Raw genomic sequence first — 102,389 nt, forward strand, 5'->3', positions numbered from 1 at the left:
ATTAATAAAAGTCCAGCCGAGCAGCGGAGATACGGAATAACTGACCAGTTTGTCGCCGCCCCCCATTTCTGTCTGGTAGGAGCCAGACGTACCGACGATTTCAGCGCTCCCCGGCACGATTTGACCGATCGGCCGATGAAGGCTGCTAGACGCGGAATGGAACAAGACGCTGCCCGTGGAAGAAACGACATAGATATCGTCATTCCGATTGAGCTTGTTCAGAATATCGTTATAGATCATTGAGGCGTTCAGATTGACGATGAATGCGTTCTTATCATTATTCGTGCGATAGACGATGGTCAGCAGATCTTTCTCGCCGGAATACTGTTTGGCTGCGCGGGTATCCATAAAATCCGCGGTAAGTTTCATGCGGTCAAGCGTCCCGTACCAGCCTTGGTCGTAGAAATCATCTTTCGCGAATTGCCGATTGCTCCCCTCGTTTTCCGAAGTCAGAATCAGGTTTTTGCCGCCGTCGTAGAAGTAAACGGAATCAACAAACGGATTGGTTAAGCGAAAAGAATTGATCGTCAGGAGCATCCGTTCTTTTGCTTCCAGATAACTGTACAGCGCCGGCAAATCTTTCTGCTTAAAGGGACCCTGGGCGTCCTCATAATAGCGGCTGTTCGGAAACTGTTCGAATTCCTGGATCGACGGATTCATCGCCAACAGATTGGAGTTTTCTTTGATCCGGTTCAAAATCATTTCCAGCGCGTTCACGGTCTGATCCAGATATTGCAGCTTGTTCGCCCCCGTCTCTTGCCTGAAGGTGGACGAGACTTTAACGAGCGCGAAAACATCGGACAGTAGACTCGGGACGATGGCGATCAACGCCGTCGTCATGACGAGCTTGATATAAAATGATTTCCGCCGCAGCCCGTGCATCCAGCCGCGTTTTCCGATTCCCATCTCCAATTTGATCAACCCCCCAACGATTCACGACATTGTAAACGCTTACAACATAGAGTGGAAAAGTAACCTTAAAGCCGCGGCCACTCTTTCCGCCTAAGAAACGGCCGCGGCGGAGCTACATCGAGCTATCCCTGATGATGAGCTCCGGCTGCAGAACCTGTATGCCTCCGCTATCCGAATCCAGTAGCGCTTCGGCGGCCAGTTTGCCCATTTTGTAGGTCTGGAAACTGACGGAGGTCAATTTTACCGGTAGCGATAAACAAATTTCCGTATTGTCGCAGCCTACGATCGCCAGGTCCCGGCCGACGGCGAGTCCCTTTTCCGCCGCGGCGATGTAAACGCCTCTGGCGATTCTGTCATTGAAGCAGAAAAACGCATCCGGTTTATCGCTGCCGTCCAGCATACGGAGCGCGCTTGCATAGCCTTCTTCCTCCGACTCGAAGGCGGTCTCGAAGGCGACCAGGTCCCTTCGGGCCGGCAGGCCCGCTTCGTTAAGCGCGCTTAGGTAACCCATGTACCGATCGGAAGAAATCGAATACAGCGGCCTTGAGATATAGCCGATCATTCGTCTTCCAGCATCGATCAAATGCTTCGCGGCCAAATATCCAGCGAAAAATTGATTTGCGATGACTCTCGGCGCGGCGATGTCTTCAATCGTCCTCTGGCAGAATACGAAGGGGATCCCAGCTTCCTGAAGCCGATAAAATGGCGTCAAATCCGCCTTGCCGAAAATGGCCGGCACGACAATCAGCCCTTTCACCTTGCTTGCAATCATCCGATCGATATGTCTGGACTGTTTCGCATATTCATCATCTGTATTGCAGATGATGAGATTCATTTCATGCTCGTTTGCGACGTCGCCGACGCCCCGCGCGATATCCGGATAATTGTAATGCTGGATGTCCGGAATCAGCAGTCCCCAGCTTTTAATTTCCACGCCGTCTTCCCCGTCCAAAGCCGTGGTCGCTTCGGCGACATAGGTGCCGCTTCCGTCCCGCGAATATAAATAACCTTCCCCGATCATTTCAGAGATCGCCCTCTCGACCGTCGTTCGGGCGGCTTGGAACGTATCGGCAAGCACGTTCCTTGAAGGAATGCGGTCATGCGGCTTCATTTCCGCGATGAGGCGGATCAGTCGTTTCTTAATTTCTAGATAGCGAAGCGGCGTCGTAGTCATCGGTTCCTCCGTAAATCTGTATGACAGATATTGATCATGCATACCGATTATAACCCGGACTTCCGGCTGTTTCCATCCTTTTCTTCCGGAGGGTTAAAATGAAAATAAAAAAAAGCCACGAACCTGCCGCAGCTCCTATTTTCGTTTATAATGTTCGTCCGTTCAGCTGAACCATTCACATGCCTAACGACGAAATTTGTCCTTTTTGAACGTCGTGGAATTAATAAATAGCTAATGAGTCACTAATCTATTTCATACAAAAAGACCCCTTTCATAAGGGGTCTTACGTTATTCCATAATCGGCTATACCTTTTTTACCGGCCGCAGCACAGCATAACCATATCCCTCTGGGTAATGCCGTTGGTAGTCCTGTTTGATCGCTTCATCCCATTCGTAACCCATGCCTTTGGGGTCGAAGTTCCATGCCACTTCTTCAACGATTGTCATCACAGCGTCATTATCCTTCAGGTAATCGAAAGGCGGGTGAAAAAAGACCAAATATTCCGATTCCGGAATTTCCCTGCATTCCATCCCTTCCGGAACGGGCCCGTCGTACTCCAGTGAGACGGGGATTCCATATAAGTACCCTTTTTGACCATTTTGGTAAAACCATCCCGCCGTCTGACCCAGTTGCCCTGGGAGGGTGTGATTGGACATACTCTCCAGCGTGCCGCTGATCTCGTCACAAGAATGTCCGTTTTCCCAGAAGTCCCCATAGTTTGCTGCGGAAAGGTCCCAAATCCCGATAAATTTGTGTGCCGGAATAAACTCGACTTTGATCTCCGCTGGTTGCAAATGCACCTTGCTCATCTTATCCCGCTCCTTGATCAAATAATGGTAAGGGGAGAATACTTCCTGACGAATAGCCAACTTAATAGGTCGGGGAGCTTTTTGGTAGGCTGCGGGGGTGAGCTGAAAAGCTTTGTTGAACGCACGTGTAAACGCCTCTTGTGAAGAGAACCCGTACTTTAAGGCAATATCCAGAATCCGTTGGTCCGTGTCGCGGAGCTCCAAGGCGGCACGACTGATTCTTCGAGTCCAGACGTAATCCCGTAATGTGATCCCGGTCAATTGGTTGAACTGCCTGGAACAATAATAAGGGGAATAGCCTAACTGCTCCGACATCTTCAATAAAGACGAACTCTCCGTTATATTGGCTTCGATCCAATCCACCATAAGCTGGACCATTTCGTTCCATTCGTACATGGAAGTTCTCCCTCCTTTCCCTTCGATCATAGCACCGGCGATCTTCGCATATTTGATTCGAGTTGCACAATAAATATCTGGCGTTACCAGTGATAAGCCTACCGCGCTAACTATAACGGTAAGTTTAAAGGGCACCTGGGAGGGTGCCCTTTCTGTATATCCAGACTCGTCTATTGACTTAAGTCAATGCAAGGTAGCATCCCCCTGGTTACAATTAGGGTGTTCGAACCAGTTAAGAGCTTACTGGATTCTCTTCTTAATTCGGCTTAGCGACTCGGGGGTGATGCCCAGATAGCTAGCCAGTTGATGTTGAGGTACCCGGTCGATAAGAGAGGGGCGCTTCATGAGAAGTGTCTTGACGCGTTCTTCAGGCGAAGAAGCGATAAAAGCAGCGAATTCCTCTTGGACCTGACTAAAGTTCTGCTCCATCATCCTGCGGGTCATTGATTCCAATTGAGGGTGTTTGTGGTACATGTCCTTTTCCAGATCCAGATCGCCAACGACCATGACCGAATCTTCTGCGCACACGAACGTGTAATCGGAAGACTTATCTGGTTTGTGATGATTGAAAATCGCGATGGCTTGCTCTTCGGTGTAAAAATTGGACGTGACCTCTCTTCCATCTTCATTGATCGAATACTGCCTTACGCAGCCTTCCAAGATGAAATAGCATGCTGTAGGGATAACTCCTTGTCTGAAAAGAACGGTTCCTTTTGTAAATTCCTCTATACGAATTTCGTTCACTATAATTTGCTGATCTTCCTCGTTAAGAGAAGTCCATCTCGACATGTATTTGTATAGAATGTCTTTCATTATTTGTCTCCTTGTCTTCCGTTCTTTCCCCATCTATTTTCTAACATGGGGGAGCCACTTGTAAATGCCCGTTACAAATGATATTGCCTTTAGGAGGGGAAAACCCATGAGAGCCATGGTTCAGATCTCGTATGGTTCACCGGAAGTAGTTGTTCTGCAAGAAATCGCGACACCGTCGCCCGGAAACAAGGAAATTCTTATACGGGTCCATGCTGCCAAAGTTGGGCCTTCTGACTGCGCTTTTCGCAAGGGCGACCCGTTTATGATTAAATTGCTATACGGACTGTCCAGACCGAAATTTGCAATTGGAGGAACCGAATTAGCCGGAGAGGTCGAAGCTGTCGGCAAAGAGGTGAAGCATTTTAAAGCGGGGGATCGTGTTTTGGGCATGAGCGCCAAAAACTTCGGAGCTTATGCTGAATATAAGTGTCTTTCCGAAGAAAGCCCCCTTGCGGTTATACCGGACAACATCACCTATGAAGAAGCCGTTGGTGTCTGTGATGGGGGTGCCACCGCATTGACGTTCCTAAGAGATCAGGCAAAACTGCGGAAGGGACAGAAAGTTCTGATTAATGGCGCCTCAGGGGCCGTCGGTATCTACGCTGTGCAGTTGGCTAAATACTATGGCGCTGAAGTAACCGGTGTTTGTTCTGGCGGCAACGAAAGTATAGTAAGAAAAGCAGGGGCAGACTTCGTCATAGATTATACCCGGGAAGATTTCACGAAGGCGGACAAAGCCTATGATATCGTTTTTGATGCTGTGGGCAAACGCACTTTCTCGGCATGCAAGCGCGTGCTTACGGCTAAGGGAATATATCTGACAACCACACCCAGGTTGTCGATCCTCTTTCAGATGATTCGGACATCTCTGTTTAAAGGCAAAAGGGCTGTTTTTGCAGCAGCGGGGCTTATGCAGAACAAAGCGAATTTGACATTTCTCATGGAACTCGCCAACAATGGAACACTAAGCGCCGTAATCGATCGTCGATATCCTTTAGAACGTCTGCCGGATGCCCACAATTATGTAGAGACCGAACGTAAAAAAGGTAACGTGATCATTCAGTTCTAAAGCCAACCTTTACCCTTTAACTTACCGTTACTTATGGTACGGTTCTCCGCGCTACCTGAAACGGCAAGTTTTAGTGCCATCCTTTGCGGGATGGCTCTTTCTTTAAACTATCGTACCCGTTAATTCAATACTTGAATTGAATCCGAATCATTATCAATATTGATGAATCAACGGAAATATACCGGATTGCACCTGTTTGACTGTTTCGGTTCACGAAGAAACGGCGGTACATCACCATATCGCGCCGCCGTATCTTTACGGTATATTATGCTCTTATTTTCTAAGGCAGTAGAGGTTCTGTCCGCATCATTCTACTATTCAAATTTTAACTGGAGTGAATCACAAATTGGCATATAGCCTATCTTTTGATAGATGCTATTTGATGTGGGATTTGCTAAGTCCGTATATAAGACGCACTTAGTAAACCCTTTATCCAATGCAAGTTGGCTTATTTGCGCCACAATTGAAGTAGCGTAACCCTTCCTGCGTTCATATGGAGGGGTATATACAAATGCCACACCGATGGCCGTCTGCATTTCCCTTGTATATCCTGCCATAGAAACGGGTATCCCGTTGTCCTCTAAAATATAGAGTTTTTTCGATGCTATTCGGTAGAGGTAAGGGTCTGCATCTTGCGGTATGGACATTTCTGTTTTGCCATAACTCCCCGCTGCATAAAATGCTTCAGCCCAGTATGGGAAAAAGTGAATATCCTTTTCATCTAGCAATCGAACGACACCAACCTTTTGAATGTCTGGGTTTACTGCCGTAAGTTCATATATACGTTGGCTCATGGATGTTTTAAAGGTTATTCCCTTGCGCAAGGTATATTCTGTGGCAAAATACTCTGCCAAGGTTTTTTCGGTTATCACACCTGGAATTTCACGGTCTTTCAGCCCATCTATCAGACAGTTTATAGCTTCTGGGTTAATGATGTTGTCTGTTGCATAAAGCGTAATATTGTGTGGAGGTGTCATTATGGCGGTAAGTTGTATGCCCTTAGCATCCGAAATAGTTGCCATAAGCCAATTTACAGGGTCACGCCAGTCTGTTTTGTCTTTTCCTTCATGCCCAATGATGATATTGCCAAGAGGAATCAAATTTTGTGCTTCATGACGCATCAACACATCATAGGTATCATTGTAGAACTCATGCACATCCGTATACAACTTGAATTGCATTGCAATATCACCCTTTCATCCGCTCAGCGTTTTTCCATATTTCTTATACTAATCGTTCTTTCTTACGGTTTGCTGATTTTTCGCCTGCCAATTTCCCCAAAGCCTCAGCATCCTCAAATTCAAGTTGTCGCAATGCCTAACGTTCTGTAACCATCAATTTACTCATTCGATAACCTCCAATTTAATAATTAATTTATGAAGACGCAAAAAAACCCCATCCCGTTAGGGACGGAGTTGCTCCGCGTTACCACCCTGATTGACGTTTATAATAAACGCCCTCTTAGCCATCGTCCAACAACGATGCTTCTTTGTAACGGTAGAATCCCGGGCCCATCTACTATCATTCGGGGGCCAGCTCTGAGGTGATTTTTGGATTCGGATATCCGCTGCCTCGCACCAACCGGCAGTTCTCTGAACGGCATTTCCGGATCTACTTGTCCTCTTCGTCGCTTCTGTAAGCAATGTAATTAGATACACTATAATATCAATGGAATATTCTGTCAATAGAGAAAATCTTAATTGACTTCCTTTTTCTGTCTGGTAATTCAATGCCGAAACAAGTACTAATTCAGACATATATGACAAGGTGGACGGGGCTTTTTCTTTGTCCAGGCGCTGATTCCCCTCGCCCTTCACGATCGTGATCGAGTGCATCCCCCTATGTCCCTTTCTAGCGTTTCCCTGGCCCGAAACCTAACACATATATACAATCCATCCCCCGCAAGGAATTCCACAAAAAAACCTGCCCTTATTTAGGGTACGGTTCTCCGCGGTTGATCTTAAAGTATCCTCCCTTTTACAAATACAGCAGCCTGCTAAATTGCCGGCTGCTGTTGTGTTGTTTTTAAGCTAATTGTTCTCCATAAGCTTTATTAACTCAGTCAGATCTAAAAATTAGGCTCGGATTTGAGCTTGCTGTGATGCTTCATGCGGAGCTTTTCTTACCAGTCCGAAATAAGCGAGCATGGCCGCCGTGCTCGTCGCTAAAATAATCAGGCCTAGCGGAACGGCGGTATTTTCACCGGCGATCCCAACCATAGGAGCAACCACCGCACCTAGCAGAAAAGGGATAACCCCCAGGAGCGCGGCAGCACTTCCCGCCATATTAGCCTGTCTTTCCATGGCAAGCGGAAATGCCGCAGTGGATGTAATGCCGATGGAGCAAACAAAGAAAAACAGCGGGATGACCAAGGCGAACAGCGGACCATGGAATACAGCGACCACTAAAACGACGATGCTTGCCGATAAGGCTACCCATAGGCCAAACAGCAGAAAAGTCTGTTCGGATATGCGGTGCGCCATTCGTCCCACTAATTGCGATCCTATAATCAAGCTGATACCATTCGATCCGAAAAGCAAGGCGAAAACGGCCGGTGTGACGCCATAAATATTTTGATAGATAAAAGGCGTCCCTGAAACATAAGCAAAGACACCGGCGATCATAATTCCCTGTGCCAGCATGTACCCGACGAATTGGCGGTCACGCAAGAGATGTCCGTAGCTGCGCAGCTGGTTTGCAAAGTTGGGTTTCTCGCGTCTTTCCGTGGGGAGTGTCTCCTGCAAACGCCATTTTGTCATTGCCCACAAGTAAATGCCCAGCAGGGAAAGCGCGATAAACACGCCGATCCAAGTCGTGAACGAAAGAATGCCGCTGCCTGCAATCGGTGCAGCAAGTGGACCCAAATTACCTACGAGCAGCAGTAAAGAGAAAAATTTAGTGAGTTCGTGACCGCTGTACAGGTCGCGGGCTATGGCTCGCGAGATGACGATTCCTGCGGAAGCGGCAAACCCTTGGGCAAACCGGAATAGGATGAGCAATCCAATATTGGGTGCGAATGCGCAAGCTAACGAGGAGATGATATACACGGCCATGGAAATCAGCAGCGGATTCCGCCTGCCATACACATCGCTTAGCGAGCCCATCACGAGCTGACCTATGCCTAGTCCAAGCAAACAAGCCGTCAGGCTAAACTGGACGAGTGACGCGCTCGTATTGAAATTTTGAGCGATTTCAGGAAATGCCGGTAAATACATATCAATCGTAAACGGGCCTAACGTCGAAAATAAACCCAGCAACAAAGCCAGGCCGAAAACATTCGGTGCATTATTTGTTCTCATTATGAGTTGAATCTCCAATTCTAGTATGGTTTCTATTTACTGAATAAACATTTTTCCAAACATGTCCGATTGTGCGGCTTATGTTTTCTCCAATCTCCTTTCCTAGTCTTTGTTAGATCGACTGCGATTCCTTGATGTTTAGTTGAAGTATAAGGCCTAGAGTTAACTGTAAGTCAAGGATTATTGTTAATAAGCATAAAAAAAACCTCCTATTAGAGCTTTATTGCTAGCTTTCTTCTAATAGAGGGTTTTAGAACTTAGTTCTTCATTGAATCACATCCGCCGTCGGCAATGGAATATACACGGCATCAATTTCACTTTTTTCATCCATTAATGCTTTTGCAATTCGATGTCCCCCATCAATTAATTGTCCGTCTGAACATAATAATATGGGGTACTCCATGTTGGCGTTGATAATCCGCTGACAATGAAGCGCAACATTGCGTATCGTTGGAATGGGTGTCCTCCTGCTATCTGCAAACCAACAATCCTGATCCAGTTCCTTTATTGAATCAATACTGATTTTATGAACGGGCAAGTTTTTGGATAACTCCCATAGTTTCTCTACATCCCAGAAATGTCGCCTTCCGTCAATCATCCTTCCGTGAATATGTTTCATTCGTGAAAGTAACTCTTCCACAATAAATCACCTCGGTTTTTCATCATATCAATAGACGATAGGGATGTTTAGTTCGTTCAGAACAGGCAAACATACCTCGGCTACGGCACGACGGCTGCCAGCGAGTTCTAAATTATTTCTTTCCTGTTAGGCACGGTTCATCATTACTTGGAAACCATCCTCTCACCTGACGCAGCCGGCGTTGAACTAACGCTTCCTGTTAATGGAAAGCCGCTCATGTCTTAGGTTGATTTTTTACTCCCCACTCGCATAACCCTTCCAAAACGGGTAATAGTGTTTCCGCTTGATCTGTAAGACTGTACTCGACTTTTGGAGGAACTTGAGGATACTCTTTCCGCTTCACCATCCCATCTGCTTCCAATTCTTTAAGTTGTGAACTCAATGTCTTAAAAGTAATAGCTCCGATCTGTCTCTTCAGGTCATTAAAACGAACCGGTTGATTTTCCGCCAGGAGGTAGATAATTACCATTTTCCACTTGCCGCCAATAACGGATAATGTGTATCCAAAAGGTGTGTCCTGAATATTTTTAACTTTGCCTTTATACTCAGCCATGCTCATGTTTGCACTATCCTTTCTGATAGTACCTATCAATAAAGTGCGTACTATATTTTTATTTTTTCTCATCTTATACTTGCCTTACTTTGAAGTAAAGGAGAGAAAAAAATGACTACAGTGAAAACCTACAATCACGATCTTTGGGATCACGGCATCACTCAGGGCTATAGCGTCAACGGCACCATTTACATTTCGGGGCAATTTTCCCACGATACGGAGGGAGCGTTTGTTGGCGAGGGAGATATCGAAGCACAGACCCGTAAGACGCTGGAAAATCTGGATCGCGTGCTGGCGGGATTGGGTGTCACGAAGTCGAACCTGGCTTATGTAGAGATCTATCTGACAAACGCGCAAGAGCACTTCGAGCCTTGCATTCGGCTGTTCAAGGAATACATCGGACAACACAGGCCGGCCGGTAGCTGCATCGGTGTAACATACCTGGCGTCTCCCGAGCAGCTGGTCGAAATCAGCGCCGTCGCACACACGAACTAATTCGGCCACCTGACAGTTTAGCCATACTTGGTTTTTCAAAAAGACTGGACCCTCTATGCCCGGCTTCCGTCTTTTATTGAGCAGAGGCTGCCGGAGCGTCAGTGGACAATGCGGGTAGATGAGTTAGCCTATTCCCAAATTGCCCGTCCGGAATGTGTGAACTGGAGAACGGTGAAAAAGCGCCTTCTGTGCTAACGGTTACTGCATTAGCAAAGGCGCTTCAAGCTAAGCCATTGGTTTTTATTAAAGGTATGGGACGGATCGTTCCCCGGCTGTCTAGAGCAGCCGCATCCCCTGCGCAATCACCCCGTAAATCGGCTCCATCTTCGCCTCGTCCACACTGGCCATAGGCGAGATGGCACGGATTCGTTCCGCCAAACGGCTTCGCACAAGCGGAATATTCTGCAGCACGCCTCCCTGCAAAATCAGGGCAAAGGGCTCTGCCGCTTCAGTCAATCCGATTCTTTCGATCACGGCCCGGGCCCCTAGAAACAACTCGTCGGCAGCAGCCTCGAGAATCATGCGCGCAGACGCGTCTCCCTCTTGCTCCGCTTCGCTCACGAGCTTGCTGAGCTCGGCTGTTCTCTCCACGCTGTATGCAGCGGAGTAGGCCCAGTTGAACAGTTCTTCTTCCGTTTGCAGCTTCAGATGATGCAGCAGCTTACCCGTTAGCGCCGTGGCACCGCCCCTTCCGTCATATCCGTGAAGTGCGGCAATAATGGCCTGCTTACCGATCCAATAGCCGCTGCCTTCATCGCCGACACGGTGGCCCCAGCCGCCTGCACGGGCACTTTTACCGCTCGCGTTGATTCCGTACACGATCGAGCCGGTGCCGGCGATGATCAGGATGCCGGGGTCGCCGCCCGTGGCACCGAGTAGAGCGGCCACGCCATCATTCTCCACGAGGATGCGGTCGGCCTGCACCTGCGTGTTTCGAAGCGCTTCATAGACAAGCTCCTCAATCACCTGACGGTCATAATCGGTATCCAGGCCGGCTAGGCCGAACACCGCGCAGGTCACATGCAGCGGTACGTCTACTGTGACGCCAGGGGAAGGTTCTGCGACCTGAGAAGGGATAGGAGCAGCAGCCACGTCAAACGGAGACAGCGTATTCCCTTTAACATCCAGCGCCGCCAGCTGCCTCTTGGCTTCCTTGATCGCACGCGTAAGCTCAAGCGCCGCGGCTTCGCGCCCTACTCCCTGGTAGTTGCATGATCCCGCACGCCCGCTCGCCAGCACCCGGCCCTCAGCGTCCGTAAGCACGGCCAGACACTTCGTTCCCCCGCCGTCAACGGCCAGAAGAGGAATGTTTGCCGTGTTCATCGGCTGCCGCTCCAGCCGGCCAGGATATCATCCAGGTTCTTCAGCGCTCCTTCCGCCTGCTTGCGGGCTGCATCCAGCCATTGCTCCTGAGTCTGCTGGCCCCCTTTCCGCTTCGCGATTACGCTTTGAATTTCTGAAGGAGCCGGCCCGCCGGGGAGCGTACGGATATCCACGAAATGAACCGGATCCAGCGCCATTCGCAGCTGCTCCTCCGTCAGCGCGAGCTTCCGGCCGATGACCTGCAGTGCGATCTCGTTGACCAGTTCCAGCGTAATTTGGTTAGCGGCAAGTCCATCGGCGACGGCACGCTTCACGAGACGGCTTACGATATGATGGGAGCTCCGGAACGACAAACGGTCGGAGCGCACCAGCGTATCCGCAAGCTCGGTCACCGTGGCAAAGCTGCCCTCGGTCCGCTTCCGCAACACCTCCTTATTGACGTCCACAGTCCCGATGACGCAGGAGAGCAGACGATACATCCGTTCCAGCACCTTCAGCGCCTTCCAGGCATAAGGCTGCATGTCGTCCTCGGTATCGACGATATCGCCGAATGGCGTGTTGTGCATCATGGTCAGCACCGTTTGGGTATTGCCGACGCAGCTGGAGAGAAGCGCACGCATATGCTCGAACGATACCGGGTTTCTTTTCTGCGGCATGATCGAGCTGATCTGCACGTAAGGATCGGCCACGCGCAGCATGCCGAATTCCTGCGTGCACCACAGCAGGAAATCCTGCGACGATCTGCCCAGATTAATCGCGGCCAGCTGCACGGCCGTCATCGTCTCGCCGACGTAATCGGCACCGCCGATCGCGTCGTAGGAGTTATAGATCAGCTCGTTGAAGCCAAGCAGCTCCTTCACCCGCTCCCTGCTGATAGCGAAGCCGGAAGTGGTCAGTGCCGCCGCTCCCATACTGCTTCGGTTGCAGTTGGCATAAGCCGCCTGCAGCCGGCGGATGTCGCGGTCCAAAGAGTCCGCCATCGCCAGAATATAGTGGGCCAACGTCGTCGGCTGCGCCTGCTGCGTATGCGTGTACCCGATCATGATCGTGTCTTTATGCTCCTCTGCAAACGAAAGCAGCTGACTCTTGAGCGCAAGGGCTCCGCGAAGCGTCACGAGCAGCTTCTCCCGCAGCACGATCCGGTAAATCGCGATGCCCATATCATTGCGGCTGCGGGCCAGATGCAGATTGTCGGCAATGTCTCCGGCCGCTGCATGCAGCTCATGCTCAACCTGGAAAAACAGGTCCTCGAATTGTCCCGTATATTCCGCTTGGCGCAGCCCCTCCAGATCAAGGCCGCGGATGGCCGACGCGATTTGGAGGGCTTCTTCCCCGCTTACGAGTCCTTGCTCCTTCAGCATGATTAGATGCGCTTTGTTGATCGCCATCATCGCCCCGAGCAGGCTGTTCTTCGCTTCATCGAAAGCAGGCTCGAGCACGGCTTCCGTATAGGTACGTCCCGGAAAATGTCCGCCTTCCCGCTCCAAAATCTGTTCCCGATTCCTCATGTTGCCCCAGTCCCCTCCATGGTTTGATTTATGTACGCAGCCATAGTCTTTATCCGTTTAAAAATCAGGGTACGGCGCGAAGCCTGTCGCTCCGCGCCATCCCTTTCAAGCTTAATTCCTTCAATCGTCCATCCTGCATTCCAGCTCTATATCCATTACTTTTGGGGATTCGTCCCGGCGGATGTCGTTCCGGCGGAAGCCGCCCCGTCCTGCTTCAGGCTGATCATGTTCACGAACATGCGAATCGAGCCTGGAACAAGGCTTGGCATTTCACGGTACCAGACAATGGAGCTGTACGTGTAATTCCCTTTACCGTAAGGGGCTGTGAGGAACGTACCTGTAAACTCTTTCTCACCGGGATCGCCGTTCGAGATCAGCTCCGTGTACTCCTTGCCCCATTCGGACGGATTGTAAGCCGAACGGTCCTGTATCCAGTTCTCCCAATCGGCCGATGTAATCTTATTCGGCGTGTTAAAGATCGGATGATCCGGCGCAAGCATCGTCACCTTGGAATCTTCGTCCGTGACGCGCCATTCGATCAGCGGCTCGCCGATCTTGATCGGATACGGAGCGAGGTCCGGCGACCATTTGTCTTCCGGTTTGTGATACTGGACCACCAGGTTGCCGCCATTTTTGGCGTAATCGAGCAGACGCTGATTGCTAGGAATCAGCTCCGGCCGGAAGGCATAAGCCCGAATGCCGAGCACGATCGTATCGTACTGCGACAGATCGCCGAACTGGATCGTTTTGGCATCCAGGTTCGTTACATTCATGCCTACTTGGCGCAGCACCTGATCAATGTTGTCAAACCCGCTGGACACATAGCCGACCTTCAGTCCCTCCGGCACCTTCAAATCGAACGCTTGAATGGCCAGGTTGGCCGGCTTGACGTAATAGGTTTTGCCGATATGCGGATACTGGATGACCTGTACCGTTCTGCTGCTGTCTAGCGTTCCGTCGCTCGATACAGCCGACAAGCTGTAGCTTCCCGCCTTCACGCCCTCCGGCGCCTTGACGGTAAATTCAGCCGTCTTGGTTTCGTATTTCGCCGCAAAGCTCAATTCCTGCACTGCAGGCTCCACCGTCCATCCCTCCGGCGTTTTGAGCGAAACTTTCGTCTTCTCCGCGCCTGGCGCATAATTCGTCGCGGTCACCTTGACCGGTACGGCGTCTCCCGGTTTCAGCGTATTCAGAACCGCCGCTTCCGGACTTAGGGACAGCGCAACCGGCGGCAGCACGGCTACCGCATTATCCGGAACCGCATGCAGCGCTGCCGCCGTTCCGAACGCCTCATACCCGATATCCGCGGAAATCAGCGGAAGCGCGTAGGGATTGAAATCCTCCACCTGTTTCGGCACGGTGACCTCAAATTCTGTTTTGACCGTCTTGTTTTTGTCCAGCTTGGCGAAGGTCGCCGCTCCTGACGCTTTTGCATTCCAGCCTTCGGGAACATTCAGCTTCAGGCTGACCTTGCCGACATTCACGTCTCCGCCGTTAAAGGCCGTTACCGTCACCTTCGTGGTTTGCCCTGGAGTAAGCTCCCCGGTCTCCGGTTTCACCTTGACGACGACGGAAGTCGCCTCTTGGCTGGCTTTATTGAGCTGTCTTTCCTTCACGTCCAAGCGATGCAGCAGATCATTTTTCGCCGATGTATCCAAAGATGAGGACTTGACAAGCTCCACGGCGGTTTGAACATCCGCTTTCATCTCGTGAACTTCGCGGGCCACTTTCGCAAATGCGGGATAAGCCGCAATCACTTCGTTGGCGTCCTTTTGCAGCGTGTTCAGCTGCTTGGCGACTTTATTGTCCTTTCCTTTGGCGTCGATTTCTTTGGCCAGATCGTCGAACGTAAAGGCGATTCCGCCGAACAGCGACGCTGCCGGCTTCTCGTCCGCCTTCTTGCCGTCCGCCGATGCCTGCAGTGTGTAATAGGCCGTTCCTTGGCCTTCGTCCACTTGCCGGCCCATGCCCTGGCTCTTGTGCATATAGCGGGATTCTTCTCCGAGCTGGGCATAGGAAGCGCCGTACAGCTCATTGTATTCGTTGACCGGCAAAGAGACATCGTATGCCTTCTCCGTTGCTGGTACATAAAGCTTCTTCGGCTGCCAAGGCTGCAGCCCTTCCTTCAGCTGCTCCGGGAACACCTGCGGGTTGCCAGCATCTTTGAAGGCACGTACGGTCAGCACGTTGATCGCGCGATGATGCCCGTGCGTCGAAGGCTCGTTCAGGAATGCCGGAATCAGCACATCCGGACGTTTCTCCCGGATTTGGCGGATCAGCCGTTCATAAGCGACGTCCTCGCCCCATTTTTCCAACGTTTCGTCAGGGCTTTTCGAGAATCCGAAATCATAGATCGGATCGTCCAGCTTCTGGCTCAGGTTCGCCAGCGTCACATTCGTAATCTTCGATGCTTCCTGCAGCTCCCGTGTGCGGATGATTCCGAGGGCGTTACCCAGCTCACTGCCGATTTCGTTCTGCCCGCCTTCCCCGCGGTTGGCGATGACACTGTATGTATCCACGCCGAGCCCGAGCGAAAGATACGCGAGTGTCGCACTGTGCTCATCATCCGGGTGAGCTCCCGTATTCATCGCGCTGGCAATGGTGGTGAGGGGCTTGATGGCTTTCCATAAATCGACCACCCCCCTGTCAGCGGATGCCTTTCCTGGACCGGCTTGGAAAGCCAGCGTTCCAGCCATCACCAGGCTCATCGAAGCCGCCATCCATTGTTTCGCCCTGCGCTTCTTACTCCGTTCACGTTGACTCAAATTACTTCTCCTCCTTCAAGCGTGAGTGTTGGCTTGCAGCGGCAAATGCCGCTGTCTGCCTGTATCATTATCGCAATCGGCTCATCCCGCATTGGACAGGTCGCCGCGTAATGAAAAAAGGTATTCTTGTACCGCTTCAGGTTCAGGACAATCTATCGGTCAAATCGCGGAGCCGGCATTACCGCCAGTCAGCCTCCGGGAAACGTAAAGCACGAGAATAATCATGACGATTTGCAGCACGCCGTACGCGCAGGCGGTTCCAAATTCAAAGGCGTACATCCGCTGGAAAATCTCCACCGAGATCGGCGTCGTCTTGTTGGTATACAGCAAAATCGAGGCGACGAACTCGCCGATGCCTTCCACAAGCGCCAGCAGCGTGCCCGCCAGGATACCGCTCAGCGCCATCGGAAACACGACACGGCGGAAGGTATACCACCAGGACGCTCCCAAATTTCGCGCCGCTTCCTCCACCGAGCGGTCGGTTTGCATCAGCGTGGACGAGGTCGAGCGGAAGATCAGCGGCAGATGCCGGACGAAATAAGCCAGCGGCAAAATCCAGAAGCTGCCGATCAGCACCTGTCCGAAGGAGAACGCATTAGGCTCGCTGAACGCCGTAATGAGATTCACAGCCACGACCGTGCCCGGAAGCGCCCATGGCAGCATGATCAGAATATCGAGCAGTGTCTTCCCTTTAAAGTTCATGCGAACGATGGCATAGGCGGCTGCGACGCCGAACAACAGGTTGCCAATCGTCGCTGCGATGCTGATTTTGAAGCTATTGGCGATGGGACGCCATGTTTTACTGTCGGTGAAGAGATCCTTGAAATGGTCCAGCGTATAAGACGGCGGCAGCACTTGGGTCGTCCACTTCCCGTCTTCGGAAAAAGCGAGCAGCACAATCACCAGGATAGGCAGCATAAGAACGAGCACCCCGAGAAAGGACAACACCATCGCGGTGTTTCTGCCCGCTTTGCTTTTCACCTCGGTCCGATGAACGCTGACGCCTTTGCTCATGTTCTGGTAGTTCCGCGCGCCTTGGTACCAACGCATCAGAATGAGGAACAGAATGGACACGACGGACAGCAGCGTCGATTGCGTCGCAGCCATATCCAAGTCACCGTTGGTGCGGGACAGATAGATCTGCATCGTCATCGTCCGTTCAATGCCGAAGATCAGCGGCGCGGTGTACGACGCCATCGAGATCATAAAGACGAGCAGCGAGGCCGCGACGATGGCCGGCGTCAGCATGGGCAGAATCACCCGCCGCCAGATGGTGAACCGGTTCGCCCCCAGATTCGACGCGGCTTCTTCAAGCGACGGATCAAGCCCCTTGATCGCCGAAGACGCCGTCATATAAAAATAGGTGTACATCGTAAATGTATGGACAACAAGCACGCCCCAAATCCCTTTCAGCGTAAAAGGCGGCTTGTCCAGATGAAGCAGATGCTGCAGTCCCCGCGGAATAATCCCGCTGGAACCGTACAGAAATTCAAAGGATAACACCCCGATCAGCGGCGGCAGCGCCATCGGCACGAGGACAAGCACCGCCAAGAGCTTGCGGCCGGGAAACTCGTACCTCTCGAGCAGGAATGCCATGGCCACCCCCACGATGCCGCAGGTAATCACGCTAAGTACCGAAATGTATACGCTCGTCCACAGGGCCTCCAGATTCGCCGTATGTTCCAGACTGAAGAAACGGGAGTAGTTTTGGAGCGAAAAACTGCCTTCCATTTGCAGGCTCTGCAGGAACGTCTGGAAGAACGGATAGACGACATACGCCAAAAGAATAAGGAATAACGGCGCAATCAGCACATATACAAAATGCGGCGATCTCGTCAGCGAATTCCAGCGGCTGCTTGGGCGAATAGGCGGCGGTGCCAATTGAGGCTGAGGTTTGTTCATCGCTTCGGATCACCCCCTATTCCAAAAAATAAATGCTGTCCGGCGCCACGGTAAACAACACTTCCTCGTCCCGCTCCCTCATCCGGTGCCCCTGTCCGACAAACATCGCCTTCACGGACAACGGACCGGCCTGAGCAATATAATTCACGCTAATCCCGGTGAATTCCGACAGCAGTACCTTCGCAGCCATCGTATTGTCCTCGCCGCGTTCGGACGCGGAGGCCTCCCGAACCGCTTCCGGGCGTACCGACAATGTGACCTTCCGCCCCACGGCCAGCTTGCATTCGGGCGAGGCATTGTTGGCGAGGCCGGTCAGCCGCAAATCCGGTGCAAGCCGAACGTCCACCCTATCGCCTTCCAGCCGCTCCACTGTGCCTTCCCACAGATTGGACTCCCCGATAAACGAAGCGACAAAACGGTTGACCGGACGGTTGTAAATTTCATGCGGCGTACCGATCTGCTGCACGACGCCATCCTTCATGACCATGATCCGGTCCGACATCGACATCGCTTCCGACTGATCATGTGTGACGTAAATCGTGGTAATCCCCAGCTCCAGCTGAAGCCGCTTGATTTCCTGCCTTGTCTCTTCACGCAGCTTAGCATCGAGATTGGACAAGGGCTCATCGAGCAGGAGAATATTCGGTTCGATCACCAGTGCACGAGCGAGCGCAACCCGCTGCTGCTGCCCGCCGGACAATTGATCGATGCGGCGCTGCCCGTAGCCGTCGAGATGCACCAGCTTTTGGGCGCGCGTGACCTTCTCGTTAATTTCAGCCTTGCCCTGTTTCCGGACTTGAAGACCGAAAGCGATATTCTCGAATACGGTCATGTGCGGAAATAAGGCGTAGTTTTGAAAGACCATACCCGTGTTGCGCTTATTAGGCGGCATGTGGGTGACATTATGCTCACCGAATAGGATTCGTCCGTCGCTGGGGTAATAGAATCCGGCGATCATGCGCAAAGTGGTCGTTTTGCCGCAGCCGCTCGGACCCAGAAAAGTAAAAAACTCGCCTGGATGGATATGTACGTCAACGTCCTCCACACCTTTGGCCCCGCCGAATGTTTTGCTGACGCGGTCCAGCGTGACTCCGATCATCATTCGTCCTCCTTCAAGTCATTCACGTATCGAATGGATGATGGGGGCAAGTACGTAAACTGTTCCTATGATCGCTCTTGTTTTCGGATTTCTTGATTATATTGCACCTTTAAGGTAGAAATCCGAAAGCCAAATGCGACCGCTCCGCTTCTTCGGAATCATTTTACTCCCTTGCCTGCATCGTATTCTTTGATTTAACTTATATCGCTGCAGAAGTCTGCTTATCAAGCCGAACGCCGTCAGCATGAAGCACGGTCTGACGACCTTAAGCGTTGATTTTTTAGATTCTCGTTCTCACCAACTCGAATACTGCAGGCAGGCCCTGGTGGGGTGGTTCCCATCCCGGCCCTTGTTGCCTTGAAAGCTGCAACTCGGTTACTTACCGCCCTTGCCTTTGATATTCTCATCCCAATACTGCATCCATTCCTTCTCTTTATCCGCCAGAACTGTCCAATCCAAGTCCAGCGGCTTGGTATCGAGGTTTTTGTACCAGTCCGGGAACTGGCTTTTATCGATATCGGTCCGGGTTGGAATCTGGAACAGCTTGTCCGCCTTTTCCTTCAGCTGGCCTTCATCAAAAATAAAATCAAAGAACTTCTTCGCAGCGTCCAAGTTTTTGGCACCTTTGATAATGCCTACGCCATCCACCAATATCGGTGCACCGCTGGTCGGATAGATGTAATCGAACGGCTGCTTCTGCAGTTCCTTCTGAATCAGAATGTCCTGCAGGTTCCACAGCGACAGCTTGCCTTCCTGACGGGCCAGCTTCAAGTACAATTGAGTCGGGTCCTGCGTATACTCTTTCGTGTTGGCATCAAGCTTTTTCAGCCATTCGTAGCCTTTTTCCGGATTCGCAGGATCTTGGCGGTAAATCATGGCATCGTAGATCGTTCTCATCGTGCCGGACGCCATGACGCCGCGGATCAGAATTTGATCCTTCCATTTCGGATCGAGCAAATCGTCCCAATCCTTCGGCGCATCCTCCTTCTTAACCGCCTCGGAGTTGTACATGATGACCTCGGGCAGCAGCATCTCCCCGTACCAGCGGTCCTGCTCGTCTTTGTATTCGGCCGGAATGCTGTCCGCATAGCTCGGTTTGTACGATTCCAGCAGCCCTTCATTCGCCGCCGTAATAAAAGAGGACTGCGTTCCGCCCCACCAGAAGTCAGCCTGCGGGTTGGCCTTCTCGCCGCGCACCCGCTCCATGATCTGCTGGGCGCCCATCGTCATCACTTCGACGTCGATATCCGGGTTCAGCTCCTCGAACTTCGGCAGGATCTGCTCGACGACGTTTTTGTCGCGGGCGGTGTAGATGACAAGCTTCTGTGATCCTTTATCCCCGCTCGCTTCACCGGAGGCTGCCTGTTCCTTGTCTCCCCCGCCGCAAGCGGTCAGACCGACCGTCATTGTCAGAGCGATGGACATCATGCCGAGCTTGAACCATTTCTTTGCCATTGTTAATCCCCCTAATTTTAGGCTCAACATTGAAATTAGTTCTTAGTATCGTGCAGGGTGGCCGCTGCGGTTCCGGATCGTTCTTCCGATCGCTGTTGTTCCCAAATTTCTTGATCCACCTTTTCAACAAGGTAGAAATTCGATCACAGCTATGCTTCCGGAGCCAGCTTTCCTTCGGAAAGCTTTTAGCCGACCGCTTCCGCTTCTCCAGATCGATTCCGGCCCCTCCGCTACTCTGCTTATGATTAAGTACTGATTAGGATGTTGAGCTAATTTATAATTCATAATGTCAACTACCTGGATGCGAACGAGTGCGCCTCAAGCACGCTGTGCACCGCACCCATGAGGCCCGCGCGCTCCCGCAGCGCCGCCAAGCGGATTTCCGGCATCACCGGCACCCAATCCAGCAGCAGCTCGCGGATCCGGTTCAGCCCGGCTTCGTTCAAATGAACCATCTCGCCGCTCAAGACAAGCATCTCGGGATCGAGCACGCTGACCGTATTGGCCATTCCCGAAGCCCAGCCGTGATACACGTCATTCAGCAGTCCTTCCGCCTGCGAGCTGCCTTCCTCGCTCAGCTGGATTAACTGCCGGAGAATGCTCGTCTCCGGGTCGACCTCAAGCCCGAGCGTTTTCGCTTTTCCGTGTATGCCGTTCACCGAGAAATTTTTCTCGAACACGCCGAATTCGCCTTTGCGCCGTCCCGGCGAGTCACCGATCCGCATATACCCGATTTCTCCGGAGGCCTCCTTGCTTCCGCGGTACAATTGTTTGTCAAGGATAATGCCGGCGCCGATTCCGGTTCCGACGTACATATACACCAGGCTGGATACGCCGGATCCGGCCCCGCCGAAAAATTCGCCCTGCGTCATCATGTTGACGTCATTATCCAGCACCACCGGCAGCTGGAGGCGCTCTTCAATTGCCTTGCCTACGGGGAGGTCCATCCAGCCCGTGCTCGGAGCATGGCTGACGGTGCCGCTTCGGCGCTGCGTAATGCCCGGAAGCCCGACGCCGATGCCGATTACCCGGCCCCGGTCCGTCCCGCTCGCATCCAGCAGATGCTCCAGCGTTTCTTCGAGCGCCTGAAGCGCGGATTCCCCATCCACCGGCTGTTTCAAACGCGTATGCATTTGGGCCAGCAGTTCGCCCTTCATATCGGCTACCGCCATTTCAAGCTCGCTGCCTTCAAACACAGCGCCAACGACCGCATACGCCTGCACATTGTATTCCAACAGGATCGGCCTGCGCCCCCCTCTGGATTCTCCTGTACCCACCTCACGAATAAGCCCTTCATGAATCATCTCTTCCACCAATGCCGAGACACAAGGACGGCTAAGCTTCGTTTTTACTGCCAGTTCGGCTCGTGACAAGCGGGGCTCCTGCCGGAGCTGATGCAATATGCCTTCCCGGTTCATCTGCTTCACGAACTTGGCGTTCCCGGTTTTCCCCCTACCGATCACGATGTCATCCACCACCTTACTTTGTTAAAATAACTAACAAATCCAAATTTAGGCTCAAGTATATGAATGCGTTTTCAATTCGTCAATGCGGTTTCCCAAAAATGAGAAATCATTCCTAACCGTCGAAAAAGATCGAAACCCATGCTTCTTTACTCCTCTTTCCAAACGTACAAATTCCCGCCCGCCCCGGAATGATACGTTTTTTCCAGCCTCCTCCATCTCTGGAATGCCCTTTTTCTGAGGGTCGAATCAGAGTCAAACCGTTTCAGTGGGATACGACTTTCTTCCCGTATCCTTTTTCCCTGTGTTAATAATTGAAGTCCCACTAAATAACGAGAAAAGCCGGGCGAAAATCAGGCATAAATACCTGGGTATCGGCCGGCTCCTCTTCGGGTAACCTTTACAAATTTTCATGATGAATCCCTTCTGATGGAATATCACCTTTCAAATAGCCACAAAAAAAGGCTCCAGCGTTTTGAGCCGGAAGCCTTCTTCATGTCATCAATCGTTCATAGGGTTAAAACCTCATTTACCGTTCAGACTACGTCCATTACACTCTGCACCGACGTTGTCTGCTCAGCTTTGAATCGTACTTCCCCACTATGTGGCCAGCATCCATCCCGTTGATTCGGGCATGATGATTAATCTCAACGGTATCTTCTGAAGAATGACTGGATGTCGGGAATCAGAAAATCCGGTGCATCCATAGCGGCAAAGTGGGTGCCGCGCTCAAACTCCGACCACTGCACAATATTGGTATTGTCGCGTTCGGCAAACCGTTTTATCGATTTGAAATCATTTCCGAACACGGCCACTCCGGTTTCCGTCGTATTTGGTCCCTGCGGCTCCTGCGGCTGATGGGCGTTTTCGTAATATAACCGGGCGGACGATTCCGCCGTATTGGTCAGCCAGTACAGAGTAACATTCGTCAGGAGTGCATCCCTGTCGATAAAATCCACATGATCGCCGAATCCGTTAAATAACTCGGCTATCCAAGAGAGCTGGCCTGCCGGCGAATCCGCAAGCCCGTAGGAGAGCGTCTGCGGCCGGGTGGATTGGATCGCATTGAAGCCCGCCTGTTCATGAAAATTCGCCAGAAATTGGAGCCGCTTCTGATCTTCCTCCGATAAATCCGCCATCTCGGCAGGATCTCCAGAAGGGAAAGAAAATAACTGCAGCACATGGATGCCCCGAAGGCCTTCCGGCTGTTGGATACCAAGCTCTCTGGACACAAGAGCCCCGCAATCGCTGCCGTGTGACCCGTATTCTGCATATCCCAAACGTTTCATTAACGTATCCCATGCCTTGGCAATGCGGGAAATATTCCATCCGGGGCCGAGCTCAGGACCAGAGAAGCCGAATCCGGGAACGGAAGGGATGACGAGATGGAATGCGTTCGCCGGATCGCCGCCGTGGCTGCGCGGATCGCTAAGCGGACCGATCAATTCCAGAAACTCGACAATCGAACTCGGCCAAGCATGAGTAAGCAGCAATGGGAATGCATCTGGCTCCGGCGAGCGAACATGCATGAAATGGATCTGTGCTCCATCGATCGTCGTTGTAAACTGCGGATACTCATTCAATTGCGCCTCGTATTTCCGCCAATCGTACTCATTCTGCCAGTAGGACGCCAACTCTTTGATGTAGTCGAGCGAAACGCCGTATTTCCAGCCGGCCCCGTTCATCGTTTCAGGCCACCGTGTCCGGGATAGGCGATACCGAAGATCATCCAGATCATCCTGTGGCACGGCGATATGGAAAGGTTGGATTGCTGCACTTACCTCGTAAGAATTCGGGTTAACGGTGGTCATTTGATTTTCCTCCTCGAATGGGTTGTCGTTTGTCTTGCTTACATGACTAATATTAGACCACCCACCTTGACAGCATTATGTCAGGGTGCAGCAGGAGGCAAAAATATTTTAAAATAAAAAAGCCGCCCTCGGGCGGCTCTTTGTACCTTTAGCAGTGATCCTCATTTTAGCAGCTGTTTCATTTCATGTAGCGATACTCCAGGAGATTTTTCAAATTGGATATTTTCTGCTGCAGCTTCTCTCCGACATTCGTTTCCCTCACCAGCTTCCGCTCCAGTTCCTTGTCCACCAGTCTTTTTACAGACAATACGTCCGTTCCGTTGCATAACACATCTTCTCTGGAATTAAATTTCTGATGGGCGACAAGCTGCATGCCAAAGGAATTATACAGCAAGGTATATCCGGCAATGCCCGTCGTAGACTGATAAGCTTTGGAAAAACCGCCGTCGATGACGACCATTTTCCCGCCCGCTTTCACCGGGTTCTCTCCACGAATTTCTCTAATAGGCGTGTGGCCGTTAATGATATGTCCATGATCCGGATTCAGGCCAAAATCCAGCAGGATCTTCCGGCAGATCTCCTCATGTTCACGTAAATGGTAATAAGGGTTCTTTCTCTCCTTATGCGTTTCTTTATCTTGGATAAAGTACCGCTCAAAGGTGGTCATTTCTCTTTTTCCAAAGAGCGAGGAACATTCCCCTGTCCAGATGTACCATACCATATCCGTAGCCAGATCATCCGTCTCTTCCGGATGCGCAAAGGCGTAACGTAGATAATATTCGAAAACATCAAGCAGTTGACGCCCCGAATACAGTTTATCTCCAATCTGCATTTCTTCCATGTTTCCTTCTTCGTCCAAAGGAATGCAGCCGTGGATTAACAAATTCCCGTTGTATTTTAAATAAAGACTGCCCTTTTTCATCAGAAAATTCATATGTCTCGCCAGCTTTTCGGAATGCTGAACGGAGAACAGCAGCTTTTCCAGCACCTGCTGCTCCTCCTCTAATAATTGATCAGGCTGCTCGGGGTTTACGGTTGCAAAACAGGTGTATTCCAGCGGGTACGCTTTCCCGCCAATGTTGATTTCATTCTTGTCGTAATCGATCTTCTCCAGCAATAGCCTTTCGGACATATTAAAGTAAGGGCGTCTCTTAATAATCGGGATTTCAAGCTTAAACTGGATCATGGCAATGGCTTGATGAATTTTGGTAATCTGCAGGATTTCCGGCTCCGATACGTTATGGTCCGCTTGCAGCTTCGGTCTGAAGGACGGATTGTCATCATAGTACTTCTCCGCCAAGTTCAGCAGTGGGCGAAGATTGATTCCGTATACGTCTTCGATGATGTCCAAATTGTCGTATCTGGCGCAGATCCGGATAATATTCGCAAGGCAGACCAGGGAACCCGAATAGGCACCGATCCACAGGGCATCATGGTTCCCCCACTGGATGTCTACAGAGTGGTAGTTAATCAGCGTGTCCATAATTTTATCCGGTTCCGGTCCGCGGTCATAAATATCTCCGACCACATGAAGATGGTCAACCACCAGGCGCTGGGTCGTATAAGCAAGGCCGATAATGAGCTTGTCCGCCTGCCCCAAGGAGATAATTTGCCGGTATATTTCCTCATAATAAGGATCCTTATTGTGGGTCAAATCCGTCTTGTATAGAAGCTCTTCGACGATATACACAAACCGCTCCGGCAGAGCTTTACGCAATTTCGAGCGCGTGTATTTGGAAGAAGCATAAGAAATGAGCTTAAGCATGTGTTCAATCGTTTGTCGATACCACCGGTTCAAGGCTTGTTTATTGCACAGGTCTCCTTTTACCAGCTGTATTTTTTCTTCCGGATAATAAACCAACGCCGCAAAATCACTGATTTCTTGATCCGTCCAAACCTCACGGAACAAATCTTTGATTTTCTCTTTTACGGTACCCGAACCGTTTCTGAGCACATGCTGAAAAGCCTGGAACTCTCCATGCAAATCACTGACAAAATGCTCCGTTCCTTTGGGGAGGTTAGAGATCGCTTCAAGGTTGATGATTTCGGTGATCACTTTTTCTTCCGTATCATATTGCTGGGCCAATAAATCTAGAAACTGCGCATCCAAAACAGATGTCCCCCTTCAAGGAAAGATGGTGATGTATAACCTCGTACCTTTAAACTTAGTAAACTTAGTGTTAACAGTAAAGGAAAAAACATTAGGGTGGGTGATCATTATTTTGTACAAAACCCGAGCATGTCCTGCACCGCAACCTTTAGACTCATACTAACAGCTATTATAACTGAAACTTCCCACGCTATCCTGCCCGCTAGCTAAATAGTGGGGATCATTTCGGGGGAAACCCGCGTATCTAGAGATTCCACAGTAAGTCACCTGAAAGTTACCAGATGAAGTAATAGTGCCTCCTTGTGGTAGGTTCGCACGGGTTTTATACTTGAGCCAGACCTAGGTTGAACGATCGCGATTAAAAATCATAGCTTGGAGGACACAAGAATGAATAAACGTAAACTTGGAAATAGCAATGTAGAACTTCCAGTCATCGGCTTGGGTTGCATGGGAATGTCGGGCGGCGTGTATGGCAATGCGGACCGGAAAGAGAGCATTGCAACGATTCATGCTGCGATGGAGGCCGGCATTTCGCTCTTGGATACCGGAGATTTTTACCTGTCCGGACATAATGAAATGCTGGTTGCCGAGGCGCTGCAAGGGAAGAAGCGCGAGGACGCTTTTATTGCCGTCAAATTCGGCGTTATGCGCGATCCGCAAGGCGGTTTTACCGGTATCGACGGACGGCCGGAGGCCGTGAAAAATTTTCTGGCGATGACGTTGCAGCGCCTGAACACCGATTATATCGATTTGTACCAGCCCGCCCGACTGGATCCGAATGTGCCGATTGAGGAGACAATTGGTGCGATCTCTGATATGGTACAGGCGGGATATGTACGAAATATAGGACTGTCCGAAGTCGGCGTAGATACGATTCGCCGCGCGCATGCCGTACATCCGATATCCTGGCTGCAGATCGAGTATTCGCTTTTCAGCCGCGGCATTGAGCAGAAGATTCTGCCTGTACTGCGCGAGCTGGGAATTTCGCTGAACCCGTACGGAGTACTGGACCGCGGACTCCTAAGCGGCAAATGGACAAAGGAGCGCGCTGTCAAACCGGGTGATTTCCGCGAATCCAGCCCCCGCCTTCGGAAAGGTAATTTGGAGCGCAATCTGGAGCTTGTAGAAAAGCTGCGTAAGGTGGCCGAAGAACGAGGAGTGAATGTGGCTCAACTCGCTATCGCCTGGGTGATCGGGCAAGGGCAGGATATCCTTCCTCTGATCGGCGCCCGGAAACAGACCCAATTAGAAGATGCGCTTTACGCAGCGGAAATCGATCTTTCCGGCGCAGAAGTAGAGGTAATAAGCACGTTGTTTCATCCCGATGAGGTGGCGGGAGACCGCTATGACGAACATCAAATGGCATTGCTGGACAGTGAAAAATAAAATATGAAAAGCTCTCAGGATGGATTTCCTGAGAGCTTTTGCGATTGAGATTTACGCTTGCGGTGGTTTGCACCCCATTCAAACATGACGTCGAACAGCGGCACCAGCGTTTCCCCGTAAGAAGAGGTGGAATACTCCACCTTGGGGGGATTATCTGGAATAACATTCCGGTTAACCAATCCGTCTTCTTCCAACTCGCGCAGCTGCTGTGTCAGCATTTTCTGTGATATTCCCGGAAGCGCCCGCCGCAGCTCATTAAAACGCCGGGTCTTGCCAACCAATTCATACAATATCGACATTTTCCATTTCCCGCCAAGCACCCGGATCGTTTCTCCAACGTTGATATCGCATTCTTCTTCGGCATTTAGGGTCGGATGCTGTTCCTCAGTCGTTATGACCTGTACAGGCGTTATGGAGTCAAAAATTCCACTTTCCTTCGCCATGGATCAAAGCCCCCTCTTTTGGCAAGTGTCTTACTGCAAAGATAGGTAAGGCCAGATTAGTTAAATAGGATTGGATGTTACATACTCCTCTTTTAATATAAAATAATGAACGCTGTCATGAAGTACACCTTAAAACATATTATTTCTCCGAAGGGTACCTTCATATGTCATCCCTAAACGACTCATGACTTTACTCGAAACCTCATTCCTAATAGCTATTACAGATCCATACTAACATAGATAAGGCACCTATAGTTAAGTAAGATCCGAAAGCACGTCGTTGTCTACGTGTATGATCGATTGGTTAAGCATTATCTGGTTTCAGATTTCAGCTTATCAATATATTCTTTGCCTTCTAACAGGGAAAGACCTAAAGTTTCTCTTGCTTTTTTAATGGCTTTTACGTCTTCACCCTCTTTTATGAACTGACGTAGTTCATCATTTATTGGATTTTCAGGCAGTCCCGATTGTTGGGTTAACTGGTTTATGGTATATTGCATTCCTTTTATGCGACCTTCTAATTTACTCACCTTAGCCCATAAATTTATGATGATCAGGAGAGATATGATGATTAGAATGTACTCCATTTCCTAATGAAACCTCCAAACTCTGTGGTTTATCTGTAGAACTGCCAACTCACTGCCCCTCTGCTAAAGTCTTTGACCCGCTACGTATATCTCTTACGCCTTCCGAGCAGGAGGTGTGTAGAATACGTCGCCATGCATATGCTCAATGTTGTCCCAGTTGCCAGGATTGGTCGTGTCTGGAGAGCGGTGCTCCAGAATGGCCTGATAGAGAGCCGTTTTCTGCTCCAAATGGGCAACGTGCTGCTTGGCTTCCTCGAGCTTAGCGCGCGCGGCTTCTTTATGCTCCATGATGAGGGTGTAGCGCTGCGGAATAGACGAGTCCCCTTCGAGACAGAGGTCGACGTACGTTTTGATAACTTCAATCGGCATCCCGGATTGCTTAAGGCATTTGACGCCAAGCAGCCAGTTGATCGATTCTTCGTCGAACATCCGGATATTGTTTTTATCGCGCTGTACGCTCGGCACCAGTCCTTTATCCGTGTAAAAGCGCACGGCGTGTTCGGTAAGTCCCGTGATCAGGGCGGCTTCTTTGACCGTATGCATGGTAATCCCCCTTGGAAAATATTTATTTGAAAACGGCTTGCCTTCGTGTTACACGAAGGTAGTAGGCTTATTGTAAAGCAAACCGGCCGTAAGCGGAAGCCCCGCTGAGGTGCCCGGTTCCCGGGATTCGCGGCCGTTTGCCGTTTTACATTTCAACCATGGGAGGAATGACAATGCAAACCGTGACTTTAAATAACGGAGTACACATGCCAATCATTGGCTTCGGTGTCTACCAAATTCCCGATGCTGAAGAATGCGAGAATGCGGTATATGAAGCGCTGATGGCCGGTTACCGCCTGATCGATACCGCCGCCGGTTACTTGAACGAGGAAGCGGTCGGACGCGCGATCAAGCGCAGCGGCGTACCTCGTGAGGAGCTTTTCATCACGACCAAGCTCTGGGTACAAGATGCCAACTACGAGAGCGCCAAGCTGGCGTTTGCCAAATCCTTGAAGAAGCTGCAGCTCGACTATCTCGATCTGTACCTGATTCACCAGCCGTTCGGCGATTACTACGGCGCTTGGCGTGCGATGGAAGACCTGTACCGCGAAGGCAAAATCAAGGCGATCGGGGTCAGCAACTTCCTGCCTGATCGTCTAATGGACCTTATCATGCATAACGAAGTCGTGCCCGCCGTCAACCAGGTCGAAACGCATCCGTTCTACCAGCAAGTCGAGAGCGCCGCTTTTATGAAAGAGCAGGGAGTGCGGCACCAGTCGTGGGGGCCGTTCGCTGAAGGACGCAACAACTTGTTCGGCAACGAAGTGCTGACCTCAATCGCGGAAAAATACAACAAGTCCGTCGCCCAAGTCGTGCTGCGCTGGCTTGTTCAGCGTGAAGTCGTTGCCATTCCCAAATCGGTGCGCAAGGAACGGATCGTCGAGAACTTCGACATTTTCGATTTTGAGCTGAGCGCGAACGATATCGAACAAATTTCCACCCTCGATACGCGGGAAAGTCTTTTCTTATCCTACCACGATCCGGAAGTCGCCAAGATGATGGGCAACTGGGTAGTCGATCTGTAAACCTTATTTTTTTATGGCCCCTCTACCGCCACTACACCACAAAAGCCAAGAAGGTGCTATCCACCCTCTTGGCTTTCTCCAACCCTCTTACGGATTCTGTCACCGTATCGATGACCCTTTATACCACGCTTGCACGCTGCTCGCCCACCGGCTTCGTTTGGGCTTTTCCCGATCGGATGAGGTTAGCGGACAGCAGCATACCCACGATCACGATAACGCCGCCAACCATCTGGGAGACCAGTAATGCCTGGCCTGTCATCACAGACAGGATCGCCGTGAAAATCGGCATCAGATTCATCGTAATGCCGGCCTTGCCCGGTCCAAGCACCTTGACTCCCTGGTTCCAGAACAGGAACGAACCGATGGAGGGGAACAAGCCCAAATAGATGACCCCGGTGATGCCGATTGCAGTGATATGCCCGGTTTGCAAAGGCTGCATAAACAGCAGCGGAACCATACAAATGACACCGATCAAGGCTGTAAAGGCTACAAAAGTAATCGGGGGCAGATGCTGCGCCCTTTTGTTGACAATGGAATAGATGGCCCACAGGAACACGGCTATGAGCAAAATGCCGTCTCCTTGGTTATAATGCGTGCTGAACACGCCAAGAAGATGCCCCTTCGTCAATACCGTTAAGACGCCCAGGAAAGATAAGACGAGTCCTACTCCCTGCCACACCGAAATCTTGTCCTTCAGGAACAGCAGCGACAACACGATCATAATTGCCGGAGTCAAGCTGTTGATCAGACTGCCGTTTGTCGATGAGGTATGCTGAAGTGCTGTATAGGTAAGCAGCGTGTAAAATACAACGCCCACTAGAGAAAAGAATAATAAAAGACCCCAGTTATTTCTCCACACCTTCAGCCAATTGGGTTTCTCCACCAGCTGGGCCATCGGAATTAATACGACAGCGGCAATCGCCCAGCGCAGGAAGGAAGCCCAGACCGGAGGGAAATCGGCCGTAACCGCTTTGCCGAAGATCAAATTCCCTGCCCAGAACAGATTAGCCAATACTAGAAAAAGCCATGCTTTAGCTTTCATAACCAAACACCTCTCCCCACCCTATATTCAAGTCTTTCTCTTGTTCTATAGTCATGTTACAATAAACCATATCATAAATGAAATGAATATAAATCATGAGGGAGATATCAAATTTGGTATGAATAAATCACTTCTTCAATTGATTGTGGCGATCTCGGAGACCCGAAGCTTTACGTCCGCCGGGGAAAAGATGAATATGACACAGCCTGCCGTCAGCCGTGCGGTTACCGCTCTGGAACGGGAGCTGGGAGTAACGCTGCTGATTAGAGACCGTCGTCAGGGCGTTGCCCTTACTCCAGTTGGAGAACGAATCGTACGGATCTTCCGCGAGATTCTTCAAGGGTATGATAAGGTCGAACAGGAAATCGCCAGCGAAAAAGGAATGGAAACCGGCAGCGTCCGAATCGGCGCATTCCCGGCTGCCGCTTCATATTTTGTTCCGAAGATTATCAGCCATATCAAACAACAATATCCAAAGCTCGAATTCAGCATTCTTGAAGGGACCATTGCGGACATACAGGAATGGCTGGATAACCGGGTCATCGATGTCGGGTTTCTTATCCCCCCGGATAAAACGGCTCACTCTCATCCACTTTACCGGGAAGGCATTTATGCCGTGATGAGGGATGATCACCCGTTAAGCGAAAAGTCTATCATCAGCCCGGAAGATTTGCGGGAGGAGCCTATGCTGATCTGCAAAGCCGGTTACGAGCCTCCTGTCCTGCAATGGTTCGACAGTGCCGGGGAAGAGCCGAATATTCAATACATTCTCTACAACTACAGAACGGCACTCCAAATGATTGCTGCAGGCGAAGGCTTGGCCGTCATGTCTGAGCTGTCCCTATTGGATCTGCCTCCTGGCCTCATCCTCAAACGCATCTCACCAGCGGCCTACCGGGATATTCATATCGTCTCCGGTCCCGTGGAGGACTGTACCATTGCGGTCAAAACCTTTATCGAAACCGCTCAGAAGCTGTTTCCCATCCAAGCTGAGCATGAGCACTTGATTACAATATAGGATCTTGCCGCCCAACGTTATCGTGAACTTGGAACATATAAAAAAACGGCAGGCAGCCGCTCCGGCTTTCTTTTCCGGACTTCGGCGGCCTGCCGTTTTGCAGTTTAGTTTCTGGCAATATTGCGGTATTGAATCGGCGTGATGCCTTCGGCTTTTTTGAATTTGCGAATGAAGTTCGTCGAATCTACGTAGCCGACCTCGTTCATAATGTCTTTGAGGGGCAAATCTGTTGTTTTCAGCAGCTTTTTCGCCTGATCCATCCGGATCGAATCGATATATTTCATCAGCGGACAGCCCGTATGGTCCTTGAAAAATCGCGTCGCGTAGGACGGCGAGACGCCGAACCGGTTCGCGATCGATTCGAGATCTATCGTCTGATCCGAATACTGCTGGGCGACGTAAACCTTGATATTCTCCAGCAGCTCGATATTCTTGCTCTCTTTCTTCGCTTCTACGTACCGGCATACGTTGCGGCATATCGAGACGATGAGACGTTCCAGTTCCTCGATCGTTTCGAAGCGCGGAACGAACAACTGCTGCATCGTTTCCCCCAGATCGTCGTCGATTTCGATTTCCAGCTCGATGAGTGTTTTCATCATATTGTTGACGATATCAAAGCAGATGCATTCCGCCGCCTCGGGCGACACGTCCGTTTCCACGATATGGCCAAACGCCTCGCGGACGGCCGGCTCAACCTGAGACATGTTCCCTTGCTTGATCGCCTTCACGAGCCGGTCTATCCGTTCGACGGGGTAGACGTACTCTCCGCTTGGGCGGGGCACGATCTCGGCAAACAGAAACACCTGGTCGCCTCCCTTCACGAACCGGTACCTTGCGGCATGACTTGCTTCTACGAACGATTGCGGAACGGAGGACAAATCATCGTAAATTCCCCCGATGCCGACAGTTACCGTAAGCCGGAAATATTGCCGAAAAAATGCCTTTGCCTTCACGGCCAGTTCCCGCAAAACGTCGGTATCGTCAAAGCCTTCGTTCAAGTTGACCAAAAAAGCGATGGTACGGCCGTCCATCAGCTCGGCTCCATATCCGGCCCCCGACTCCAAGGCGAGCTCCTCGACTACCTTCATCAAGCTGTACTTCAGCACCTCCTGCATCTTCTCTGAATTGTCCTGCCGAAAGCGGTTGTAATCGTCAATCAGCACAATCATGACGGCGTAGTGGGGTTTATCGAGCTGGATATTGGAAAATTGCAAAATATCGTTCATTTCCGCTTTCGTGCTCAGCTTCCCCTTGAGCAGCGTCAGCAGCACCTGCTCGCGGAGCGTGCGGCCTTGGTTGCGCAGCTGATGCTGCAGGCTCTGCTTCTCACTGGCCATGAGGCCGACTGCACGGGAAATGTAATCGATCTCGTCGCCCGAACGTACCAGCGGCTCGGACCGCGCTTCGCTGGAAACGATCCCGGCCAGACGCTTGAGCGGCCGGTAATGCTGGACCGAGAAGCCGAAGGCGATGGCGACCCCGATGAGAAAAACGGCTGCGATGGTCATGCTGAATATGCCGCGCTTCTCATTCACTTTTCGCATCCATTGATCGGTTGGCAGCACCGCCACGTAAGACCATTGACGGTTGCTTGACGAATGGGTAAGCACCGAATATTTCCGGCCGTCCATGGACAACTCGCTGTAGGGAGACCGGTTCGGAATATCGTTGATTCGTTCGAGAAGGCGTTTGCCGGATTCAGGCGATTCGCCTTGCGATTGACTGAAGATGATTTCGTTGCGTTCGTTCAGGATGAACAGAAAGCCGTTCGACTCCGTCAGCACGCCTTGGGCCAAATCTGTCAGCGCCTGCTCGCGAATGAGGAAAAGCGCGACACCGTAAGGGACTTCCGCGTTTAGCGGGATCGGCACCATGTAGGTGGCATACCGCCGTTCCTCAAGCCGGTTGAACAGAACCGGTTCAACCCCCCGCATCAGCGGAGCGGACAACGTAACGGCCGTTTGCATAAACTCCGATGGGCTCCAATTGCGATAATGGTAGATCGAATTGAAGAACAGATCGAGTTTGTACGTTCCGCTTGCGGCATAAAGCTGTTTGGTGCCTGATCCGTTGAAGGATAACACGACATCCTCGATAAAAAGGTTCGTGGACAAGTATTGCTTCAGCTCAGATACCGCCTGCAGGGAACCATATCCTCCGTCCGAGGCCATGTAGGGGGTCAGCACCGGATTGTACGACAGCTGGGAGGCAAGCCGGTTCATTTCGTTCATACGCAGATCGACCGCATCCCGAAATTGGCCGAGGGCGCCAACGGTCGTATGCTCCACTTCTTTGCGGAGCGTATTGAAAAAGTTTTGGTACACGACGCTGCTGACGGCAACGAGCAGAACGACGACCAGCACAATATAGGAGAACAGGAAGTTGTAAAATCGTTGGCTGCGGATCATGTTCATCGGACGCTCCTCCATAGCGGTTCCGGGAGTAGTCGGTACCCGTGCTTTTACAGCCTGGCACTCGCGCTCTCCCGTGTACGATGCCTAACACTTTCGCTGTGCGGCCACGTTTTTCGCTCGGTACGGGTCCGTTTTATCCGGCCCACACCGCTCCGGTGCTGCGCTTTTTTTTTATTTTTTGTACCGATCGTACGCAGCTTGATAAATTTGCATATATTCGTCGAGCCGCATTTTTTTCAGTGTGGCTATATAGTTATCCCACTCCGAGAAAGACGCTTTGCCGGAGACGAATTTGGCGGCCATTTCGGTTACGTACGTATTGATGTCGGCGGTTAGCGCAGACATTTTTGTACTTTCCTCGGCGGTATAGTTGAATGTCGGCCAAACCTCCTCCGGCATGTATTTCTTGAACTTCTCCGCCGCCTGGATCGATTCCGGCTGCGATTCGGCACCTTTGAAAAACTTTTGCTGCACCATATTCGGGTAACCGCCGCCCGGCCATACGACGTATTTCACCAGCGCCTGCTCGAGCGTCAGGCCGTTCGGATTGGCCGTGATTTCTTTCGTATATTGAAGTTCGCCGGAGGCGGTTTTCTCGTACGACTTTCCTTCGAAGCCCATGAAGAACATTTTACTGCCTTCCTCGCCGTACAAGTAATCCATCCAACGAACCGTCGCTTCCGGACTTTTGTTTTTGTCGGTAATGACGAACGCGCCCAGAGCCGCGAGAGGGGAGCCGACGGCGGAATACAATTGATCGCCGTGAGTACCTTTGAGCGCGCTGGCGCCTATATATCCCGTCTGGTTCATCAGCGTATACGGACTTGTCGTGATGGTAGCTCCGTATAATCCTTTTGCGCCGGTCGCGTAAAATTGATTCGCCTGGATCGTAAAGATATCTTCCGCGATCAGCTTTTCGCTGTACAGCTTGTTCAAGTATTCCAGCATTTCCTTGTAGTTTGGATCGGTAGGGATAAATCTGAGCTTGCCGGCATTGTCCATATCTACGTTAGCGTGACCTGCCCCCCGGGTACCGAGCCCCCAGGCGCCCTTGAAGTAGCTCATGATGGCCGGCAGCCCAATACTCTCGAATGGAATCTCGTCCGCTTGGTTGTTGCCGTTCGGATCTTTTTCCTTAAACGCTTTCAGCATGTTGTAGAAATCTTCGGTCGTCTCCGGCTCTTTTAAGCCAAGCTTATCGAGCCATTCTTTCTTGATCCACATTTTGCCGCCGGCGAGCACGGACGTAAACTGAGGGTCGTAGATGGTCGGGAAGGAATAAATATTGCCGTCTGGCATCGTCAGCCCTTTGCGTACCTCCGGGTATTGATCCAATAACTTTTTGAGATTCGGGGCATATTGATCAATCAGGTCGTTCAGCTTGATAAATACGCCTTGCGAACCGTATTTGAGCAAATCGGTCGAAGGGATGGCTGCCGTAAAGAAGGCATCCGGATAATCGCCGCCGGCCAGCATAATGTTACGCTTTTCCGTCAAGTTGTCATTCGGAACCATCTCCCAAGTGACATGTATGTTTGTTAGCTTCTCATATTCTTGCCAGAGCATCACTTCGTTCCAGTTGGAGGCGGTCGTTGGCGCTTTCCCGGCCACCATCTTCAGGTTGATTTTATCGGCTACGATCGGCATGCCCGTCTTATTGATGCCCGATTCTTTCGGTGGGGTGCCTTCCGCTTCGTTCGATCCGCCCCCCGAGCAAGCCGAGAGCAAGCTCAGCAGTACGAAGAGGGATAACAAGGCTGCTGTCGTTTTATTAGGTTTCAAGAAAAAACCTCCTTTTTCTTTTGACACTTCTTGGGCAGGATTAACCTTTTACCGCACCGATGACAAGTCCTTTGACGAAATAGCGCTGCAGAAACGGATACAGCAGAAGAACCGGCAGATTGGCAATGATAACGACCGCGTATTTGATCGATTCGCCTTCCATGACGCTTTTGGCAAGCGATTCCTCGCTTGTTCCCACCATATCCTTCAAATTGCTCTGAATCAAAATCTCCCGGAGCACGAGCTGAAGCGGGTACTTGCTCCGGTCGGTCAAATAAATAAGCGCGCTGAAAAATGAATTCCAATGGGCGACGCTGTAAAACAACGTCATGACGGCCAGGATGGGCATCGACAGCGGAAGGACGATGCGAACCAGGATTTGCAGGTTGGAGCAGCCGTCGATTTGCGCCGATTCCTGAACTTCGATGGGGATGTTTTGCTGGAAAAAGGTGCGCATAATGATGACGTTCCATATGGCGAGCGCATTCGGGATGATTAGCGCCCACATCGTGTTGACCATGCCGAGATTTTTTACCAGCAAATAGGTCGGAATGAGCCCGCCGCTGAAAAACATCGTAAATACGAAAAAGGCGGTAAAGAAGCCGCGGCCGGCTAAATCTTTGCGCGACAGCGGATAGGCGGCCAATATCGTCATGACGATATTGACAGCCGTCCCGATAACGGTGTACAGGATCGTATTCCCGTAGCCCTGCAAAATGTCGTTGTTTTGGAACACTTTCTCGTATCCGCGGAATGTGATGCCCTTCGGCCACAGCCACACCTCTCCGCCCAAAACTTTGGAAGGGTCGCTAATCGAAGCGGCCAGCACGAACAACAGCGGATACAGAACGGCGAGCAGGGCGAGAACGAGCAGAGCGTGGATGATGAAACTGAGCAGCTTGTCGCCAAACGTCTCTTTTACCATAAGCTCGTTTCACCAGCCTTCCGTGCAATGTAATTGACCGTGACGAGCATGATGAAATTGACGACCGAATTGAACAGCCCTACGGCGGCAGAGAAACTGTATTGCGCTTCCAGGATGCCGCTTCGGTATACGTAGGTCGAGATCACGTCCGAGCTTTCCATATTCAGGCTGTTCTGCATCAGAAACACTTTCTCGAAGCCGACGCCCAGAATGGATCCGACATTCATAATGAGCAAAATCACGATGGTAGGCAATATGCCCGGCAGGTTAATATGCCAGATGCGGGCCAGCCGGCTGGCTCCGTCCACCTTGGCCGCTTCGTGCAGCTGCGGATCGATGCCGGTCAAGGCGGCCAAATAGATAATCGAGCTCCAGCCCATCTGCTGCCATACCCCGGAGAAAACGTAGATCGTTTTGAACCAGCTCGCCTCCGTCAGGAACGAAATGGAGTCCCCGCCCAACCATCCAATGAACAGGTTCACGATTCCATGATTCGGCGACAAGAAAATCATCAGCATGCCGACGAGGACGACGGTCGATAAAAAGTGAGGGGCATAGGTGACCGTCTGAATCGTTTTCTTGAACCATTTCACTTTTACTTCATTGATGAGAAGCGCGAGAATGATCGGGACGGGAAAGCCGACAATCAGCTCATATATTCCGATGCCAAGCGTGTTGCGGATGAGCCGCCAAAAATAGTAGCTGTCAAAAAAACGCTGGAAATGGGCGAAACCGACCCAAGGGCTGCCGGTTATCCCTTTGGATGCAATAAATTCTTTGAATGCGATCTGCACCCCGTACATCGGGATGTAATGAAAAATCAAGTAATAGGCGACGACCGGCAAAAGCAGCATATACAAATCCCAGTTTTTCTTGAGCGAACGGCCTAACGCCGATCGGCGGCCCATTGCGGCCTGCGCGGAAGCCGCTGCCGGAGGAGCATGCTTCAAGAGTGCTTCACCTTCCTTCCATGTCGCGAGTGCGGTTAACATTTCTTCAAGGGGCCCCTTTGCCGTTATGGTATTTTAAAACGCTTTCAGCGTCCACCAGCAATTTTTGCGGCGATCAGCTATTCTTGACATCGCTGCAAGGGGCGTACCCCATGCCCTTCAAGTTAACGTTAACGCAACGACGGCAGCCGATTTGGCCGGCTGCCGTCGTGTCATGATTGAGCTATTGTTTTCCGTTAGTTCAATCTTTTGTAAGCAAAGCAACAAAATCGTTAGCTACAGTCCCCTATTAAGGTAGTACTAATTTAGCTACACCCTGAAGTTGTTGCTCGATCAATTCGTCAAGATCGCGCTCGCGATAATACGGAAGAGGTGCTCAGCCCGTGGCGCGGACGAGGGCTGGGTGCTGAGCCACGCAAGCGCGGCAGCTAGCGAGAACAGGTCATCCCCATCCATGTCGCTGCGCGCCAGACCCTCGGCCTGAGCACGAGCGAGAAGTCGCGTGCCTGCCGTGCGCATCGTGATGCACGAAGCGTGGAGTGCGGACTCCGGGTCCTCCTTGGCTGCCATCATCACGTCCACAACACCTTGATAGTTGCCTGTAAATGTAACGACGTCGCGCAGCCACGATACGAGTGCCTCATCGGGTGAACTCGCAGTTTCAAGCTCACGTGCCTTTATCGTAAACTCGTCGAAGCTTGAGCGGAGCAAAGCTTCGAGCAGCGCCTCTCTCGTCGGGAAATGACGATACAGTGTGCCTAGCCCGACACCAGCTCTGCGAGCGATGTCGCGCAGCGATGCATCGACACCCTGCTCGGTTACAACGACGTGCGCGACTTCGAGTATGTGCTCATAGTTTTTCATTGCATCGGCTCGCATAGAATTCCTCCTTGACAATCGGAGCGGTGCTCCGTATAATTCTAAACGGAACAGTGATCCGATTATACGGAGCACTGCTCTGGTAAGTATAACTCATCTACTTGAAAGGAGAAAGCAAGATGACTATAGATACAATGAAAGCGATTCGTTTGCATGAATTCGGCGGCCCTGAGGTGATGCGTTACGAGGAGGCGCCGCTTCCCGAGCTGAAGCCAGGTGAGGTGCTTGTGCGCGTTCACGCGGTTGGCATGAATCCCCCCGACTGGTACCTGCGTGACGGGTATAAGTCGCTTCCTCCTGAGTGGCGGCCGCCTGTGCCCTTTCCCATCATTCTGGGGTCGGACGTGTCGGGCGTCGTCGAGGCGGTAGCCACGGATGTGAAGGATTTCTCCGTCGGCGACGAAGTTTTCGGCATGGTTCGCTTTCCCAGCTTTGGGGAGAGCGCTGCTTATGCTGAGTACGTCGCCGCGCCAGCGTCGGACCTTGCACTCAAGCCGGCTGGCATCGATCACGTGCACGCTGCTGGGGCGCCGATGGCTGGCCTCACCGCGTGGCAGTTTCTGATCGACCTAGGCCACAATGAACCGAATCCGCTTCAACCGGAGATGCATCGCCCGGTGCCGCTGGGCGGCAAGACGATGCTCGTCAATGGTGCTGCGGGAGGCGTGGGGCACTTCGCGGTACAACTGGCCAAATGGAAGGGTGCGCACGTCATCGCGGTGGCATCGGGGACGCATGAGTCGTTCCTGCGTGAGCTCGGTGCCGACGAATTCATCGACTACACCAAGAGCCTTCCCGAGGACGTCGCGCATGACATGGATCTCGTCCTTGATACCCTCGGCGGTCCGACCACCGGTCGTTTCTTGCGTACGCTCAAGCGTGGCGGCACTTTGTTCCCCGTGTTCTTAGGCTTCTCCGACGCCGAGGAGGCCGCCAAACTGGGTGTCACGGTATCGATGACCCAAGTGCGCTCAAACGGTCAGCAGCTGGCGGAATTAGGGCGCTTGCTTGATGCCGGGACGGTTCGCGTCGCTATCGACAGCACGTTTCCACTTGCCGATGCTCGCAAGGCGCATGAACGTGCAGCCGGCGGGCACATTCGAGGCAAGATTGTGCTCACGGTCGTGTAACCATGATTATACTCATGGGTTACGTTCACCTAAATCCGTCTGATGTGAATGAGTTCACTGCAGACGTTCAAGCCGTCGTTTCCAGCACGAGAGCTGAAAAAGGGTGTCTCTTTTATGCCTTTACTTTGGAAGATGCGCGCGCCGGACGCATGCTGACTGTCCAGCGGTGGCAAGATCAAGAATCGCTGTCGGCCCATGTTGAAAGACATGAGTCGGCGCCGTTTTTAAAGAAGTGGGGAAACAGGATGAGAATGGACATTCTAACATACGATATCACGAACGAGCGCTCGTTCATGGAATAAGAGCCTAATCGGCTCAAGAGCATAACTGCCCGTTAGTTCAACATAAACGAATGTTAAAACGCTACTGACATACTGTTGTCAGTAGTGTTTTTTTATACTCGGAGTATGTAACCGTAACGGTACTGTATCCCTTAATATAGGAAGGATGGGTTTTTATGAATTTTGCTTCTGTTCGCATCATTACCGACGACGTGGATCGTCTCGTCGAATTTTATGAGAAAGTTATGGGTGTGTCGGCGGAGCGTCCCGCACCCGTCTTTGCCGAACTCGTTGGGTCATCGTGCACCCTGGCGATCGGCCACTCCCAGACGGTGCAGCTGTTCGGCGCTGGTTCCGCAGTGGCGGCCGACAATCACACGATCATCCTCGAGTTCCGTGTTGACGATGTGGATGCCGAATACGAGCGCTTGAAGCCGTTTGTCAGCGAGTGGGTCAAGGAACCAACCACGATGCCGTGGGGGAACCGCGCTGTGCTGTTTCGGGATCCCGACGGCAACCTGATTAACCTCTTCACGCCGGTGACGGAGGAAGCGATCAAACGGTTCAGCGGCAGGTCGTGAATGGACAGTTGAAGTGAGTGAGACGATAAAGAGACCAGAGACCATGGCAATGAGCTATGGTCTCTTTATTTTATCTCACCGGCCATCCGCCGACCCGGCATACTCATCAGGCTTAATGCCTTCATACCGCGCGAAGGCGCGTTTGAAGGAATACACATTTTCGTACCCCACTGTGCGCGCGACGTGATCGATGCCGCAGCTTCGCTCCCGGAGCAGCTCTTTCGCCTTCTCCATGCGCAGACGGCATACATAATCATAGAAGTTGATGCCGGTCACCTCTTTGAATATTTTGGACACCTTCGAAAGGGACATATGGTACATCTCCGCCAGCTGCTTTAACGAGATGTCCGCGCTCGAATAATTGTCGTTTACATATTGCAGCAGCTCGCTGCCCGCAGACACCGCCGACGACGTATTGGCATACCGTTTCCGCTCGCAAATGAGCGTGCCCACTTCAAACATATAGCTCCACGTTTCTTCGATGTTCGCCGCTTTGGCCCGGCTGCAAAATTGCTTCAGGTAGATGTCCGTATCCAGATTCAGCTCATGCAGCACCCTCAGCATCGTTTCCATCAGCAGGGAGAGCAGCCGGCTCACGCTGGCCTCGGCCAGCTCTCGCTTTTCATTCTCGGCATGGATTTCATGCAGGATTTGCAGGGACGTGTCCAGGTTTCCGATCTTTAGATTATTGATGAGCTGCACTTCCCAATCCGTCGGATAATAATAATCGACGCCGGCCTGAATCGTCTCCTCCTGCAGCACCTGAAAATGCTCACGCGAGAATACGGTGTAGCGCAGTCTTTCATTGGCCGTGTAATACGATTTGCTGATACCGACCAGCCCTTGCTCAACCCCTCCGTATAAAATATCGGGATGAAATCCGCTCAGCCGCTCGATTTCGCCGGCCATCTCGGCTGCAATTCGCTCCATCATATCATCGTCCCCAAACGGACGCTCGGAGGAGATGATCATCGCCTTGTCCGCGTTTGTGACCTCAAACAGCGCATAGTCCAGACCATAATCGCTCATCGCTTTTTCCACGATCATCATCATCAGCATTTCGATCTTCCGGATTTTCTCGAAGTCGGAAAAGTCGCGAATGGCGTGGAAGCTGACCAGCATCGTGCAATAATACATGTCCTCGGTATAACCGATCCCCAGTTTCTCCAGTTCGTTCTTCTGCTGGTCGTCCATAAAATATCCCTTGAGCAGACGAAGATACAAATTCGACTTGGCGGCGTTTTCGTAATCCTGCATCGATTGCTGAAGCTTGCGGTTTTCGTGCAGCAGCCGGTCGAACGATTTTTCGATAAAATTGTATTCGGACCCCGTCACTTTGCCGTTTCGGGAGTTCTCGACCCGCGCCGCGGCGCTCAGCTTGCTCAGTAGAGCCCCAAGAGGACGGTAGCTGATTTTGGCCAGCAGATAAGCCGTGCACGCGCCGATAACGATGGAAATCAGGATGGCCCCAAGCGAGCTGAACAAATTGCCGATGCCGATGACGCTGCTGTCCGCGTAGGAGATCGCATACTGCACATCGCTAGCCTCCGAGGACAAATGAATGGGGTAGGAAGCCGCGCCGCCGCGAGCTGCCGGATCATTTCGGACTTGGCTATAAATCAGCGCATCCCGGGACGTCATGACGATCTCCTGCGATTCGATCCCACCGAAACGGTGCATATAATTCGAAAAGTAAGCGCTATCAATAAACAATACCAAAACCGCGCGCGGATGATTCACCACCTCCAGGCTTTGCAGCACAGGAATCACGCGCTTGTCGCTGCCCCACAGCTTCATGCTGGCCGGCGGGAGGATGGTAAAATACTGCTGCTGCGAAAAGGAGCTCTGCAGCTGCTGCTCGGCAGCTTCGTCAAATGCGACAATCGATTGAAAAAATTCCTTCAGCGGGAACATCCCCCATGAAGTCATCGCCTTCTGCTGCTCCGGAAACACCACCATGCCAAAAGAGAGGATTCCCTGCGAACTCACGCTATTGTCGAGACTGCTGCGAATCTCCAGCATTTTGGTAATATCGAATTCCTGCTCGTATACGTTCGTATCCTGCATCAGCTTTTTCACCCAGGATTCGTTGCTCAGCGTTTTGCCCAAGGTTTTGAGCTCACCCAGTTTATTGTCGACCAGATCGGCAATCCGCTTGGCGTCCAAAGCATGTGCCTCATGCTGCCGGCGTTTCTCCTCGACGATGTTCCGCTGCACGTTTAATGCGCTGAACACGATAATCGGGATGATCAAAATCGCGGTATAAGACAACAGAATTTTACGAAACGTGCCGCTTCCGAAGCTGCCATTGCGCACAGACTACCCCTCCCCTACTAGATTGGACTAATACCACAGCATAAAGCATAATGCAAAAACAGGAAAACAGCAGAGCCTCCAAAGCGAATTGGAGCCTGCCATTTTCCACAATGATGCGGGTACAGTCAACGTTACTGGATGCTGTTGTATCTGTCGAGCAATTGCTGGTCGATCTCCAGCAGCTGGTCCAGCCCCAGCTTTTTCAGATCGGCCATATATTGATCCCAGTTGTCGAGCGATTTTTGCCCTAAAGCCAGCTTGGTCGCAAGCTCCGTGGAATACGTGTTCAGGTTGGTCAAAATCTTCGTTTTCGCTTCCAGCTGCTGATCGTCGGGAATCGCCAAGTAGTTGTCGTTCATATTGACGAAATACGGCTTATAATTCAGAATCTGGAGCTCGTTGTCGGCTTTGTATTTCGGTACGCCGGACAGCTCAAACTCGAGATTGGCGAACTGAACCCGCGGGAACACCGTATCGCCGAACAGGCGGAGTCCGGGAACCTGACCCGTTTTGGCCAGCTCTTCGTCCGAGGCGTTGTTGATGAATACATTCGCGCCGCTCTCATCCTTTTTATAGGTTTGTCCTTCGATGCCCCAATACAGAAGCTCCGCGTACTTATCCGAATAGATCGTGTCAAAATACTTGATCGCCGCTTCTACGTTTTTGGTGTCTTTCGTAATCGCGTATTTCTGCCACACCAGAAACGGCGGCTCAATTTGGGCTGCGGGCGCAATGCCGTCTACCGCTTGAAGCGGCATGAGCGGAAGGTACTCCCCGCCCCCCTTGATCGTCGGCTCCAGATACGTCTCCAGATTGTAATCTCCTGTAGAAGCAACCTGGTTTTCCGTCATCTTCTGCTGCTTCTGCTCCGCTGTCGCCCCGATCAGGCTGGTGTCGAGCACGCCTTCCTTCACCAGCTTTTGCAGGTAGCTGAAGTAATCCTTGATCCCGTCCTGGTACCACGGGGATACGACCTTCTTGTTCTCCACATCTACGGAAGAAATGCTGGTCCCCAGCCCGAACCACTGCGCGATCGGTCCCGAGAAGGCACCCGGATCGTAGACGAGCACCTCGTCCTTTTGCCCGTTGCGGTTGGCGTCCTTATCGCGCATCGTCTTCAGCGTTTGCAGGTATTCCTCGGCATTCGCCGGAACCGGAAGGCTCAGCTTATCGAGCCAGTCTTTGCGGAGCAGCATCGTCAAGGAGACCGGAGCCGGATCGGTGCCTTTATATGTCTTTTTGTGCAGATCGCTGAACCAGTACATTTTCCCGTCCGACGTCGTTGTCGTCTTTTTCGCATACGGGAACTCCTGCTCATACATCTTCTTGATGTTGCCGTTGCTGTACTTCTCGATGAGCGGATTCAGGTCCAGCAGCACGCCCTGCTTCGCCAGATTGAGCACCGTCGTATTGTCCAGCGCCGAAATATTGACGATATCCGGAAGATTGGAGCCGGACGCCATTCGCGTTTTGATGACGACGTTGTACTGCTCGTTCGGAACCAGCTCGTAATCGAGCTGCAGCTGAGCATCGGTCAGCAGCTTGTCGACTTCCTTCCAGACCGGGTACTTCTCCCTGTCCTCGAATTTGATGAACTTGTTCGCACCGGTCGGCCCGAGAAGCTTCAGCTTGGCGGACTGCTGCCCGGCCGGGGCGTTGCTATCGGCTTCCTCTGTTTTCCCGTCTCCCCCGCTGCAGGCGGTTACAGAAGCGATGAGAACAACGGCGATGATGGCGGACATAAGCGGTTTTTTCCTTTTTTTCATACAACTCTTCCCCCTTCGGATGGCCTAGCCTATTCCTTTAATGAACCTAGCAGCGCTCCCTTGATGAAATACTTCTGAAAGAACGGATATGTAAAAATGACGGGTAACGTCGTAAAGACGATGATGGCATATTTCAGCTGAATGTTCGAGAGCATGTTGGCGACCGCATTTTTCGCATCCTCCATCGACAGCATCTTCAAATCAACCGACTGCTGGACCACGACCCGGTACAGGTACATTTGCAGCGGATGCAGCTTCTCATTCGGCAAATACACGAGCGCGTCGAACCAGCTGTTCCAGATGCCGACGACCGAATAAATGGCGATGACCGCCAGGATCGGCTTGGATATCGGGATAATGACTCGGAACAGCAGCTGCAGATGGGAAGCGCCGTCGATAAAGGCCGACTCCTTCAGCCCATCCGGAATGTTGGCAAAGAACGTCCGCACCAGAATGATATTCCAAATGCTGACCATCCCCGGAATGATGACCGCGAACATCGTGTCATACAGTCCAAGCTTGTTCACCAGCAGGTAGGACGGAATGAGACCGCCTCCAAAATACATCGGGATCAGCAGGTACGACACGACCCACTTCCTGCCCATGAGATTGCGAACGGTGAGCGGATAGGCGCCGAGCACGGCCGTCAGACAGTTTAAAATCGTACCCGCACTCACATAGATCAACGTATTGGAATAAGCCCACCACATTTTCGTATCACTGACGATCAGCTTGTACGAATCGAGAAAGAATCCTTTCGGATACCAGAACACATTCATGGCCGCGACTTCCGTCGGATTGCTGATGGACATAATGATCACGAAATAAAAAGGATACAGCGTGATTAAGCAAAGGGCGAGCGCCAGCGTATACAACACGACGTCGACGACAACCGAGCCTTGCTTGATGGTGTTCGGATTTCTTTTGACCAAGGCGGCCATGGGACTCCCCCTTACCATAAGGCGTAATCGGAATATTTACGGCTGAGCGTATTGGCTGTATACAGCAGTGTGAAATTGATGATCGAGATAAACAATCCCACGGCCGTTCCTGCGCTGAAATTGCCGCCCAGCAGGCCGTCGCGGTACAAATACGTGCCGATGACGTCGGCCGTCTCGTACACCATCGGGTTATAGATGAGCAGAATAAACTCGCTGTTCGCCGATAGCAAATTGCCGATCGCAAAAATCAGCAGAATAAAAATCGTCGGCCGGATGGCCGGCAGCGTAATATGGAGCATTTGCTTGAAGCGGTTGGCCCCGTCCATCTTCGCGGCTTCGTACTGATGCGGGTCCACGGAAGACATGGCGGCCAAATATAAAATGCTGCTCCACCCAAACGACTTCCAAATGCTCGTAATCGTATAGATGGCCGGAAAATAACCCGGCTCCGTATTCAGCGCCACCGGCGTGCCGCCGAACAGCTTGACGATGGCGTTCACGATGCCGTCCGTATTAATAAAAGACAACACCATCCCCGCCACGACCACATTCGAAATAAAATGGGGCAAATAGCTTGCCGTTTGCACGTACTTTTTAAATACGCCGCTTTTGAGTTCATTCAGCAGCAGCGCAAACAAAATCGGCACCCAGAAGCCAAACACCAGAAAATAAAAGCTGAGCAAAAACGTGTTCCGCATCAATCGCCCAAAATACGGGCCGTTAAAGAAATCGATGAAATGCTGAAAGCCTACCCAATCGGTTCCGTGCAGAGATAAAAACGGTTTGCCCGGGTAGTAATTCTGAAAAGCGATCAGAATTCCGTACATCGGAATATAGCTGAAAATAAAAATGTGAACCAGAACGGGAAGCATAATTAAGTACAGCTGGAGGTTGTCACGCACTCGAAAAGACTTTCGCTGATTCGGCTGACGAATGGCTCTCATGATCTTCCCCTTCCCTGATGATCTCGACGGAACTTGCAGGCCCGCTTCCGCATGACTCATGATATGCCGAGCCCCGGATTTCAGGCAAGCAACATTTTTTGATGGGGCGCGCAATATTTTCGGGGGTGGGGGAATATGGGTGGTAGGTAAGGGAATGGGTGTTGAGGTGGGGTAGCCAGGATGTAATATGGGAGTTGAGGCGAGCGTACAATTTCGGATTAAAGGCAAGTCGCATTTTTTGATTGGTTGCGCAATGTTTGCTGGGGGGGATCTAAATCATGAATAGGTATTACTTCGATTGCGAATTCGAAGATGAAAGTGGAAGTAATTTCTCATACATACTGTCTAATAATTGTTGGGGGTGATGTATTATAGAGAAACAAGAAGTACTAATATTTATTGAACGTGTCTAAGGTGTGAGTAGGCAGTATCTGAGTAGTTGTTCCAAAAGAACATGATGCGAGGCATTCCCTGTAAGCACGCTATCTAAAAGCTCAATCGAAACTTCAGAAGAAATAAAAAATTGATGAGCTTGACTACGTACCCTGTAAATAGAAACGGTGAAACCTTTGGATCAGGTTTATCCATAGAACCAACGGTGTTGAGGGTTATGTTAGGGCAGATGATCTAGTTCCTATGGTTTCTACTGTAGAAGAGGCAATTGAAGTTACGGGTGAAAATGGTGATATTCGTACAATTCTCTCTATGATGCTGATGGAGAAACTGTGCTAGCAAGAAACAACTAATAAAATTGTTTGGAACCCCTGTTCTTTTCAAAAGAACAGGGGTTCCTGAGTATACAGGCCTTCTCACATGCCACCGTGTCTAATTCGTCTGGAACGATTACGAAATCCTTACGAAATTGATTCTGGTTGCGCAAATATGCCTTTTTAATTTAAGGAAATGTTAATGGAACGGTTAGCCATTCTCAAGAACCTGTATGTATACTGAGCCCATACCAAAAAAACGAATGGAGATTAAAAACAATGAAAAAAAACAACTTTTTATTAACTGGTATGGTCATCGTTTTGTCCATTGCATTGGCAGCCTGCGGCAAGGCAAACACCCCCGCAAGCAACGACGCCTCGAGCAGCAGTACTACGGCCGGAAGCTCTGCTTCAAGCGACATGACGTCGGGATCGGGCAATACGGCTTCTGGCGACGACATCGTGGCCGGATCCGGAACTATGACTTCGAGAGATGACGTAGATTCAGGCGTCGACTCTACTGTGACGCTCATGGGAACCTTTAAAGGCCAAAACGAGATGAAAGCAGCAGGCACCGCCGTCATCGAAAATGGACAGTTGAAGCTTAGCGGATTCAGTATATCCGAAGGACCGGACCTGCATGTATACCTGTCAAAAGGCGACGACCCAGCTAATGGAACTGAAATCGACAAAATCGACCTGAAAAGTGCGGAGCAAACCTTCGATGTATCTAAGGAAGATCTGTCCAAGTACGATACCGTCCTGATTTACTGCCAGAAAGCGCATGTTGTATTCGGTAAGGCGGCACTCGAATCGCCTGTCTCAGGCAGCAACGATATGGCCGGGGCTGCCGCCTCGAAGCTGAAGGGAAGCTTTAAAGGCCAAAACGAGATGAAGGCGGCCGGCACTGCCGTTATCGAAAACGGACAGTTAAAGCTTACCGGATTCAGCGTATCCGAAGGGCCGGACCTGCATGTATACCTGTCAAAGGGCGACGACGCGGCTAATGGCACCGAAATCGGCAAAATCGACCTAAAAAGTGCGGAGCAAACCTTCGATGTATCAAAGGAAGATCTGTCTAAGTACGATACCGTTCTGATTTACTGCCAGAAAGCGCACGTCATCTTCGGCAAGGCGTCGCTTGAGTTATGAGCTTGAATACAGCTAAGGTGAAGACCAGGACAGTCTTTGGCATCGTCTGCTCGCTTGCCCGAATGGCTTTCGGCATTCAATGGATTATGCAGGGGGGGTTTAAAATAACCGCACACTTTAACATTGCCGGACTTTTCCCTTCCATCGCGGGCAATACGGATTCGCCACACTGGTACAAATCGTTTATTGAAACCACTGCAGTGCCTTATCCGCAGTTGTACAACATTCTAATTCCCTGGGGAGAGCTATTGGTAGGTATCGGACTTGTGCTGGGTTTGCTGACGCTCCCCGCCCTTCTTGCCGGTTTCTTCATGGACATCAATTATGTATTGTCTGACATGGTTTATATTTATCCGACTCAGCTGGCAATTGGTATGCTGCTGATTCTTTTCAGAAAAGACACACTGTACTGGAGTTTGGACCGGTTGGCAGACTTTCTTAAATCGAGAAAGGTCACAAGCCCAAATGTCTGATGGGCATCAACGGACACGGTGAACGCTATTAATTTCAAAACCGGCTCAAAAAAAGGGTTTGGACAGTAGCTGTCCAACCCTTTCTTTCGGTTGATTATCGATTGAAAGGCGGGATATTACCAATGTCATCCGGCAGCGCCATGGATACACTTAGTTCTCCTTCTTTGAACTTATCTTTTGACTTAAGTACATCGTTATGATTCCAGCAAAACTCTCAAAACTTCATTCTTCAGCAATTCGCTAGGCAGTTACCCTTAATGCAAGATCTTGGCTTACTCGACGTCTATCTGAGTAAAGGCCATAGTGTAGAGGCCCATTGGCCCCCAAACGCATCCCAACTTCAATACGTAGTACAAGGAGAAGTTTCCGTCTCCAGCATATGGAGAAATATACCTCAAGTTACTTCTACAGCTTAGCATCAAGATCAGCCTTTTGCTTGGCTTCGCCCAAAATCATGCGAAGCGTTTACGTATAATTACCCGTTTTTTCCAACTATGTTTTCAAGAGGGGTACTAGTTTAGAACCATAACCATGCCTGTTTCGTATCCTTGGATCAAACCGCATCCTCAAACGTAACGATACTCTCGGAATGCAGCGGCCTGCCCATGAATCTTCCTGTTTTCGTCCGTCAAATTCCATACGGTTGCCTCCAAGATGTGGAACCTCCGGCCTGTGCTGGATATGCGGATTCCCGTGTAGTTATCGATATAGCCTTGTTTGCCTACCGTTCTTAGAAAAACCGACCGCGCCTCCCGTTCCATCGGTTCCGCGGTGAGTCTTGACGGCGTGCTCGTGAACTTGTCCCAATCCATTGCCCATAGCTCCAGCGCCGCCCGATTGCCGAAGTTCAGGACCGGATCGGTCTCCGTTCCGTGGGAAAGCACCACACAGGGTGCGTTAAATAATTGTTCGAACGGGTGGCTGTCTGAGGCTGGCTCACCCAGAAGCGATTGTCCGGTCAATCTTTGATAGCTCTCCATGATCAATCTTGCATGCTCGTTAGTGGCTCCTATTCCACTGTAATGCATAACTGAAATCCCCCTTTGTCCGTCTCATGTTCATATTATAGGTATGTGCTCATCGCCTTGGTCAAAGCCTGTCCGGTGGCACGGCTTACGGAACTCGGCATGGATGAGGCAGGCGGCGTCTTGGCCCAGGAAGTGGTGACGTTAATGATCGAGCCGCCCGAAGTGCCGCACCACATCGGCAACTGTGATCAGCACAACTTTTCCTTTGAGTCCCAAATCATCGTCTGATTGCTCCCTTGATAAATTTACATGTCCTATTTTGGTTGAAGACTCACTTCATTTCGTTGTACTCACAAACATATATTCCTCACGGGCCCGAGTGGAAAATTAGATACATCGTGTCCACCCCAAATCTAATTATAGAAGCAAAAGCGAAATTTATTAATTATTTTATTTGGAACTATAAGCAAATGTCATAGTCTTCGTCTGGGGATCCAATGTGTGGATATCCTGGTGAAACGCCCCCGCTGTTAAGGGGTCAAAATTTCAACTCCATCGACATGCCAATGATGAAAGATCGGCCTACAAAGTGTGCCATCTATTTTTACATTAGTATTTATAGAAGTAGAAGGGTTATCTTGAGTGAAGCTTACCCAGCACGATCTAACAGAATGGTATGTTTCAGAGGAGATCATGTCAACAATCCACAAATAGAAAAAGAATGCCCAAAGCTAGATTCGGGCATTCTTGAAAAACGAGTTCATTAATTGGGTATGCAGTAACCTGCATCATAGAATGAAACAAAATTCAGGATTATCACGGATTCACTTTGATCGTAAAGGTCGAAGTATCATTTTTAGTAGGTATCGTGCTCTGTCCCATATTCAGGAATTTCAAGTTATTGATCGTGACGTCCCCGACAGATCCGTTAGCCCAGAGACCGAAACCTGATTTGGCGTCAAAAGCATCCCCGCTTTTGTGAACGCCCGATATCGTAATGTTGGACAGGACGGTATCGGTAATCGGATGTTCAGGCGTCGAGCCATTGTAGTTCGTTTGGAACATGATGCCATGATAGGTCGGGTCCTCAATATTCACATCGCTAATACGGATGCCGCGGAACTCTTTCGAGGCCGAGAACAACCAGAGCGCCGGGAACGTTTGATCTCCAAAAAAGTGTCCGCCCGTACGAACGAGAGAAATATTCTGAATGACCGTTTGAGGCGACGAGCCGAATCCTCTGAATGGAATGCCGAAATCCAGAGAACTGACCGTAGCACCCGAAAACACTAAAGTATCTGCGATGTAAATGTTCCGGAACGTATTATCATATCCGCCATAAACGGCAAGACCTGCAGCCCGCCAAGGAAGCAGCGAGGTCAAATTCTCAAATACGTTTCCTCTATTATCTTCGCTAGTCCCAGCGTCTACAGCGTTAAATAAGGCAAAGCTGTCGTCGCCCGTACTGCGGGCTTCAATGTTAGTGACATGATTGTTCGTGCTGCCGTTGGTAAAGTTAATGCCGTCTGCGAATATATCGCGGATCCGGGAATTTTGGATGACGTTGTTGTCGGCGTTCTGTCCCCAGAACATCACAACCTCGTGCTCGACCCAAACATTATCAACCGTCATATTCGCCACATTCGTGAATTCAAACACTTTGCCCGGTCCGTCCACCCGGTTGGTATAGTTGCCGAAGTAGGCAAAGTTTGCAAACGTGGAACCGTTGGCACTGGAGTTTACGGCAAATCCGATATCGGTGTTGGTCAGATTGGAAGGAGCTACGAATTTGGTGTACCATGGCCCGGCACCGATCACTTTGACCGGTTTTCCAAACACTTGAAATTTAGCGCCGGTCTCATAGGTTCCGGCAGGGAGATAGACGCCCACGAGTTGGCCGGTCTGATCCATCCGGACTTGATCCAACGCATGTTGAACAGCCTGCTGCGTCGTGCCGGTTGGCGTCACGTATTTAGCAGGATCCGGATTTGCCATCGGCGATACTTGTTCCAGATTGATAAAGTCGATCGCATAGGTCGTCGTGTTGCCCGGATCCTTTTGCAGTTTGATCGTGCTTCCTGCGGGAATCGTGTTATCGAACATGATGTTCGCTTCATCGTAGATATGCCGTGGGGCTCCCGCGCCAGGCGAGTTCACGGGTGACGTTTCTTCACCGTAAAGCCACGCATACTTGGACGTAAGGTTGATCGCTTTCGCAAACTTGCCATTGACATAGACGTTAAGCGTATTGTTCAATCCGTCTCCACCCGGAGCATCCGGGATAGAGAAACGCGCAACGAGCGTGTTCGTACTTGCTTTTGTCGTAAATTGAACGTAACTGCCCGTGGAGTTCAACGTGACCGCTCTTCTGCCCGAAGCCTCACCGGCTAAGTCGCCGATATTCCGGTTCGGACCAACGATGGCCGCTCCCCCGCCGATCACCCCATCTTCCGCTTCGTACATATCGTAAGGCATGCTTGCGCCTGTTGACGCAGAAGAAGCATTGGAGAACTTAAACCAGTTCAAATTGAGCATATTGGAGCCGCCCGTAAACTTGAGATACACATGATGCAGGCCGCTGACGGGATTGATGCTGCATGTTTTCGTCGTCCAGTTCTGCCATCCGCCGGTTCCCGTCACTGCGCAAGTTCCGGCGAGCGTACCGGTAAGACTGTCCAATCGGACCTCGATATTTCCCCCGCTCGTTTCACTTGCGACCCGCGCTTCGAACGTCGATGCACCGGAGCCAAAATCGATATTGTTATAGACCACGTAATCTCCATGATCAATGAATCCTACATCCAATCCGCCTTCGCTGGAGGGTTCCGTCTGAATTCCCGACTGGTTGTCATAGCTCTCGGCTTCGATCGGGGAAAATGCAGATCTGGTTGTCGTGCCAGCATTCGCGATTTGAAGTTGATCCAGGTTAACGTTCCCGGTATCGGTTGGGTCAAATTTGTAGGCAATGGTATTGCTGCCAGCGTTTAAATGGACCACTTCAGACTTGATCGACCAGGTATCCCAGTTCGGCAGGTTCGCCAAGGTTGTCTGCTTGATTTTCGTTCCGTTCACGTATAAGCTGACGGTCCGGCTCCCGCCTGCAGCGTTTGCATATTTCAGGGTGGCTTTATAAGAACCCGCCGCGCTGACATTTACCGTAAATTGGGTCTTGGCTCCCGGAACCAAATAGCCGTCGACAAATCCAGCCCCCGAAAAGCCGGCGTGATCCGTATTCACCTTAGCGCCGCCGGATAATTGGGCCGACTCCGCTTCATAAGTACCCGATGGCGGCTGAGGCAGGGCTGGATCTGACCCGTATACTTCAAATTCGGACAGCTGTCCTGCCGGCCATCCCGAATTGGCGGTGAAATTCAGTTTGACGTATCTTGCGTCCGTATTTGGGAAGTTGATTGTTACCGTATTGCCTTTGGAAGGATCGAACGAATAACCCGTAGAGGCTACCGAATTAGTATAGTTGATATCATCGGTACTGGTCAGTACGGATAAGGTTTGCGTGCGCTGCTCCCAGGAAGATGGCAGACGAAGAACGAGCTGATTGACCGATTTCACGCTGCCCAGATCGACACGCAGCCATTGCGGAAATGCGTTACTCGAACTTTCCCAATAGGTCGACGGGTCACCGTCATTCACGTTTGCCGCTTTATAAATATCGACGTAACTGCTTGCCGAGACCGGTTTGCCTGCCGCCAAATTTGCGGCTGCCTGAGCCGTATTCGTTGTAATCGCAAATGGCGTGCTAAGTACTATACAAAAGATAAGTAAAAGAATGAACATTTTCGATCTTTTCAATAAACGAACTTGCGAAGTCATGGCTTGCCTCCCACATGGTCCTGTAAGTTTTAATCGTAGTGAATCTCGTCAGATGCGTTCGGGCTCTCGCCGGTCAACCACGGGCTCCATCGGAAGCTAAGACACGGCGATGAACGCAGGGTCTTCCGGTAAACAAAGAAGAGGGGCCGAAGCCCCTGCAATCGTCCTTCAATGGCATCCGCTAATATCCGTCAACGCCTCCTATGGATGTGGAGTTGACCGGCGGCCACGGCCGCTAGACATCGACACGGATGATAGAAGGCTACTTGCCAGCACTAGCAGCAAAGCCGGGTTCACCGGCTGCTTCCTTTTTCGGATGCATGAATATGCCGGCCGCCATGAACAGAAACAGGATGATATCCGCGCCGGCATTTACCCATTCATCGGAGACTTCATAACCGAATGCCTCTTTTACGAACAGAGCAATGGCCGACAGCAGCGGAAGCAGAATGGCCTTATTGATTGTTTTCACGTTGGACCTCCAATTTGTAGCGCCTTTCGGATCGTTGTCGCTCGTTATTTTTTTACCAGCTCAAAATCGTCGAATGCCGCCCAGTTGTTCGCGTTCGCGTCATTCCAAACCCCGATTTCGATATGTCCGCTCGTGACCTGAATGTTATCAATCGTAACCTTCCGGTATTCCGTTACCGGACTCGACCCGACGTCTCCCGAGAGCTCAGCGCCTCCGTAATCTTTGGCGTACAGCTTCAGGGCTTTCTGCCCGCCGCTGGAGCGTACCCAGACGCTGGCCTGGTACAGACCGTTCGGAACGTTTACCTTTTGGGCCGTAATTTGCTGATACGCTCCGGACGCCCAGTGCGTCAATTTATAGCTGCCTTGGTGGGGTTGATCCTTATCGACCTTTTGAGCCGATACCGAGTTATGCCACTCGAACCAGCCTGTCACATCTCCCGTTTCAAAGCCCGGATTGGCCAGCAGGTTGTGGCTCTGCGGTCTCGAGAAGTTGATCCAGTTCAGGTTAAACCCTCCCCCGCCGGCAAAGACCCGGAGCGTTTGCTGCCCCGCGCCAAGCTGGACGGTGGCCGAGACCGTCTGCCAGTTCTGCCAGCCTCCGGTATTCGGCACGGCCGTCGTGGCAAGCACGGACGATCCCGATTTCAACTGGATCTGTCCGGTCGCTCCCGGACTGGCTACCCGGTATTCCACCGTATAGCCGCCTGCCTCGGGCACGTTCACCTTGTAGTCCATCCAGTCTCCGGCTTCGATCCATCCTACATTTTGACCGCCGCCGCTGTCGGCCGTATTTTCCGTTTGAACCCCGCTCATCGCGCTGTAGCCCTCCGCTTCGATCTTCGCGGGCAGGTTTGCGGTCGTCCCGGCCGGTGCGCCCGGCGTGGCCGACGTGGCCGACCGTTCGTATACCCGGACATAATCGACCATCATCGTCTGCGGGAACGTCGTCGATCCGTCCGGATCGCCGTCAAAGTTTCCGCCGACGGCCACATTGAGCAGAATGTGGAACCGTTTGTTGAAGGGAGCCGGGCTCTGTCCGCCCGAGCTGTACCACTCGTTCACTTTGCGCGTTTGGTACAGGTTGCCGTCAACGTACCAGCGGATCTCCTGGGACTCCCATTCGACGGCGTATACATGGTATCCTGCGTCAGGAAGCTTGTAATCCGAGCCGATGTACTTCCACGGATTTCCGAAGTGGATCGTTCCCATAACCTTCAGCGGGTCCGAGCCCCGCTGTTCCATAATGTCAATTTCGCCGCTGATCGGCCAGGATCCGTATTCCCAATCGGTGGGAAGCATCCAAATGGCAGGCCACATGCCTTTCCCGCTCGGCAGCTTGGCACGGACTTCAACTCTCCCGTAGGTCCAGTCCCCCTTAGTTCTGGTAACGAGACGGGCCGAAGTGTATTGCATGCCTTCGTGATTTTCTTTTACCGCCTTAATGACCAGATGGCCGTCGCCGTCCAGATAGGCGTTATTCGTGCTGTTCGTATAAAACTGCTTCTCGTTGTTTCCCCATCCGGTGCCCCCGATATCGTAGCCCCATTTGCCGGGATCGGGAGCCGAACCGGCCGCCCCGCTGAATTCGTCGCTCCACACCAGACGCCAGCCATTATCCGCGTTTACATCCGCCATTGATTGAACCTCCTTTTGACCGAAAATATAAATTTAGCAGGACAGATTTCCGCCCGGTTCCACGCCGAGAATGCCGCAGATTCTCTTATACTGCTCGACCCGGCTCTGAACCGGACCTCCTCCGCCGCGGTTGCATTCGAGCGCGCCGTTGATCGTCCGGATCGTCTCGCCGAACCCTCTCCCATTCACCATCGCGTCATGGCAAGTCATCGAGCCGGCCCCGGTCTGCGTATTCCAGAACCACAGTCCTGTTTTCCAGGCGACGGAGGCGTCTTGGGCGACCAGATCCGGGTTGGCCAGCAGCGGCAGTCCCAGCGCTTCGCCGGCAGCACCGTAATTGTAGTTCCAGCTGATCTGGATCGGACCGCGGCCGTAGTATTGTTTGCCCGGTGCGCTTGGATAACGCGTGTTGCCAGGATCGGAGTAATGCGAGTAGTTGGCGGTGTTCTGTTCGACGATATAATAGCATCCGCCGGTTTCGTGGTAGACGTTGGCGAGGAAAGCGGCCGCTTCCTGCTTCTGCGTCGTGGCGCTGCCGGTCTTCGTAAAACCTGGATAAGCGCCGAGAGCTGCGGTCAGCCCGGAATAGGTATAGAAGCCGTTCCGGTTCGGGTAAATCTGATTGAACTGCTGCTCCGACACGACGAATCCTCCCGTTGCCGGGGCGGATGGGGCGGTACCGGAACCCGAGCCGGCCGCAATCACGAACTCCTCCCAGCCGGATGCCGACGGTCTGTTTGCGTAAAGAACCCCTCCTTTATTGAAATCAGCGGAAACGTACTGGTTGTTGGCTAACGCCTGCAGCGCTACTTTTCCGTTGCCGCGGTCGATTCTCCGAAACTTCTCCCAGGCCTGAATTTCCGTCGCCCGCGCAATCAGCTTTGTCTCCTGATTCAGGTCCGCCGTAACGTACTTGTTATTGGCTAACGATTGGAAGGAAATCGTCCCGTCCGAGTTGTTGATGACATTAAAGGTCTCCCATTGTTGCGCGGTCCCGCGGTTGGCGACCAGCGGGCTTGCTCCCTGGTTCTCCGCACTGACGAATTGATTATTAAACGCCGATTTAATCTGTGTTTGCATAAGTCCTCCTTGGGTGTGTAAGTATGGAAATCAGACCGGCACTATTGTTTTCACGGCATTTCTTGTCCCATTTGTCTTCTCATCGTTGTCTTTTCATCGTTGTCTTTCCTCCGTGGCTATGTATTAGCGGGACTCCGGGTACGCTAGATTGAACATTCAATCTTCTTGCAACCGAGCGTTCGCGGAGATGATATTATCACAGGAGGTTACTAAATAATAGTTGCCCTATAAAAATTAGTTCTTTGAGATTGGTAGGTGAGTTCTATGGAGCGTCATTGAATTTTGCCCGGTACGCCCCTTGACTCTTCCCCGTTCACTCGCTACACATTGAAATTTGAAAATATGAAATAACAATTCCTGTATGCGGGTAATCCATCTCAAATGGATAGACTGTACAGCTTCTCCCGTTGCCTGAAATAATTCTAAATTAAGAATTAGTGTTGTTTGTTGCATGTTTACAATGAATGAAATCATCCATCGATCACCAACATTACACCCGTAGTCCGGACACCCATCATGAAAAGCAGCCATCCTACTATAGACTGTTGGTATGCCAAAAGAACCAACCTAAGGATCACCATAAAATTACTTTAGAACTAATGAAAATAACATTGAAAATTATCATTTACTAATTCAATTGGAACTTGTCAGAAAAATTTTCTTCAGGTTTCTTATATGTATAAAGTTACATATCGAATAATAATTTACTTTTGTTGCAAATAGAGTCTTGGTCAGGTTTATAAGTTGGCTTGTCTGCCATTTCCGGTCATCACCACTCCTACCATAAATAGGTCAATAACTAAATAAATATTCCATATCCAACTCGGCGGATCTCTGGCAAAAAGCGAAAAAAGCCCCCTCCGGAGCATGCGTCTATTCGCGTGTGGACCGATTCGTGAGCTGCCTCAAACCTGATACATCAAGTCAAGTTTGGAAAAACTGTGTTTCCGTTGCTCAAAATGTCGTTCACCTTTATTTATCAGAGGTAATTTGTATTTGATCTGCAACAAACTCATTTAGGGCTTGGTCATATTTATAGGTTACATGAACAGTGCATACGTAGTCTGGAAGCACGCCATCAATGGATCTAACAGAACCGTCTATATCAACTGTCAGTTTCTGATCCTTTACATAATTTAAAATTACATTACCAAAGTAAAGTTTGTTTTCAAATTTATCATCTGGATTATGCGCTAACGCTAACTCGCTGATTTTCTTAATTAATTTGTATTCTTTCCCTTGAGCTTTGGCCTTCATTAACAGCTCATCGCCCTTTTGGCTAACTTCGGTTTCTATACCCGCAAGAATTTCCTCAACACTTTGTATCTTTATTTCCAAAAGGTTTTCCCCGTTTAAAATGTGGGCTTCATTCGTATCTAATTCAGTACCATGTCCAGTAACCAGAATGATGACCGCTTCTTCTTTACCATCACCTGTCAGATCAACATAGGACACCTGTGGATTAGAAACACCTTTAAGTATTTTCCAATCGAATTTCTTTGGGCTGCCGTTAACGTCTACAACGACTCCATCTGCTATTTCAGAAAGCTTTACTTCTTTGTTTGCTGATGACCAAGATTTAGTCTCCTGGGCCGTCCCCTCACTACCCTCATTATTTTCCTGTAGAGATTGAGTTGTTACCTCGCTTGTTGTTTTATCCTGGCCCGTCGAGGAACTGTTCTGTTCATTACTGCAAGCAACAAGAGAACCCAATATTAGAATCGATGCTGAAAACAACGCGACTTTGTTAATGTTGATCCTCTCACTTTCTCTAGTCGAGGTTTGAATAAATACTACACTTTTTCCGGACGACTCCAATTCACTATTTAAATGTTTTGTGAAGACTCCTTATTATCGGCACCCAATTCACGGGCGGAGGCTCTTCTTTTCCATTAACTATAAAAAAACTTCTCTTATATTGGCATGCCTTCTTAATATTTAAGGGGTCAAAATTTCAACTCCATCGACATACCAGGAATTCGAATTTCCTTTAGATTTTAAATCCATGACAACGTAAGAACCATTGGCCTTCTCCCAATAAACTAAAGCCCGTGACTTTTCTGGATTTATAAGTAATGCCGACATATAATCGCCTACGTCAAGATTAGCTCTCCGCTCCTCGCTATAAAAAGCCTCTAGAAAAGAAGAACGTTTTTGCATAGAAAAAGTAGATAACATATCATAAAATTGATCAGAATCGATAAACGTCCATTTTGACAAATCTTCGTTTTTGCTATTGATTCCAAATGCCCTTCCCTCACTGCTCAGTATGATCTCACGACCTGGGGTCCATGATTGAGTTAAACGATCTTGAACGGCTTGCACATGAGCCTCCTCTTCGGGACTTACATTTGGAAAAAGAGAAGGAAGAGCATCGCTTGCATATACACTTGTCCCTGTGATCAGAACAAGAACAGCAAATGTAAGGATTATAAATCTTCTATTCATTTTTCTCATGATTAGCACCTTTACTTAAAAAAATGAACTCGCCATCAATTCAAATAGCCATTTAATGTTTCATATAGTTCTTTTCTTCAGGGATGTCTACAATAACCCCTTTGTTACCATCCGCTTCACCTAGCTGTTTGGCCTTTCCTTGATCATTGATAATGCCATAAAATACAGCTGCGATCGCTCCAAAGTTTTTATAATATACAAAAGACCCCTTCACGCTTGGCCGCTCCCCTATTTCTTGAACAATTTTATACGGAAAGAAGGGAAGACCCTTATTCTCAACAATATCGTTAGTTGTTTTAGCAGCCCATATCTGAACCGCTCTTCCTTGCTGCACTTTATAATAATCGATTCGGCGTTCCTCTTTCACAAAATACTCATCCGCTCTTCCTACAGGGAAATAGCAGACCACCGTCATTAATCCACCCGCATGAATCTGTTCCTTTAAGCTCACACGAGGTAGAGAGAGGACCCGGATTCGCTCCAAGGTTAGAGCACTTTTAGCATGACTATTTACTGTTGAACTCCCAACGATTATCGTTTGAGTCTTTGCATCCCATTCCACCGGTTCACCCAACGCCTCTCCAATGAATCTTACAGGAACCATAACCCTTCCATTCTTTATCTGGGCAGGCTGCGCTAATGGAGTCCCCTCATCTCCGATAATCCCATACTTTGGATTAACCTTGACCGTGATCATTACTTTTCGATATGAGATCCTAACCTGTTTGCGGGTATTATCCCAAGACATATTGAGATTGCTTAGACCAAGCTTTCTAATGATATTGATCGGTACCAGCACGGTTCCCTTCTTTAAGTAAGGTGCAACATCAGAGGAAATGAGGCCGTTCTTCCCGATCACCTTGATACTGGAAGCTGAGGCATGATTTTGTCCTCCAACGACCATGGATATCCCTAGTACTACTGTTGCAATTAATGTTAGTGTCTTAGGATTTTTCATTACGCTCTCTCCTTTCACACCGGTGGTAAATTATCCCTAATATGTAAGACACTCTATGTTTATAGATTGTTTCATAAAATCTGAAGGGATTGTCTAAAAAAGAGAGTGTATCACTATCTATTAGGGATGACTCGTGTGCGTGAAAATGCATCATCAGTGTGGAAAGCTTTGATGGATTAGGGTTTAAAAAAGGACCCTGAAAAATAGGGCCCCAATGGCTATCGATTTTATTAGGTCCTTCAGATGTCTTCTCTCCTTGGTATTAAATAAATCTCGTTTGTTTCGTTTTTTTTATGACACCAGAAGTTTTCGATAACGTTCTCGTATTCATGGCGTCCGGCACAGTCGGATGAATCCAATACTTTTTAGTTTTCCCCATTCCTCCTCGTCATTTTCCTTTATGTAATCTCTATAAACTCTTCGGATTTTGATAGGCTTCTCGTGGATCTCTCCCCAGATAAAACCAGTTCTCCATGGGCCAAATTCTCGGCATTAATTGCTCGCAAGAAAACGTAAAGAGCAGCTGCGTAACGGCCGATCGTAACCAGGCTTCAACGCATCTGCTCTTCCATTCTTTAGGATCCAGGCTTAAGAGTCCTTTGGTATTGAATCTATAAATTAAAACAAAATATACCATCATACAGTATATTTTGTTTCTACCAGATCACCAAATAACAAAAGATTTATCTATTAATATTCTTCGACTGGACCACAACCATAAGGTTGGCAAATCTGAATTGTCGAAGCAGTATCAATAAATCCAGTATAATCATGATATTTATAATAGTGGTGGTCTTTCCTAATGGTTAAAGTCGCATAATAATCACTTTGTATATCCTCTTTAGTGTATGTTTTTGTTATCCAATACGCTCTTGGTGCATCCAATGAAAGATAATAACCGCCAACGCTTACAAGTACCCCCAATATTTTTCCACCCACAGGTCCGCCTATAAAGGAAGCAAGTACACCTGCTACTGCAGAGGCAGTGGCATATAATATCTCTGTCGAATTTTTTTCCGCCCCTTTATATACAAAACCATCTGCTAATAATTGTGGAGAGGAACTGAGATTTTCTTGAATGGGTTCAACTTCTTTAATTGCATAATTCACTTCGCCGGTTTGCAGGTTTTCATACTTTACTTTATTATCATCAACTTTTGTGATTTTGAGCTCATCTTTTCCATTTGAATCTGTTGCAATATAGTAATTGTCGTATTGAACTAATGTAGAACCATCTGTAAAAGTGACAGAATTACTGGTTGTGCTTTTAACTAAATCTGAGATACTTACAAATTGATCTATTTGTGATACCGGCAAAGAAGATGGTGAATTTTCCTGATCCTGAGCAAAGGCTGGAAATCCAATAGATGTAGAGAGCAGAACTCCTGCAAAAAATGTGTTAGCAATTTTTAATTTTATCATTTAAATCCTCCATTAACTCTTTCCTTATTTCTATTTCTTTTTTTTGAAGAAATCGTACTTGATCACAAAATCAAAGAGAGCCATAATTGCAATTGCTCCAAGTGGAATCATTAAGTATGCCCACGGCGGATTATTTGGAACTTCACCAGGGGGGGCTTCTATTAATATCCCATAAAGAACAATACAATAAATTACCGCCACTACAATACCTGTTACGTTTCTATTTTTCATAGCTGTTTTTCACCTCGGACTCACAGAACTTCAGAGTATTGTATTTTTCACTAAATTTCTTTCAAATAGTTTTCCTGATATTTCTAATAGATTTACACTAAATAATGATCAACACGATTTACGCATCATTATTTCCCCTCCTTATTTTGTATATCACTACATATAACGTAATGTACTCCTAGTTGGTTGTACCCCTTTTCCACATTTTCCAGGTAATTCATTGAAATGAACGTAATTACCTAGTCCAAAGAGACTACAAACAATTCAAAATTGGGAATAAAAAACCAGACACTTTAATAGATGACTATAAAATCGGAAATTCCTGAGAAAATTATGGGACACCTTATTTGGAAAATATGGACCGATTCTCTTCCGAGCTTTGGATTGCAATTCTTCGTGATAAACGAGCTAACACAACGTCCACTCTCCTTAACAACATCTTAAGATGAGCGGATTGGATTGGTTGAAGGAAAGCAGTATCCTTGAAACTTTCTAAATAATGAACGGAATGAATAAACAACACAGTATCCAAATTAGGGCCAGACTCCTCAGCTGTGAGCTGAGCTATATCATCCAAGGATAGTGAATGAGGAAGAGAAGTCAAATTGTTTTCTTTTATATACAGCGCCATCAACATGGACTCCAATGCTCGATAACCTAAACACAATGATAATATGAGCCGAGGATTGGTGTATCAAACGAAATGCCGAATCCATATAAATCTGTGAGCGATCAAGTAATTTATTAATAATTCTCGCCTGAACAGCCACGTTTCTCTGTAAGCTTGACGTCTTATTCATCGTAACCGTGCCATTATCCATGGAGGTTGAATGCTTATCCACATATTTCAGCTCCCACTTGGGTTATTTGAACGACTCATATTGAAAACATTGCCTCGGATGTTATTAATTCGTGGATCGTGGAGATACTTATATTTATCAGTATACACCAAATTAATACCTATAGGTATTATTTTCAATATTCAAACACTGGTGTATAGGTGTTGTAATTTTATCTACACTTTTTAGTAGTGAGGTGTGGAATGATGACGGATAAAGAGATCCTTCTTAGATTAGGTGCTCGTCTACGTGATTTGAGAAAAGAAAAGGGATTAACGCAAGAATCTCTCGGGGAAAAAGGCGGGTTTCATTTCTCATATATCGGGCAAATCGAGCGCGGAGAAAAAAACGTGGCTCTGTTAAATCTTGCAAAGATTGCTGAGGCATTAGAGGTAGATATATCACAACTCTTCACCTATACCAGTGTAGAGAGTAACGAAGAGTCGCAAGCTGATCTTCAAGAAATAATGCATATGCTCGAACAACAAAATCCTCAGCAGATCGCTATGGCAAAGAATGTGTTAAAAGCGATCTTTAATCATAAGTAAATTATCTAACGTAGTAAAAAAGCTGATTGGAATTCTCCAATCAGCTTTTTTATGCATTCATAATGGATAAAGTAATAAGGCTGTTATTGAGAATATAGACCGTACCAATTCATAAACACGAACCCATTCAATCAACATCATTGACAGAAGCCAACTCGTAGCTGTCTAAAAATTCTTCGTACATCCCAAACTGAGTCTTGGAGTAGATACTATCCATTGGACTAATTCCAATGATCATTTCACCTCGTGGCAAAATATCTTTCTTTTCTAAAATCAACTTACCACTACTCTCGATCTTTTTCTCGACCAATGGTATGGAATTAAGATTAAAAATTTGCCATGGGGCAGATTCCGTCAATTGAAACATAGATATTAGACTTGAACAATACCCTTCCTTTTTAGAACTTTTTACAGGGATGACTATATTCTGATTGAGCAGATAATTCTCTTTATTGTGAAAAGTATTAACAGAAAAATAACAAATACCCTGAAACTCACTATGGTTAGAGACCCATTGTAACAGCAATTGAGGCACTATGTATTCGGGTTTGAAGGAATCGTTCGTATTCTTAACCTTAATAGAACAACTGCATATTATTGGCCATAAAATTATGTAGGTTTCCAAAAGAATTTTCAAATCCTCTACATCCTTATCATTTAATGCGCTTTTATTCTTTTTACGAACATATGCCCTATATTTATATTCTTGACTGATTTCATGTGCAAACATTTTAGGAGTTATTCCGAAATACAAAATATTGACTTTCCCCTTATATTTTTCGGAAAATTGGTATTTAGAACCATGAACTGCATAAAGATCAGGTCTTTTTAACTCTTCCCAGCATACATAAATGGACCCCCCTAAATACAGACAAGGCAATCCCGGTATGCTATATCTTTGAGTAGTTGCTAAACCACGTTTATCAAAAGGGATATGGAACATCTCACTTCTCTTATAACTTTTATTAAGTCCAACTCGCATTCTATACAAAGTGTTCGGAACCATATCTCTGAATGACTTTGCCTGAAGAATTTTATCTTTTACAACATTCAAACCTGATTCTAAAAAATCATAAGCTTTGGCAGGTTGCCCAGAGTAATAAGCATCCAAGCTCTTCTCTATATATTCAGATAGTGTTCTCGTTTTCAACTTATGACTATCAGAAAAACGGGGGAGTTTAACTAACATCTCTTGATATTGGTTTAATAATTTATGAATTAATTCCGGAAAAAAATCTTCATCCTTTTGTTGAATAATCGGAAGGTCTACTGTTTTATGCGACAAAAAATCAAGATATTCTAAGATATCATCATGCATTATTTTGTATTCGTCCAAAATACCAATTCCCATTTTCGATGTCTCCTATAATTCGTATGATTTGATCTGCACTATTAAGTCATCGGATATTTAAGTGATAACTCACAAAAATTTTATTAAGTCTTCAAATTGAGATACAATGACGCATCGCCATATCTCAACGTATATAGTTATATGTCACTTGGGTATTTGTGTTCCACTTAGACATTATTATTATTCCATCCCCCGAATCCCCAACACCCGCTTCGCCAAATCCACCTTCTCATGATCCAGCTCCACCTTCACCGAACCTGTGCGTCTCTGCTCACGCCATTTGATGATATCCTCTTCTGTCTCTAATTTTAGCTCAGCAATTTCCGCAGCCCGGTCAAAGATGTATTTAGATGTATACAACGCCGTATAAATCCCCCGCCCACCAGGAACGATCGGTTGGTCCCGCTTAATCCAATGGTCGATCGTAAATTTGACGTATAGCTTCTCTTCCGAACCTCTCCTCGCAGGACGCTCGGTGATTTCTTTGCGTCGTAGAACCTTCCAATCCACAATGCGCCCATACCAATGGATACCGGTCTCCCCAGTAGAAGCAAACTTCCCTTTCGATTGATAGAGCGCAATATATTCGATCTGCGTTAGGATCTTGTGATCCGTGATGTTTTCAAGCGGCATATGGTAGAACTTAAGCTCCAGCGCCTGCTCCAATTGATAAGGCTCTCGCAGCGAGCCTACTAGCACATTCTTGCCTTCCATCTTATCCTGGTAATAACTCTTCGTGCCTCGTGGTCTTGTGGAGCGTTCGTAAGCTTTTTCCGGACTGTCCATAATGATCTCATCCAAGAAAGCTTCCATCAGACGGGTCGAGTTAGGCAGAAACGGAAAGGCCCCTACGTTTACGAGTTCGATGCTTTTATAAAAACGGTGCTCCCGAAATTGCTCCTCATCATGGTATGGAAAGAGCACATACGCTCCAAACATGCTCCGTTCATACTCTCGGTCTCGCCCTTCCCCATCCGCGTACACAATCGCGTCCCGGTATCGATGCATGGTGTTGATATCGTCTTCCTCCGGACCGGGCTGCCTGTATTTATCATAATAGGGGGTCCCCTCGTATGCCTGGTTCAAACGATATTTCGCGTCAAAAATATACTTGTACTCTACCGCAGCCTCATTTTTCTTTAGCGTCAGCACATTATCCGGCCTCTGGCCAAGTGTCTCGCTCTTATCACCTTTCGGAAGGGCATTGTAATAAAGGGTGAATATCTCCCCGTTCTTAGGGTTACGATATATCATTTTGGCTTTCGCAGACTTGTCCAATGTCACAAAAATCCCGTTCCGCTGGACCTTGATGATATCTTGCTTAAGAAGCTCGTACTTCTGGCTGAGAAGGTCGTGAATTTTCAGGAAGCACCAATACTCATACAGCTGCGCCAAGTCTTTCATCGAGAGCCGGAACAGGTCGCTTTGGATCGATAGGCCCTTCATCAGCATCAAATAATTGCGATATACTTCACGGTACCCCGGCGCCATCTGCAACACTAAGGACACCGAGAGCTGCTTCATTCCGCCTACGTTGAGAAAATCGAGCTTCAGAAGCCGCTGCAATTGATTCTGCATCGAGTCGATTCGCTTCATCAGAAGAGGATCCTGCATCCGCGTTTTTCCCGAAAGTTTAGATTTCAGGTCCTTCAATTTGCTCGATATGCGTTCGAGAACCCACCGCACAAAACGATTCTCCAACGTGTCATATTGAATCCGCCGTTTCGTCTCCAACGCATGGCTGGGATATAACGTTTGCCCGTTGATGGGAATAAATCCGATCTTGTCTTCGGGTCTAAGGAACTGAGGATGCTTCGTCAGATAAGCGATGTTCTCCTTCCCGGTCTTCTTTACTCTAGCTGCCTCGACCCTTCTCATCTCTTTCTCTAACCTGTAGTTAGGCGAAGTTTCTATTCGAGCCACGGCCTGGACAAGCTGGTCAAATACATGCTGCAAAATCGCAAAAAACTCCGTCAAGCTCTGATGTTTCGTTTCTTTTAACCCGGATAAATGGTACGTCTTCCGCAGAAAATCAAAGGACAAGTTATAGATCTGCCGATTCACATCGTTTAGAATCATTTGGTAATCTTGTTTGTAATCCATTTTGGAGGGAAAGATCTCAAGTTGCAGTTGAAAAATCGCCTCCCCACTCAGCCGAAGCTCCAGATCGGTTAGCCCTACTTCATTCTGAAAGTTCAGGATCCCCGACAGGATCGTCAGACCCAGCGGCTTAATCGCCTGTCTTACGCTAGCATTATCGTGATGAAAGGTCATCGCCAGCGTCTGCTTCTTTTCGACCACAAGTTCATACGACTGCGTTTCGAAAAATAGAGGCCAACTTCGCTCTCCCACCTGCCATGAGTTAAGCTCCCCTTGTTCCGGTGAGAATATCGAAATTTGCTCGATCTGAAGTTTACTAGACAGAGAGCGAACCAGTAGACTGGTATCAACCCATTCCCCATCTTGGCGGCGATGCAACTGCAATGACTCCACCGTAGAGTGATAAGGCTTGCCTTGAATATACAAATTGAAGAGGTTGGTCTCGATGCGCAGCAATTCCACGCTCTGATTAAGAGAGCCAGTAAGAGGTGAATCCATCTTCTTCTAACCTCCGCAGCATAAAGGCGATTTTCCTGGCGCTAAGTGGATGTTTAGCCTTCTTTTCTTCTTGATCGTCATTCCATTCTTGGTCGATGTTAGACGCATCTTCCATGAGATCGGAGAACGAAGAGAGCTTTCTTCCTAGTGCCCCCTCTAGAAGCTTTAATAGGACCCGTTTCACGGATAAACTGCTCCCCTGAACGCGTGGTAAGATTTTCTGCAACAACTGTAGATCAAAAGCTTCGTCGGGAGTAAGTAATTCATAGCGTTGATTGTAAACCATATAAAAACAAATCGAATCCCGAATTCGGAATCCCACATGGGAATGGATCTCTTCTAAAATATGATTGATCCTGACCAACTTCTCCGTCGTCGTGTGAACCAAATCCGTATAATCGGCATACACGTCAACCAACTGCAGATACTCGCTTCGCAGAAACGAGTTGTGCACGGGAAGCAGCGTCTCCTCTTCTTGCAGCGCAAGGCTCGGATATTGCTGGAGATCAATATAGTTAAACTCGATCGTGTTCGCGCGGTCCAGTACCTTTTTGCTAAAAGGATGCGTCGTCTCGTCCATGTTCACTGTACCAATCAAATACACGTTATCTGGTATGGATAAGTCCCCATAAATCGATTGGTCCTCCGGTAGCAAGGACTCACGGTTGATAAGCTTGGACGTGACAATCCGATCTTGCTTCCACTCCTGCGTCTCAATCACGCTGAGTACATCGCTGAAGTAGTACTCCACCCGAGCCAAATTCATCTCATCCAGACAGATAAAATATGGTTTATGCTGATTCGCCGGTTGAGAAGCTTCAACGAGTACCTCAGCTAAACGACCGGGCCGGAATGCACCCGATAAGTCTTTGTATCCTAATAAATCCGAAGGATCGCTCCAGTCCGGCCGTACTGGGATCAGGGTAAACTGGCGGTTATCCCCCGTAGCGCCTAACCCTTCAGCAAATAGCTTAACGAGCTTGGTTTTGCCGGTACCCGATACTCCGGCCAAGATGACGAAAGGCTTGGTTTTTAAAGAAAGGTAGAAGTTCTCAATCAGTTTGTTGGGATATAGGAAGCCATGATTATTAATATATTTTTTTATTTTTTGTAAAACACCAGTAATTTGATCGTCATCTTTCTTGTAATTAAATGTTTCCTTTTCAATAAACTCACCATCTATTTTTGTTTCATTATCCTTTAAGTGTAACTGTTCCCAGATTGGACGAAACAAATGAAAATAGTGAAATAGCTTAGCGTCCAAAGCAAATCCATCATTCAGAATCTCATCCGGTTTAAAGAACTTAGTTAATCCGGTCTTCGCACCACCTTTCGTCTGAATATAAGATATGTAACTCTCAATATCCTTTATTTTTTCTCCTGAACTTAACCATTCAGAGGTTATCACAAACCCCTCTTCTTGTAATAACTGTAAAACTATCGATTTGTATTGCTCTTCCATAAGAATGTTGATAAAGCGTTGTTCAAGTGCCTTCATTTGTGTCTCTTTCTTCTCTTTAAAATAAGCATCAATTCTACCTGTTGAGGAGCCCCCTGAACCAAAACAAAAAGTAACTTCTAGAAGATCTTTTTGAAATACCCATGAATATTGAAAACTGTAGGATTTATCTGCATAAATGGAGATGCCAGACCAAAGATAATTCTTCGGTTGGTTACCATAAGGTGTAGGACTACCTATTCTTGCTTCGATAATATGGTCATCACTTAGTTGATTACTATATATAAATGAACGAGCAAATTCAGCAGCCACATTGTTATAGCTTTTAAGGGTATCTTCATTTTGTCTCCGCAATTCAGTCATTAATAATTTCTTTTCGTTCAATGTTTTATCTTCTTTTTGAATTTTCTTAACAGCTTTAGAAATTTTGTTGTAAGTTACAAACAACTCTGAATCGATTATTGAGTTTATACTCATTGATGAATTACCACCTCAAACATATAAATAATTTTTATTTTTAGTAATTTCCAATAAATTTTTGTCTGATAAACCCATACAGTAAGAATACTTCACTTCTGGTCTACTATGTAATCTAATCGATCTCATTATATGAAAAGAAGCCGGACTATTAATTCCGGCGTTTTTTTGAGTTACACTATTAATATAGATTCTTTTTTCTTGCAAAAAGAATAATTGACTCAGTAATTAAAGAAAGTTTATAAAATTGTTAATATAATTAGACTCTTTAAAAAACAGCTCGTCCACCCCTGCTCTGGACTGATATGCAATATATCGATTCAGAACATTTTGAATGTACTCTTTACGTAAATAAAGCAATTTTTTTAGCTTCTCTGATTTCACATCATCTTCATGCATAGTAATAACTTCGTAAAAATTCCACTTAATTATTTTAACCTTTTCATCTTCAATAGAAGGAACTGCCATATAAAAACAGTTAGGTGTATCGGAATTTTTAAGTCTATCTCCTATAGGGTTGGGTTCGACTCTCCCTAGCAAAAACTTTAAATATGAATCAACTTTATTCGTATTAAAAGTATCACAAAACGGTGTAATACATAATAAATAAGTATCATTTGATTCCTGATAATACATTGCACCAGTTTCGATTCGGTCATCTGTACTATCGTTGAACTTCATCAACTTAGTGAAATTATAAATTTGTTTCTTATATGAATTACTGAACTCAGAATCTTCCCCAAAAAAGGCCGGCCATAAAATAAGCAAATTGATTAGTTTCTCTTTATCATCATCAAAATTACTTATGGTAGTCATAAATTCAGTTTTAAAATCTTCAAATGACGTATCTACATATTTTTCTAAAAGATCAGCATTTATTATGTCTTTTTCCAAAATAATCCTCTTAAACTGACCGCTTACCTTTTTGTTAAAAAAGCTACTTATTTTGTTGTAATTTTCTTCATTAAACGGATACAGCCTTAACGCATCCCTTAAATCCTCTTGTAACGACTTAACGCCTTTTTCTTTTAGAAACTCATCCCAAAGCATAATAACAAGGAATAAATCCCTTTTCATATCAATGTTTTCTACTAACCCGCATATTTCTTCCTCCAAAAGTTGTAAGCCTTGCTGGTGGTTCTGAATTTTGGCAACTAATTGTGAAACAAACCTTGAATCTCTAAATTGATTAATAAGAGCCTTTTTTGTTGCGGTGTCAGATCCAATTTCTAGGATTAATTTAATAACCTTATCTAAAGGAAACTCTGATGTTGCAATAGCATTCTTTAAACTCGTTATTTTGTTTTCTACGATAAAATTATATTGATACTTATCGTCCTTATTTTCCATTATAATACCTAAAAATTTATCAGTTAGAAATCGCGGTATATCGTTTTCCGGAATCTTAGCAGTAATTATTTGAGAAAAAATCACCTTTTCAAATGGGGCGCTAAAATCCAGCATTGCCCTGCTTATGTTATTATTGATCCTTGCGGCTGTATCCATAAAATGTAGAACTAGGCTTTTATCGGCCAAAAGCTTCTGGGAGATTACCGGGATGATTTGCTTTGCCTTAAAATGGTTCTTTGAAATAATAAAACCGAATAATTTATGTCCGGTGTCACTTATATTTTCAAAAAAAACTCCATCCCTCTTTGTTATCAAATTTCTGTCACTTAGATATTCCATGATACCGTCAAAGTCATCGGAAGCTGTATATATAACAGCGCACTTTAAACCCTTATCAAAGCTTGTATATTTCTGTAATATTCCGGAAGCCGCTTCTCCCGGCTCAACAGTCTTGGAATTTTCCAAATCCCAATCAACGATTAGAAGTTTAATTGTTGATAGTAAGTTTGATAATACATCCACCTGGGCAACTGGTATTGTTGAATTATATCTGAACGGCGTGGTAACAAATCCCTCTTCCATTAACTCAGTATGATATGACGCCTCTGGTTGTAATGTATATTTTTTTATAGGTAAGGCTGGAGTTGCTGCCACAGCAGTCTCATTTATACCCGCTTTAATAGAATCCTCTTCCGATCCTATGAGAAGTGCCGAATTTACTGAATCGTAATCAATATTACTTAAATCTAATTCAGTAGTCTCTTCAAACACCTTGACATCCAAATCCAACTGATCATCTATTATTAATATTGAATTAAAATAATCCTTAACTATATGATTTACATAGCTTATTTCAGAAGTCGAACTCATTTTTACACCTCTCGTAGTAACGAATCTTTTTTAAACTGAATACCAAAACATGCTCCACCCAAATTTCTTTGGGTTTTATTGTTATCTTCTAGAAACAAAAAATGCCCCCGGGATTCTAAGGTATCTCTTGAAAGAAATAGTCCTAACCCTCTACCTTGTAATTTTTTTGTGAAGTATGGTTCAAAAACCCGTAGCATATCTGATTCTTTTATGCCCTGACCTGTATCATGAATAAATAATGTCTGAGTTGTTTCTGAGTAATAAAAGTGAATCTCTCTTCTATCTTGATTTAGCATCCAGTAAATTGAATTGGATACTACATTCGCAATAGGAGTAAACAATACAGGCTCAATTTCTCTTACTACTAAATCTTCAGGTATGTCATTTATAATTTTAATTGTATACTTTCTAATATCGGTTGAAAAATACTCCAATATATCATCAATGAATAATTTTATATTTATATCTCTGGATCTTTTTCTTGATTGCCTATATAGTGGACTCATTCTAGCTTGAAGCCTTTCTAATGAAGCAAAAGATTGATTAACTCTCTGAATAACTGGCGCCAAAGGAGTTGGTTTAAGCGCCTTAGACAATGCGTCAACATTTTCTCTAATTACTTTGTTTAAGGAGTTAAACTCGTGACTTGTCATTTCGGCCGCAAGTCCGACTGCTGACAGATCGCGATACATTTCGACTTCCTTCTTCAACAGTCCTATTAAAAATTCATCATTATTTATCAGATTAATATTATCTAAATTATCGATAACTTTACTTAACAATAGTTCGGTGTTTCTAAGGATTGTACTTTGCTTTATTTCATTTTCATAGCTTAATATCTTCTCTTGTATTTTATTAACATTAGAATTGAAATCATGTAATGTTTCTTGAACTGCATTTTGTAGAATAGTATCATTTAAAAATGTAGTTTTGTTGTTTATTTTATATTGATTAAACTTCTTCCGGTATTCAGTGAGCTCCTCAATTTCATTATTTATTTTTTTTCTATTCTCTTCTGTTGAATTAATTAATAGATTTACTGTTTTTTCTCTGACTTCATCTAACAATTCATAATGATACTTAAAGTAGTCTTTGTTTAATTCGTTGATTTTTCTAATAAATATATCAATCCACCCTAAGGCTTCATCTAAATTTGCATTGATATTGGATAGGTCTTCGGATTCTTCAAGAACTGGCACAAGATCAAGTTGATTTATTAGGTAATCGAGCTTCTGCTTATTTATTACAACCGCATTGACGCATTCATTATTCATTTCCTCAATTAATTCCACTAATTCAATCGAATGGTTGTACCTTGGATTCACTTCAAGCTTAAACTGCTGAAGTAAATCCATTTTCTCTATACTCTCTCTTTTAAAAGAATATATCAGATCATATTTTTCCAACTTGTTTTTACTTAATTCGATTTTACTTTTGTAGTTTTCAAATTCTGTATTGATATTTATCAATAATTTAGATGATTGATCATTCAATAGATCACTAAAATTTTCTATAGCTTTATTCAAATCTTTAAAATATTCCTTTTCCTTCTTCTCCTCTTCTAATTGTTGTTGTCTAGCCCTTTCTTGCCGTAGATGCTCTTCTTTTAATGCGTTTATATAGTTATTTCTCTTACCCTCATCCTGAGTTGTACCCAAATACTCAAGCGCCCACCACTTTAATAAATTGATTGCTACATTTCTGAAGTAATTGTAGCTAGAATTCTCTACAAACCCCTCTCTGCTTGATTTATCTACCAAATTGGGATTAGATATCTTACTAATTTCCATAAACCCAAACATTCTTCGATGACTAAATAAATATGTAGTAGCACGTCTAGATCTTCTTTCCTCCATGTGCAAAAAATCATTTCCTTTTTCGCCATAGGGAAGAATTCTTAATCCATCCCTATAAACATAGATACCTCCTATGTCCTCAAGCTTATCTTTCATATCTCGGTGCTGGTCTTTATTTAATGAGGAGACACTTTGGTTACCCTCTACAAAAAACCACTTTAGATAAATTGGACCAAAATTTTTATAATTTTTACTAAGTCCTATAGTTAACTCCCTTGCGGGTACATTGATTTCCTCAATTTTGCCCTGTCCTCGCATAAGTGCCTTACCAATGAACATACCATCAATTATCTTACCTTTTAATGCATAATCATATAGTTTAATATCATCTTTATTAAACCACTGTTCATCTTCTAATGAGTGCCCATTAATGTGGATTTTTGGGTAGAAGCTATTATCTTCTTTTACTTCATTCTCCAAAGGAATATTTGTAATTAATTCCTCCTCTTCTAATTCTTTATCATAAATGTCTATATAGTTTTGAAACGAGTAAAGAAGATCTTTTAATCTTCTATATCGAATTTTAAGTGTTTCATCCTGAACCTGTAGATTCTTAATATCTTCATATAGCTTCCAATCCCAGCTAGAATCTATATTTTTAAGATAAAAAATAGTTCCTCCCTTACGACTTTCTATTATTTTCATTCTATTAAATACTTTATTTTCTATTTGAAAAGAGTTGATTTGTTCAATTACAAGCTCTCTGACTTCATTTTCCCATCTTGAATCATCTTCTAAATTATTTAGTAACATTTTTTTTAAGTCAAGCAGGTTTTCTTTTAAATAGAATGAGACTTCATCTATTGTATTAAAAGTCTTTAAAGGAATTTCTATATCATCAAGGAACAATTTTTCGTTTCTGAAAAGTTCCCAATGAAGATACAGTACACACCATTTGCCATCCAACTTCTTTTTCGAGATTATTATGAGCTGGTCTCCTAATAAGGACACCGCTAGTCTCCCTATTCCTTTCTCGCCTATTTTAATTCGATTTTTTTTTGAAGGCTTAATATCTTTAGTTTTCTTGGAGTAGGTTCCAATTGTAAGCCAATTTTGTTCTAAATCGTCAGCACTCATTCCATCCCCATCATCGCAGACTAAGATACTTTGTTTATCGGTATCTATGTCTATCAATCCTTCCGAAGCATCTGCATCGTAAGAATTCCTTAACAACTCGGATATGGCGGTTACTTCATCTCTTATTTGCTGTTTACCGAGGAGATCTACAGCTCTAGCCCTTGTTTTAAATTTTGCCATTTTAACATCTCCCAAACATTGTTTTACCCCTTCAAATCAGATATAGGTACTTTTCAGCAGCTGCTACATTGTTATACAATAATAAGTCATAAAGAGTATTTTTGTAGGGGGTACTATGTGAAATTTTCAGCTATAGATTTATTTTCCGGTGCAGGTGGGGTATCCGAAGCGTTAAAAGAACACTTTGATATTAAATGTGCCGTTGAATTCGATGAAATTATTGCAAGAACGTATGAGCTTAATCACGGCAATAGCCACCTACTAGTAAAAGATATACGAAAAATAAGGAATAGGAAATGGAACAAGATCAAAAGAAAACTTAATGGTGAAGACCTGGACCTTCTCATCGCAACGCCACCATGTCAGGGCTTCTCAAGACATAGTCGCAAAAAGACCGTTACAAACGCCGACGATCGTAACAAACTTATTATGGAAATAATAAGAGTTGCAAAAATATTTCAACCTAATTATATCTTATTTGAAAACGTCGATAATATAGTTAACTTTAAAATTTTCCATATCTTTTTATCCCTTCTCACTAATCTGAATTCCGATGGATTTAAAAAAGATTTGGAGCGACCGTCATATCACCTACGGTTTGAGGTAGTTGACGCAGTTAACTATGGCGTCCCTCAACACCGAAAAAGAATGATACTTGTTGGGAAAAAGATCAACTTATTCCCGAACATCGATGCGATTATTCAGGAATCCGGTAAAGGATTGCCATTTGTAACTAACCCGCTTTCCCTATGGCCAGAAAAGGTTGAAGCCCCCACATTAAGGGAACATTTAAAGCCATATAATTTATCAAGATTGGAAGCAGGTGGAACGGATGAAAAAGACAGGCTACATAGATGTAGGAACCTTTCTCCGGAAAACCTCATTAGAATTAGAAACACTCCTTTAAACGGAGGAAGTCGTTCTGATTGGACAGACGAAGGCTTAGCTTTAGAATGTCATAAAAAAGCAAATGTAAGTTTTGGTGATGTCTATGGTAGAATGAATTTTGACGATTATGCTCCTACAATAACTTGCGGGTGTCTAGCCTATACAAAAGGACGATTCGGACATCCTGAAGAAGATCGAGCAATCAGCATGAGAGAGGCTGCATTAATCCAAACCTTCCCCGTACATTATAAATTTACCGGAAAAATCGGTGGAAATGCTTATGAAGGCTCAAGTGAACATATTGCAACTCAAATCGGAAATGCCGTCCCAGTAAAACTGGCTCAATCTTTTGTAGATCTCATATATAATCAACTAATAAAGGAAGCTCAAACCGATTTGTTCTCCGAACAATTTGTTGCAACAAATAAAGTATAAAGCAGAGACCTAAGGTTTTTTCACCTAGGTCTCTTTAAATATTCAAAACGATTATCTCTTATCTTACTCGCAGCCACTCTTTATAAAAACCCATCTCTTTCTCTTCAAAGGTTCCCACGACTAATGCACGATCAAGAAATACATTAAACTCCTCACAGCTTGTTTCTGGAAGAAGGCCACACGAATGGCAAGATGCTAGATTCAATGCATCCCTACCTTGACCTTTACTAGAAATACAAACAGGATCATTTGAGCATAATTCCCCAAACTCAATTGCCTTTTTAAATGTTCTAGGTAGACAATCCCAGTACCCTTGTCTCACAAGTCCACCAAGTGTTCCTTCAGAATCCCCGCTTGCAGTGTAAATAAAGATAGCAGACATTTCGAATCCATCTTCCGGCTCACTGCAATACAATCTTTCGCGAAGAGACGCCGCAGTATATCCGCACTCAAAACTTAATTGTCGTATAAGCAAATGAGCTATTGTATGAAGTAACACGAATTTGGGGGTGATAACCCTACTCGTGAACTCCCCTTGATATGAAGCTTGATAATGGTCATTTATGATCTTTATTCTCTTATGAATACTTTCGTCATTCTCTTCCAACCACTGACTAATGTCACCGCTATTAAACTCAATAAATATTCCCTCGCCACGAACCTCGTAACCTGGGTACCATCTTGTTTTCGGTTCTTTTACCGATATAAAACCAGGTATTTTTTCTCCTATTTCATTTGCGTCTGAGGGAGTTATTCTCGTAAATCCTGTAAGAGCACGTACTTCCCTAATCTTATGAATTAGTGAAACATCTTTAACAAAAGGAATACCATACAAATCAATGTCGGTCTCTTCCCTTACGAAATCATTTTCATTTAAATTGATTACCGAAATCTTTCCAGATAGGGCCTCAAACTCTTCGAGCCTATATTGCAACCCGCTCGCGTTTACTAAAGTAGAATCGTTGGCTGCAGGCTCCAGTAATCGCCTCATTAAGATATTTTTTATTACACTCTCGTCGGCTGACAATTCAATTGATATTTCTTCGGACCATCTGTCCAACCTTTTTTTTATATTTTCCTGACGCTCAGGCTCGTCGCATTCCCCAATATAATTCAATGCTTTTTCAAAGCCTTTTGAAGATGAAATCTGCTCATTTATTTTTTCTGAGTAGGGAGGAATCACCAACGAGCTTACAACTTTCGGGTAATACAACGAGGATGCCCCTCGTTGCATTGCCCTTGGAAATTCATTGCAATCAACCGAATGATTCTTCCAAGGCATCCTTCCTGAACATCTGAGACCCAACTTCTCCATGGCGTCCTTATCGAATGCTCCTTTTAAAGTAGCCCGTGCGTTACAACTTTTGCACTTTACATTGAGCCCTTCCAAGCCTGCTGTCGCCGTTGTTCCTGTCTCGAATGTTATTCTGGGATTGGTACATATTTCCTTATTACCAGTAACGTTCTTTTCATGTGCCCACTTTACCCATGGAAAGTCATCAATATGTCCCTTGGTACATGCTACAACCATTCGGCTTGGAACCAGGCCCTGCCTACACTCCATGCACCTGGGTCTTCTCATGTTTGGATCATTTTCTTTTTGCCTAGTAGTTGCCTTCTTGGTATACTCTTTAATCCAAGACTTCATTGGCTGAAACACCCGACATTTGGGGCAAAAATACCACTCTGGAAATCTGGTATAAGCAATACCCCAATCATCCTTGTATTTACTGCTTCCTGGCATTCCAAAGTAATCCACTTGCAATGCTTTTTCTAGTCTCTCATCATGAATCCTGCTCACCCTTGTTCCCCAATATTCTGGTGCAGCTGTCATTAATGTTTGATCTGGAAAATCAACCATTGCTCCCACACCGTACTGTAGAATTGCCTGAGAGCTCCTAACCGTGTGTGTAACTTTGTTAAGCCTCTCTATATTTTTTTGCTTTCCTAACTTTTCCACAAGTATCACTCCCAGATTATTAGCCCTGCTGTTATACTTCTATCCACATTCCTCATAGATGTTAGAGTTTCTTTAGCAGTATCTGAACTTTCATTACCAAATACCTTTAACAATCGTTTTGAATCCGAAGGCGGGTCTTGTATTATGTATCTATCGCCATAATAAAACCTCGTTTCACCTAACCGATTAATTCTATCCTCCCAATCATCCCAGAACTCCGTCATCTCCCTAAGGATCTCTTCCGACTCATCTTTCAGCTCAATATCTACTCGTTGTTTTACTTCTTTTGCTCGATCTATGATATATGACTCAATCTCTTTTGTCGCTTCATCATTTCGCTGGAAGAACTGGGCCGCATTGTCCTGAGAAAGTTGGTATTTATGCCTCATAAGCGTCACCATAATGGCATGTAATGCGCGGTCGCGTGCCGGCTTAGAAAAAGGAGTTGCAGCCGTTGGTTCTACAAACTTATAGAATGACTCGTGATAGCTTCTAAATTGTTCATAGTGGGACCTATCACGGCTTTTTGCACCATCGTATAATACAAATGCAATTCCTGGATAAGATCTTCCGATTCTACTTGATGCTTGAATATATTCACTCGTTAGCTTAGGTTGTCCTACCAACAACATCACATTCAATCGTGCCACGTCCACTCCTACGGAAATCATATTTGTCGCAAGTAAAACATTAACTGGAAATTTCTTCTCCTTTATATTCTCAACGCTGTAAACAACTTGTTCTAGTTTCTCTAAAGTTTCATTTAACTGTGAGGTAGAAATACGGCTTGTTAGCTCATCTGCCGAGCCAATTTGTCTAGTTAACTTCCTGTTTCCAAAGCGATATGCCGTTCTCCTAAGAAAGTCCTTCACATCATCGTCCACTAGTGTTGAGCACTTGCTTAAATCACGCAAACTGTTAAAGTAGACTGCCAACGTCCAAAATTTATCTTTCACCTCATCCGGAATATCTAGCATATGAACGCGTTGGAGGATTGCTGCGATAGAACGAACCTCCATCATTGCCTTTGTTTTCCCCGATGGCATAATTCCAACATATTTCCTCCCTGGTTTATCTGTGGTATTTGCTTCGCGAGCAAAGAATGAATCTGATGCATCAATACCAGGTGCGGGAAACTGGCGCACATCTCTATTAAACAGATTAGAACATTGATCTTTTGCACGCCTAATTGTAGCTGTAGAAGCAATAATTTTAGGTTTCACACCTTTCGCACTGCACAAAGCATCAATCGCAGTTTCGTACAATCCTACTACTGTGCCCAATGGTCCAGATATAAGATGTAATTCATCTTGAATAATTAATTCTGGATTTCTATTATTTCGAGTTTTTTGAGTCGCCGAAAAAAAACTACCCGCATCATTTTTCCAAGGTAACATGGCAAACTTATCAACTGTTCCAAACAATAAGGTTGGCGGGTTCTCGTATAGCTCTTCGTCTACTACCTGAATAGGTAGCGCCGATTCAAATTCACAGTTTTCTTGAGGACAATAGATACGGAAATTATTTTTCTTATGCATTATATATCCCCATTGACCGATCAAGCCTTTCCCTGTGGAAAAGTGATCTTTAACTAGTTTGGTACCGCACCATGGACACTTAAGTATCTGGAATTTATTATGTCTATCTTTTACTTCCCTCAAGTCACTGCTGGTTGCTGAAAGAAGCTTATCGAGAGATTTTCTTGCATCATCGTTTTTGTTCGGAGTGTGAGCGCCCCCAATCCAAAGTCCTATTGTAATCCTTTCTTTCCCCAGAAAATATTTTGGATACCTTGCTTTTCTTCTTTCACAATCCATTCTAATAGACTCACATGCACAAATAAGTGTACTAGCTCTCAAAAATTGTTGCGCAGCTAAAAGCCGAAGTGTGTACCTCATGATTACAGTCGTACCATTGGAGTTCTCTAGATAATTAAGCCGTCGATAAAAAATAGTGAATGCTGTTAGACCTAAGTACGCTTCTGTTTTACCACCACCTGTTGGAAACCATATAAGATCAACCAAATCTCGCTCATCACTTGATTCCTCCACAATTGATCTAAGACTCATTAATAAAAAGGCCAGCTGGAAAGGTCTCCATTTATGCTCACTGTCCGTTAACTTGTAGTAGTCTAAATCCTCCATCCTTTTCTGCAATATAGTGTCGTTAGGGTAATGATCTTCCTTCTGGAATACTGAATGAATACGTTGAATGAACATCGCCCTATTTGCCAATTGAAAAGCGTCATAGACCTCACTTTTCTCTTTCAGTAAATTTAATCCGTAGTACATTCGGCTACATGATTCCTTACAATCACAAATATGCTTTTCAACAGCCTCTTGAAATCTTGAATCCAGCGCTTTACCAATCTTCTCAATTTCGGATATCCAAGTTGAATAAGCATCTATTAGACCCTCCAAGGCATTAACCTTGTATGACTTTTCAGTAGAATCCAAATCAGATAAATATTTCATTGAAAGTGCTCTTGGATTAACATTCTTATTAGTAATATTAAAATCCATTTGTGGTACTTCGAAAGTTGGCATAAATTCGGTCCAGATTTGTCCTTTTCCAGTACCGCTCATTTTCCAATCTGTTGATACCCCGTGGCCAGTTGCATACACTTTTTTATCTCGATAAAGGAGGTCCAGACCTTTTTCTTCTAAATCCCTATTCTCTGTATAATCTCTATTAGTATATTCCATGAAGGAAATTTCTTTATTACATTCTGTATCCACCAATATCTTCGGCTGGAAAAAGGAGTTAGTGCCATTGTATACACCTGTGTTCATATTTACCAATAAGAATGTCACGGCATATAGACTGTCAGGAGTTGAGCGTTTAAGTGCAACGCACTTCATATTTTGACCCGAAATATTTGACTCTTCAAAATAATCATCAGTGAATTTTACGTCTAAACTGACTTCATGAGGAACTCTAACATAGCCTTTTGTAAACTGATTACTTAGTCTATAAAGGCAGTCTATTAAGTAGTCGTCATCAACTTCACCGGATTGCTTGATTTGTGTTACTTCCTTTGGGGTCATTCGACTTTTTAAAATCAGAAGCCCCTTTTTATACTCAACCATGTGAATTACTTTTGTAGGTAAGATATAGTTCTCCGCACTTTCTGGAGAGAAGGGTAACTTGCAATCTTCAATTGTCGCTTTTCGGTAAGTACCAAATGAAACATTAACGTTGAACGTTTCACAGTTTTGATCCATAAAAAAAGTCATTCCAACCGATGATGGCATATTTTGCATCGAGAGGCTGATCTCATCATCTAAGGAACCATTTTCGGAATCATCCGCTATGTTCCCTAAATACCTCCGTTTTTTCTCATTCTTCTCAATGATCTCATCAGAAGGTTCCTCTTCAAGTTCCCCCCCATCCTCTTCCTGATCGGCCGTCATCGGTGTAGCTTCTTGATTGTTGTCTGCATTTATAAGATTTCTTTGAGGGAATAGAACACCTACACTGTATCTTATCTCAGGTAAATCCGTGATTATCTCGTGATCTTCATCTGGAATTGAATACTCGGATCCCGGCCCAAGAAGCTCCCTTTTGACTTGATTAAATAATTCTTCTCTCGTATCTAGTAGGGTATCTTGCATCTTCATCCTCCCAATCTTTTAAAGTATTATTGGCTTATTTGCTAAATGAGCTGGAATAGCTAGGCTTTCAATTTCGGTAAGTTGCTCTATTTCCACTAATCTAGACATTTTAGCAAGATCGATTGGCAGCCTATTAAGAATCTCGTCTTCTTGAGCACCCTTATTTTTATTATAGGTCTGAACGATATTCTTACCGAGATACTTTAAGATACGAATCCTCATCGTACGAACTTCTCTAGTTGAATAATAAAATGCCTCCGGACTATTTAATATTTCAGGATCCCTAGTTATTTTTGCTATAGCAATATAAGAATTAATGTCTCTCGGTCCAACAATATGACTGCTTCTATCAAGCCAAGTTTTTAATGTAACTTCGTGTTTTAATGTACCGACATCCGTCATAATATAAGATAAATCCCGATAACTAATCCGTTTCTTTTTCATATAGTTTCTGAGTACGTCTTTCCAATGCAATGACTTCCGGTAAGATTCACGAAAATTTTCATCACAATCGTCACTCTCTAAAATAATATCCATAATTCTCTCAACGATATCATTAGCTTCATTGTCATAATTAGTAAAAATCAGTAAATCTCCAACAGTTAATGAAGACACTTGTTTCTCAAGCACACTTTGACGATCAATATCAAACACATAAGGGGAATAGAACTGTGTTAAAAAAAGCTGCTCCCCTGTATCTAATGTAGCTACTTTTACAATTTCAGAAGTCTGAGTTCCAGCACTATAGGATTCTCTCAAACTATCCAATATCATAGAGAAATTAAGATTATTCGTAATAGATTCTAGATAGTTCTCTATGTATTCTTCATTAAGTCCCGTATTAACGGAAATCGCATCATGTTGCTGTCTGTTATCAATCTCAAATCCCTTTTCCAGCATGTTATTCTCTTTTATAAATTGAAGATCTTTCTTAGTTTGGTCTTGCGCTTGTGTAAACCGCTTGTTCTCATGCCTGTATAACAAAAAAGAAATAGATTTAGTATTGCTTATTAACAATGGATTTAGTTTAGACCAATCCCAAACTCCTATAACATCAACACAGTGGTACATCATGTTTGAACTGTATTTATTAGGAGTAAAAAAGTCACATTTTCCAACAATCTCCCTCAAATGTGGAGGTACTGACTCTAAAAATACCTTTCCGTAATACGTTTTCGCACAAATAATCGAATATTTTCTTTTTACAAGCTTATTCTCCCTAAACTTATCTATTAGGTAATCAAATTTCGGATTAGTTTCATTAAGTTTTCTTTTAATTAATTCAAGTTTGTCAAGCACATCCTGAACTAATGGTTCAAAAGATAATCCCAAAAAGTCTCCTTTTAGATCTACTAACGATTGCAATTCCTTATCCGGAGAGGGAGCATTAACTTTTTTTTCAGCAACCATCTTCTCCAACTGTACAATTGGAAAGAATGATTTCTCAAGCAGGTTGAGTAACCAAAACGATTTTTTTATAAACAATGTTTTTTTTTCATTTTCCTGCGGATGTCTTGACAATAAATACAACTCGTGCTTACATTTAACTAATTCGTCTGTTAAGTCAAAATTTACTCCTACCTTTTTCACCTCAACATTTAAAAAATTTTCTGATAATTTCTCAAGGCGTCTACTTTCATCATGAACATTTTCGCTATTTAAAACATCAACATTATTAAACACAATTTCATCTTGTTTCCAAATGAATAATTTAAGATTCTCTAGGTTTGTTATAGTTTTCGAATTTAGACCCTTACTAATTTCTCCTAGCATGACGATACTCTTAAGCGAACTCCGGTTGTAAATACTTGCAATTTCTGAAATATCTTCTGCGAAATACTGAGTTCCATTAATAAGGAGCGTTTCAATGCATCTATCTTCAATTATTAATTCACGCGCCACTGAAAGTTTATTGGTAAACTTTATAAGAGGATCAATTTTTGCCGAGTTACCAGAGTAATAATCGATATCATTAGATGTATAATATGCGGCGGGAAATACATCGCCTATCTTTACCTGTAATTGATCAACCAAAAGGGTAATATGATTAATAAATCGATCCGCCTCTTGTTTGTCGCAAACCACAACCACAGAATTTCTGATAACACTTTTTATATCGTCTGTTCTGATTTTGAACAACTTGGAAAGGACGGTCTTGACATTCTTCTTACGCTTAATCCCCCTCCCATCAAGACTCTTCGCATTTCCGTAGTATGGCTGAATACGGTTAGCAAGTGATACCGGGACCAAATTCTTTGTCCGAGTCCCACCTTTGTCGTTATAATAAATAATTATCTTGTCGTCAGCATCTCTGCCGTCATATACGCCCCTCTTATTTTCGTAGAGCACAAGGTCCCCAACATTTAACTCCTCTAGAAACTCCGCATGGTCTCTATCATCGGATAAAAACGATTTAAAACAAGCAAGGACTATTGCGAAGTACATAGGCAAAGATGTCCCATGATGAAAAATAAGACCACGTTCTTTTCTTGATTTGGTGAGGAGTTCAATAATTGTTTCTGAATGTTGGGATATAAAGTTATTTTTAATTAATAGTTTTCCTTCCAGTAAAAGAACTGCCTTTGAAGAGGCAAAATTTAATTTATCAAAAATTTGGTTTTCCATAATCCTCCATCCCCTTAGAACTTCGAAATACATATATATAATTAAATAGCTGTGTTTCACGAATAACACAAGAAAATCGATAACGTATGTCAATTTGTTTCTTCAGCATCCGCCATCACTCCCAGTTCCAACTTATCCTTCGTAAAAAGGCAATCATGATCTTTATAGGCCTTTTATTTCTATAAATATTATTCATAATTATTATGAAATATTTTCAATTTGATTATTAATTCATTACATCCCCTTTCCGTGAAATACATTCTACAAAATAATCATAGAGTCCTTTAAATTATAGCAAAAATATCCTATTAATCTGCAACAGGATCCTACTAAGGTCACACCGAGTGATTAAGAAGATGTAGTTCATAGTTCGGGTAAATTAAAACACCTGATTCTAGAATCAGGTGCATAAAGAATCCCTTCAATCCGCTTTTTCAAATAACGTCTCTGTGTTGACCGTAAAGCCCTCGATGAAGGCATCTTCATCAATCTCAATCATAATGCAGCGTTTGCCTTGAAAGCTTACCTGTTAAATATACCTTAAATCCTATGGACTGATGTAATCGTGGCACCTTGGTATCATCGATCTTAATCGATTTGGACGTGAATTTCGGGATCACGCTGTTCGCCATCAGTTCATAGTTCTTATCGTCAACGATGGTCTCGAACTCCCGTTCCACGGTTTCCTTGGTCCGTCATCTACCCCGCTTGCGGTCACGAGTTCCACATCTTGCTTATGATCCAATTCAATCCCATTCCAATATGACAACCTCAACCGTTATTCCGCCAGTATGTAGGTATCAGTCCCAAATGGATGATTCAACGCTATCGGCTTCATGAAGCCGCAGAAAAAATGACTACCCGGGATATTCCCGATTGGTCAAAACTTGCTTTGGATCTTGTTTATTAAGATCGAGCTCATTTAAAGATTTCAAAGCCATTACAATAAATTGCGATGAAAACTTTGCTTAAACGATAAACTCCCCTCCGTTAAACCATGAAGGGGAGTTTTTCACCCTATTTGCGCACAGGCCAAATGGGTTCTTGATCAAATTCTACAGCAATGACCGTGTTCCATTCGTCGCAGGATTCGGCGGGGACATCGATCCAGATCCGATTTACGCTGTACCTTCCTTCTGTCCCGCTCAAGTGTCCGAATATTTCTTCTACTCTGTAAGCGAGTCCTTCTCCCGTCTTCAGCAGCTTCACAGACTTCACTTGGCCTCCCAGTTCACGCACTTCCACAGGGAATCTCGGAATCTCTCTTAGATGCAAATAGATCGTATTTCCCTTTCGGGTCATAGGTCCATAAAAACAAGGAGGATAATGTTCTACAACGCGTTGGGTTCCATAAATACTATCACCCGAGTGGCCAAGCCACGCTCCGATCCGCTGTAATCGTTCGATCGCTTCTCTGGGCCAAGTGCCTTCGGGTCGAGGACCTACATTTAACAGCAGGTTCCCCCCTTTGCTTGCCACTTCGAGCAATGTATCTAGTAGTAGTACTTCGCTTTTATAGGTTGAAGCATCGGAATGATAAGCCCATTGATGATTCATGGTCATGCAGGTCTCCCACCATCCATCCGGCGGATGTGTCGGTACGAATTGTTCTGGCGTCTCATAGTCACCCACGTCTGGCAACCGATCGTTTATGACGAGATGAGGCTGCAAGTTCAACATCATTTGCTTCACTTCACTGCTGCGCCAGCGATCCGCGCCGAATCCCGGAACATCGAACCATATCAGATCAATTCGACCGTAATTGGTTAGTAATTCACGCAGTTGTTCCATAAAGCGCTTATGGAACTGCCACCATCTCGCAGGATCATATGTATTCGGCTTGGGCGATTGAATCCCCTTGCTAATGGGGATGGTAGCGAAGTCAGGATCATGCCAGTCAATGGTCGTAAAATACAACCCCACTTTTAACCCTGCTTCTCTCACAGCCTCGACATAAGGTGCGATCAAATCTTGTTGCGGTCCTCTCTTCGTTGCGCAATAGTCGGTCGTTGCCGTGTCGAAGAGACAGAATCCATCATGATGCTTCGCAGTGAGCACCACGTATTTCGCACCTGCTTCCTTCGCCTGCCGAGCCCATTCTCTAGGATTATAGCTCGTAGGATGGAACTCATCTGCCAGACTTTCATAGGTTTCAACATCCAAATGCTGACTGCTATGGGGCATTAAAGGCCAAGAAGCCTCAATTTCGCGTAAAGCATACGGACCCCAATGAATAAAAACGCCGAATCGAGCTTCATCGAACCATTGGGCTTCGGGATGAACTGCTTTCATGTACATTCAACTCCCCTTGATTTATTCGTGAAAATAGCATGCATGCTACTGAACTCGGTATTCATCAAAATAACGCGGAATGATTTCGGTCGATGCTCCTGGCATCTGCGGCAGCACATAGAATCCGTCCTTTACCGTTGCCGGCTCTTCGAAAATATGACGAATCCAAGGAATATACTCTAACAGGACCGCATTCGGTGTGGATGCAACCAGATGCTGATGAATTTGCCCCATATCGCCGACATGCGGGCATATCGGTAAATCGTATGCGGCGGCTAATCCGGCAATTTGCAGCCATTCGGTAATGCCCGCAACACGCGTGACATCCGCCTGCACATATTCGACTGCACCTTGATGGATGTAATCACGAAACGCATATTTGGAATACACATGCTCGCCAAGTGCAATCGGTACGTTCAGCTCATCTGCTAATTTCCGGTGATTCATGATGTCATCTGGATTCAGCGGTTCCTCGAGCCAGAGAAGGTCGAACTGTTCCAATTTCTTGCCCCATGTCATCGCTGTCGTGATGTTCCATTGCTGGTTCACGTCAATCATCAATCCGACTTGATCCCCGATCGCGCGGCGTACCGCCTGTACCCGAGTAAAGTCCTCACGTGGATCTGGCTTGCCGACTTTCATCTTTACTGCGGTAAATCCCTCTTCAAGAATGCTGGTCATATCGGCAATAAGCCGATCCTGACTCCAATTCAACCAACCGCCATTCGTATTATAAGCTTTAATCTTCTGTGATTTATGTCCGCCGAGCAGCTGCCACAACGGTTTGTTCGAGGCTTTCGCCATGATATCCCATAAGGCAATGTCTACTGCGGCTAAGGCCATATGCGTGACCCCTGCACGACCAATCCAATGCATCTCCCCATATCGCAGCTCATCCCAAATTTGCTTCACCATGAACGGGTCCTTGCCGATCAGCTTCTTAGCATAATAGCGATCAATAGTCGCTGCGATCATCTCGTCTCCTTGTGCGCATGTGCCTGTATAGCCGTAACCCGTGATTCCCTCATCCGTATAGATGCGAATGCCTGTTACGCCCCAATGAGTAGCGACATTAATCGCATCTGTAATCGGCGGAGTGATGGGGACGTGCAAAATAAAGCTCTCTGCCTTTATGATCTTCATGATTCAATCTCCCCTGTTCCCTCGATGTCTTCAATAGCCTAACGATGCCCCGCCATCTACCGGCAAGGCAATGCCTGTGATGAATTGCGATGATTCCGAAGCCAGAAATACGACGGCATCGGCAATTTCCTCTGCACGTGCCGGTCTGCCAAGTGCATGCATCTCATTGAGTGAGGTGCGTACCTGCTCTGGATCGGCCTGCTCCATCGTCCATTTCTCTAGAAGCGGCGTCATCACGCCCGCTGGGCAGATACAGTTCACCCGTACCCTGTCAGGGGCATAATCGATTGCAAGAGCTTTCGTCATGGCGATAATGGCGCCTTTGGTCGCAACGTAGACGGCGTTCTGCTTCTGTCCAACCAAACCATTCAACGAGGCCATATTGACGATACTCCCACACGTGGTCCTTAAATAAGGTATCGTATATTTAATCATCAGATATACGCTCTTCAGGTTAATGTCGATTACCCTTGTCCATTCGTGTTCCAATACCTCTTCCAATGGTTTAGGCAATATGGTTGCAGCATTATTGAATAAGACATCGATCCGACCGAATTGCCTGACAACATCCGTAACAAGCGCTTGAACCGCCATGCCGTCGGATACGTCCGTCTGTATAGCCACTGCTGATCCGTTATAGCGAATGATCTCATGTACGACCCTTCGCGCCTCTTCTTCATTCACTTCTGCAATGACCACGATTGCGCCTTCGGAGGCGAACCTTCTGGCTGTCACTTCACCGATACCGGATCCGCCACCCGTTACAATGCATACTTTCCCTTCAAAAGACAACGTACTTCCTCCTCTCAACCCTTATCATGAATGCTTGCTTCTTGCCTAAGAACGGATAAGCTGTTGAATTTGCTCCGATGCGAGGGCTAACGCTTGTTGTTCCGATAATTCACCTATGATGCAGCTACGAAGCGCTTGCCATAGAATGTCCTCAGCCGTAGGGTACGTTGGGAACTTGGGTGGTATAATGACGCTCGTAGCGATTGTCTCCTCAAATAGAGACCAGCGTCTAGCGGCAATGGAATTCGGTAGAGCCTCCCGCTTCAGGCGTTTCATGATCGATTGTCTTACAGGAACATGACCTTGATCCGCATCTATGGATTGCGCTTCGGGCGAAGTTATGAATTTCAGCAATAAAAGTGCCTCTTCCACATGCTCGCTGGACGCTGGAATCGCGAACGAATGACTTCCGCAGTAGACCGCACGACGGCCGCTTGCCGATTTCGGGGTCAACGCAAGATCGAATACGTTAGCGACGGGTGATTCGGAGAGTAAGCCGAAATAACCTGGCCAATCGGTAACCATCGTACTCTCCCCCTGTCGAAAGGATGCCGATACTTCATCATAATGCATATCCGGCAGCCCTTTCGGTGTCCACCCCCATTGATACCATTGTCTGAGCTTCTGAAGGGCTTCGACTCCCGCTTCACTGGCAAACATAGGCTGTAATTGCTCATCGAATAGCTGCCCGCCGCCACTGATCAATAATTCGAAGAAGGTCCCGAATAACCCGGATTCCATCCCAGGGAATACGAACCCCGTGTAGCCGGCTTCAGTTACACTGGACGCAACATGAGCCAGCTCCTCCCAGGTCTCCGGAACGGATAACCCCAGCTCCTCCAGTCGGTCGCGCCGGTAGAACAGCAGCCTAGCATCAAAATTACGCGGAATACTCATCAATTTACCTTGCACGCGAGCAAGATCCTGAAGAGCGGGAGAGAAATCCTCCAGCTCTTCTGCGGTGAATTCTTGATCTAATCCATATAAATAACGGGCTTGCGAAGGAGCATATTTCGTATGCGTCGATATCAGATCATAGGAAGGTAAGCTGTTCTCCATACATTCTTGTACATGGCGATTCAGCTCAGGATGTGTTCCCTTGAACCCAATATCCACTTGAATCCCGAACTGCTGACTGAATTGCGACAAGCATGAATACAGCGGAGCATAGGCAGGACCGTCAATGAGCGCAACGCGAAGCGTCTTGGAATTCATGTCGTACGTACACCTCTCCGTGGTTTATTTCAGGGATGACAAGAACTCAACCGTCTTCGGATCGGACTGGAATGCGGATGTATCGAACGGCTCGGTCATCGCTTTCTGCGCCATCTCCAGATACTGCGGCAAGCCTAGTTTCTGCAAGCCCTCTACATATGTCTGCCAATCGTTCTCGATGGATTTCGATCCATTAATAAATTGGGCCATGGATTGTTTGACATACTGTTCAATATTCGTCTTCAGCAAGGCGAAGTTCTGGTACTCCTGTGGTTGAATCCAAATCACCCCTGGATACACTTGCTTCGGCTGATGACCGGCATAATTCTTCATCGTCTCCAGCATCAGGAGGGATTCCAATCCATCTGCCGAAAATGGCGCCTTCGCTTCTACAAATCCGTTTCTCCACGTCGTATTTTGGAAAATGGGCCCCATTTGGTTCCAGCCTTCATTCTGCTTCGCGCCAGCAGAGTAGAATTTGTCAGACTGCGTAATGAACAGCGCTTGTTCTCCGCTCAGCCCCTTAACCCCGTCTCCTGCTTTGGTCCAATACTTCCCTTCCTGCCCGAAATTCATCATTTGGGTGCCTTCAGGCGTATAGATGAAATCGACGAGTTTGATCATTCGCACAATTTGCTCTTCCGTAGCGTTTTTCGTAACGACGAACGTCAGGGATTTAGGCGTATTTCCGCTGAATGCTGCATATTGGGTACCATCCGGCCCTTTCAAAGGGGGTACGGTACTCCAGTTCGGATAATTCGGGTTAGCGGTATCAATGAATCCCGCGCTGTACAAATACGGTACGACGCCTACTTTGTTCTGCGCAGCCAACTGCTTGATGACCTCGCTCTTCTGGCTGAAAGCTTGCTTATCAAGGAGTCCTTTCGCGTACAAATCACGGATATAGGTAAGTCCCTTCTTCCATCCTTCTTGTACAGGTGCATAGCTCACTTTCCCATCCTCTACGTTGAAGAAATCGGAGCCATTGTCATAGATGAAGGCATTCATGAGGAAGATGGTCGGATCAAACCCGTCGGAGGTGCCGGACAACGGTACGAGCCCATTGTCTTTAAAGGTCTGCAGGACATTCGTCAGCTCATCCGTCGTCGTCGGCATAGACAAGCCGAATTTGTTCAGATTATCGGTATTAATCCAGAATTTCTGTCCCCAATAGCAATGAATGCATGAATTATAGCTAGGCACGCCATAAATTTTCCCGTCCGGTGCGGTCATCGCTTGCTTCAGACCTGGCGCGGTCTCCATCGCTTTCGTCAAATTTGGAGCATACTTCTCGATATAAGAGTTGAGCGGGACGATGATGCCTTGCTTTGAATATTTCAGAATATCTGACGGTGAAAAGCTGCCCGACCAGAAGGCATCCGGATAGTTGCCGCTGGACAACAGAAGGGATTGCTTTGTTAAATAATCACTGGATGGCGCGATATTCCATTGGATGTTCAGTTTGAAGGTTTCTTTCACATAACCGGTGAACCAGTTCGTTTTGAGGTCTATGACATCGGAAGAAGGAACCGCGAAGAAAGAAACATCGACCACTTTGTTCTCGTCAACCGCTCCATTGCTATTCGTCGATGCATTATTGTTCGTAGGTTCTGTCGAACTGCCTGAGCAAGCGGATAATATAATCATGATGGATGCCATCATGACCGCCAATACCGTTCGATTAATACGAAGCATGCATATCCCTCCAAAATTCGAAATGAAAATCACCCGAATGCCCTTCCGTGCTCATTCTTTGATGGAACCCACCATCACCCCTTTGACGAAATATTTTTGAATGAAAGGATACAAGATCAACACCGGGATGCTGGCCATCACAATCACGGAATATTTCAGGAGTGTCTTCATATCTTCGAACTGCTTGAGTTGTTCCGGAGATAACGTAATCGAGTTCGTCGAGACATTGTTTAAGACCAGAATTTCACGCAAGATGAGCTGCAGCGGGTAGAGATTCTCACTGTTCAGAAAGATCAGCGCGTTAAAATAGGAGTTCCAATTGCCCACGGCAGCCCAGAGCAGCAATACCGCAATAACAGGCTTGGATAGCGGGAGAACGATTCGTGTTAAGAACTTCGTATCATTGCAGCCATCGAGCTGAGCAGCTTCATACAAATCATTTGGGATCGAGCTTTGGAAGAATGTTTTGGCGACGATAATCGAGAAGATGTTGAGCGCGCCTGGAAGGATCATCGCCCAACGTGTATCGAGCAGATGAAGAGATTTGATCACGAGATAGTAAGGAATTAATCCCCCGCTGAACAGCATCGCGAACAACAACGCCCACATGAGAACTTTCCTGCCCATAAACGTCTTACGTGATAAGGGATAAGCCATCATGATGGTCAGAGCAACGCTAAGGATAGACCCCGATACGGTATAGATGAGGGAATTGAGGTAACCCGTCCAGATCTGCTGATATTGGAACACGGCTTGATACCCGTACCACGTAGGTTCTACCGGGAACAACCATACTTTACCGGACATGACGGCAGCCGATGAGCTGAACGATGAGCTAACAATATAGATTAGGGGGTAAGCGACGCATAATAGAATGATACTTAGAAAGATATAAATAACGACGATGCTCACTCGGTCGCTCCAAGGCTCGCGAATGTGTTTGGCTTTCTCCATGGCTATCCCCCTCATCAGAACAGACTCGAATCCGAAAATTTTCTAGCGAGCACATTCGTTGTGAAAATCAGAATGAACCCAACAACGGAGTTGAACAAGCCGACGGCGACCCCGAAGCTGTAGTTGGTGTTCACTAACCCAATTTTGTACACATACGTGGATATGACTTCGGACGTGCTCAGGTTCAACATGTTCTGAAGCAGAAAGACTTTCTCGAATCCTACGCTCATCAGCCCGCCAACGGCTAAAATGAATAGCACGATGATCGTTGGGCGAATCGCAGGCAAATCGATATGAATGATTTTCTGAATGCGGGATGCACCGTCAATTTTAGAGGCTTCATAGAGCTCTGGGTTTACGTTCGCTAATGCTGCAAGATAAATGACGGCGCCATAACCTGTCTCCTGCCAAACACCTGACCAGACATACAGAGATGAGAAAGCTTTCGATTCGCCTAGAACATCATAGACATTTTCTACGCCGAAGAGATGGGATAATTGACCGTAAAGTCCTGTTGTGGGGGATAAAATAATGTTAATCATGCCGACTAACACAACGGTGGAAATAAAGTATGGGGCATACGTAAACATTTGCACGATTTTCTTAAAACGTTGATTCTTCACTTCATTGAGCGCGAGTGCGAGTAGGATGGTGGCAGGTGTTCCGATACATAATGCGTAGACACTAAGAAGGAGGGTGTTTTTGATAATTGGCCAGAAGTAAGGTGAACCGAAGAACATCTCGAACTGCTCCCCTCCGACCCATGGACTGTGCCAAATGCCTTGTGTGGGGTTGAACTCTTTAAATGCAATCTGGACGCCGATCATCGGGACGTAATTAAACGTGATGAGGAATAGAACGGGTAATGCCACGATACAATAAAGCTGCCAATGCCGATAAATGTTTTTCCTCCACAAACTCACTGTGCGAATAAACATGATCGTCCCCTCCGCTATTATGTAATCGCATTCAAAACCATAAATCGTGTATGATTTATTTTGAATAATATCATACACGATTTATAGTGTAAAGCGGAATATGGAAGTTACTTGAAATTGTCTCGCAACCGTTGATATGCCTGGTGTAGATGGATTCTGGAAGCTTCTACGGCTTTTTCTGTATCCTTCTCGAGCAAAGCTAACACGATTCTTCGATGTTCTGCAATCTCCGCGTTCATGTCGATCTTGTAATGGACCAAGTTCAAGTAACGGTGAACCCGTTCGATTAAAGCCGTGACCATCTGTTTCAGGTTCTCATTACCTGCATAAGCAAATATCGTTCCATGCAGATCATGGTTCATCTTGGAGATGACATTCTCTTCGTGGCTCGCTTCCCACATTTGTTCAACCGCATCGAGCTCTTGCAGAATTTGTTCGAGTCGGAACTTGGGGATATGCGGAGCAGCCTTTCGAACAGCAAGTTCTTCTAATGCAAAACGAATTTCGAAGATTTCGTCGATATCCGTCATGTTCATTTCTGCGACATACATCCCTTTAAACGGTACGACTTTGACAAATCCATCGGAAGCCAAGCGGAACAATGCCTCTCGAATGGGGATATTGCTGACGCCCAAATCTCTCGCTAATTGATCGATATTGATTTTGTTTCCTGCGGATATGTCATGGGACAGGATTTTTTGCTTCAACAAACCATAAAGTTCATCCGTTAAAACATAGCGGCTCAATCGTTTATCTGCCAAGGGGCTCATCTCCATTTTTTACGAGTTGCCCCAAGTATATCATGTATCATATATGAAATGTACGATTGCAATGGGAAATACACCCAATCCAAGCGTTTTAAAAAACGCACATTGGATGCATAGCTTCGGTGCTGAAAACCGACCTTTTTGAACACGAACCTTTACGGATATTTACGACTCGGCTACCATCGTATTGGTGATGGAGCCCAGCTTTTCGATTTGTATGGTGACTTGATCGCCGTCTTTCAGATACACCTGCTGCTCTGGGGGATAACCGAGCACAACTCCTTCCGGCGTTCCAGTCAAAATAATATCGCCGGGAACAAGGGTCATATGCTGGGAAATATAGCTGACGATCTCATCGCAGTAAAAGATCATATCCGACGTATTGGAATGCTGACGCACTTCTCCATTGACAAGGCATTGAATATCCAGATCATTCGGATTGCCTACTTCATCCGCCGTGACCAAATACGGCCCCAAAGGCGAAAATTTATCGCAGGATTTGCCGAGCAGCCACTGATGGGTGCGAAGCTGCAAATCACGTGCGGATAAATCATTCACATTGCAGTACCCGAATACATGGGAAAGTGCGTTTTCTTTGGAAATATACTTGGCCGTTTTGCCCATGACGATGACCAGTTCTGCCTCATAATCTACTTTCTGCGAAACTTTCGGAAGCGGAATCAGTTCGCCGGCTCCTGCCAGGGTGTTGTTAAATTTATTAAAAAGAATCGGGTATTCCGGAATCGGTGCATTCGTTTCTTCCGCATGCTTCCGGTAATTCAAGCCTACACAGATGATTTTATTCGGGTGTGTCACGCAGGGCCCTAGCGTTAGTGACGACTCCTGCAGCATATAAGTGCGGATTACATCATCGAATTGCAGCACATGATCCACATATTCGCCAAGGGCAGCCAGTGCTTTATCTCCGCCATCCAGCACCTCATGGATCGTTGTCGGAATCGCCTTTTCAGATGGGATCAAGGATAGCGCCCCTAGGACATCCAGGACTCCATCATCCGTTTTCACTCCAAGCCGATATTGGTCATTATGAATAAACGTTAGTAATTTCAAGAGATCACCCTCCTAATAAAATGTTAAGCATTCTTGCCGAATACGACGCCGCCATCGATATACAGCGGAGAGCCCATCATAAGCTTCGATTCATCCGAGGCAAGGAACAAAGCCGCTTTAGCGACATCTTCCGGTCTGCCCAGTTCGCCGCTAAGCTGGCGTTTTTTAAGGGACTCTATCGCAGCTTCGGGATTCTCGTAGCTGTTATTTAAATAATTCTCCACAAAGGGTGTCAGAATGGTTCCGGGGAGCAGCGCATTGACACGAATATCATAAGGCGCATAGTCTACCTGCATCGATTTCGTCAGTGCCAAAACAGCACCTTTCGTCGCCGAATAGGAAGCGCGCTTCGCCAAACCGATTTCCGCAATGCACGATGACATATTAATGATAGAACCCGATTTGCGCTGCATCATATGAGGCAGTGCATATTTGCTTGGCAAGTAAACGCCGCGAATATTCACGCTCATCACCCGGTCCCATACATCCGGTTCAACCTCATGCAAAGCCCCGACCCCGCTAATTCCGGCATTATTGAACAGAACATCGATATGGCCGAAAGCAGCAATAGTCTGCTCCACCATCGCTTGGACTGAGGCCGGATCCGTCACATCCGCTTGTATGAATATCCCTTTACTACCCATTCCAACGATTTCCTGTACGGTTTCTTCTCCCTTCTGCGCATCCAGGTCGTTGACAATCACCGTTGCCCCTTCTTGGGCAAAGAGCAGTGCCGCAGCTTTTCCGATTCCGGATCCGGAACCCGTAATAAGCGCTATTTTTCCTGCCAGTCTCATTTTGACTCCTCCTATTCAATTTTCTTCGCCTAAAACAATCGCTGACCCGGGAATAAGCTGATGAATCTAATATCACGTTCTCTATTTCAGTACACCAATCCTTCTCTTCATAGAAAAAAATTACACGGTTCAATGCGAATTGACCTGGAACGATTTGCTTCGGGCAAACATAAAAAACTCCCCTCACTCATCGTAAGGGGAGCATCTCCCTAAATCACTAGTATGATATATACAAAATCCAGTTCAAAAGCTCTTACCCCTTCAATCCGCCTTTTCCAATAACGTCTCCGTGGTCAGCGTAAAGCCCTCGATAACAGCATCTTCGTCAACCTCAATCATGATGCAGCGTTTGCCTTGAAAGCTCACCTGTTTGATATACCTTAAATCCTGTGGACTGATCGTAATCGTGGCTACCTTGGTTTCGATCTTGATCGATTTGGATGTGAATTTCGGGATCACACTGTTCGCCTTCAATTCATAGTTCTTATCGTCAACGATGGTCTCAAACGCCCGTTCCACTGCTTCCTTGGTCACGTTATCCACGCCGCTTGCGGTCAGCACGCGTTCCACATCGGTATAATCCAGCTTCGCCGGTTCTTCCTCATCCTGGTGGGATTCAATCACTTGGTGGATCTCCTCGTACACATGTGCGATCGTGGCTGAGTCCAGCTGTTCACCCGCCACTTCCTTCACGATGTCTTCAAAAATCTCTCGCTCTTCCATGGCCGTCACAGACCGTTCCGCATTCAACACATCAGAGATGAACCGCTCATTCGGATCATTCGATTTCCCTGTAGCATAGAGAACCCGGTTCACGTCGGAATAATTGTCCGTCACGCTGGGATAGAAAAACCCTTGCTCCGGAGTGCTGAGCTTGATAATCGGATCGACAATAACATTGTACTTAAACTCTCTCTCCACATAGTCGAACAAGAGCGCCTTCCGCTGCTTCTCCGTAGAGTTCACGCTGCATAGGATGAACGGATGCCCGAACACTTCGTCGTTCCCGGTCTCCTCCGCTTCATCATTCCTCGCCTTGGTCGGCCGGTAGTATTGTCCGCGTACGAACGTGATGACCGTATCCCGTTCATACGTCGTGTCCGCCAACATTTTGTTCACGAGCAGCATCATCAGATCCTGCCACTCCTCCGGATCTCCCGTCTGGATCGCTTGGTGAAGCAGCACCTTCGAAGGGTCCTCCGCTTCATCCTGAAACTTAAGCTCGAACAGCTTATGATCCAATTCACCGGTCAGCAGCTTTTTGAAATTGCCCATGTACAGCTCCTGCTTCTCCCGGTCCACTAACTCAAAGGGATTCCGCTCCCAATGATAAATCTCGTTCGTTTCTTTCATAATGTACACGTTCAGAATATCGAAAATCTTCATCAATTCATTATCCAGCTTAAACTGCTTGCGAATGTGCGCGATTTCTTTCTTGTTCATAGTTCGTCAGACAACTCCTAGAAAGTAAAATTGGCTATATCAGTATAAACGAAACAAAAACCCTTCGCTATACAGAATGAACTAAAGCATTGTTGTAGGCCGCGATCGGACGGTCATAACAGGAAGTTCGATGCCAAACTTTAGTTCAATCGATATAAAAGGGGTTTTCGTCAACAACGAAAGTTATTAATATTCAACACGTGCTACGCCGCAGCTCATAAAAATACTGCACAACAGGATGCTTTAACTTCATTTTCTCGGACATGTTCAAAATCCGCTTTTTCCCAACGCGTCTGTCCACCAAAGCCAGAATATTCAATAAGATATCTTTGCTCTCCATGCTTTCTTCTATAGAAGTAGATAAAAATTGATTAGCTAGAGCGACAAAATTGGATTTACTTAATGAAGCCTGTGCTGACATAAGCTCCTTGGCATATCCTGTTATCTTTCGGTTTCTGGCAATGACTTTTAGACGATCCTCCGGAACGGTCCCCTTGGTATCCTTTCGGACCGCTTCCATTTCTTCAGCGCTGATCGGAATCTGGATATCGGGGTCATTCTTAATTTCCAGCTCCGTCTGATACCACCGGATTGGACTCGCTTTATCATTCATTCGGAGGACGTCCTTTTTATCTACCGAAATATAACAAAGCCCTGCTTTATCAGGCAAATAACGATAACCCGTTGCACGGTATTCAACCCTTCCAACTAACGCAGGACTGAGAAAACTCTCCAGCTGCTGCTTCAATTTACTCCAGGACATGGTTCCTCCTATATTCTCAAACCAGGTTTTCTTTTTTTGAAAAATACTATTTCGTTTCATTGCGCCTCTGTTCAGTATGAATAACCTCCTGCTAAAAAACAACCCATAACGTCTGCACGGCCATTTTCCTTCGTTTCGGTGTCACACTTCTATCAGTACGAACCGGAACATATCATCGAGGTCCCTCGCAACAAAATCGACCAACGCCGCTTCACTTTTTTTTTCAAATTCGCCAGGCAATTCTATATTTTCTATATTTTCTCCCTTGAGGCAGGTATATTGATCTGCCCATATATTTCAGCCAGTTGCCGAACGGTACCCGTTTGTTCTTCGCCTCGGGATCGTGCGTCATGTTTCTCTGTCCTTTAGTGACTTTTATCACTTTTTCGGTGATCGCAGCGGAGTATACTGTTTCTGACAGACCAATGACAACGCGGAAGTATGTTGACCTGAACGACCAATCACTCACGAAACGGGGGAGAATCATGAGTAACAACGCGACAGAGCCGTCCTTGAATCATCAGCCGTCCATGTTCTGCTTTCAATGCCAGGAAGCATCCAAAGGAACAGGCTGCACCCTAGTCGGCGTATGCGGCAAACCGCATGACGTGGCGAACCTGCAGGATTTGCTGATTTATCTGCTGAAAGGGATCTCTTATCTCAGTCTGGATGTCCGGCTGCCGGAAGGGCTGGAACAGCGCGTATCGCTGTTTATCATGGACTCCTTGTTTGCAACCATTACGAACGCCAACTTTGACCACGAGGTTTTTGTGGGGAGAATCCGGGAAGCGATCGCGCTCCGCGGCGAGGTGCGCGCCTATTATAACGAACAATATCCGGAAGGAACGGCTCATCTCCCGGATGCTGCTGTCTGGGAAGCGGATCATGAAACCGCAATGGATGAAAAAGCGCGTACGGTTGGTGTTCTCTCCACCCGCAACGAAGACATCCGCTCGCTGCGTGAATTAATTACGTACGGCTTGAAGGGAATGGCTGCGTATACGTACCACGCGCTTCATCTGGAGCGAGACGACATCGAATTGAACCGATTTATGCGCCGTGCGCTTGCGGCTACGCTGGACGACAGCCTTGAGGTGCCGGATCTGGTCGCTTTGACGATGGAAACCGGCAAATACGGCGTAACCGCCATGGCGATGCTGGACGAAGCGAACACATCCGTGTACGGACATCCGGAGATTACGAAGGTCAATATCGGGGTTCGAGACCGGCCCGGCATTCTCATCAGCGGCCACGACCTGAAGGATTTGGAGGAGCTGCTGAAGCAGACGGAAGGAACCGGCGTGGACGTGTACACGCATAGTGAAATGCTGCCTGCCCACTATTATCCGGCTTTCAAAAAATATGAGCATTTTGTAGGCAATTACGGAAATGCCTGGTGGAAGCAGAATAGCGAATTTGCGTCTTTTAACGGGCCGATTCTGATGACGACCAACTGTATCATTCCGCCGAAGGACAGTTATAAGGACCGTATTTATACGACGGGCAATACCGGCTTTCCGGGTGTTCGCCATATCCCGGAGGCAGCGGACGGAGCTGCCAAGGACTTCTCCGCACTGATCGAGCAAGCAAAAGGGTGCCCGGCTCCAACAGAGCTTGAAACCGGTGAGATCATCGGCGGCTTCGCCCATGCGGCTGTGATGAACGTGGCCGACCAAGTCGTCGATGCCGTGAAATCCGGCGCGATCCGCCGATTCTTCGTCATGGCCGGCTGCGATGGACGGATGAAATCCCGGAATTATTACACCGATTTTGCGGCTGAACTTCCACAGGACACGGTCATCCTGACCGCAGGCTGTGCCAAATACAAATACAATAAGCTGGATCTGGGTGAAATCGGCGGTATTCCGCGGGTTCTGGACGCCGGGCAATGCAATGATTCCTACTCCCTGGTCGTCATTGCATTAAAGCTGAAAGAAGTATTCGGCCTTGAGGATATCAACGAACTGCCGATTTCCTACAACATCGCCTGGTACGAGCAAAAAGCGGTGATCGTGCTGCTTGCCCTGCTTTATCTTGGCGTCAAAAATATCCACCTTGGCCCTACGCTTCCTGCATTCCTGTCACCTAACGTGGCCAAGGTCCTCGTGGACAACTTCGGGATCGGCGGCATTACCAATGTGGAAGATGACATGAACATGTTCCTGGGTGCCTGATTTCTGCATCTAAACACCAAAAAGAAGACACACAGGAGGATCCTGTTGTCTTCTTTTCTTTTAGACTTTTTATCCCAGCACTAACTCAAAACGAGCGAAAATATCTTCTTCATACCACATCGTGAAATTCGTTCCCCATGTGGTGTTCAATAGTGTAAACGTAAATTTATGGTTGTCTGGATGGTATTTGTTGTTATAACTTAGATTGTTATTGGTTCCGATTCCCAGCAGTGGGGCATCAATAGGTTTTATATTGATTTTTTTATCGCTGCCATCGTAAATTAACTCTTCAATCATGTGCTGCAGCTTATTTCCGTGACTTACCACTTCAAAAGGTGAAATAACGGTATCCATTTTACGAATCTTCGTTAAGTACGGTGAATTCAAACGTGGTGTCATGTCAAAAGAATAAATTTCCGGATAACGAATGGCATCTTTATCCTGTAATAAAAGGGCAATTTCAACTTTATCTCCAAATTGATATTTAACCTTTACCACTCTTGGAGCACCATACTCCTCCACAGCTCTTTGGCTATACTTTAAAGTGGCAATCATCGAATCATTTTCCTTAACTAATTTAATAACATGTGGTGTGAAATGTTCATTCCATTGAATGCGTTTTTGAATTTCCATTCCCGGCTTTAAGAAGTCGATGGCCCACCAATTATGCTGCAATTCACGCAAATAGTTGTAACGCAGATTATCATAGTCATTTTGCCCGGCAATGGTATAGCTCAGCACCCCGAGTTTGTTGTCCTGATCAAAGTAAAGGATTCCATCCTTTTCTAAATGGTTGATCGAACCATCGCTAGCAAACATCACTTGATACCCGTTGATCGAAATCAATTCTTCCAAACCACATTCAATCCCTTGGTTTTCAAAGATATGATAGGGAACTTCGATCCGTTTTTTAATGTGATGTTGATCTTCAGGCTCCAAACAAGCGATTGCACGATCAATGTTCTTGCGTTGTTCTTTCCAGGAAGACTCATAAAATTTGTACGAACGATCCGTCCACTCATTATAGGTGAATTTCATTTCGCCAACCGTTGCATCTTTAACAATGCCATAAGCGTAGGTTAAATCAGCATCGGTAATTTGGTCTAAACTGCGCGCTCGCTGGAAGTCTTTCTTTTCATAATTCATATAGTCACTGAAATAGCGTTTGATATCCATTCCCCAAGTATGCTCTGGAACTAACATCGCGTAGAAATTAGCATCATCATTTTCTATTTGGTGATCAGACATGTAATTCGTTAAAATCCGGTAATCACGAATGATTTTCGGATCAGACATCGTTCCGTGAATCCATGTGTCCCCAATCTCCTCTGTAATCACGGGCAGTTGGTCACGTACTTCCCAAAGTTCATTGGCAAACGGATCCATGGAAGTCATTTCAAGCTCATAGTCTGGATACTCATTGGCCATTTTTGACAAGTAAGCGTTAATTTTCTCTTGAGTTCCTGGACCACTATTATCATGAGTGTGCATAAACGCCAGCTTGTTATCCATGCAATCCACTCCGATGACGCCGCCATAGTCGTCTGAATAAGAGACAATGATCTCACTTTCGCCATGCTTCCATAGAAAAGTATCCGGAACTTCTGGAATGGAGCTCGAGCCATTTACACCAATGTGCAGGAATTTAATTCCTTGACGATATAACTCATCAACAATCCCGATCGTATGTCCTGGGACGTCCGTCATCTTTGCGCTTGTTGTTTTGTATCCATAACGAGCATCTAACTTTTTTGAGATGGAAATGATGTAATGTAAGGTTTGAGGTGTCATCGCTTCAGAGTGAAACGTACACGGGATGGCGTGCCAGCGTATGTAACCTTTCTTTATGGCGTCGTCCAGCTTTTTACAAGCTTCTTCATCCATGGTTTTGAAGTAATATTCAATAATAAAGCTGCCTGTTGTCCAAACAAAGTCTTTGCCCTCTTTTCTTAAGTCTTCAGCTAAAGTGATTGCGTTTTGAATGTAATCATGGCAATACTTGTGCAGGACATTTTCTGCTAAATCGGTAAAACCAATGTCCAAATGAGTTTTGTTCACCACATAGATTTTTTTCATGTCTATCATCACGCCTTTCTTAGTCATCATACGTCGTGAATATCTACTAACAAGAAAACGAATTTTTGATCGTGTCATCTGATATGATAAACGCCCAAACGACATCATTCTTTGAACGAACGAGACAACATTTTGTATGGTGTGGACATGATGATGAATAAATGATCATCGTACCGGCGCTGTTGCTCCGGTTACTTCAATAAG

At 46.8% G+C, this 102,389-nt stretch carries 75 protein-coding genes, 2 pseudogenes and 1 other annotated feature (1 of these 78 running past the window's edge); of the genes and pseudogenes, 13 read left to right on the plus strand and 64 right to left on the minus strand.

Translation table 11 applies throughout. The annotated features are described in order from the left end of the window. The 4 genes from FHS19_RS29285 to FHS19_RS29300 all read right to left on the minus strand — a co-directional run. Positions 1-906: the start of a helix-turn-helix domain-containing protein gene (locus FHS19_RS29285; RefSeq protein ID WP_183586309.1), read on the minus strand. Its footprint begins 1,452 nt before the window's first position; the window shows 906 of its 2,358 coding nt (coding positions 1-906); its start codon is at positions 904-906; its stop codon lies beyond the left edge, outside the window. Positions 907-1,024: 118 nt separating this feature from the next. Next, on the minus strand, positions 1,025-2,086 hold the full coding sequence (locus tag FHS19_RS29290) for a substrate-binding domain-containing protein (RefSeq protein ID WP_183585906.1): 1,062 nt from the start codon (positions 2,084-2,086) through the stop codon (positions 1,025-1,027). 303 nt (positions 2,087-2,389) lie between these two features. Beyond that, positions 2,390-3,292, minus strand: a complete 903-nt coding sequence (locus FHS19_RS29295) for an AraC family transcriptional regulator (RefSeq protein WP_183585908.1) — start codon at positions 3,290-3,292, stop codon at positions 2,390-2,392. Positions 3,293-3,532: 240 nt separating this feature from the next. Further along, complete coding sequence (locus FHS19_RS29300) at positions 3,533-4,105, minus strand: Crp/Fnr family transcriptional regulator (protein WP_183585910.1); 573 nt, start codon at positions 4,103-4,105, stop codon at positions 3,533-3,535. Positions 4,106-4,211: 106 nt separating this feature from the next. Here FHS19_RS29300 and FHS19_RS29305 point away from each other — a divergent pair, with 106 nt between their 5' ends. Continuing rightward, positions 4,212-5,174, plus strand: coding sequence for an NAD(P)-dependent alcohol dehydrogenase (locus FHS19_RS29305; RefSeq protein WP_183585912.1), 963 nt, complete (start codon positions 4,212-4,214; stop codon positions 5,172-5,174). 314 nt (positions 5,175-5,488) lie between these two features. Here the strand turns inward: FHS19_RS29305 and FHS19_RS29310 are convergent, their stop codons facing one another. The 4 genes from FHS19_RS29310 to FHS19_RS29325 all read right to left on the minus strand — a co-directional run bounded on the left by FHS19_RS29310 (position 5,489) and on the right by FHS19_RS29325 (position 9,672). Further along, positions 5,489-6,355, minus strand: a complete 867-nt coding sequence (locus tag FHS19_RS29310; RefSeq protein WP_183585914.1) for a GNAT family N-acetyltransferase — start codon at positions 6,353-6,355, stop codon at positions 5,489-5,491. 221 nt (positions 6,356-6,576) lie between these two features. Beyond that, positions 6,577-6,811: a binding site (T-box leader), on the minus strand. A gap of 438 nt (positions 6,812-7,249) precedes the next feature. Continuing rightward, entirely contained in the window at positions 7,250-8,473 is a 1,224-nt protein-coding gene (locus FHS19_RS29315; protein WP_183585916.1) for a multidrug effflux MFS transporter, read from the minus strand. 265 nt (positions 8,474-8,738) lie between these two features. Continuing rightward, entirely contained in the window at positions 8,739-9,113 is a 375-nt protein-coding gene (locus tag FHS19_RS29320) for a chromosome partitioning protein ParB (protein WP_183585918.1), read from the minus strand. Between the two features lie 214 nt (positions 9,114-9,327). Then, the gene (locus FHS19_RS29325; protein WP_183585920.1) at positions 9,328-9,672 is read right to left on the minus strand and encodes a winged helix-turn-helix transcriptional regulator; all 345 of its coding nucleotides are present in this window, start codon (positions 9,670-9,672) and stop codon (positions 9,328-9,330) included. Between the two features lie 105 nt (positions 9,673-9,777). Between FHS19_RS29325 and FHS19_RS29330 the strand changes: the two genes are divergently transcribed. Continuing rightward, the gene (locus FHS19_RS29330; protein ID WP_183585922.1) at positions 9,778-10,161 is read left to right on the plus strand and encodes a RidA family protein; all 384 of its coding nucleotides are present in this window, start codon (positions 9,778-9,780) and stop codon (positions 10,159-10,161) included. A 276-nt stretch (positions 10,162-10,437) separates the two neighbouring features. Here FHS19_RS29330 and FHS19_RS29335 read toward each other — a convergent pair whose 3' ends face one another. The 9 genes from FHS19_RS29335 to FHS19_RS29375 form a co-directional block, all read right to left on the minus strand. Further along, on the minus strand, positions 10,438-11,484 hold the full coding sequence (locus FHS19_RS29335) for an N-acetylglucosamine kinase (RefSeq protein WP_183585924.1): 1,047 nt from the start codon (positions 11,482-11,484) through the stop codon (positions 10,438-10,440). Beyond that, positions 11,481-12,992: an argininosuccinate lyase gene (gene argH / locus FHS19_RS29340; RefSeq protein ID WP_183585926.1), complete on the minus strand. Its 1,512-nt coding sequence runs from the start codon at positions 12,990-12,992 to the stop codon at positions 11,481-11,483. Before argH ends, FHS19_RS29335 begins: the two co-directional genes overlap by 4 nt. Before the next feature lie 155 nt (positions 12,993-13,147). Further along, positions 13,148-15,700 carry an NEW3 domain-containing protein gene (locus tag FHS19_RS29345; protein ID WP_246426903.1) on the minus strand — a complete coding sequence of 851 codons (2,553 nt, stop codon included), beginning with the start codon at positions 15,698-15,700 and terminating at the stop codon, positions 13,148-13,150. A gap of 216 nt (positions 15,701-15,916) precedes the next feature. Further along, positions 15,917-17,659, minus strand: a complete 1,743-nt coding sequence (locus tag FHS19_RS29350; protein WP_183585928.1) for an ABC transporter permease — start codon at positions 17,657-17,659, stop codon at positions 15,917-15,919. A 16-nt stretch (positions 17,660-17,675) separates the two neighbouring features. Then, complete coding sequence (locus tag FHS19_RS29355) at positions 17,676-18,758, minus strand: ABC transporter ATP-binding protein (RefSeq protein ID WP_183586319.1); 1,083 nt, start codon at positions 18,756-18,758, stop codon at positions 17,676-17,678. A 375-nt stretch (positions 18,759-19,133) separates the two neighbouring features. Beyond that, on the minus strand, positions 19,134-20,213 hold the full coding sequence (locus FHS19_RS29360; RefSeq protein WP_183585929.1) for an extracellular solute-binding protein: 1,080 nt from the start codon (positions 20,211-20,213) through the stop codon (positions 19,134-19,136). A gap of 293 nt (positions 20,214-20,506) precedes the next feature. Continuing rightward, positions 20,507-21,676, minus strand: coding sequence for an ROK family transcriptional regulator (locus FHS19_RS29365; RefSeq protein ID WP_183585932.1), 1,170 nt, complete (start codon positions 21,674-21,676; stop codon positions 20,507-20,509). Positions 21,677-22,323: 647 nt separating this feature from the next. Beyond that, positions 22,324-23,487, minus strand: a complete 1,164-nt coding sequence (locus tag FHS19_RS29370; RefSeq protein WP_183585934.1) for an epoxide hydrolase family protein — start codon at positions 23,485-23,487, stop codon at positions 22,324-22,326. 178 nt (positions 23,488-23,665) lie between these two features. Continuing rightward, positions 23,666-25,597, minus strand: a complete 1,932-nt coding sequence (locus FHS19_RS29375; protein WP_183585936.1) for a fructose-1,6-bisphosphatase — start codon at positions 25,595-25,597, stop codon at positions 23,666-23,668. Positions 25,598-25,984: 387 nt separating this feature from the next. Between FHS19_RS29375 and FHS19_RS29380 the strand changes: the two genes are divergently transcribed. Continuing rightward, positions 25,985-26,983 carry an aldo/keto reductase gene (locus FHS19_RS29380; protein ID WP_183585945.1) on the plus strand — a complete coding sequence of 333 codons (999 nt, stop codon included), beginning with the start codon at positions 25,985-25,987 and terminating at the stop codon, positions 26,981-26,983. A gap of 14 nt (positions 26,984-26,997) precedes the next feature. Here FHS19_RS29380 and FHS19_RS29385 read toward each other — a convergent pair whose 3' ends face one another. From FHS19_RS29385 to FHS19_RS29395, 3 genes are all read right to left on the minus strand, one after another. Beyond that, the gene (locus FHS19_RS29385; RefSeq protein WP_183585948.1) at positions 26,998-27,426 is read right to left on the minus strand and encodes a winged helix-turn-helix transcriptional regulator; all 429 of its coding nucleotides are present in this window, start codon (positions 27,424-27,426) and stop codon (positions 26,998-27,000) included. A gap of 311 nt (positions 27,427-27,737) precedes the next feature. After that, a complete protein-coding gene (locus FHS19_RS29390) occupies positions 27,738-28,013 on the minus strand; it encodes a hypothetical protein (protein WP_183585950.1) in 276 nt (91 codons plus the stop codon). Positions 28,014-28,106: 93 nt separating this feature from the next. Further along, positions 28,107-28,556, minus strand: coding sequence for a MerR family transcriptional regulator (locus FHS19_RS29395; RefSeq protein WP_183585952.1), 450 nt, complete (start codon positions 28,554-28,556; stop codon positions 28,107-28,109). Positions 28,557-28,729: 173 nt separating this feature from the next. On the opposite strand from FHS19_RS29395, the gene FHS19_RS29400 reads away from it, so the two are divergent. Further along, positions 28,730-29,581: an aldo/keto reductase gene (locus FHS19_RS29400; protein ID WP_183585954.1), complete on the plus strand. Its 852-nt coding sequence runs from the start codon at positions 28,730-28,732 to the stop codon at positions 29,579-29,581. A 118-nt stretch (positions 29,582-29,699) separates the two neighbouring features. Here the strand turns inward: FHS19_RS29400 and FHS19_RS29405 are convergent, their stop codons facing one another. Continuing rightward, entirely contained in the window at positions 29,700-30,623 is a 924-nt protein-coding gene (locus FHS19_RS29405) for a DMT family transporter (RefSeq protein WP_183585956.1), read from the minus strand. A gap of 118 nt (positions 30,624-30,741) precedes the next feature. Between FHS19_RS29405 and FHS19_RS29410 the strand changes: the two genes are divergently transcribed. After that, positions 30,742-31,641 (plus strand): LysR family transcriptional regulator, encoded by a 900-nt coding sequence (locus FHS19_RS29410; RefSeq protein WP_183585958.1) that lies wholly within the window; start codon positions 30,742-30,744, stop codon positions 31,639-31,641. 104 nt (positions 31,642-31,745) lie between these two features. Here the strand turns inward: FHS19_RS29410 and FHS19_RS29415 are convergent, their stop codons facing one another. The 5 genes from FHS19_RS29415 to FHS19_RS29435 all read right to left on the minus strand — a co-directional run bounded on the left by FHS19_RS29415 (position 31,746) and on the right by FHS19_RS29435 (position 38,591). Next, positions 31,746-34,055, minus strand: a complete 2,310-nt coding sequence (locus tag FHS19_RS29415) for a helix-turn-helix domain-containing protein (protein WP_183585960.1) — start codon at positions 34,053-34,055, stop codon at positions 31,746-31,748. Between the two features lie 171 nt (positions 34,056-34,226). Next, complete coding sequence (locus tag FHS19_RS29420; RefSeq protein WP_183585970.1) at positions 34,227-35,837, minus strand: type 2 periplasmic-binding domain-containing protein; 1,611 nt, start codon at positions 35,835-35,837, stop codon at positions 34,227-34,229. Positions 35,838-35,877: 40 nt separating this feature from the next. Next, a complete protein-coding gene (locus FHS19_RS29425; protein ID WP_183585972.1) occupies positions 35,878-36,762 on the minus strand; it encodes a carbohydrate ABC transporter permease in 885 nt (294 codons plus the stop codon). After that, positions 36,756-37,670: an ABC transporter permease gene (locus tag FHS19_RS29430; protein WP_183586321.1), complete on the minus strand. Its 915-nt coding sequence runs from the start codon at positions 37,668-37,670 to the stop codon at positions 36,756-36,758. Before FHS19_RS29430 ends, FHS19_RS29425 begins: the two co-directional genes overlap by 7 nt. 375 nt (positions 37,671-38,045) lie before the next feature. Further along, complete coding sequence (locus FHS19_RS29435) at positions 38,046-38,591, minus strand: TetR/AcrR family transcriptional regulator (protein WP_183585974.1); 546 nt, start codon at positions 38,589-38,591, stop codon at positions 38,046-38,048. A gap of 119 nt (positions 38,592-38,710) precedes the next feature. Here FHS19_RS29435 and FHS19_RS29440 point away from each other — a divergent pair, with 119 nt between their 5' ends. The 3 genes from FHS19_RS29440 to FHS19_RS29450 all read left to right on the plus strand — a co-directional run bounded on the left by FHS19_RS29440 (position 38,711) and on the right by FHS19_RS29450 (position 40,583). Continuing rightward, positions 38,711-39,721: an NADP-dependent oxidoreductase gene (locus FHS19_RS29440; RefSeq protein ID WP_183585976.1), complete on the plus strand. Its 1,011-nt coding sequence runs from the start codon at positions 38,711-38,713 to the stop codon at positions 39,719-39,721. 14 nt (positions 39,722-39,735) lie between these two features. Then, complete coding sequence (locus tag FHS19_RS35805; RefSeq protein ID WP_376772000.1) at positions 39,736-40,023, plus strand: putative quinol monooxygenase; 288 nt, start codon at positions 39,736-39,738, stop codon at positions 40,021-40,023. Positions 40,024-40,178: 155 nt separating this feature from the next. Continuing rightward, positions 40,179-40,583 (plus strand): VOC family protein, encoded by a 405-nt coding sequence (locus FHS19_RS29450; RefSeq protein ID WP_183585980.1) that lies wholly within the window; start codon positions 40,179-40,181, stop codon positions 40,581-40,583. Positions 40,584-40,658: 75 nt separating this feature from the next. Here FHS19_RS29450 and FHS19_RS29455 read toward each other — a convergent pair whose 3' ends face one another. The 4 genes from FHS19_RS29455 to FHS19_RS29470 all read right to left on the minus strand — a co-directional run bounded on the left by FHS19_RS29455 (position 40,659) and on the right by FHS19_RS29470 (position 46,550). Beyond that, positions 40,659-42,899: a helix-turn-helix transcriptional regulator gene (locus tag FHS19_RS29455; protein WP_183585982.1), complete on the minus strand. Its 2,241-nt coding sequence runs from the start codon at positions 42,897-42,899 to the stop codon at positions 40,659-40,661. 131 nt (positions 42,900-43,030) lie between these two features. Beyond that, on the minus strand, positions 43,031-44,665 hold the full coding sequence (locus tag FHS19_RS29460; protein ID WP_183585984.1) for a type 2 periplasmic-binding domain-containing protein: 1,635 nt from the start codon (positions 44,663-44,665) through the stop codon (positions 43,031-43,033). A 29-nt stretch (positions 44,666-44,694) separates the two neighbouring features. Continuing rightward, on the minus strand, positions 44,695-45,606 hold the full coding sequence (locus FHS19_RS29465) for a carbohydrate ABC transporter permease (protein WP_183585986.1): 912 nt from the start codon (positions 45,604-45,606) through the stop codon (positions 44,695-44,697). Between the two features lie 11 nt (positions 45,607-45,617). Then, positions 45,618-46,550, minus strand: coding sequence for an ABC transporter permease (locus FHS19_RS29470; protein ID WP_076176627.1), 933 nt, complete (start codon positions 46,548-46,550; stop codon positions 45,618-45,620). 986 nt (positions 46,551-47,536) lie between these two features. Here FHS19_RS29470 and FHS19_RS29475 point away from each other — a divergent pair. Both FHS19_RS29475 and FHS19_RS29480 read left to right on the plus strand, forming a co-directional pair. Beyond that, complete coding sequence (locus FHS19_RS29475; protein WP_183585989.1) at positions 47,537-48,409, plus strand: DM13 domain-containing protein; 873 nt, start codon at positions 47,537-47,539, stop codon at positions 48,407-48,409. After that, positions 48,406-48,882, plus strand: coding sequence for a DoxX family membrane protein (locus FHS19_RS29480; protein WP_183585991.1), 477 nt, complete (start codon positions 48,406-48,408; stop codon positions 48,880-48,882). Before FHS19_RS29475 ends, FHS19_RS29480 begins: the two co-directional genes overlap by 4 nt. A gap of 566 nt (positions 48,883-49,448) precedes the next feature. On the opposite strand, the gene FHS19_RS29485 is transcribed toward FHS19_RS29480, so the two are convergent. From FHS19_RS29485 to FHS19_RS29535, 12 genes and pseudogenes are all read right to left on the minus strand, one after another. After that, entirely contained in the window at positions 49,449-49,910 is a 462-nt protein-coding gene (locus tag FHS19_RS29485) for an MEKHLA domain-containing protein (RefSeq protein WP_183585993.1), read from the minus strand. Positions 49,911-49,957: 47 nt separating this feature from the next. After that, positions 49,958-50,068: pseudogene (locus tag FHS19_RS35110) on the minus strand (SDR family NAD(P)-dependent oxidoreductase); the annotation flags it as partial. Between the two features lie 598 nt (positions 50,069-50,666). After that, complete coding sequence (locus FHS19_RS29495) at positions 50,667-53,681, minus strand: carbohydrate-binding protein (RefSeq protein ID WP_246426886.1); 3,015 nt, start codon at positions 53,679-53,681, stop codon at positions 50,667-50,669. Between the two features lie 262 nt (positions 53,682-53,943). Beyond that, positions 53,944-54,153 carry a hypothetical protein gene (locus FHS19_RS29500; RefSeq protein WP_183585997.1) on the minus strand — a complete coding sequence of 70 codons (210 nt, stop codon included), beginning with the start codon at positions 54,151-54,153 and terminating at the stop codon, positions 53,944-53,946. Positions 54,154-54,197: 44 nt separating this feature from the next. Next, positions 54,198-55,790 (minus strand): carbohydrate-binding protein, encoded by a 1,593-nt coding sequence (locus FHS19_RS35115; RefSeq protein ID WP_183585999.1) that lies wholly within the window; start codon positions 55,788-55,790, stop codon positions 54,198-54,200. A gap of 33 nt (positions 55,791-55,823) precedes the next feature. Next, complete coding sequence (locus FHS19_RS29510) at positions 55,824-56,870, minus strand: glycoside hydrolase family 19 protein (protein ID WP_183586001.1); 1,047 nt, start codon at positions 56,868-56,870, stop codon at positions 55,824-55,826. A gap of 234 nt (positions 56,871-57,104) precedes the next feature. Continuing rightward, positions 57,105-57,401, minus strand: coding sequence for a DUF6079 family protein (locus FHS19_RS35810; protein WP_221224144.1), 297 nt, complete (start codon positions 57,399-57,401; stop codon positions 57,105-57,107). A 441-nt stretch (positions 57,402-57,842) separates the two neighbouring features. Further along, positions 57,843-58,583 carry a hypothetical protein gene (locus FHS19_RS29515; RefSeq protein WP_183586003.1) on the minus strand — a complete coding sequence of 247 codons (741 nt, stop codon included), beginning with the start codon at positions 58,581-58,583 and terminating at the stop codon, positions 57,843-57,845. A 225-nt stretch (positions 58,584-58,808) separates the two neighbouring features. Further along, positions 58,809-59,327 (minus strand): hypothetical protein, encoded by a 519-nt coding sequence (locus tag FHS19_RS29520; protein ID WP_183586005.1) that lies wholly within the window; start codon positions 59,325-59,327, stop codon positions 58,809-58,811. 52 nt (positions 59,328-59,379) lie between these two features. Continuing rightward, positions 59,380-60,285, minus strand: a complete 906-nt coding sequence (locus tag FHS19_RS29525; protein ID WP_183586007.1) for a copper amine oxidase N-terminal domain-containing protein — start codon at positions 60,283-60,285, stop codon at positions 59,380-59,382. A gap of 690 nt (positions 60,286-60,975) precedes the next feature. Beyond that, positions 60,976-61,707, minus strand: coding sequence for an adenosine deaminase (locus tag FHS19_RS29530; RefSeq protein WP_183586009.1), 732 nt, complete (start codon positions 61,705-61,707; stop codon positions 60,976-60,978). Positions 61,708-61,737: 30 nt separating this feature from the next. Then, positions 61,738-61,938, minus strand: coding sequence for a hypothetical protein (locus FHS19_RS29535; protein WP_183586011.1), 201 nt, complete (start codon positions 61,936-61,938; stop codon positions 61,738-61,740). Between the two features lie 1,045 nt (positions 61,939-62,983). On the opposite strand from FHS19_RS29535, the gene FHS19_RS29540 reads away from it, so the two are divergent. Further along, positions 62,984-63,325: a helix-turn-helix domain-containing protein gene (locus FHS19_RS29540; RefSeq protein ID WP_183586325.1), complete on the plus strand. Its 342-nt coding sequence runs from the start codon at positions 62,984-62,986 to the stop codon at positions 63,323-63,325. 127 nt (positions 63,326-63,452) lie between these two features. Here FHS19_RS29540 and FHS19_RS29545 read toward each other — a convergent pair whose 3' ends face one another. From FHS19_RS29545 to FHS19_RS29565, 5 genes are all read right to left on the minus strand, one after another. Continuing rightward, entirely contained in the window at positions 63,453-64,676 is a 1,224-nt protein-coding gene (locus tag FHS19_RS29545; protein WP_183586013.1) for a hypothetical protein, read from the minus strand. A 180-nt stretch (positions 64,677-64,856) separates the two neighbouring features. Further along, on the minus strand, positions 64,857-67,274 hold the full coding sequence (locus tag FHS19_RS29550) for a restriction endonuclease-like protein (protein WP_183586015.1): 2,418 nt from the start codon (positions 67,272-67,274) through the stop codon (positions 64,857-64,859). Then, entirely contained in the window at positions 67,246-69,210 is a 1,965-nt protein-coding gene (locus FHS19_RS35120; RefSeq protein ID WP_246426887.1) for an McrB family protein, read from the minus strand. The genes FHS19_RS29550 and FHS19_RS35120 overlap by 29 nt, the downstream gene beginning before the upstream one ends. Positions 69,211-69,438: 228 nt before the next feature. Beyond that, positions 69,439-71,430, minus strand: coding sequence for a response regulator receiver domain (locus FHS19_RS29560; RefSeq protein ID WP_183586017.1), 1,992 nt, complete (start codon positions 71,428-71,430; stop codon positions 69,439-69,441). 2 nt (positions 71,431-71,432) lie between these two features. Continuing rightward, positions 71,433-74,543: an ATP-binding protein gene (locus FHS19_RS29565; protein ID WP_183586019.1), complete on the minus strand. Its 3,111-nt coding sequence runs from the start codon at positions 74,541-74,543 to the stop codon at positions 71,433-71,435. A 117-nt stretch (positions 74,544-74,660) separates the two neighbouring features. On the opposite strand from FHS19_RS29565, the gene FHS19_RS29570 reads away from it, so the two are divergent. Continuing rightward, on the plus strand, positions 74,661-75,866 hold the full coding sequence (locus FHS19_RS29570) for a DNA cytosine methyltransferase (protein WP_183586021.1): 1,206 nt from the start codon (positions 74,661-74,663) through the stop codon (positions 75,864-75,866). Between the two features lie 58 nt (positions 75,867-75,924). On the opposite strand, the gene drmB is transcribed toward FHS19_RS29570, so the two are convergent. The 16 genes and pseudogenes from drmB to FHS19_RS29645 all read right to left on the minus strand — a co-directional run bounded on the left by drmB (position 75,925) and on the right by FHS19_RS29645 (position 97,935). Further along, on the minus strand, positions 75,925-77,826 hold the full coding sequence (gene drmB / locus FHS19_RS29575; RefSeq protein ID WP_183586023.1) for an MrfA Zn-binding domain-containing protein: 1,902 nt from the start codon (positions 77,824-77,826) through the stop codon (positions 75,925-75,927). A gap of 5 nt (positions 77,827-77,831) precedes the next feature. After that, complete coding sequence (locus FHS19_RS29580; protein WP_183586025.1) at positions 77,832-81,440, minus strand: helicase-related protein; 3,609 nt, start codon at positions 81,438-81,440, stop codon at positions 77,832-77,834. An 18-nt stretch (positions 81,441-81,458) separates the two neighbouring features. After that, positions 81,459-84,065 (minus strand): DrmE family protein, encoded by a 2,607-nt coding sequence (locus tag FHS19_RS29585; RefSeq protein WP_183586027.1) that lies wholly within the window; start codon positions 84,063-84,065, stop codon positions 81,459-81,461. A 421-nt stretch (positions 84,066-84,486) separates the two neighbouring features. Then, positions 84,487-84,813: pseudogene (locus tag FHS19_RS35125) on the minus strand (DUF4317 family protein); the annotation flags it as partial. A gap of 269 nt (positions 84,814-85,082) precedes the next feature. Continuing rightward, positions 85,083-86,357 carry an alpha-L-fucosidase gene (locus FHS19_RS29590; protein WP_183586030.1) on the minus strand — a complete coding sequence of 425 codons (1,275 nt, stop codon included), beginning with the start codon at positions 86,355-86,357 and terminating at the stop codon, positions 85,083-85,085. Positions 86,358-86,402: 45 nt separating this feature from the next. Then, complete coding sequence (locus FHS19_RS29595) at positions 86,403-87,500, minus strand: mandelate racemase/muconate lactonizing enzyme family protein (RefSeq protein WP_183586032.1); 1,098 nt, start codon at positions 87,498-87,500, stop codon at positions 86,403-86,405. 30 nt (positions 87,501-87,530) lie between these two features. Next, the gene (locus tag FHS19_RS29600; RefSeq protein WP_183586034.1) at positions 87,531-88,292 is read right to left on the minus strand and encodes an SDR family NAD(P)-dependent oxidoreductase; all 762 of its coding nucleotides are present in this window, start codon (positions 88,290-88,292) and stop codon (positions 87,531-87,533) included. A 45-nt stretch (positions 88,293-88,337) separates the two neighbouring features. After that, positions 88,338-89,507, minus strand: coding sequence for an ABC transporter substrate-binding protein (locus FHS19_RS29605; protein WP_183586044.1), 1,170 nt, complete (start codon positions 89,505-89,507; stop codon positions 88,338-88,340). 24 nt (positions 89,508-89,531) lie between these two features. Beyond that, complete coding sequence (locus FHS19_RS29610; RefSeq protein WP_183586051.1) at positions 89,532-91,202, minus strand: type 2 periplasmic-binding domain-containing protein; 1,671 nt, start codon at positions 91,200-91,202, stop codon at positions 89,532-89,534. Between the two features lie 51 nt (positions 91,203-91,253). Continuing rightward, on the minus strand, positions 91,254-92,156 hold the full coding sequence (locus FHS19_RS29615) for a carbohydrate ABC transporter permease (RefSeq protein ID WP_183586053.1): 903 nt from the start codon (positions 92,154-92,156) through the stop codon (positions 91,254-91,256). Between the two features lie 14 nt (positions 92,157-92,170). Then, on the minus strand, positions 92,171-93,094 hold the full coding sequence (locus FHS19_RS29620) for an ABC transporter permease (RefSeq protein ID WP_183586055.1): 924 nt from the start codon (positions 93,092-93,094) through the stop codon (positions 92,171-92,173). A gap of 107 nt (positions 93,095-93,201) precedes the next feature. Beyond that, positions 93,202-93,855 (minus strand): GntR family transcriptional regulator, encoded by a 654-nt coding sequence (locus tag FHS19_RS29625; protein ID WP_246426888.1) that lies wholly within the window; start codon positions 93,853-93,855, stop codon positions 93,202-93,204. 171 nt (positions 93,856-94,026) lie between these two features. Continuing rightward, positions 94,027-94,932, minus strand: a complete 906-nt coding sequence (locus FHS19_RS29630) for a fumarylacetoacetate hydrolase family protein (protein ID WP_183586057.1) — start codon at positions 94,930-94,932, stop codon at positions 94,027-94,029. Positions 94,933-94,955: 23 nt separating this feature from the next. Beyond that, positions 94,956-95,729, minus strand: coding sequence for an SDR family NAD(P)-dependent oxidoreductase (locus tag FHS19_RS29635; protein WP_183586059.1), 774 nt, complete (start codon positions 95,727-95,729; stop codon positions 94,956-94,958). 261 nt (positions 95,730-95,990) lie between these two features. Continuing rightward, the gene (locus FHS19_RS29640; RefSeq protein ID WP_183586061.1) at positions 95,991-97,172 is read right to left on the minus strand and encodes a DUF4317 domain-containing protein; all 1,182 of its coding nucleotides are present in this window, start codon (positions 97,170-97,172) and stop codon (positions 95,991-95,993) included. Between the two features lie 193 nt (positions 97,173-97,365). After that, positions 97,366-97,935 carry an SF0329 family protein gene (locus FHS19_RS29645; protein WP_183586063.1) on the minus strand — a complete coding sequence of 190 codons (570 nt, stop codon included), beginning with the start codon at positions 97,933-97,935 and terminating at the stop codon, positions 97,366-97,368. Positions 97,936-98,420: 485 nt separating this feature from the next. Here FHS19_RS29645 and hcp point away from each other — a divergent pair, with 485 nt between their 5' ends. After that, a complete protein-coding gene (gene hcp, locus FHS19_RS29650) occupies positions 98,421-100,109 on the plus strand; it encodes a hydroxylamine reductase (protein WP_183586065.1) in 1,689 nt (562 codons plus the stop codon). A 69-nt stretch (positions 100,110-100,178) separates the two neighbouring features. Here the strand turns inward: hcp and FHS19_RS29655 are convergent, their stop codons facing one another. Next, positions 100,179-102,185, minus strand: a complete 2,007-nt coding sequence (locus FHS19_RS29655) for a DUF5054 domain-containing protein (RefSeq protein WP_183586067.1) — start codon at positions 102,183-102,185, stop codon at positions 100,179-100,181. Positions 102,186-102,389: the final 204 nt, after the last annotated feature.

This window comes from Paenibacillus rhizosphaerae (assembly GCF_014192015.1).
In the GTDB taxonomy this organism is placed as follows: Bacteria; Bacillota; Bacilli; order Paenibacillales; family Paenibacillaceae; genus Paenibacillus_AQ; species Paenibacillus_AQ rhizosphaerae.

Bases quoted from the DNA above. Each gene is read 5' to 3' on its own strand.
- FHS19_RS29290 (WP_183585906.1), bottom strand. From the start codon at position 2,086: ATGACTACGACGCCGCTTCGCTATCTAGAAATTAAGAAACGACTGATC.
- FHS19_RS29295 (WP_183585908.1), bottom strand. From the start codon at position 3,292: ATGTACGAATGGAACGAAATGGTCCAGCTTATGGTGGATTGGATCGAA.
- FHS19_RS29300 (WP_183585910.1), bottom strand. From the start codon at position 4,105: ATGAAAGACATTCTATACAAATACATGTCGAGATGGACTTCTCTTAAC.
- FHS19_RS29305 (WP_183585912.1), top strand. From the start codon at position 4,212: ATGAGAGCCATGGTTCAGATCTCGTATGGTTCACCGGAAGTAGTTGTT.
- FHS19_RS29310 (WP_183585914.1), bottom strand. From the start codon at position 6,355: ATGCAATTCAAGTTGTATACGGATGTGCATGAGTTCTACAATGATACC.
- FHS19_RS29315 (WP_183585916.1), bottom strand. From the start codon at position 8,473: ATGAGAACAAATAATGCACCGAATGTTTTCGGCCTGGCTTTGTTGCTG.
- FHS19_RS29325 (WP_183585920.1), bottom strand. From the start codon at position 9,672: ATGAGCATGGCTGAGTATAAAGGCAAAGTTAAAAATATTCAGGACACA.
- FHS19_RS29330 (WP_183585922.1), top strand. From the start codon at position 9,778: ATGACTACAGTGAAAACCTACAATCACGATCTTTGGGATCACGGCATC.
- FHS19_RS29335 (WP_183585924.1), bottom strand. From the start codon at position 11,484: ATGAACACGGCAAACATTCCTCTTCTGGCCGTTGACGGCGGGGGAACG.
- argH (WP_183585926.1), bottom strand. From the start codon at position 12,992: ATGAGGAATCGGGAACAGATTTTGGAGCGGGAAGGCGGACATTTTCCG.
- FHS19_RS29345 (WP_246426903.1), bottom strand. From the start codon at position 15,700: ATGAGCCTGGTGATGGCTGGAACGCTGGCTTTCCAAGCCGGTCCAGGA.
- FHS19_RS29350 (WP_183585928.1), bottom strand. From the start codon at position 17,659: ATGAACAAACCTCAGCCTCAATTGGCACCGCCGCCTATTCGCCCAAGC.
- FHS19_RS29355 (WP_183586319.1), bottom strand. From the start codon at position 18,758: ATGATCGGAGTCACGCTGGACCGCGTCAGCAAAACATTCGGCGGGGCC.
- FHS19_RS29360 (WP_183585929.1), bottom strand. From the start codon at position 20,213: ATGGCAAAGAAATGGTTCAAGCTCGGCATGATGTCCATCGCTCTGACA.
- FHS19_RS29370 (WP_183585934.1), bottom strand. From the start codon at position 23,487: ATGACCACCGTTAACCCGAATTCTTACGAGGTAAGTGCAGCAATCCAA.
- FHS19_RS29380 (WP_183585945.1), top strand. From the start codon at position 25,985: ATGAATAAACGTAAACTTGGAAATAGCAATGTAGAACTTCCAGTCATC.
- FHS19_RS29385 (WP_183585948.1), bottom strand. From the start codon at position 27,426: ATGGCGAAGGAAAGTGGAATTTTTGACTCCATAACGCCTGTACAGGTC.
- FHS19_RS29390 (WP_183585950.1), bottom strand. From the start codon at position 28,013: ATGGAGTACATTCTAATCATCATATCTCTCCTGATCATCATAAATTTA.
- FHS19_RS29395 (WP_183585952.1), bottom strand. From the start codon at position 28,556: ATGCATACGGTCAAAGAAGCCGCCCTGATCACGGGACTTACCGAACAC.
- FHS19_RS29400 (WP_183585954.1), top strand. From the start codon at position 28,730: ATGCAAACCGTGACTTTAAATAACGGAGTACACATGCCAATCATTGGC.
- FHS19_RS29405 (WP_183585956.1), bottom strand. From the start codon at position 30,623: ATGAAAGCTAAAGCATGGCTTTTTCTAGTATTGGCTAATCTGTTCTGG.
- FHS19_RS29410 (WP_183585958.1), top strand. From the start codon at position 30,742: ATGAATAAATCACTTCTTCAATTGATTGTGGCGATCTCGGAGACCCGA.
- FHS19_RS29415 (WP_183585960.1), bottom strand. From the start codon at position 34,055: ATGAACATGATCCGCAGCCAACGATTTTACAACTTCCTGTTCTCCTAT.
- FHS19_RS29425 (WP_183585972.1), bottom strand. From the start codon at position 36,762: ATGGTAAAAGAGACGTTTGGCGACAAGCTGCTCAGTTTCATCATCCAC.
- FHS19_RS29430 (WP_183586321.1), bottom strand. From the start codon at position 37,670: ATGGGCCGCCGATCGGCGTTAGGCCGTTCGCTCAAGAAAAACTGGGAT.
- FHS19_RS29435 (WP_183585974.1), bottom strand. From the start codon at position 38,591: ATGCGAGCCGATGCAATGAAAAACTATGAGCACATACTCGAAGTCGCG.
- FHS19_RS29440 (WP_183585976.1), top strand. From the start codon at position 38,711: ATGACTATAGATACAATGAAAGCGATTCGTTTGCATGAATTCGGCGGC.
- FHS19_RS35805 (WP_376772000.1), top strand. From the start codon at position 39,736: ATGGGTTACGTTCACCTAAATCCGTCTGATGTGAATGAGTTCACTGCA.
- FHS19_RS29450 (WP_183585980.1), top strand. From the start codon at position 40,179: ATGAATTTTGCTTCTGTTCGCATCATTACCGACGACGTGGATCGTCTC.
- FHS19_RS29460 (WP_183585984.1), bottom strand. From the start codon at position 44,665: ATGAAAAAAAGGAAAAAACCGCTTATGTCCGCCATCATCGCCGTTGTT.
- FHS19_RS29465 (WP_183585986.1), bottom strand. From the start codon at position 45,606: ATGGCCGCCTTGGTCAAAAGAAATCCGAACACCATCAAGCAAGGCTCG.
- FHS19_RS29470 (WP_076176627.1), bottom strand. From the start codon at position 46,550: ATGAGAGCCATTCGTCAGCCGAATCAGCGAAAGTCTTTTCGAGTGCGT.
- FHS19_RS29475 (WP_183585989.1), top strand. From the start codon at position 47,537: ATGAAAAAAAACAACTTTTTATTAACTGGTATGGTCATCGTTTTGTCC.
- FHS19_RS29480 (WP_183585991.1), top strand. From the start codon at position 48,406: ATGAGCTTGAATACAGCTAAGGTGAAGACCAGGACAGTCTTTGGCATC.
- FHS19_RS29485 (WP_183585993.1), bottom strand. From the start codon at position 49,910: ATGCATTACAGTGGAATAGGAGCCACTAACGAGCATGCAAGATTGATC.
- FHS19_RS29495 (WP_246426886.1), bottom strand. From the start codon at position 53,681: ATGACTTCGCAAGTTCGTTTATTGAAAAGATCGAAAATGTTCATTCTT.
- FHS19_RS35115 (WP_183585999.1), bottom strand. From the start codon at position 55,790: ATGGCGGATGTAAACGCGGATAATGGCTGGCGTCTGGTGTGGAGCGAC.
- FHS19_RS29510 (WP_183586001.1), bottom strand. From the start codon at position 56,870: ATGCAAACACAGATTAAATCGGCGTTTAATAATCAATTCGTCAGTGCG.
- FHS19_RS35810 (WP_221224144.1), bottom strand. From the start codon at position 57,401: ATGGCTGCTTTTCATGATGGGTGTCCGGACTACGGGTGTAATGTTGGT.
- FHS19_RS29520 (WP_183586005.1), bottom strand. From the start codon at position 59,327: ATGAGAAAAATGAATAGAAGATTTATAATCCTTACATTTGCTGTTCTT.
- FHS19_RS29525 (WP_183586007.1), bottom strand. From the start codon at position 60,285: ATGAAAAATCCTAAGACACTAACATTAATTGCAACAGTAGTACTAGGG.
- FHS19_RS29530 (WP_183586009.1), bottom strand. From the start codon at position 61,707: ATGATAAAATTAAAAATTGCTAACACATTTTTTGCAGGAGTTCTGCTC.
- FHS19_RS29535 (WP_183586011.1), bottom strand. From the start codon at position 61,938: ATGAAAAATAGAAACGTAACAGGTATTGTAGTGGCGGTAATTTATTGT.
- FHS19_RS29540 (WP_183586325.1), top strand. From the start codon at position 62,984: ATGACGGATAAAGAGATCCTTCTTAGATTAGGTGCTCGTCTACGTGAT.
- FHS19_RS29545 (WP_183586013.1), bottom strand. From the start codon at position 64,676: ATGGGAATTGGTATTTTGGACGAATACAAAATAATGCATGATGATATC.
- FHS19_RS29550 (WP_183586015.1), bottom strand. From the start codon at position 67,274: ATGGATTCACCTCTTACTGGCTCTCTTAATCAGAGCGTGGAATTGCTG.
- FHS19_RS35120 (WP_246426887.1), bottom strand. From the start codon at position 69,210: ATGAGTATAAACTCAATAATCGATTCAGAGTTGTTTGTAACTTACAAC.
- FHS19_RS29560 (WP_183586017.1), bottom strand. From the start codon at position 71,430: ATGAGTTCGACTTCTGAAATAAGCTATGTAAATCATATAGTTAAGGAT.
- FHS19_RS29565 (WP_183586019.1), bottom strand. From the start codon at position 74,543: ATGGCAAAATTTAAAACAAGGGCTAGAGCTGTAGATCTCCTCGGTAAA.
- FHS19_RS29580 (WP_183586025.1), bottom strand. From the start codon at position 81,440: ATGCAAGATACCCTACTAGATACGAGAGAAGAATTATTTAATCAAGTC.
- FHS19_RS29585 (WP_183586027.1), bottom strand. From the start codon at position 84,065: ATGGAAAACCAAATTTTTGATAAATTAAATTTTGCCTCTTCAAAGGCA.
- FHS19_RS29590 (WP_183586030.1), bottom strand. From the start codon at position 86,357: ATGAAAGCAGTTCATCCCGAAGCCCAATGGTTCGATGAAGCTCGATTC.
- FHS19_RS29595 (WP_183586032.1), bottom strand. From the start codon at position 87,500: ATGAAGATCATAAAGGCAGAGAGCTTTATTTTGCACGTCCCCATCACT.
- FHS19_RS29605 (WP_183586044.1), bottom strand. From the start codon at position 89,507: ATGAATTCCAAGACGCTTCGCGTTGCGCTCATTGACGGTCCTGCCTAT.
- FHS19_RS29610 (WP_183586051.1), bottom strand. From the start codon at position 91,202: ATGCTTCGTATTAATCGAACGGTATTGGCGGTCATGATGGCATCCATC.
- FHS19_RS29615 (WP_183586053.1), bottom strand. From the start codon at position 92,156: ATGGAGAAAGCCAAACACATTCGCGAGCCTTGGAGCGACCGAGTGAGC.
- FHS19_RS29620 (WP_183586055.1), bottom strand. From the start codon at position 93,094: ATGTTTATTCGCACAGTGAGTTTGTGGAGGAAAAACATTTATCGGCAT.
- FHS19_RS29635 (WP_183586059.1), bottom strand. From the start codon at position 95,729: ATGAGACTGGCAGGAAAAATAGCGCTTATTACGGGTTCCGGATCCGGA.
- FHS19_RS29640 (WP_183586061.1), bottom strand. From the start codon at position 97,172: ATGAACAAGAAAGAAATCGCGCACATTCGCAAGCAGTTTAAGCTGGAT.
- FHS19_RS29645 (WP_183586063.1), bottom strand. From the start codon at position 97,935: ATGTCCTGGAGTAAATTGAAGCAGCAGCTGGAGAGTTTTCTCAGTCCT.
- hcp (WP_183586065.1), top strand. From the start codon at position 98,421: ATGAGTAACAACGCGACAGAGCCGTCCTTGAATCATCAGCCGTCCATG.
- FHS19_RS29655 (WP_183586067.1), bottom strand. From the start codon at position 102,185: ATGAAAAAAATCTATGTGGTGAACAAAACTCATTTGGACATTGGTTTT.